Annotated in this window: 104 protein-coding genes and 1 pseudogene (2 of these 105 running past the window's edge); 49 read left to right on the top strand and 56 right to left on the bottom strand. The window is 40.2% G+C overall.

Annotated features, from left to right (window positions below):
• Window positions 1-214, top strand: the 3' portion of a protein-coding gene (locus GYM62_RS01270) for a Do family serine endopeptidase (protein ID WP_219957995.1). The gene continues 1,313 nt to the left of window position 1, outside the view; the window shows 214 of its 1,527 coding nt (coding positions 1,314-1,527); its start codon lies off the left edge, out of view; its stop codon occupies window positions 212-214.
• Between the two features lie 119 nt (window positions 215-333).
• Here GYM62_RS01270 and GYM62_RS20935 read toward each other — a convergent pair whose 3' ends face one another.
• From GYM62_RS20935 to GYM62_RS20925, 4 genes are all read right to left on the bottom strand, one after another.
• Window positions 334-654, bottom strand: coding sequence for a group II intron maturase-specific domain-containing protein (locus GYM62_RS20935; protein WP_255590341.1), 321 nt, complete (start codon window positions 652-654; stop codon window positions 334-336).
• A complete protein-coding gene (ltrA, locus tag GYM62_RS01265) occupies window positions 651-1,586 on the bottom strand; it encodes a group II intron reverse transcriptase/maturase (RefSeq protein WP_255590342.1) in 936 nt (311 codons plus the stop codon). The genes GYM62_RS20935 and ltrA overlap by 4 nt, the downstream gene beginning before the upstream one ends.
• A 614-nt stretch (window positions 1,587-2,200) precedes the next feature.
• The gene (locus tag GYM62_RS20930; protein ID WP_255590476.1) at window positions 2,201-2,830 is read right to left on the bottom strand and encodes a group II intron maturase-specific domain-containing protein; all 630 of its coding nucleotides are present in this window, start codon (window positions 2,828-2,830) and stop codon (window positions 2,201-2,203) included.
• A gap of 26 nt (window positions 2,831-2,856) precedes the next feature.
• Window positions 2,857-3,213 (bottom strand): reverse transcriptase domain-containing protein, encoded by a 357-nt coding sequence (locus GYM62_RS20925; RefSeq protein WP_255590475.1) that lies wholly within the window; start codon window positions 3,211-3,213, stop codon window positions 2,857-2,859.
• A gap of 1,294 nt (window positions 3,214-4,507) precedes the next feature.
• Between GYM62_RS20925 and GYM62_RS01255 the strand changes: the two genes are divergently transcribed.
• The 3 genes from GYM62_RS01255 to GYM62_RS01245 all read left to right on the top strand — a co-directional run bounded on the left by GYM62_RS01255 (window position 4,508) and on the right by GYM62_RS01245 (window position 6,514).
• Window positions 4,508-4,819 carry a helix-turn-helix domain-containing protein gene (locus GYM62_RS01255; protein ID WP_219957994.1) on the top strand — a complete coding sequence of 104 codons (312 nt, stop codon included), beginning with the start codon at window positions 4,508-4,510 and terminating at the stop codon, window positions 4,817-4,819.
• A complete protein-coding gene (locus GYM62_RS01250) occupies window positions 4,816-5,907 on the top strand; it encodes a Fic family protein (RefSeq protein WP_219957993.1) in 1,092 nt (363 codons plus the stop codon). The genes GYM62_RS01255 and GYM62_RS01250 overlap by 4 nt, the downstream gene beginning before the upstream one ends.
• Window positions 5,908-6,013: 106 nt before the next feature.
• Complete coding sequence (locus GYM62_RS01245) at window positions 6,014-6,514, top strand: hypothetical protein (protein WP_219957992.1); 501 nt, start codon at window positions 6,014-6,016, stop codon at window positions 6,512-6,514.
• Between the two features lie 198 nt (window positions 6,515-6,712).
• Here GYM62_RS01245 and GYM62_RS01240 read toward each other — a convergent pair whose 3' ends face one another.
• Window positions 6,713-8,080, bottom strand: coding sequence for a hypothetical protein (locus GYM62_RS01240; RefSeq protein WP_219957991.1), 1,368 nt, complete (start codon window positions 8,078-8,080; stop codon window positions 6,713-6,715).
• A 666-nt stretch (window positions 8,081-8,746) separates the two neighbouring features.
• Here GYM62_RS01240 and GYM62_RS01235 point away from each other — a divergent pair.
• The 5 genes from GYM62_RS01235 (at window position 8,747) to GYM62_RS01215 (ending at window position 14,254) form a co-directional block, all read left to right on the top strand.
• Window positions 8,747-9,175, top strand: coding sequence for a VOC family protein (locus GYM62_RS01235; RefSeq protein ID WP_219957990.1), 429 nt, complete (start codon window positions 8,747-8,749; stop codon window positions 9,173-9,175).
• 193 nt (window positions 9,176-9,368) lie between these two features.
• A complete protein-coding gene (locus GYM62_RS01230) occupies window positions 9,369-10,463 on the top strand; it encodes an ATP-binding protein (RefSeq protein WP_219957989.1) in 1,095 nt (364 codons plus the stop codon).
• 210 nt (window positions 10,464-10,673) lie between these two features.
• Window positions 10,674-11,843, top strand: a complete 1,170-nt coding sequence (locus tag GYM62_RS01225; RefSeq protein WP_144606447.1) for a glycosyl hydrolase family 17 — start codon at window positions 10,674-10,676, stop codon at window positions 11,841-11,843.
• A gap of 36 nt (window positions 11,844-11,879) precedes the next feature.
• Window positions 11,880-13,325, top strand: a complete 1,446-nt coding sequence (locus GYM62_RS01220; RefSeq protein WP_219957988.1) for a glycoside hydrolase family 30 beta sandwich domain-containing protein — start codon at window positions 11,880-11,882, stop codon at window positions 13,323-13,325.
• 38 nt (window positions 13,326-13,363) lie between these two features.
• A complete protein-coding gene (locus GYM62_RS01215; RefSeq protein ID WP_219957987.1) occupies window positions 13,364-14,254 on the top strand; it encodes a glycosyl hydrolase family 17 protein in 891 nt (296 codons plus the stop codon).
• A gap of 90 nt (window positions 14,255-14,344) precedes the next feature.
• Here the strand turns inward: GYM62_RS01215 and GYM62_RS01210 are convergent, their stop codons facing one another.
• Complete coding sequence (locus GYM62_RS01210; protein WP_219957986.1) at window positions 14,345-15,715, bottom strand: Gfo/Idh/MocA family protein; 1,371 nt, start codon at window positions 15,713-15,715, stop codon at window positions 14,345-14,347.
• 150 nt (window positions 15,716-15,865) lie between these two features.
• Here GYM62_RS01210 and GYM62_RS01205 point away from each other — a divergent pair, with 150 nt between their 5' ends.
• The 3 genes from GYM62_RS01205 (at window position 15,866) to GYM62_RS01195 (ending at window position 19,164) form a co-directional block, all read left to right on the top strand.
• Window positions 15,866-16,726, top strand: a complete 861-nt coding sequence (locus GYM62_RS01205) for a geranylgeranylglycerol-phosphate geranylgeranyltransferase (RefSeq protein WP_144606439.1) — start codon at window positions 15,866-15,868, stop codon at window positions 16,724-16,726.
• A gap of 121 nt (window positions 16,727-16,847) precedes the next feature.
• Window positions 16,848-17,930 carry a glutamate 5-kinase gene (gene proB / locus GYM62_RS01200; protein ID WP_144606437.1) on the top strand — a complete coding sequence of 361 codons (1,083 nt, stop codon included), beginning with the start codon at window positions 16,848-16,850 and terminating at the stop codon, window positions 17,928-17,930.
• On the top strand, window positions 17,923-19,164 hold the full coding sequence (locus GYM62_RS01195; RefSeq protein ID WP_144606435.1) for a glutamate-5-semialdehyde dehydrogenase: 1,242 nt from the start codon (window positions 17,923-17,925) through the stop codon (window positions 19,162-19,164). Before proB ends, GYM62_RS01195 begins: the two co-directional genes overlap by 8 nt.
• Here GYM62_RS01195 and hisIE read toward each other — a convergent pair.
• From hisIE to GYM62_RS01130, 13 genes are all read right to left on the bottom strand, one after another.
• Window positions 19,161-19,763 (bottom strand): bifunctional phosphoribosyl-AMP cyclohydrolase/phosphoribosyl-ATP diphosphatase HisIE, encoded by a 603-nt coding sequence (gene hisIE, locus GYM62_RS01190; RefSeq protein ID WP_144606433.1) that lies wholly within the window; start codon window positions 19,761-19,763, stop codon window positions 19,161-19,163. The genes GYM62_RS01195 and hisIE overlap by 4 nt on opposite strands.
• A 226-nt stretch (window positions 19,764-19,989) precedes the next feature.
• Window positions 19,990-20,745, bottom strand: coding sequence for an imidazole glycerol phosphate synthase subunit HisF (gene hisF / locus GYM62_RS01185; RefSeq protein WP_144606431.1), 756 nt, complete (start codon window positions 20,743-20,745; stop codon window positions 19,990-19,992).
• A 189-nt stretch (window positions 20,746-20,934) separates the two neighbouring features.
• Window positions 20,935-21,648: a 1-(5-phosphoribosyl)-5-[(5-phosphoribosylamino)methylideneamino]imidazole-4-carboxamide isomerase gene (gene hisA, locus GYM62_RS01180; RefSeq protein WP_219957985.1), complete on the bottom strand. Its 714-nt coding sequence runs from the start codon at window positions 21,646-21,648 to the stop codon at window positions 20,935-20,937.
• A gap of 152 nt (window positions 21,649-21,800) precedes the next feature.
• On the bottom strand, window positions 21,801-22,397 hold the full coding sequence (gene hisH, locus GYM62_RS01175; protein WP_219957984.1) for an imidazole glycerol phosphate synthase subunit HisH: 597 nt from the start codon (window positions 22,395-22,397) through the stop codon (window positions 21,801-21,803).
• Window positions 22,398-22,565: 168 nt separating this feature from the next.
• A complete protein-coding gene (locus GYM62_RS01170) occupies window positions 22,566-23,354 on the bottom strand; it encodes a phenylalanine 4-monooxygenase (protein WP_144606424.1) in 789 nt (262 codons plus the stop codon).
• A 364-nt stretch (window positions 23,355-23,718) separates the two neighbouring features.
• Complete coding sequence (gene aroF, locus GYM62_RS01165) at window positions 23,719-24,738, bottom strand: 3-deoxy-7-phosphoheptulonate synthase (protein ID WP_144606422.1); 1,020 nt, start codon at window positions 24,736-24,738, stop codon at window positions 23,719-23,721.
• An 87-nt stretch (window positions 24,739-24,825) separates the two neighbouring features.
• A complete protein-coding gene (gene trpA, locus GYM62_RS01160; RefSeq protein WP_144606420.1) occupies window positions 24,826-25,599 on the bottom strand; it encodes a tryptophan synthase subunit alpha in 774 nt (257 codons plus the stop codon).
• 81 nt (window positions 25,600-25,680) lie between these two features.
• A complete protein-coding gene (trpB, locus tag GYM62_RS01155; RefSeq protein WP_144606418.1) occupies window positions 25,681-26,859 on the bottom strand; it encodes a tryptophan synthase subunit beta in 1,179 nt (392 codons plus the stop codon).
• A gap of 12 nt (window positions 26,860-26,871) precedes the next feature.
• Complete coding sequence (locus GYM62_RS01150) at window positions 26,872-27,510, bottom strand: phosphoribosylanthranilate isomerase (RefSeq protein WP_144606416.1); 639 nt, start codon at window positions 27,508-27,510, stop codon at window positions 26,872-26,874.
• Window positions 27,510-28,328 carry an indole-3-glycerol phosphate synthase TrpC gene (gene trpC, locus GYM62_RS01145; RefSeq protein ID WP_144606414.1) on the bottom strand — a complete coding sequence of 273 codons (819 nt, stop codon included), beginning with the start codon at window positions 28,326-28,328 and terminating at the stop codon, window positions 27,510-27,512. Before trpC ends, GYM62_RS01150 begins: the two co-directional genes overlap by 1 nt.
• Window positions 28,329-28,337: 9 nt before the next feature.
• Window positions 28,338-29,348 carry an anthranilate phosphoribosyltransferase gene (trpD, locus tag GYM62_RS01140; protein ID WP_144606412.1) on the bottom strand — a complete coding sequence of 337 codons (1,011 nt, stop codon included), beginning with the start codon at window positions 29,346-29,348 and terminating at the stop codon, window positions 28,338-28,340.
• Between the two features lie 121 nt (window positions 29,349-29,469).
• Window positions 29,470-30,036 (bottom strand): aminodeoxychorismate/anthranilate synthase component II, encoded by a 567-nt coding sequence (locus tag GYM62_RS01135; protein ID WP_144606410.1) that lies wholly within the window; start codon window positions 30,034-30,036, stop codon window positions 29,470-29,472.
• Window positions 30,033-31,445 (bottom strand): anthranilate synthase component I family protein, encoded by a 1,413-nt coding sequence (locus GYM62_RS01130; protein ID WP_144606408.1) that lies wholly within the window; start codon window positions 31,443-31,445, stop codon window positions 30,033-30,035. The genes GYM62_RS01135 and GYM62_RS01130 overlap by 4 nt, the downstream gene beginning before the upstream one ends.
• A 247-nt stretch (window positions 31,446-31,692) precedes the next feature.
• Here GYM62_RS01130 and GYM62_RS01125 point away from each other — a divergent pair, with 247 nt between their 5' ends.
• A complete protein-coding gene (locus GYM62_RS01125; RefSeq protein WP_144606406.1) occupies window positions 31,693-31,920 on the top strand; it encodes a hypothetical protein in 228 nt (75 codons plus the stop codon).
• 40 nt (window positions 31,921-31,960) lie between these two features.
• On the opposite strand, the gene GYM62_RS01120 is transcribed toward GYM62_RS01125, so the two are convergent.
• Together GYM62_RS01120 and GYM62_RS01115 are read right to left on the bottom strand one after the other, a co-directional pair.
• Window positions 31,961-33,598 carry a M28 family metallopeptidase gene (locus tag GYM62_RS01120; RefSeq protein ID WP_219957983.1) on the bottom strand — a complete coding sequence of 546 codons (1,638 nt, stop codon included), beginning with the start codon at window positions 33,596-33,598 and terminating at the stop codon, window positions 31,961-31,963.
• A gap of 98 nt (window positions 33,599-33,696) precedes the next feature.
• Window positions 33,697-33,981, bottom strand: a complete 285-nt coding sequence (locus tag GYM62_RS01115; protein ID WP_219957982.1) for a hypothetical protein — start codon at window positions 33,979-33,981, stop codon at window positions 33,697-33,699.
• 149 nt (window positions 33,982-34,130) lie between these two features.
• On the opposite strand from GYM62_RS01115, the gene GYM62_RS01110 reads away from it, so the two are divergent.
• Entirely contained in the window at window positions 34,131-35,228 is a 1,098-nt protein-coding gene (locus GYM62_RS01110; RefSeq protein WP_219957981.1) for a DUF6544 family protein, read from the top strand.
• Between the two features lie 2 nt (window positions 35,229-35,230).
• Here the strand turns inward: GYM62_RS01110 and GYM62_RS01105 are convergent, their stop codons facing one another.
• Window positions 35,231-36,478 (bottom strand): hypothetical protein, encoded by a 1,248-nt coding sequence (locus tag GYM62_RS01105; protein ID WP_144604371.1) that lies wholly within the window; start codon window positions 36,476-36,478, stop codon window positions 35,231-35,233.
• Window positions 36,479-36,707: 229 nt separating this feature from the next.
• Between GYM62_RS01105 and GYM62_RS01100 the strand changes: the two genes are divergently transcribed.
• The 6 genes from GYM62_RS01100 (at window position 36,708) to GYM62_RS01075 (ending at window position 43,461) form a co-directional block, all read left to right on the top strand.
• A complete protein-coding gene (locus tag GYM62_RS01100) occupies window positions 36,708-37,799 on the top strand; it encodes a Gfo/Idh/MocA family protein (RefSeq protein ID WP_219957980.1) in 1,092 nt (363 codons plus the stop codon).
• 35 nt (window positions 37,800-37,834) lie between these two features.
• Window positions 37,835-38,206, top strand: a complete 372-nt coding sequence (locus tag GYM62_RS01095; RefSeq protein ID WP_091654837.1) for a VOC family protein — start codon at window positions 37,835-37,837, stop codon at window positions 38,204-38,206.
• 6 nt (window positions 38,207-38,212) lie between these two features.
• On the top strand, window positions 38,213-39,367 hold the full coding sequence (locus GYM62_RS01090; protein ID WP_219957979.1) for a retroviral-like aspartic protease family protein: 1,155 nt from the start codon (window positions 38,213-38,215) through the stop codon (window positions 39,365-39,367).
• The gene (locus GYM62_RS01085; protein ID WP_219957978.1) at window positions 39,367-40,347 is read left to right on the top strand and encodes an NAD(P)-dependent alcohol dehydrogenase; all 981 of its coding nucleotides are present in this window, start codon (window positions 39,367-39,369) and stop codon (window positions 40,345-40,347) included. Before GYM62_RS01090 ends, GYM62_RS01085 begins: the two co-directional genes overlap by 1 nt.
• A gap of 117 nt (window positions 40,348-40,464) precedes the next feature.
• The gene (locus GYM62_RS01080) at window positions 40,465-40,908 is read left to right on the top strand and encodes an Hsp20/alpha crystallin family protein (RefSeq protein WP_245756425.1); all 444 of its coding nucleotides are present in this window, start codon (window positions 40,465-40,467) and stop codon (window positions 40,906-40,908) included.
• Window positions 40,909-41,052: 144 nt separating this feature from the next.
• On the top strand, window positions 41,053-43,461 hold the full coding sequence (locus tag GYM62_RS01075) for a penicillin acylase family protein (protein WP_219957977.1): 2,409 nt from the start codon (window positions 41,053-41,055) through the stop codon (window positions 43,459-43,461).
• Window positions 43,462-43,504: 43 nt separating this feature from the next.
• Here the strand turns inward: GYM62_RS01075 and GYM62_RS01070 are convergent, their stop codons facing one another.
• The gene (locus GYM62_RS01070) at window positions 43,505-44,866 is read right to left on the bottom strand and encodes a M20/M25/M40 family metallo-hydrolase (RefSeq protein ID WP_219957976.1); all 1,362 of its coding nucleotides are present in this window, start codon (window positions 44,864-44,866) and stop codon (window positions 43,505-43,507) included.
• A 243-nt stretch (window positions 44,867-45,109) separates the two neighbouring features.
• Between GYM62_RS01070 and GYM62_RS01065 the strand changes: the two genes are divergently transcribed.
• The 3 genes from GYM62_RS01065 to GYM62_RS01055 all read left to right on the top strand — a co-directional run bounded on the left by GYM62_RS01065 (window position 45,110) and on the right by GYM62_RS01055 (window position 49,195).
• Window positions 45,110-47,899, top strand: coding sequence for a PQQ-dependent sugar dehydrogenase (locus tag GYM62_RS01065; RefSeq protein WP_219957975.1), 2,790 nt, complete (start codon window positions 45,110-45,112; stop codon window positions 47,897-47,899).
• A 105-nt stretch (window positions 47,900-48,004) separates the two neighbouring features.
• Complete coding sequence (locus tag GYM62_RS01060) at window positions 48,005-48,589, top strand: YceI family protein (protein ID WP_219957974.1); 585 nt, start codon at window positions 48,005-48,007, stop codon at window positions 48,587-48,589.
• Window positions 48,590-48,730: 141 nt separating this feature from the next.
• Window positions 48,731-49,195 carry a heme-binding protein gene (locus GYM62_RS01055; protein WP_219957973.1) on the top strand — a complete coding sequence of 155 codons (465 nt, stop codon included), beginning with the start codon at window positions 48,731-48,733 and terminating at the stop codon, window positions 49,193-49,195.
• 4 nt (window positions 49,196-49,199) lie between these two features.
• On the opposite strand, the gene GYM62_RS01050 is transcribed toward GYM62_RS01055, so the two are convergent.
• Window positions 49,200-51,875, bottom strand: a complete 2,676-nt coding sequence (locus tag GYM62_RS01050) for a carboxypeptidase-like regulatory domain-containing protein (RefSeq protein ID WP_219957972.1) — start codon at window positions 51,873-51,875, stop codon at window positions 49,200-49,202.
• Between the two features lie 120 nt (window positions 51,876-51,995).
• Complete coding sequence (locus GYM62_RS01045) at window positions 51,996-52,835, bottom strand: GLPGLI family protein (protein ID WP_219957971.1); 840 nt, start codon at window positions 52,833-52,835, stop codon at window positions 51,996-51,998.
• A 205-nt stretch (window positions 52,836-53,040) separates the two neighbouring features.
• Here GYM62_RS01045 and GYM62_RS01040 point away from each other — a divergent pair, with 205 nt between their 5' ends.
• The 3 genes from GYM62_RS01040 to GYM62_RS01030 all read left to right on the top strand — a co-directional run bounded on the left by GYM62_RS01040 (window position 53,041) and on the right by GYM62_RS01030 (window position 57,863).
• Entirely contained in the window at window positions 53,041-54,585 is a 1,545-nt protein-coding gene (locus GYM62_RS01040) for a sensor histidine kinase KdpD (protein ID WP_219957970.1), read from the top strand.
• Entirely contained in the window at window positions 54,582-55,262 is a 681-nt protein-coding gene (locus GYM62_RS01035; RefSeq protein ID WP_091654848.1) for a response regulator transcription factor, read from the top strand. The genes GYM62_RS01040 and GYM62_RS01035 overlap by 4 nt, the downstream gene beginning before the upstream one ends.
• A 330-nt stretch (window positions 55,263-55,592) precedes the next feature.
• Window positions 55,593-57,863, top strand: a complete 2,271-nt coding sequence (locus tag GYM62_RS01030) for a PAS domain-containing protein (RefSeq protein ID WP_219957969.1) — start codon at window positions 55,593-55,595, stop codon at window positions 57,861-57,863.
• A gap of 47 nt (window positions 57,864-57,910) precedes the next feature.
• On the opposite strand, the gene GYM62_RS01025 is transcribed toward GYM62_RS01030, so the two are convergent.
• The 3 genes from GYM62_RS01025 to GYM62_RS01015 all read right to left on the bottom strand — a co-directional run bounded on the left by GYM62_RS01025 (window position 57,911) and on the right by GYM62_RS01015 (window position 62,203).
• Window positions 57,911-59,347, bottom strand: a complete 1,437-nt coding sequence (locus GYM62_RS01025) for a sulfatase (protein ID WP_255590473.1) — start codon at window positions 59,345-59,347, stop codon at window positions 57,911-57,913.
• Window positions 59,348-59,531: 184 nt separating this feature from the next.
• Window positions 59,532-60,398, bottom strand: coding sequence for a sugar phosphate isomerase/epimerase (locus GYM62_RS01020; protein ID WP_219957967.1), 867 nt, complete (start codon window positions 60,396-60,398; stop codon window positions 59,532-59,534).
• A 101-nt stretch (window positions 60,399-60,499) separates the two neighbouring features.
• Window positions 60,500-62,203: a GMC oxidoreductase gene (locus tag GYM62_RS01015; RefSeq protein WP_219957966.1), complete on the bottom strand. Its 1,704-nt coding sequence runs from the start codon at window positions 62,201-62,203 to the stop codon at window positions 60,500-60,502.
• A gap of 1,206 nt (window positions 62,204-63,409) precedes the next feature.
• On the opposite strand from GYM62_RS01015, the gene GYM62_RS01010 reads away from it, so the two are divergent.
• Genes GYM62_RS01010 through GYM62_RS01000 form a run of 3 tightly spaced genes read left to right on the top strand, consistent with a single transcriptional unit; the run spans window position 63,410 to window position 66,079 of the window.
• Entirely contained in the window at window positions 63,410-64,165 is a 756-nt protein-coding gene (locus GYM62_RS01010; protein ID WP_219957965.1) for a (Fe-S)-binding protein, read from the top strand.
• On the top strand, window positions 64,162-65,529 hold the full coding sequence (locus tag GYM62_RS01005) for a lactate utilization protein B (protein WP_219957964.1): 1,368 nt from the start codon (window positions 64,162-64,164) through the stop codon (window positions 65,527-65,529). Before GYM62_RS01010 ends, GYM62_RS01005 begins: the two co-directional genes overlap by 4 nt.
• Window positions 65,519-66,079: an LUD domain-containing protein gene (locus GYM62_RS01000; protein WP_219957963.1), complete on the top strand. Its 561-nt coding sequence runs from the start codon at window positions 65,519-65,521 to the stop codon at window positions 66,077-66,079. Before GYM62_RS01005 ends, GYM62_RS01000 begins: the two co-directional genes overlap by 11 nt.
• Here GYM62_RS01000 and GYM62_RS00995 read toward each other — a convergent pair.
• The 3 genes from GYM62_RS00995 to GYM62_RS00985 form a co-directional block, all read right to left on the bottom strand.
• Window positions 66,076-67,371, bottom strand: a complete 1,296-nt coding sequence (locus tag GYM62_RS00995) for a sensor histidine kinase KdpD (protein WP_219957962.1) — start codon at window positions 67,369-67,371, stop codon at window positions 66,076-66,078. The two genes, GYM62_RS01000 and GYM62_RS00995, sit on opposite strands and share 4 nt — an antisense overlap.
• Before the next feature lie 122 nt (window positions 67,372-67,493).
• The gene (locus GYM62_RS00990; protein ID WP_091654857.1) at window positions 67,494-67,874 is read right to left on the bottom strand and encodes a VOC family protein; all 381 of its coding nucleotides are present in this window, start codon (window positions 67,872-67,874) and stop codon (window positions 67,494-67,496) included.
• A gap of 38 nt (window positions 67,875-67,912) precedes the next feature.
• Window positions 67,913-68,953 (bottom strand): 6-bladed beta-propeller, encoded by a 1,041-nt coding sequence (locus GYM62_RS00985; RefSeq protein WP_219957961.1) that lies wholly within the window; start codon window positions 68,951-68,953, stop codon window positions 67,913-67,915.
• Window positions 68,954-69,081: 128 nt separating this feature from the next.
• Here GYM62_RS00985 and GYM62_RS00980 point away from each other — a divergent pair, with 128 nt between their 5' ends.
• Entirely contained in the window at window positions 69,082-69,906 is an 825-nt protein-coding gene (locus GYM62_RS00980) for a sugar phosphate isomerase/epimerase (protein ID WP_219957960.1), read from the top strand.
• Window positions 69,907-69,911: 5 nt separating this feature from the next.
• On the opposite strand, the gene GYM62_RS00975 is transcribed toward GYM62_RS00980, so the two are convergent.
• The 3 genes from GYM62_RS00975 to GYM62_RS00965 are packed head-to-tail and all read right to left on the bottom strand — an operon-like array spanning window position 69,912 to window position 72,701.
• Complete coding sequence (locus tag GYM62_RS00975) at window positions 69,912-71,207, bottom strand: TRAP transporter large permease (protein WP_219957959.1); 1,296 nt, start codon at window positions 71,205-71,207, stop codon at window positions 69,912-69,914.
• Window position 71,208: 1 nt separating this feature from the next.
• The gene (locus tag GYM62_RS00970; protein ID WP_219957958.1) at window positions 71,209-71,697 is read right to left on the bottom strand and encodes a TRAP transporter small permease; all 489 of its coding nucleotides are present in this window, start codon (window positions 71,695-71,697) and stop codon (window positions 71,209-71,211) included.
• An 11-nt stretch (window positions 71,698-71,708) separates the two neighbouring features.
• Window positions 71,709-72,701, bottom strand: coding sequence for a TRAP transporter substrate-binding protein (locus GYM62_RS00965; protein WP_091654862.1), 993 nt, complete (start codon window positions 72,699-72,701; stop codon window positions 71,709-71,711).
• Between the two features lie 141 nt (window positions 72,702-72,842).
• Between GYM62_RS00965 and GYM62_RS00960 the strand changes: the two genes are divergently transcribed.
• Both GYM62_RS00960 and GYM62_RS00955 read left to right on the top strand, forming a co-directional pair.
• On the top strand, window positions 72,843-74,489 hold the full coding sequence (locus GYM62_RS00960; protein ID WP_219957957.1) for a UxaA family hydrolase: 1,647 nt from the start codon (window positions 72,843-72,845) through the stop codon (window positions 74,487-74,489).
• A gap of 26 nt (window positions 74,490-74,515) precedes the next feature.
• The gene (locus tag GYM62_RS00955) at window positions 74,516-75,934 is read left to right on the top strand and encodes a tagaturonate reductase (protein ID WP_219957956.1); all 1,419 of its coding nucleotides are present in this window, start codon (window positions 74,516-74,518) and stop codon (window positions 75,932-75,934) included.
• Here the strand turns inward: GYM62_RS00955 and GYM62_RS00950 are convergent.
• From GYM62_RS00950 to rpsT, 10 genes are all read right to left on the bottom strand, one after another.
• On the bottom strand, window positions 75,914-76,675 hold the full coding sequence (locus tag GYM62_RS00950) for a zinc-dependent peptidase (protein ID WP_255590468.1): 762 nt from the start codon (window positions 76,673-76,675) through the stop codon (window positions 75,914-75,916). The two genes, GYM62_RS00955 and GYM62_RS00950, sit on opposite strands and share 21 nt — an antisense overlap.
• Window positions 76,676-76,837: 162 nt before the next feature.
• On the bottom strand, window positions 76,838-78,403 hold the full coding sequence (gene rny / locus GYM62_RS00945; protein ID WP_219957955.1) for a ribonuclease Y: 1,566 nt from the start codon (window positions 78,401-78,403) through the stop codon (window positions 76,838-76,840).
• 73 nt (window positions 78,404-78,476) lie between these two features.
• Window positions 78,477-78,761, bottom strand: a complete 285-nt coding sequence (locus tag GYM62_RS00940) for a cell division protein ZapA (protein WP_144604401.1) — start codon at window positions 78,759-78,761, stop codon at window positions 78,477-78,479.
• 1 nt (window position 78,762) lies between these two features.
• Window positions 78,763-79,047, bottom strand: a complete 285-nt coding sequence (locus tag GYM62_RS00935; RefSeq protein WP_091654868.1) for a hypothetical protein — start codon at window positions 79,045-79,047, stop codon at window positions 78,763-78,765.
• 4 nt (window positions 79,048-79,051) lie between these two features.
• Entirely contained in the window at window positions 79,052-81,466 is a 2,415-nt protein-coding gene (pheT, locus tag GYM62_RS00930) for a phenylalanine--tRNA ligase subunit beta (protein ID WP_219957954.1), read from the bottom strand.
• A 124-nt stretch (window positions 81,467-81,590) separates the two neighbouring features.
• Window positions 81,591-82,694 carry a hypothetical protein gene (locus GYM62_RS00925; protein ID WP_219957953.1) on the bottom strand — a complete coding sequence of 368 codons (1,104 nt, stop codon included), beginning with the start codon at window positions 82,692-82,694 and terminating at the stop codon, window positions 81,591-81,593.
• On the bottom strand, window positions 82,681-82,872 hold the full coding sequence (locus GYM62_RS00920) for a hypothetical protein (protein WP_219957952.1): 192 nt from the start codon (window positions 82,870-82,872) through the stop codon (window positions 82,681-82,683). Before GYM62_RS00920 ends, GYM62_RS00925 begins: the two co-directional genes overlap by 14 nt.
• Before the next feature lie 85 nt (window positions 82,873-82,957).
• Window positions 82,958-83,575 (bottom strand): DUF1684 domain-containing protein, encoded by a 618-nt coding sequence (locus GYM62_RS00915; protein ID WP_219957951.1) that lies wholly within the window; start codon window positions 83,573-83,575, stop codon window positions 82,958-82,960.
• Between the two features lie 178 nt (window positions 83,576-83,753).
• The gene (gene radC, locus GYM62_RS00910) at window positions 83,754-84,449 is read right to left on the bottom strand and encodes a DNA repair protein RadC (protein WP_144604408.1); all 696 of its coding nucleotides are present in this window, start codon (window positions 84,447-84,449) and stop codon (window positions 83,754-83,756) included.
• 97 nt (window positions 84,450-84,546) lie between these two features.
• Window positions 84,547-84,801 carry a 30S ribosomal protein S20 gene (rpsT, locus tag GYM62_RS00905; RefSeq protein WP_144604410.1) on the bottom strand — a complete coding sequence of 85 codons (255 nt, stop codon included), beginning with the start codon at window positions 84,799-84,801 and terminating at the stop codon, window positions 84,547-84,549.
• Window positions 84,802-85,014: 213 nt separating this feature from the next.
• Between rpsT and GYM62_RS00900 the strand changes: the two genes are divergently transcribed.
• Together GYM62_RS00900 and GYM62_RS00895 are read left to right on the top strand one after the other, a co-directional pair.
• Window positions 85,015-85,950 carry a zinc dependent phospholipase C family protein gene (locus tag GYM62_RS00900; protein WP_255590466.1) on the top strand — a complete coding sequence of 312 codons (936 nt, stop codon included), beginning with the start codon at window positions 85,015-85,017 and terminating at the stop codon, window positions 85,948-85,950.
• Window positions 85,951-85,997: 47 nt separating this feature from the next.
• A complete protein-coding gene (locus GYM62_RS00895) occupies window positions 85,998-86,348 on the top strand; it encodes a four helix bundle protein (protein ID WP_219957950.1) in 351 nt (116 codons plus the stop codon).
• Window positions 86,349-86,426: 78 nt separating this feature from the next.
• On the opposite strand, the gene GYM62_RS00890 is transcribed toward GYM62_RS00895, so the two are convergent.
• Window positions 86,427-87,737: a pyridoxal phosphate-dependent aminotransferase gene (locus GYM62_RS00890; RefSeq protein WP_219957949.1), complete on the bottom strand. Its 1,311-nt coding sequence runs from the start codon at window positions 87,735-87,737 to the stop codon at window positions 86,427-86,429.
• Window positions 87,738-88,031: 294 nt separating this feature from the next.
• On the opposite strand from GYM62_RS00890, the gene GYM62_RS00885 reads away from it, so the two are divergent.
• Complete coding sequence (locus GYM62_RS00885; protein WP_219957948.1) at window positions 88,032-91,244, top strand: T9SS type A sorting domain-containing protein; 3,213 nt, start codon at window positions 88,032-88,034, stop codon at window positions 91,242-91,244.
• A 229-nt stretch (window positions 91,245-91,473) separates the two neighbouring features.
• On the top strand, window positions 91,474-92,706 hold the full coding sequence (locus GYM62_RS00880) for a metallophosphoesterase (protein ID WP_255590465.1): 1,233 nt from the start codon (window positions 91,474-91,476) through the stop codon (window positions 92,704-92,706).
• A gap of 281 nt (window positions 92,707-92,987) precedes the next feature.
• Here the strand turns inward: GYM62_RS00880 and GYM62_RS00875 are convergent, their stop codons facing one another.
• Both GYM62_RS00875 and GYM62_RS00870 read right to left on the bottom strand, forming a co-directional pair.
• On the bottom strand, window positions 92,988-93,401 hold the full coding sequence (locus tag GYM62_RS00875; protein WP_219957947.1) for a hypothetical protein: 414 nt from the start codon (window positions 93,399-93,401) through the stop codon (window positions 92,988-92,990).
• A 14-nt stretch (window positions 93,402-93,415) separates the two neighbouring features.
• The gene (locus tag GYM62_RS00870) at window positions 93,416-93,610 is read right to left on the bottom strand and encodes a hypothetical protein (protein WP_219957946.1); all 195 of its coding nucleotides are present in this window, start codon (window positions 93,608-93,610) and stop codon (window positions 93,416-93,418) included.
• A gap of 498 nt (window positions 93,611-94,108) precedes the next feature.
• Between GYM62_RS00870 and GYM62_RS00865 the strand changes: the two genes are divergently transcribed.
• On the top strand, window positions 94,109-95,212 hold the full coding sequence (locus GYM62_RS00865) for an ATP-binding protein (RefSeq protein ID WP_255590464.1): 1,104 nt from the start codon (window positions 94,109-94,111) through the stop codon (window positions 95,210-95,212).
• A gap of 90 nt (window positions 95,213-95,302) precedes the next feature.
• Here the strand turns inward: GYM62_RS00865 and ettA are convergent, their stop codons facing one another.
• The gene (ettA, locus tag GYM62_RS00860) at window positions 95,303-96,982 is read right to left on the bottom strand and encodes an energy-dependent translational throttle protein EttA (RefSeq protein WP_219957944.1); all 1,680 of its coding nucleotides are present in this window, start codon (window positions 96,980-96,982) and stop codon (window positions 95,303-95,305) included.
• A gap of 130 nt (window positions 96,983-97,112) precedes the next feature.
• Between ettA and GYM62_RS00855 the strand changes: the two genes are divergently transcribed.
• Entirely contained in the window at window positions 97,113-98,360 is a 1,248-nt protein-coding gene (locus GYM62_RS00855) for a DUF349 domain-containing protein (protein ID WP_219957943.1), read from the top strand.
• A gap of 77 nt (window positions 98,361-98,437) precedes the next feature.
• On the top strand, window positions 98,438-98,659 hold the full coding sequence (locus GYM62_RS00850; RefSeq protein WP_026952747.1) for a DUF2795 domain-containing protein: 222 nt from the start codon (window positions 98,438-98,440) through the stop codon (window positions 98,657-98,659).
• 79 nt (window positions 98,660-98,738) lie between these two features.
• Here the strand turns inward: GYM62_RS00850 and GYM62_RS00845 are convergent, their stop codons facing one another.
• The 6 genes and pseudogenes from GYM62_RS00845 to queA all read right to left on the bottom strand — a co-directional run bounded on the left by GYM62_RS00845 (window position 98,739) and on the right by queA (window position 105,303).
• Entirely contained in the window at window positions 98,739-99,467 is a 729-nt protein-coding gene (locus GYM62_RS00845) for a LytTR family DNA-binding domain-containing protein (protein WP_219957942.1), read from the bottom strand.
• Window positions 99,464-100,504 carry a sensor histidine kinase gene (locus GYM62_RS00840; protein WP_255590463.1) on the bottom strand — a complete coding sequence of 347 codons (1,041 nt, stop codon included), beginning with the start codon at window positions 100,502-100,504 and terminating at the stop codon, window positions 99,464-99,466. The genes GYM62_RS00845 and GYM62_RS00840 overlap by 4 nt, the downstream gene beginning before the upstream one ends.
• Window positions 100,505-100,530: 26 nt before the next feature.
• Window positions 100,531-101,370, bottom strand: coding sequence for a LiaI-LiaF-like domain-containing protein (locus tag GYM62_RS00835; protein WP_219957941.1), 840 nt, complete (start codon window positions 101,368-101,370; stop codon window positions 100,531-100,533).
• A gap of 302 nt (window positions 101,371-101,672) precedes the next feature.
• The gene (locus tag GYM62_RS00830; RefSeq protein ID WP_219957940.1) at window positions 101,673-102,347 is read right to left on the bottom strand and encodes a 2-C-methyl-D-erythritol 4-phosphate cytidylyltransferase; all 675 of its coding nucleotides are present in this window, start codon (window positions 102,345-102,347) and stop codon (window positions 101,673-101,675) included.
• 274 nt (window positions 102,348-102,621) lie between these two features.
• Window positions 102,622-104,103, bottom strand: a pseudogene (locus GYM62_RS00825) (IS1182 family transposase).
• A 150-nt stretch (window positions 104,104-104,253) separates the two neighbouring features.
• Window positions 104,254-105,303, bottom strand: a complete 1,050-nt coding sequence (queA, locus tag GYM62_RS00820) for a tRNA preQ1(34) S-adenosylmethionine ribosyltransferase-isomerase QueA (RefSeq protein ID WP_091654882.1) — start codon at window positions 105,301-105,303, stop codon at window positions 104,254-104,256.
• A 125-nt stretch (window positions 105,304-105,428) separates the two neighbouring features.
• On the opposite strand from queA, the gene GYM62_RS00815 reads away from it, so the two are divergent.
• On the top strand, window positions 105,429-106,676 hold the full coding sequence (locus GYM62_RS00815) for an ABC transporter permease (protein WP_219957939.1): 1,248 nt from the start codon (window positions 105,429-105,431) through the stop codon (window positions 106,674-106,676).
• 341 nt (window positions 106,677-107,017) lie between these two features.
• Here the strand turns inward: GYM62_RS00815 and recA are convergent, their stop codons facing one another.
• Complete coding sequence (recA, locus tag GYM62_RS00810; protein WP_091654884.1) at window positions 107,018-108,046, bottom strand: recombinase RecA; 1,029 nt, start codon at window positions 108,044-108,046, stop codon at window positions 107,018-107,020.
• Between the two features lie 173 nt (window positions 108,047-108,219).
• Here recA and GYM62_RS00805 point away from each other — a divergent pair, with 173 nt between their 5' ends.
• The 9 genes from GYM62_RS00805 (at window position 108,220) to tsf (ending at window position 115,197) form a co-directional block, all read left to right on the top strand.
• Window positions 108,220-109,008: a DUF3108 domain-containing protein gene (locus GYM62_RS00805; protein WP_091654885.1), complete on the top strand. Its 789-nt coding sequence runs from the start codon at window positions 108,220-108,222 to the stop codon at window positions 109,006-109,008.
• A 147-nt stretch (window positions 109,009-109,155) separates the two neighbouring features.
• Window positions 109,156-109,848 carry a response regulator transcription factor gene (locus GYM62_RS00800; protein ID WP_091654886.1) on the top strand — a complete coding sequence of 231 codons (693 nt, stop codon included), beginning with the start codon at window positions 109,156-109,158 and terminating at the stop codon, window positions 109,846-109,848.
• A 3-nt stretch (window positions 109,849-109,851) separates the two neighbouring features.
• Window positions 109,852-110,922 carry a cell wall metabolism sensor histidine kinase WalK gene (locus tag GYM62_RS00795; protein ID WP_219957938.1) on the top strand — a complete coding sequence of 357 codons (1,071 nt, stop codon included), beginning with the start codon at window positions 109,852-109,854 and terminating at the stop codon, window positions 110,920-110,922.
• 150 nt (window positions 110,923-111,072) lie between these two features.
• Entirely contained in the window at window positions 111,073-111,564 is a 492-nt protein-coding gene (locus tag GYM62_RS00790; RefSeq protein WP_219957937.1) for a hypothetical protein, read from the top strand.
• 103 nt (window positions 111,565-111,667) lie between these two features.
• The gene (locus GYM62_RS00785; RefSeq protein WP_219957936.1) at window positions 111,668-112,378 is read left to right on the top strand and encodes an RluA family pseudouridine synthase; all 711 of its coding nucleotides are present in this window, start codon (window positions 111,668-111,670) and stop codon (window positions 112,376-112,378) included.
• Window positions 112,379-112,545: 167 nt separating this feature from the next.
• Entirely contained in the window at window positions 112,546-112,989 is a 444-nt protein-coding gene (rplM, locus tag GYM62_RS00780; RefSeq protein WP_144604445.1) for a 50S ribosomal protein L13, read from the top strand.
• Window positions 112,990-113,000: 11 nt separating this feature from the next.
• Window positions 113,001-113,387 (top strand): 30S ribosomal protein S9, encoded by a 387-nt coding sequence (gene rpsI / locus GYM62_RS00775; protein WP_091654891.1) that lies wholly within the window; start codon window positions 113,001-113,003, stop codon window positions 113,385-113,387.
• A gap of 39 nt (window positions 113,388-113,426) precedes the next feature.
• A complete protein-coding gene (gene rpsB, locus GYM62_RS00770; RefSeq protein ID WP_219957935.1) occupies window positions 113,427-114,188 on the top strand; it encodes a 30S ribosomal protein S2 in 762 nt (253 codons plus the stop codon).
• Between the two features lie 178 nt (window positions 114,189-114,366).
• Window positions 114,367-115,197 carry a translation elongation factor Ts gene (gene tsf, locus GYM62_RS00765; protein ID WP_219957934.1) on the top strand — a complete coding sequence of 277 codons (831 nt, stop codon included), beginning with the start codon at window positions 114,367-114,369 and terminating at the stop codon, window positions 115,195-115,197.
• An 86-nt stretch (window positions 115,198-115,283) separates the two neighbouring features.
• Here tsf and GYM62_RS00760 read toward each other — a convergent pair whose 3' ends face one another.
• Window positions 115,284-115,343, bottom strand: the final stretch of a protein-coding gene (locus tag GYM62_RS00760) for a hypothetical protein (RefSeq protein ID WP_219957933.1). It continues 558 nt past the right edge of the window; only the last 60 of its 618 coding nucleotides appear in the window; its start codon lies off the right edge, out of view; the stop codon is at window positions 115,284-115,286.

Here is a 115,343-nt window from a genome sequence, read left to right as displayed (position 1 = left end):
TGACGGAGGAGTAAAAGTAAGTAAGCTTTTTGCTGGCAAGCTCAAACGCAATACAGCCATCAAAGAAGGTTTTATCATCACTAAAATAGATGGTCGGGTCATCAAGTCGGTCGATGATTTGGAAACAGCACTAAAGGATAAGAAAGGCGGTGTACTGATTGAAGGAGTTTATGAAGATTTTCCAGGTACCCACTATTATGCACTTGGGTTATAAAAAAAGCCTACAGTCGAGTAGGTAAAGGGGAATTCCACCCCTAAACCTCTCACAGAACCGTACGTGAACCTCTCGATTCATACGGCTCTTATTATGCAGTCGGTTTATAGTCTATCAAGTTAGACTAACTTGTATCCCAGTTCCCAATGGTAGAACAGGTTTGGATAAGAGACCGTAACTTGTCTAAGCCATTTCACTGCTTTGACCTTGCTTCCTTTAAAGCTCTTGTACTTGTTCAGAATCCACCTGATCAATCGATGGTGCAGATAATAGAACACCGGTTTTAGACTTCTTCGGCTTATCTTCCCATAGTATTGAACCCACCCTCGTATCTTTGGATTTAGCAATATGGCCAGATCCTGAATACCCCTTTGGGTTTTGTTATGGAAATTGAGCTTTCGGAGTTCTCCGTTGATGCGCACTTTGGACTTTCGGCTCATCTTACAATCAAATTGCAGAAAGCTTCCCCATTTCTTAATCTGTTTCTCATGGGCTGAAAACTAAAGCCCAGAAAGTCAAACTGTACAGGGTAATCATTCAGATTTCTGCCTTCCTTCTTACAGTAAACAATTTTCGTCTTTTCGGGATGGGCTCTCAAGCCGCATTTTTCTAAACGATCCTTCAAATCTGTAAGTGTTCTGACAGCTTCCTGATAGCTACTGCAATGGATAATAAGGTCATCAGCATACCGAACCATGATTACGGATGGATGGAATTTCTCCAGCCATTTATCAACACAATAATGCATGTAAAGATTGGCAAGAAGCGGGCTGATTACCCCTCCCTGAGGAGTACCTTTTCCCGTGGATACTTTGACCGCACCATCCTCAAGTATGACTGGTGCTTCCAGCCACCTTTTGATGTACAGCAATACCCATTTCTCTGAAACGTGTCTTTCCAAAGCTTTCAACAAAAGCTCATGGTTCACATTTTCGAAGAACTCCTGTATATCCAAATCTATAACCCAGCTGTATCGACGTACATTCTGTTGTACGCTTTGGATTGCTGTGTGCGCATTTTTGTTCGGGCGGTATCCGTAGGAATTGTCCACAAATACTGATTCCAGCCTTGGTTCTAGGTACGTCTTTACTACCTGTTGGGCAATCCTGTCGCTTACAGTGGGAATTCCCAAAGGACGGGTCTTACCCCCTGCCTTGGGTATTGTTACCCGCTTTATCGCTGGTGCAAAGTAACTTCCAGAAGCCAGTCTGTTCCAGAGTTTGTACAGTTCTTTGGAACGTACCCTGTCAAATTCCGACAGGCTCTGCTGGTCAATCCCTGCACTACCTCCATTACTTTTTACCTTCTTGTAGGATTCCCAAACCATCTCTTTGGTAATTGGTACCGACTTTGTCTGTTCTTTAAAAATCATCCTTAACTAGTTAAGTTGTTCTTAAATTAAAACTGCATAATTGAAGCCCTTCGCTCCGCTCCCATTACAGGAGTTTCATCACTACTACGACTTCATCCGTCACCTATATACTCATCAGTAATCAACTCACAGGTATTGCCTGCTTGTGTTTTCCTTTTGGCATAGCATATAGGCTTCCTGCGATTCCACAATAAAGCCTGAATAGAAGTCATGCCCCCTTTATGACGGTTGCCGTATAGACAGTAAATTAGGCACCTTCTATACTTATCTCCGGCCTCTCGATATAAACCGGATTTTGACAACGACTGGTCTTTTCGTCACTTCATCGGAAGGTTCGCTTTCGCTCATCTCTTCTATCCTTACCTGACCATTTAAACAGCCTTTTCTTCTATCGCTTCACACATCATTGTTACCGCAGATGCATCATAGAAGTGGTTTGGTGAGTGTTCCTAAACAACCCTCACCGAGGGGCCTGCCCTCATCTTTATCATAGCTTACACAGCACACGTCGAGTAGGTAAAGGGGAATTCCACCCCTAAACCTCTCACAGAACCGTACGTGAACCTCTCGATTCATACGGCTCTTATTATGCAGTCGGTTTATAGTCTATCAAGTTAGACTAACTTGTATCCTAGTTCCCAATGGTAGAACAGGTTTGGATAAGAGACCGTAACTTGTCTAAGCCATTTCACTGCTTTGACCTTGCTTCCTTTAAAGCTCTTGTACTTGTTCAGAATCCACCTGATCAATCGATGGTGCAGATAATAGAACACCGGTTTTAGACTTCTTCGGCTTATCTTCCCATAGTATTGAACCCACCCTCGTATCTTTGGATTTAGCAATATGGCCAGATCCTGAATACCCCTTTGGGTTTTGTTATGGAAATTGAGCTTTCGGAGTTCTCCGTTGATGCGCACTTTGGACTTTCGGCTCATCTTACAATCAAATTGCAGAAAGCTTCCCCCATTTCTTAATCTGTTTCTCATGGGCTGAAAACTAAAGCCCAGAAAGTCAAACTGTACAGGGTAATCATTCAGATTTCTGCCTTCCTTCTTACAGTAAACAATTTTCGTCTTTTCGGGATGGGCTCTCAAGCCGCATTTTTCTAAACGATCCTTCAAATCTGTAAGTGTTCTGACAGCTTCCTGATAGCTACTGCAATGGATAATAAGGTCATCAGCATACCGAACCATGATTACGGATGGATGGAATTTCTCCAGCCATTTATCAACACAATAATGCATGTAAAGATTGGCAAGAAGCGGGCTGATTACCCCTCCCTGAGGAGTACCTTTCCCGTGGATACTTTGACCGCACCATCCTCAAGTATGACTGGTGCTTCCAGCCACCTTTTGATGTACAGCAATACCCATTTCTCTGAAACGTGTCTTTCCAAAGCTTTCAACAAAAGCTCATGGTTCACATTTTCGAAGAACTCCTGTATATCCAAATCTATAACCCAGCTGTATCGACGTACATTCTGTTGTACGCTTTGGATTGCTGTGTGCGCATTTTTGTTCGGGCGGTATCCGTAGGAATTGTCCACAAATACTGATTCCAGCCTTGGTTCTAGGTACGTCTTTACTACCTGTTGGGCAATCCTGTCGCTTACAGTGGGAATTCCCAAAGGACGGGTCTTACCCCCTGCCTTGGGTATTGTTACCCGCTTTATCGCTGGTGCAAAGTAACTTCCAGAAGCCAGTCTGTTCCAGAGTTTGTACAGTTCTTTGGAACGTACCCTGTCAAATTCCGACAGGCTCTGCTGGTCAATCCCTGCACTACCTCCATTACTTTTTTACATTCTTGTATGATTCCCAAACCATCTCTTTGGTAATTGGTACCGACTTTGTCTGTTCTTTAAAAATCATCCTTAACTAGTTAAGTTGTTCTTAAATTAAAACTGCATAATTGAAGCCCTTCGCTCCGCTCCCATTACAGGAGTTTCATCACTACTACGACTTCATCCGTCACCTATATACTCATCAGTAATCAACTCACAGGTATTGCCTGCTTGTGTTTTCCTTTTGGCATAGCATATAGGCTTCCTGCGATTCCACAATAAAGCCTGAATAGAAGTCATGCCCCCTTTATGACGGTTGCCGTATAGACAGTAAATTAGGCACCTTCTATACTTATCTCCGGCCTCTCGATATAAACCGGATTTTGACAACGACTGGTCTTTTCGTCACTTCATCGGAAGGTTCGCTTTCGCTCATCTCTTCTATCCTTACCTGACCATTTAAACAGCCTTTTCTTCTATCGCTTCACACATCATTGTTACCGCAGATGCATCATAGAAGTGGTTTGGTGAGTGTTCCTAAACAACCCTCACCGAGGGGCCTGCCCTCATCTTTATCATAGCTTACACAGCACACATCGAGTAGACGGCCTCGCCAACCGCTAAGTTGACGAGGTGCGCCTACGCCACGGCGCACAGATCTCACACCACCTATCCCGAATGCTTTCGGGAGGTCTCCCCGAATCTAGTTCGGGGCAGGCTGAATACGCGGCGGTTCATTGGATCTCAGGCTTTGATTTAGAGTAATAGTCCAGCATACTTAGATAACCTTTTCTTCTCAGTCTAGAGAGTGTAATTGTTATTACCAATATGGGACTTTGATCCGCCGCGACGGACCATCCTCCTTTTCTGCCTCCCCTGCACTCTGGCTCCTTGACTATAAATGTCCTAGGGGACATTTTCTTAACGCTCGGCCCTGATTAAGGGTAGGCTATTCCGTGCCGATAGCTATCGGCACGGGATTCCTATCCGAATTAGGACGCGATTCACAAACACCATAAAAAAACAAACAATACGTGAGTAATTTCCCAACGCTCGCCAAGGATGTTGAAAAGAATTTGAATTAAATCGACACAAATCAAAAATCTTTTTCCAATTTTGACACATTATGTCAATAGAATTTATGTCAACAGAGACAATAGGCGAAAAGCTAAGACACATTCGAGAAGAAAAGGAACTTCCATTGCGGAAAGTAGCTGCATTGCTCGACATTGATGTAGCTATTTTAAGCAAAATGGAGCGTGGAGAACGGAAAATCACAAAAGAAGTAGTTCTTAAACTTGCCGACATATACAATTATGACGCAGACGACCTTTTGGTTTTGTTCCTAAGCGACAAGATCTTATATGAAATTCAAGACGAAGATTTAGGAATAGAAGCCCTGAAAGTAGCAGAGGAAAGAGCCAAATATATTAAAGCGAATAAGAAGAAATGACAATAAAATCAAATAAAGCATTTAACGATTTACCTCTTCTTCCACCAAAGGAATCTTTGGTAGAAACCATTGCAATCCTAAAACAGGAAAGCAAATCTGCTGTGGCATTAGCTGAATTAAAAGGTCTTACAAACACATTGCCCAATCCAAATATACTTATCAATGCTGTGATTTTAAAAGAAGCACAAGCGAGTTCCGGAATTGAAAATGTAATCACAACTCAAGACAAACTTTACCAAGCTTTATATGCCAAGTCGACTAAACCTGACGGAGCAACCAAAGAGGTTTTACGATATAGAGAAGCGCTTCTAATGGGCACACGCCTAATCAAAGAAAAGGGTTTCCTTAATACAAACGGAATAATTGCTATACAGAAAGAATTGGAAGAAAATAATGCTGGCCTTAGAAAACTTCCAGGAACGGCATTAATCAACGATTTGACCAATGAAGTAATTTATACTCCACCTGATAATTTTGATACGATTAGTAATTTGATGAAAAATTGTGAAGAATATCTGAATAATGACGCAGATGATATTTCACCTTTAATCAAGCTAGCCATTCAACATTATCAATTTGAAAGTATCCACCCTTTTTATGATGGTAACGGCAGAACTGGTAGAATCATCAATGTTTTGTTTTTGATTTTGAAAGGTTTATTGAACGAACCTGTTCTTTACTTGAGTTCATATATCATTCAAAACAAAGGAGATTACTACCGATTATTACAGGAAGTTCGGACTAAGAATAATTGGGAGGATTGGATTCTGTATATGCTCAAAGGCATAGAACAGACAGCTCAAAGCACAATTGAACAAATTAACAAAATCAAGCACTTATTCAGCGAAACTCAAAAATTGGTACAAGATAAATTACCAAGGATTTATTCAAAAGATCTGATAGAGCAGCTATACATCCATCCCTACTGCAAGATTGAGTTTTTAGTAAACAACTTGGGTATCGAAAGAAAAGCTGCATCAAGATACTTAAGCAGTTTAGAAGAATTAGGAGTTTTGAAATCACAACAAAAAGGTAAAGAAGTCATTTACATCAATACCAAGCTTTATAATTTACTCAAGAAGAGATAGAAAAACGTGTACCAAGTTGTCTCATTAACAATAAACGTGTACTATATATTTCTATTTTGGTACACGAAAATAAAACGTGAGACATTTTGGGACATAAAAAATAATAATGCAAAAACATCAAGACAACATCAATCTTTTTCGCTCCCTCTTCAAAGGACGTGAAGATGTGTTTGCTGTTCGTTGGGAGAAAGGAAACAAATCGGGTTATATGCCAGCCTATTTTTATGACCCATATCGTTTAAGGGCACATAAAATGAATGGTGGAACTTTTCAGAATTTTACCGAAAAGTCTTATCTGAAACTAACAGATGAACAAATCCAAAAGCATTTGGAAGGTTTTCACCATATTGGAATTTATCCCTTACTACAAGACAATACCACTTGGTTTTTAGCAGCTGATTTTGATAAATCGAATTGGCAAAATGAAGCTGTTACTTTTTTGAATGCTTGTAAAGAAAAAGAAATCCCAGCCTACTTGGAGCGTTCCCGTTCGGGAAACGGTGGACTGCACAGGTTTCACACCACCTATCCCGAAAGCTTTCGGGAGTTCTTCCCGATAAAATCGGGACAGGCTGAATACGGCGGTTCACTGAATCTCAGGCTTTGATTTAGAATAATAGTCCAGCATACTTAAATAACCTTTTCTTCTCAGTTTAGAGAGTGTGATTGTTATTACCAGTATAGGACTTTGATCCGCCGCGACGGACCATCCACCTTTTCTGTCTCCCCTACGGCCAGCCCCTCAGCTAAAAACTTCCACAAAGCAATCAACTTCGACTAGTTCTTCATTCCCTAGCTTGATTCATTAATCATTCCCTACAAAATTAGCCCTACCGAAAAATCTTCGATTCACGAAGTTGTTGAGATTAGAACCAAAGCGGTAATTAAAGCCAAATCTGGAATCCACGGTGTATGCTGAAGGCAGGGTTACCCTCCCACTCAATATATCCTGCTCGGTAAAATCTCCCGATGCCAGGTAAATCTGATCCTTTACGTAGTTGCCTTCTACCCTCATAAAGAAAGAAAAATTCCCTGTAACACGGACTTCTGCGCTGATATTCATTCCGGTAGACCAAGAGCTGAAATCATCCAGATAATTTCTCAGTCGATATCCTATTTCCAGGTTACCCCAACGTTGATTGAGCCCCAGACTGGCCCTCAAACTATGAAGAACCCTAGTCTCATCAAGAACACCGGAAATCGTTTCTTCGACATAGCTATTTCTCCTGACTTCGACTCCATAGTTCACTCTTAGAAATCTGGAATTCTGCACAGCTTCAGGGAAAAAATTGTACTCGACGGCTGGCCTAAAGCTGGTCTGGAACTGATAATTAAAGCGGGTGTTCTGACGACCTGCAATATCATATCCATAAGACCACTGGGGTGAAATAGCCTTCACAAGCTGATGGCTAAAGCCAAACTCTGATACATCAAAATTATTCTGAACTTGATCGATAATCTGATTACCACTTTCATCTAAAACTGGATTACCATTGGCATCCACTCTTGGCACTTTTTGAATCGTTCTTCTTAGCCTTTCATCTATTCGCCCGGATAGGGAGATTTTCCATTTATCCGTAATCCGATTAATATTGATATCTCCACCAATATTAATTTGTCTACTCAATTCCTCCAATTCAATGTTAGCATTACTCCCGACATTAAAAACCCAATAATTCCAGGGATCTACGCTTTCCTCCTCTTCATCTACAAAATTGGCAGGGTCAGTCTTCATATTAATTTCGATCCCCTCTCCGGCTTTGGTTTTTGCAACATATGGAGCCAAACCTAATTTAATAAACCGGGTGAGTCTTTCCCTCACTTCAAAGTCTGTATCTGTCTGTTTGGTGTTTACGTAGAGGGTGTCTCTCCTTCCCGCATGAATGTTTTGTTGACCTATAAACAAAAGTTGATATTGCCTTCCTCCACCTCCAGACCTGTTATTGTTAATCAGCAGAAAGACATCAGCTATTTGATTATCCCTATAAAAATCAACCGCTGTAATTTCCGTTCTGATAAAATCCATATCACAGCCTCCATCCCAGCGTTCACAGCCATCGATAAATACTCTAAGTCTATTGGGAATTTTATTATTATCGACGAGCGTTTGACTAATTGAAGCCGTAGTCAAAGAGAAGAAGCTCAGGGTCAATAACAGTAATACTTTTTTCATTTAATCAGGTTTAGTTCACATTGACCGTATGGTTTCGGTCATAAATTAATTCCAATCATCATCGCTCCCTGTTTTACTAATAATGCTTGAAAAGGAGTAATCTTTTTTCCCGAAGGACTTGATAATATCCTTTTCTTTAATCGGATATTTTTCATCCTTTTTTATGCAATTAAACTAGTAAAAGGATGTGAAAGGCATACAAACTTTGGGTGAGAGTATGTTCTTGGAATAATTCAAATGTATAGACAAAGTACTCCCCTAAAAAGGAATAAAAGCATCAGTGGTTTCTTTGGGCATTCGAGCGGTAGTGTTTAATAATCTGCCCAACCAAATCTACCAGCTTAATTAAAAAAGGAAGCATCGCTACATAATTTCGAGTACATAGAGTTTATAAAAATATAAGTTATTTCAATTTTCAGCTTGATTATATGGTCCGTTGTCAGATCATTGAAAACTGAAATCGAAAGGTGATTTGTAATCAAAACCCAACGGATAATCGACAGGGCTTTTTCTGTAATTTAGGATGCTTTGACATTTGAAAATTAAGTGAGCTTGGCTGATTATATTTTATATTAGAATCAAAAGACCTAAACTCAAAGATCGCTGGTAAGCGGTCATTTGATTTGGTTGCATCTATTCAAAAAACAATATAACCCCTTGTCACCCATGAAAATCAGCACTTTCCTCACATTCGTTGGAGATAATTGCGGTAAGGCTACAGAAGCAATCAATTTCTATACGGCTATTTTTCCGAATTCGGAAGTAAAAAGAATAGTGAATTATGCTGAAGGCGAACCAGGCGGAACACCAGGCTTGATCAAGTTTGGAGTTTTCACTCTTAATGGCACAGAATACCTAGTTTCCGAAAGTAATTACAAACACAATTGGTCATTTACTCCCGGAGTATCCATATTTATTTCTTGCGAATTGGAAGATCAAATTGAAATCTTATTCGAAAAACTATCCGGCGAAGGAGGTCAAGTCATGGTTCCGCTCGACAATTATGCAGGAGATGGGGATTATGGCTTTGGAGAAAAATTCGGTTGGTGCGTGGATAAATATGGGGTTTCTTGGCAATTGGTTTTGTTAAGATAAATATCTTAGAATAAACATATCCACCACATTTTTTTACAATTTTTATCTATATTAGACAGTGATTTTATAAAGCTTCTTTTTCACCTATCACATTCTCAAAACTATTTTTTTCAACGTAAAATCAGCTTTTTAAGCATCTGAAGTTGAATTTGAATGAAAATATTTGTCAATCCTGTACAAAAATCATTTTAACATGAGAAATATATCCGATTTAGAAATTCTCAGTAGAACTTTTGAAGATTTATCAGCGGGAATAGGAATATTCAAAGTTAATGATTTGAATGACCTAAAAAGCATTCAGTATGTTTTTATGAACAAGGTTCTTTTATATGAAATGAGAAAAGAACGTGATGAGGTTATTGGAAAAAAAATTATAGAGGTAGCTCCTGAGGCATTTAATCATGAGGGAGGACTACTTGTCATGGAGACCTACCGAAAAGTTGCAGCAGAAGGCGGAAGCATTAATTTGGGATTGGTCGAATATTCTAACCACATGGTGGCAGGAACTTACGAATGCTCTGTTCACCATATTATAGACAACTATGTTTACGTAAAGCTGAGAAACGTAACAGAATTAGAACAAACAAAAAATGAACTAGAGCTAAAAAACAAAGAACTGTCGCAATTTGCTTACATAGTCTCCCATGATTTGAAAGAACCTTTAAATACTATTTGCTCCTTGATTCAATTAATTGAAAAACAAAATACTGGAAAACTTGATACAGAAACAGCTCAAATGCTAGGCTTTATTTCAAGCACAACTAACCGAATGAGGAGCCTGATAACAGGTTTATTGGATTATAGTGGTATAGGGCAGGGAAAAGAAGTAATTGAAATAGACTGCCAAAAACTAGTCGAAATTATTCAGCAGGATTTAGCCTCAAAAATAAAAGAAAACAATGCTATCATCGAGGTAGGGAAGTTACCGAAAATCCTAGGCTATGAAACAGAGCTTCGATTACTTTTTCAGAATTTAATCAGCAATGCCATCAAATTTAGTAAGCCTAATTTTCCTCCTCGAATAAAAATAAGTGCCAAAAAACAAGATGGATGGACCTTTTTTATCCAAGATGATGGAATTGGCGTAGCCAAGGAATATCAAAGTAAAATATTTGGAGTATTTGAACGCTTACACACCCAAAGTGAGTATGAGGGAACAGGCATTGGCCTTGCTCATTGCAAGAAAATTATAGATCTACATAAAGGTAAAATTTGGGTAACTTCTAAACCTGGAGAAGGAAGCACTTTCTGTTTTTCAATACCCACCCGACTTGATCAAAAATCTTGATTTTTGTTTTGATAATTCAAGTTAGAGCTATGGCTTTATCCCAAAGATTTACGCTAAGGGAAAGATTTTATTAATTTAATCTTATGACAATTATTTTGATTCCAAATCTTAAAACTCCTGCATTAGATTTTTCCAGATATCGCATATAAACCTCTCAGATTTATTTTATTTGCTTTTCCCACTATCCAAAAACATAATTACTGTCATTGAATGACTGCAAAAGACATACTAGGAAACCCGGATTTCCTCGCAATATCCTATGGAGGGTATAGAAAGAACTCCAGAAGCATTCAGCCTACCGTAACTCAGCTGAAAGAAGATTTACTCATTCTTCATGCTATGGGCATACGCCTTCTGAGAACTTACAATGTACACTTACCTCATGCTTCAAATGTGCTCAAAGCCATTTCTGAACTGAATCAGGAGAAACAAGGCTTTGAAATGTATGTTATGTTGGGAGCATGGATCGATTGCAAAAATGCCTGGACGGATAAGCAACCTGATCATTTTCAGGAAAGCGAACGAAATCAGGTTGAAATTGCCAAAAGCGTAGAGCTGGCAAATGAATACCCGGATATCGTCAAAATCATTGCAGTAGGCAATGAAGCCATGGTCAAATGGGCCGAATCTTATTATGTACAGCCGGAGGTAATCTTGAAATGGGTCAATCACCTACAAAACCTGAAGAATAAACAGCAAATCTCATCGGAGCTTTGGATCACCTCCTCTGACGATTTTTCCTCTTGGGGTGGTGGAGATCCACTTTACCATACTGCTGCGCTCAATCAGCTGATTCAGGAAGTGGATTTTGTTTCCATGCACACTTACCCCATGCACAATACCCACTATCATCCAATATTTTGGGGAATCAGTCCCTCGGAGAAAAAGCTCCCTAAAAAAGAAAAGCTGGAAAAAGCCATGCAAAGAGCACGAGACTTTGCTATAGGGCAATATCAGCAAGTGAAGGCTTATGTGGAAAAAATTGCCCCTGGAAAACCCGTACACATAGGAGAAACCGGTTGGGCCAGCAGTTCGGATGGATTTTATGGATTGGAAGGATCCCGAGCATGCGATGAGTACAAAGAAATGCTTTACTACCAGGAAATGAGAAACTGGACCAATAGCCAAGGGATTTCCTGTTTCTATTTTGAAGCCTTTGACGAACCTTGGAAAGATTCAGGAAACCCTCAAGGATCTGAAAATCACTTTGGCCTGATCACCGTGGACGGGAAGGTCAAAGCTGCGCTTTGGGATCAGTTTGAAGCAGGAGTTTTCCTGGGTTTAACCCGTGATGGGAAACCGCTCAAACAGACCAAAAAAGGGAATATTGAATTAGCTCTCAGAGCTGCCATGATCCCTCCCCCAAACGAGCACTTGTAACCCAAGCCTATTCTGATTTTCAATTTGCTATACTCAATGCTTCAAAATAGATCAATTCAGGTATTTGAAACCTCCGCTCAAGGTAGAAAGCTGGAGAAAGTCGACCAATTCGAGGACGCAGAGATCACGATTCAGGTCACACTCAATCCAGAAATAGAATTTCAGACTATCACCGGAATTGGAGGTTCTTTTACGGAAGCTTCCGCGCATCTTCTTGCTCAGATGAGTGAAGGAAAAAGACGCGAGATTCTCACAGCATATTTCAGCGAGGAAGGCTCCTGCTATTCCTTGACTCGAACACATATTAATTCCTGTGACTTTTCGCTAAGCCAATACTCTTACGATTCCAATGCCGGGGATGAGAGTCTTCAGAATTTTTCCATTGAAAGGGACAAGAAAGCCTTGATCCCTATGATTCAAGAGGCAAAAATCTATTCCAAGCAAGGTTTCAAAATCATCGCTTCTCCCTGGACTGCACCTCCCTGGATGAAGGATAATCAGAGTTGGGTGGGGGGCAAATTGCTACCTAAATACTATCCAGTCTGGGCAGATTTTTTTGAAAAATATCTCCAAGCTTACCAGGATGAGGGAATAGCTATTTGGGGACTAACCGTGGAAAATGAGCCTCATGGAAATGGCAATAATTGGGAAAGCATGCATTTTAGCCCTGAAGAAATGACTGATTTTGTTCGTTTTCACCTCGGCCCAAAGCTGGAAAATAAAGGCTGGGATGAGGTGAAAATTCTAGGTTATGATCAAAACCGAGAAGGACTGAAGGAATGGGTAGATGTCATGTTTGCTAATGCCGAGTCTTCCATGTATTTCTCCGGCACGGCGGTTCATTGGTACGAAAGTACCTATGAGGTCTTTCCGGAGGCCTTACAATATGCCCATCACAAGGCTCCTGAAAAATTCCTTATTCAAACTGAAGCCTGTATCGATGCTGAAGTTCCAAGATGGCAGGATGATGACTGGTATTGGAGCAAGGAAGCAAAAGACTGGGGTTGGCTTTGGGCTCCGGAAAATCAGAAATACTTACACCCCCAATATGTGCCTGTTTATCGGTATGCCGTCGACATCATAGGCTGCTTTAATAATTGGGTAGATGGATGGATAGACTGGAATATGGTGCTTGATCGCAGAGGCGGTCCCAACTGGTTTGAAAACTGGTGTGTTGCTCCGATAATCGTAGATCCATCGAATGATGAGGTATACTACACCCCGCTTTATTATATTTTGGCCCACTTTAGTAAATTTATCCGGCCAGGTTCCAAAATCATTGAGGTGAAAGTTTCAGAAGATAAAGTTCAAGCGACCGCTGCGAAAAACGAGGATGGTTCTCTGGTCCTAGTTGTATTAAACCAAAACCAATTTAAGATTGCCATCAATCTAGAAATAGCTGACTACAAATCCGCTTTTTCTATCAGTCCGGCTGCCATTCAAACCATTATTATTGGCCCCGACCAAACAAAAACCACTTAAACTGATTCAAATTATCGAACAATTAATTTACCCTTTCCATGCCATCGTTTAGACAAGAAAAATTTCTTTCCCTCGCCTCCTCTGATTTATCTGACAAATCTTTAGAAGAACTCAAGCAAACCTTAAGAAATCAACTGAAAGACGGAGTTCATGGATTTTGTGCTAGTCCCTATGTGGAAGGTCAAAAACCTGGAGATCAACTTACAGAAGAGCAAATCAGAAAAAGATTGGAGGTGCTGAAGCCTCATACCAAATGGATCAGATCTTTCTCCACCACCGAAGGAAATGAGCTTATCCCTAAAGTTGCACGGGAAATGGGTATCAAAACGATGGTTGGTGCCTGGTTGGGTGACAATCCTAAAACCAATGCCAAAGAGGTTGCCAATTTGATTGAATTGGTGAATGAGGGTCTAGTTGATATTGCTGCCGTAGGAAATGAAGTACTATACCGTGGTGATTTGACTGTAGATGAATTACTGGAGCATATTCAAGAGGTCAAAAGTAAAATCCAGAAAAAAGTACCAGTCGGATATGTGGATGCCTATTATGAATTCGAAGATCATCCGGAGGTATCCGAAGCCTGTGATCTCATTTTAGCGAATTGTTATCCTTTTTGGGAAGGATGTCCCTTAGAGCATTCCTTGCTTTATATGAAAGAAATGTATCGCATAGCCAAGAATGCAGGCAAAGGAAAACGGGTAATCATCACAGAGACTGGATGGCCAGATCAAGGCACCAATCTGAGAGGGGCTGTTCCATCGACCGAAAATGCTATCAAATATTTCATCAATGCCCAGCAATGGTCTAAAGAAGAGAATATTGAATTATTCTACTTCTCTTCATTTGATGAATCTTGGAAAGTAGGCGCAGAGGGAGATGTGGGAGCTTTCTGGGGAATTTGGGATAAAGACGAAAGGCTGAAATATTGAGGTCAAATTACTGGCTGCTTGGAACTTCATTGTAAATCCTCCAAGCAGCTTTTCTTAAAAACAGCCTAAATGGCTCCTGCTCTTTAAACTTTAGCCCCCCCTACCTGTCTCCTTCAGTTCTATATCCGTCAGGTCTGCTATCTTCACAGGCTTTCCGCTCTCGATACTGTTTCTGGCTGCAATGCCAACCAAGATAGACATTGCACCATCCCGACTACCCGCAGATTGCCTCCAAGGATCGGCCATGGATGGATCCTTAAAGAGTTTATCCTTTAATCGAGTATCTCCCCCTCCATGTCCTCCACCTCCATGTGGAATGGTAATGATTTGACTCTCCCCAAAATTTTTGGTCAAATGAATCTCATCTGCGTCGACTTCTTCCCAGGGCTGTCTTTCTTTGATCCAAGCTTCTAAGCGCCCCTTGGTACCATTGAAGGCAATTCGATAACCCTCATAGGGTGAGTAAGTGGTCAAAGAATAACTGACCTGGACCTGATTTTTGTACTTGATCTGGACAGCCATCTTATCGTAGATATCTACATCTTCACGAAAAACACAGCCATCCCGATGATATCCGTCATATTGCTCATTTTCGGGATATAAATTCACCAGATGCTCATTCTTTGTGATATCCCAATAAAAATCACAATTGCTGGCATGAGGACATCCCCTACAAGTAGTATGACGGAATGGACCTTTTTTACCATAAAACTCTAAGGAACCATAAGCAAAAACCTCCTCGGGATCCGAATTGATCCACCAGTTTAATAGGTCGAAATGATGCGTAGACTTATGAACAAGTAAAGTACCTCCAAACTCCTTTTTTCTATGCCATCTTCTAAAGTAATCAGCTCCATGGTACACATCCAGATACCAGTGAAAATCTACCGAGGTCAAGTCTCCGATTTCACCTGCTCTCAATAACTCATACAGTTTTTGTCGATGAGGAGAATAGCGGTAATTGAAAGTCACAATTAACTTTTTGCCGGACTTCCGCTCTGCATCCAGAATATCCTGACATTTAAATTCATCCGTGGTCATCGGCTTTTCCGAAATCACATGAATACCAGCATTCAGTCCTTTGATAATAAACTCATGATGGGTGCTGTCCATGGTAGTGACGATCAAGACATCAGGCTTTGCTTCTTTCAGCATTTGATCAAAATCCGTGAATACAGGGCAGTTAGCTCCAATAAACTTCCTTGCATAAGCCAATCTTCCTGGATTGATATCACTGAGCCCGACAAATTCAACCAATTCCCCATAAGATCTAAGCACATCCCTCCCAAACATGGTCGTGCCCCTGATTCCAGTACCTACCAGGGCTAATTTCATTTTTCCTTCCTTTGGCCCAACCAAATCTAAAGCTTGAGCAACAGGATGGATAAGAAAACTACCGGCCAGTAAACTTCCGGACAAGGCCATAAAATCTCTTCTGGATTGATTGGCTGAACGAGACATAGGTTTTGGGTTTAAAAATTGACTCTTTAAGTTAATGAATAAAGAAAAAACTGCAGTGAAAAATTACGGAATCGATTTTCTTGATTTGTTAAAGCCACAAATCGCTGTTTAGATTCCTTTTCCTGTATTTTTGAGGGAATGAATTCAACCATGACGAACAGAACGATATCCATCCGGGGACTCTTCCGGATTAGCAGACCCATCAATCTGCTCATGGTTGCTTTCGCCCAGCTGATGGCAGCATATTTCCTGATAGAAAGAACTCCCCAAGGTTTACCGGTTCTTCAGGATTATCGACTGTATTTATTGATTTTGGCGACACTCTTGATTACGGCTGCCGGCTACATGATCAATGATTATTACGATGTAAAAATCGATTATGTCAACCGACCGAATGAAGTAATCGTTGGAAAGGGAATCAAACGAAGAGTAGTGATTTTTCTCCATACCCTTTTCAATTTTACAGGCATAGGATTGGGCCTCTTAGTAGCACCTAGAATTGCCATTGTTAATTTCGTGGCCGCATTTTTACTATGGCTATACAGCAACAGACTCAAAAGAGAGCCCTTTATCGGAAATTTAACCGTTGCTTTTCTGACAGGACTTTCAGTTTATCTGGTTGCCTTTTATTACCAGAAAAACGAACTATTGGTCTTGACTTATGCCATTTTTGCCTTCTTTTTGAATCTGATCCGGGAAATTCTCAAAGACATTGAAGATAGAAATGGAGATAGAAAACATGGTTGTCGTACGCTTCCCATTGTCATTGGATTCCGAAAGACCAAGCAGGTGATTTTCATTGTTGCCCTCTGTTTTGTCTCTGCCATCCTAATTATCACATTCGAAATCAACAAGCAGGAGTTATTCTATTACTTTGGAGGTCTAGGGATTGCCTTTGTATGGTTTATGAGAAAAATATACCTAGCGGACCGCAAAGACCACTTCACCCAACTCAGTACCTGGGCAAAAATATTGATGCTGGTAGGAACCATGAGCATGGCTTTTTTATAGTCTCCTCATCCTTAAACAAACAGATTTTTTACAAAGCCTAATTTTTCAATTCTCAAACAGACAGCTCTTGCCTTAGCGTTTCTGCAACAAAACCCTTAATTTCATGCATATTTTCTAAAATATGCTAGATTCCAAGGTCATCGTCATCAAAATAGGCTCCAACGTACTTACCCAGTCCGATGGCATGCCTGATTTGGAGCGGATGAAGCATATGGTCGCTCAGATCAGTGGATTAATAAAGCAAGGCAAAAAAGTCGTGTTGGTCAGTTCAGGAGCTGTAGCATTTGGGAGACAAACTGTAGTCTTACCAGAAAGGGTGAATCCCGTTTTCAAAAAACAGATCTGGGCGGCTACAGGACAGATCCGGCTCATACATCAGTATCAAGGATATTTCGAAAAGAAAGGAATTCAAATCGCTCAGATTTTGGTCACCAAGGAGGATTTTCGAGACCGAAAGCATTTTCTCAATATGAAGAACTGCATTGAAGCCTTATTGCAGCAGGGAATCCTACCTGTAATCAATGAAAATGATACCGTGACGATCACAGAACTCATGTTTACCGATAATGATGAGCTGGCCAGTTTGACCGCTGCGATGATTAATGCAGACACCCTCATGCTGCTGACTAATGTAGATGGGATCTTTACCGGAAATCCCACTGAACCCGACTCAGAGCTGATCGAAAAAATAGCTTCTGATACGCCGGAAGTTTCTAGCTATATCTCCGCTACCAAATCTTCCTTTGGTCGGGGTGGTATGCTAACCAAATATGCCATGGCCAAAAAATCGGCAGATTTAGGCATTCAGGTCATCATTGCCAACGGGAAGAAAAATGGAGTGTTGCAGGCTTTTACGGATAAAAAATTGCGATGTACTTGGTTTGAACCCAAAAAGAAAAAACAAGCTCCCAAAAAATGGCTGGCCCATGGCGCGCATTATTACAAAGGGGAAGTCTTCATTAATTCCGGTGCCAAAGCATCTTTGACTTCCGATGTCATACGAAGCCTTTTGCCTATTGGAATCACCAAGTTAGAAGGAGAATTTACTAAAGGTGATATCTTGCTGATTCGTGATGAAAAGGGTGAAAAAGTAGGCTTAGGAAGAGCAGAGTATTCATCCAAATCCGCAACTGAAAAGCTTGGCCAAAAAAAACAAAAAGCGCTGATTCATTATAATTATCTCTATTTATTCGATCATGACTGAGTACTCCCCTATTTTTGAATCTGTTAAAAAAGCTTCATTAGAATTGATCAGGCTTTCTGACGTAAAAATCCAGTCAATTTTGAAGGATTTAGCAGCATTGGCTATCAGGAAAACTGATTTTATTTTAGCTGAAAATCAGAGGGATTTGGAACGCATGGATCCTCAAAATCCGATGTACGACCGTTTGCTTCTCAATCAATCACGGATAGAAAGCATCGCCTCTGAAATTCTTCAAGTCAGCCAGTTACCTACTCCTCTCCATCTCAAATTGGAGGAAAAAATGCTTCCAAATGGACTCTACCTCGAGAAAGTCAGTGTGCCTCTGGGAGTAGTTGGAATTATCTATGAAGCCCGGCCCAATGTGACTTTTGACGTATTTTCCATTGCCCTAAAATCCGGAAATGGACTGATGCTCAAAGGGGGTTCGGATGCAGATTTCTCCAATCGAGCCATAGTTTCTCTGATTCATGAGGTGTTGGAGCAGCATGAGATTTCAACTCAGGCTTTTCAACTCTTACCGGCAGATAGAGAAGCGACCAAGGCACTTCTGGAAGCTGTTGGCTATGTAGATGTTTTGATTCCGAGAGGTTCTCAAGGTCTAATCAATTTTGTGCGAGAGCATGCCAAAGTTCCGGTCATTGAAACAGGTGCCGGAATCGTTCATACCTACTTGGATGAAACAGCTGATTTGGAAAAGGCCAAGCCCATCATCCACAATGCCAAAACCCGAAGACCCAGCGTTTGCAATTCCTTGGATTGTTTGATTATTCATCAAAGTCAGTTGAAAAACCTGAATAAGTTGATTCAGCCTTTGTTGGAAAGTAGGGTGAAAATTTATGCAGATGAGCAGGCTTTTCAGTATCTAGACCAATCTGATTTAATTCACCCAGCGGAGCCGGAACATTTTGGAACAGAATTTTTGAGTTTACAGCTAGCCATAAAGACCGTCAATGATCTGGAGCAGGCTTTACAACATATCCAGATCTATTCTTCCAAACATTCAGAAGCGATTATATCTGAAAATCAAGAGCACATCGAGCGGTTTTTATTGGAAGTGGATGCAGCAGCTGTCTATGCTAATGTATCCACGGCTTTTACAGATGGGGCGCAGTTTGGACTCGGTGCTGAGATCGGAATTTCCACCCAAAAACTACATGCCAGAGGGCCTATGGCTTTGAAAGAATTAACTAGCTATAAGTGGGTGATAAGGGGAAATGGGCAGGTGAGGAACTAGGATTTTTTTGAGTGCCGCTTTATCAACACCTCCATCACTTCATCCAATTCATAACCTTTGGCTTCCAAAAGAACGAGATAGTGAAATAGCAAATCCGCTGCTTCCCCTAAAAATAGCTCCTTGTTGTCATCCTTGGCTTCAATCACGATTTCCACCGCTTCCTCCCCTACTTTTTGAGCCACTTTATTGATGCCTTTGGCAAAAAGAGAAGCCGTGTAGGATTGATCAGAAGGATTATTTTTTCGATCCTTGATAATGGCTCTTAATTGATCGATGAAACCGGTTTTGGAAGAATTTTCCTCATTCCAACAGGTATCCGAACCGGTATGACAAACAGGGCCTTGAGGATTGGCTTTGACCAAAACAGCATCTCCATCACAGTCGACACTCATCGAAACTAACTCCATAAAATTCCCTGAAGTCTCTCCTTTGGTCCACAACCTGTCTTTGCTACGACTGAAAAAAGTCACCTTTCCAGTCTCTTGTGTTTTTGCCAGCGCTTCCTCATTCATAAAGCCCTGCATCAAGACTTTACCGGAAATAGCATCTTGGACTATGGCTGGTACTAGGCCGTTCATTTTATTGAAATCTATTTTCATATTCTTGAACCTTTGAGGTTTTCAAAACCTCGAGGGTTTTGGTTATAACTATACTATATTTTGAAAATTCTGATTTTTCTTATAAAACCCAGATTTTTAAAAGATAGCTGCGCAGATACTGGAAGATAAATCCGCTATCGCGGATAAGATATTTGACCAACGATCAAGGGCTAAATTGCATATATCTTGCGAAGCCTATCTTTGAAATTATCTAGCGAAGCTTATCTTATTTTCTAATTGAAATTCCCTCCCCAATCAAATATTCCTTCAAGCTCGGAACCGGAATTTCTTTAAAATGGAAAATACTGGCTGCCAAAGCCGCATCTGCTTTTCCAAAGGTAAACACATCTTTAAAATGCGGCATGGTTCCCGCACCTCCGGATGCAATCACAGGAATTGATAAGGCTGATGAAATCTCAGCCGTAATCTCATTCGCAAAACCTGCCTTGGTTCCGTCATGATCCATGGAAGTAAGCAAAATTTCACCTGCTCCTCTATCAGCTACTTCCTTTGCCCATTTCTGCGTTTGCAAAAGGGTCGGCTTTCTTCCCCCATGCGTGTGCACATAATCCGTTCCATCTACATCACGGGTATCGATTGCCACCACAATACATTGAGATCCGAATTCCCGTGCCATTTCATCAATCACACTTGGATTTTTGACAGCTGCAGAATTGATGGAAATCTTATCGGCACCTGCATTCAGCAAGACTTTCACATCTTCCACTGTAGAAATCCCTCCGCCAACTGTAAAGGGAATATTGATCGCCATGGCAACTTTGGTCACCAACTCGGCCAAAGTTTTTCGCTTATCGACCGTAGCTGTAATATCCAAAAACACCAGTTCATCAGCTCCCTCCTCAGAATAGACTTTCGCCAACTCCACCGGATCCCCTGCATCTCGCAATTGGACAAAATTCACCCCTTTGACAGTTCGTCCGTCTTTGATATCAAGGCAGGGGATAATTCTCTTTGTTAACATTTTATAGTATTCAAAACTTCATTATTCTTCATTCGAAGTTCGGTGTTCGATATTTTTTTTATTTACGATTTACGAATGAAGTTTTACGAGATTTTAAGGAACCTCAAACCTAGAAACTCAAGGTTGAGATTACTGATTAAAGGATTAAAGTCCAATTGAAGTCGTAAATCCAAAATCGTAAATCATACATTAAAAGGCTGCCATTTCCTCCAAACTCACCTTTCCCTCATAATAGGCTTTTCCAACAATTGCCCCATAGGCTCCGATTTTTTCCAACTCTTCCAAATCCTTGACTGATGAAACTCCTCCACTGGCTATCAGTTTCAAGTCTGGCATTTCTTCCAAAATCTCTCTATACAAATCCGTAGAAGGGCCTTGAAGTAAGCCATCTTTTGCTACGTCAGTACAGATCACATAGCGAACTCCCAATTGAAAATAAGACTGAATGAAAGGGATCAAATCCTGCTCAGTGGTCTCTTCCCAGCCGTGAATGGCGATTTTTCGGTCCTTTGCATCTGCTCCTAAAATGAGTTTTTCGGGCCCATAAGTGATGAGCCAGGATTTAAACATCTCAGGCTTCTTCACAGCTACCGAACCTCCAGTCACTTGAGAAGCGCCCAGATAAAAGGCTTTTTCAATTTCCTCCTCACTTTGAACTCCACCTCCAAAATCCACTTTGAGACTGGTTTTTTGGGTGATATCCAACAGCACCTGATCATTGACAATGCGTTTGGCTTTCGCTCCATCCAGATCTACTAAGTGAAGTCTTTGGATGCCTGCGTCTTCGAAACGCTTGGCCATTTCAACAGGATCATCGTGGTATTCTTTTTTACTGCTATAATCGCCCTGACTGAGGCGAACGCACTTGCCATCTATAAGATCTATTGCGGGGATGATGAACATAATTGAGATACAAGAGCCTAGATTCGAGAATCTAGACACCTTTGTTTAATGGTTTGAGATATAATTATGAAGGTCTCGACTCCGCTCGACCTGACCTTAATCATTGTCAGGCTGAGCGCCTGCCTGACGAAAGGCAGGGAGTCGAAGCCTTATTAAATGCTTAAGAAGTTGGAAAGTAGCTTCTCCCCAACCGTACTGCTTTTTTCCGGGTGAGCTTGAATGGCCCAATAATTATCCCGATGGAGAATTGCCGTGAAATCATGAATATAATGAGTCGTAGCAATCGTCGCCTCACTCAATTCTGCATAGTAGCTATGGACGTAGTACAGAAACTGGGTCTCTGGTAAATTTTTCAGTAAAGGATTCTCTGCCAAATTCTCTAACTCATTCCAACCCACATGTGGAACTTTAAATTCCTGAGAATTTTCAGGGATAAAACGCTTGACCTTCACCGGAAAAATGCCAAGACAATCAGTATTATTTTCCTCTGAATGCTCGCAAAGCAACTGTAAACCCAAACAAACACCCAAAAATGGTTGCTTGATTTCCCGAATTAGTTGATCCAGCTTTCTGGCCTTTAAATAAGTCATCGCTGTACTTGCTTCTCCTTGACCTGGAAATATGACTTTATCGGCCTTTAAGATTTTCTCAGGATCGTCTGTGAGCTCGGCATTTGCTCCCAATCGCTCCAATGCATACAAGACCGACTGTACATTGCCGGAGTTGTATTTGATTACGGCTATTTTCATAAGTAAGAAGGAAGACCGGAGACGGAAGTAATCCATCAATCTCTAATCTTCCAACATTTTGATTTCTGTTTTATTTAAAGCCAAGTATTTTATTTCTGTAATCAGATCGGCTATCAGACAAAATTTCTTTTTCTCGTTTCTAGCCTCTCTTCTCTAGCTTCTCACTTCTCATTTCTCGCTTCTCGCTTCTTTAGTCAGCATCTCCTCCAAAACCGATTCAATTTCAGGAATGGAATTGTAGAGTTGCTCAAAGCTTTCGATGACAAAATATTTATCCTGGAATTTGTCTTTCCAGTATTCCTGATTCATAATTCGCTTGACATCATATGGGTAATGAGCAGGTTCATCGGACAAGGAAAATTTCGTCTCTCCTTTGGAGCTCAATATCCCTGCACCATAAATTTTAAGCTCCCCATTTTCTCTAATCAAGCCAAACTCAATGGTAAACCAATAAATCCTACTCAACAACTGAATCGCCCAAGGATTATCGATGTGCTTCAATGCAATTCCTGAAAGTTTTTCCAAGAAATCCACATAATGCTGATTAGTTAACATAGGCATATGAGCAAAAGCATCATGGAACATATCAGGTTCTTCCAGATAATCCAGCTGCTCCATTTTCCTAAGCCAAGTGGAAGAAGGAAATCTTCTGTTATTCAACAAACCAAAGAATAAATCATCGTCAATCAATCCAGGAACCACCTGCACTGCCCAACCGGTGGTATCTTTCAAGATTTGATTCAGTTCTTCAAAGTTTGCGATCTTATCCGCTGTGAAATTGACAATTTTTACCCCATCCAAATAAGCTTGTGAAGCTGCTTTAGGCAGATTTGGCATCTGTCTTTCGTATAAGATTTTCCAGACTTTAAAGTCTTCCTCGGTGTATGCCTCATAATCCTGTTTGAGATCCTGTAATCTCGGGTCGCTAAATACCCAGTCTTTTGGTTTATCAGTCATTTTATATTCGGGTTTATATATTTTCTAACTCTATTCCTTGATTTTAAGTTTTCCCAACCTGCTAACTTCAGTTATCCTGATACCTGGTATTCTGCCATCCTGCATCTCCTGAAGCAGGATTCATAACTGATCATGTTTCAAGATTCTTTCGGAAAAGCAGCTTAGCTCACATGAGCTTTTAAACAAAAAAGCCTACCCCAGAATTGGAATAGGCTTATTTATATGTTACCAAAAAACCATAACATTCCTATTCCTTCATTGGAGAGGATAATGAGAATGATGTACGTAGGTTCTTGGTGTTGGATTCACGATTTTAAATTATGCCTCGAATTTACACAATTTGATAGATTCCAAGCAAATTATTTTACAAGAGGTCAAACCTTTTCCGCATCGCAAAACTTTCCCGAATCCACGCAGCCAATCGTGCACTTTGCGCAAAATCCAAGGTTTGCTGTCCATCGGAATAGGCCTTTTCAGGAATCTCATGGGATTCATAGATGATACCATCCGCTCCAGACATTACACCTGCTAAGGCCATTTGCGGCACATAGGAACGAATTCCAATTCCATGAGAAGGGTCTACAATCACTGGAAGATGGGACTTGGCTTTCAAAATAGGAATCGCGTTCAAATCCAATGTATTTCTGGATGCCTTTTCATAAGTTCTGATCCCTCTTTCACACAAAATCAATTTTTCATTTCCTCCTGAAAATACATACTCAGCAGATTGCAAAAGCTCCTCGATGGTCCCGGAAATCCCACGCTTGATCATCACAGCTTTATCTACTTTCCCCAACTCATCAAGCAAATTGAAGTTTTGAGAGTTTCGGGCACCCACTTGATAAATATCCACATATGGGTACATTTCCTCGATTTGAGAAGTCTGCATGACCTCGGTCACTATCTTGATTCCGGCCTCGGAAGCGATATCATGCCATAACTTCAATCCATCAATTCCCATCCCTCTAAATGCATAGGGAGAAGTTCTTGGTTTAAACACACCTCCACGCATCATTCGAATACCATTCTCTACACAATGGGCAACTACCTTTCGAATTTGCTCTTCTGACTCTATGGAACAAGGACCGGTGATGATGGCCATTTCCCCATCCTTAATAAACACTCCATCTCCCAAATCCACTGATGTTGGCTTGGCTTTCCACTTTTTTGAGACCAGCTTATATTCATCTGATACAATATGGATATCCTTGATGCCATCGAGCTGGCCGATTTTGCGGATATCAAATTCATTTTTACCAATTCCAATCAGGTAATCTCCCAATTGTGTTTTTACTTCTGTAGTCTTATATCCGATTCCATTGACTTTTTCTATTAAAGTCTCTTTTTGCTTGGATGAAATATCGGGTTGTAATTGAATAATCATATCGATTTTTGATTTACGAAGTTCGATTTACGAGACTTCGGAGCTATCATGTTTAATTGAAAGGTGATTTTAGAATTAGGCAATTTTTCAATTCAGAACAGATTGAAGGTAAGCTTGGATATCTTGATTTAAATTTTTTGAGTCTTTGACAGTTTTGATAAAAGCAGAACCGATGATTGCTCCGTGACTGTACTTTGATGCGGTGGAGAAGGTTTCTGCATCTGAAATACCAAAACCAATCAGACGAGGGTTTTTAAGTCCCATCTCCTGAACACGTTTGAAGTAAGAAATTTGCTCCTCACTGATCCCACTCTTGGCTCCTGTAATCGAATGAGATGATACCATATAGATAAAGCCATCTGTATTCTGATCGATTTCAAGGATTCGCTTTTCAGAAGTTTGGGGAGAAATCAAAAAGGTATTTACCAATCCGTATTGCTCAAATACAGATTTGAATTCATCCAAATATTGCTGCATCGGCAGATCGGGAAGAATCAATCCATCGATTCCCACTTCCTGGCACTTTTTGCAAAATGCCTCCATGCCATACTGAATGATCGGGTTAAGATATCCCATCAATACCACCGGCAATTCAATTTTAGAACGGAAGCCTTCCAATTGCTGAAAAAGCTTTTTCAAACTCATACCGTTTTCCAAGGCAATTTGGTTACTATCCTGGATGGTAGGGCCATCCGCGATTGGGTCAGAGTAAGGAACACCGATTTCAATAATATCTGCTCCCCCTGCCTGTATAGCTTCCATGATGGACAAGGTATCTTCCAGTTTTGGAAATCCGGCTGTAAAATAAATGGAGAGTACCCGCTCCTGTTTGTTTTTGAATAAACTATGTATTCGGTTCATTTATTTTTTTGTTTGATGTCCCTTGTCCGATGTCCGATGAGTATTGCTGATATACATCGGTCATCTGACATCCGACTTGAATCAATAATTCCCCCACTTGATATAAGTGTCCAGATCTTTGTCACCTCTTCCTGAAAGATTGATCACTATTACATCATCCTTACGGAATTCTATCATATTCAGAGCATGAAGTGCATGGGCTGTTTCGATCGCAGGAATAATTCCCTCCAATCGACTCAGCTCTATCCCTGCTTTCATGGCATCCTCATCTTCCACAGCCACAAATTCTCCTCGTCCGATATCAAATAAATGAGCGTGAACGGGACCTATTCCAGGATAATCCAAGCCAGCAGAAATACTATGTGGCTCTACTACCTGCCCATCTTCCGTCTGCATCAATAAAGTTTTGGATCCATGTAAAATCCCCGGGGTACCTAAGGCTGTGGTGGCGGCGGATTTACCGGAACTCACACCCAATCCAGCGGCTTCAGCAGCAATCAGGCGAACCTCCGGAGTATTGTAGTAATGATAAAAAGCACCTGCAGCATTGGATCCACCTCCAACGCATGCTATAACTGCATCAGGATTTTCTCTTCCTTCTTTTTCTTTCAATTGCCACTTGATTTCCTCAGAAATCACGGACTGAAAGCGCGCAACCATTTCCGGATAAGGATGCGGTCCTACAACAGAGCCTATGATGTAATGAGTATCTACAGGATTATTAATCCACTGTCTCATAGCTTCGTTGGTGGCATCCTTCAATGTCTTAGAACCTGAAGTTGCCGGAACCACCTTAGCTCCCAAGATTTTCATACGCTCCACATTCGGGCGCTGTCTTTGGATATCCAGCTCACCCATGTAGACAGTACAATCCATTCCCATCAAAGCACAAACAGTAGCAGTTGCCACTCCGTGCTGACCTGCTCCTGTTTCGGCAATTATCCTTTTCTTGCCCAGCTTTTTGGCCAGAATAATCTGCCCTATGGTATTGTTGACCTTATGTGCCCCTGTATGGCACAAGTCTTCTCTCTTCAGGTAAATTTTTGCCCCGTATTTCTCAGAAAGACGAGATCCAAAGTATAAAGGGGTAGGACGGCCCACAAAATCCTTTAACAGCATCTGAAACTCCTTTTGAAAATCCTCTGAAGCTACAATGGCCTCATAATTATCGCGAAGTTCTTCGATGTTGGGATGCAACATTTCAGGAATATATGCTCCCCCAAACTTGCCATAAAAGCCCTTTTCGTCCACTCTGATCATATCTTCTCTAGGTTATGCTCTCTTTTCAGAAAGCAGATTTTGTTTAAATTCTTTCAGTTTTACTATATCCTTCAAGGCAGGACTAATTTCGAATTTGGAATTGAGGTCCACCCCTTTTAATTGCGGAACTTTTTCTGCCAAATCCCAGATCTCCTTAGCACTGTCTTGATCTATTCCTCCACTCAGTAAGAAGCTTTTGTTGAAGGGATAAGTTTCCAAATACTTCCAATCAAATTTTCTCCCTGAACCCCCATGTGCTTTGGTAGCTGTATCAAATAGAAACTTGTCCACTAGAGGAGCGTAAGGTTTTAAATCTTCCCAATCCAGCTCTTCCCCAACCGAAACCACTTTCCAAATCTCAACATCAGTCTTGGAGTTGATTTCTTCCACAAATTCGGGCGATTCCGATCCATGAAGCTGGATGGCAGCCAAGTCAAATTTCACTATTTTCTCCAAAATTTCAGGGATGCTTTCATTAACAAATACCCCTACTTTGGGAACATTCATTTCAGAGATTTGAGGTGCGAGACTATCCTCTACATACCTGGGTGATTTGGGATAGAATATCAACCCCATCCAATCCGGTCTGACTTCTGCTATCAAACCCCGGATGTTTTCACTTTCCCGCATCCCACAAACCTTGATCTCCATTAAGCTTTCTGAAATTCTGTAGCCGAAGCCAATTTCTGGTAATCCTTGATGAAATTATAAGCAGCCTGCTCCGGTCTGCTGGATTTCATGAAATTTTCTCCAATCAAAAATCCATCAAAACCTGCTTTCTTCAATTTTATCAACGTATTAGGATCCGAAATTCCGCTTTCTGAAATCTTGATAAATGAAGAAGGAATCTTATCAACCAACTCGAGTGAGGTGTCAATACTGACTTCAAAAGTCTTTAGATTTCTATTGTTCACCCCAATCAAATCTACTCCATCATTGATACTTTGAGCCAACTCATCTCCATCATGTACTTCCAGCAGTACTTCCAAGCCTAAACTCTTAGCAAAGTAGGCTAGGGACTTTAATTTCTCAGGTTCCAAAGCAGCCGCAATCAATAAGATACAATCAGCTCCGATGGATTTTGCTTCAATGATCTGATATTCGTCTACCACGAAATCCTTTCTCAGAATAGGGCAAAAATTGAACTTCCTCGCAATTTTCAAATCCTCATTGCTGCCTCCGAAATAATCCTTGTCTGTTAAAATGGACAAAGCAGAAGCTCCCGCCTGCATATAACCGATACTGACGGTTTCCACAGAAGCAGCTCCGTTGATCATTCCTTTGGAAGGTGATTTTCTTTTAAACTCTGATATAATCCCAGACTTTTCCGGATGGGTGACATACTTTTTCATGGAAACTACTTTTCCCTCGAAAAAGGTACTCTTTTCCAGAAGCTTGACAGGAACCAAGCTTTTTCGCTCGGCTACTTCTTTATATTTATCTGCGATAATTTTTTCTAAAATATTCATATTCAATTATTAAGCGAATGAAATTGAGGTTTTAGGATTGACCAGACTTTTGAAAACCTCCAAGGCTTTACGACTCAGCAAGACCTGCTCTGCCTGTGCAATGGCTTCTGGGAAGGATAAATTAGAATCAGCGGTTACTAAAGCCGCAGCTGAATTGGCAATAACCACTTCGTTTTGGGCTTTGGTTCCTTTACCCTTCAAGATATTTTCAAAGATTTTAGCGGATTCTTCTACCGTCTCTCCACCTTTGATAGACTCAGCCTTCAATCTGGATAAACCTATTTGCTCTGGCTTAAAGAGTTTTTCTCCCGAATTGGATATCATTTTAAAATCCCCAGTCAAAGAAATTTCATCATACCCATCCAATGCATGTAAGATGGAAAATTGGGCTTCGCTTTCCTGATAGAGGTATGCATACAACCTAGCCAGCTCAAGACTAAAAACTCCCACCAATTGCTTTTTCGGAAAACTAGGATTAACCATTGGTCCCAGCATATTGAAGAACGTTTTGACACCCAATTCTTTTCTGATCGGGGCAACATTTTTCATGGCCGGATGAAAAAGCGGGGCATGCAAAAAGCAAATCCCTGCTTCATCCAGCGATCTTCTGATTTCGCTGATATCATTGGTGAAATCATAGCCGAAATAAGCTAGTAGATTAGAGGAACCACAGATGGAAGAAACACCGGTATTTCCATGTTTGGCAACATTTTGACCGGCTCCGGCTACTATAAATGAGGACAAGGTGGAAATATTAAATGTATCCTTCCCATCCCCACCTGTTCCGCAGAGGTCCATGGCATCGTATTCAGAGATTTCAACCGGAATACAAAGCTCGAGCATGGCTTCCCTAAAGCCTTTCAACTCCTCCACAGTAATGGAGCGCATCAAGTACACGGTCATGAAAGAGGCTACCTGAGAAGAATTGTAAGCACCTGAAGCCAGATTTTTCAATACCTCTCGGGCCTGAGCCTGGGTTAATGTTTTATGTTCAATAAGGAGATTGAGTATCTCTTTCATCTGTTTATAATTTAATTTTTCATGGTCAGATGGAATGCCCTGAATAATCATTCCCTTGCGTGAGGAGCTATTCTCATGGGCATTTCATAGCAATATTATTTGGGGATCAAAACCTTGATTATCAAGATTCCAGCCAGTTTTTAATGATTTGAGTGCCATGTTCAGTCAGAATGCTTTCAGGATGAAACTGAACTCCACGAACGGCAAACTGTTTGTGTCGCACGGCCATGATCTGTTGATCGGGTGTACGGGCAATCACCTCCAGGTCTTGAGAAAGGGTGGATTCATCTATTACCCAGGAATGATATCTACCAATACTAAAAGTATCGGAGATTCCTTCGAAAAGCAAGTCCTTCTGAGTTTTTACCTGAGAAGAAACTCCATGGAGCACCTCGGACAAATTAATCAGACTGCCTCCAAAGGCCTCACCTATCGCCTGATGTCCCAGGCACACTCCCAAAATAGACTTACTGGAAGCATATTTTTTCAATAGCTCCGGCATAATCCCGGCTTCAGATGGAACACCAGGACCCGGAGAGAGCAAAATTTTATCATATTGATCCACCTCATCCAGACTGATTTTATCATTTCTGAAAATATCCATCTGCGCTCCATAACCCAGCTTTCTAACCAGATAAACCAGGTTATACGTAAAGGAATCGTAATTATCGAGTACCAGGATTTTCATATCTGTTCTGCTGCTCTAAGTGCTACTCTCAATGCTTCCAGCTTATTCGCCACTTCCTGCAATTCTGATGGAATGGAAGACTTGGCTACTACTCCTGCACCTGCCTGAAATCGTAATTGATTGTTTTCGGAGACAAAAGAGCGGATTAAAATCGCATGATTGAAGTCTCCATTGAATCCTAGGTAACCGATAGCTCCACCGTAAAACTGTCGACTCACATTCTCAAGCTGATCTATCAATTGCATGGCTCTATATTTAGGCGCTCCGCTCAAGGTTCCTGCAGGAAAAGTATCCGCTACCAGCTGAAGAGGATTGGCTCCATCAGGCAACTCTCCCGTAACTTTGGACACCAAATGAATCACATGAGAGTAATATTGAATCTCTTTGAAAACATCTACATTGACCACATCCGAAGATCTGGAAAGATCATTTCTAGCCAAATCCACCAACATGACATGTTCAGAATTTTCCTTTGGATCGTCATATAGTTTTCTCGCCAAAGCAGCATCCTCCTGATCATTCCCAGTCCTTCTGAAAGTACCTGCGATAGGAAAAATGGTTGCTTTCTTATTTTTGACGACGATCTGGGCCTCCGGAGAGCTGCCAAAAACCTTGAAGGAACCATAATCAAAATAGAAAAGATAAGGCGATGGATTGACGGAACGGAGTGCCCGATACACATTAAATTCATCCCCTTTAAATTCAGTAGTGAATCTTCTAGAAACTACAATTTGAAATACATCCCCACGGAAGCAATGTTCCCTTCCCTGATTCAAAACTTTCAAAAACTCCTCATCTGTATAATTTGATACTTCTTCACCTATTTTTTTGAAGGTGTAGGCAGGAATATTCTTATTGTTCAGAAGCTGCTCGATTTCCTCCAAATATTCCGGGTTTTCAGCTCCGGGAACTCTATGCTCAAATAAGTGCAATTCATTTTTATAATGATCCACTACGATAATGTTTTGATACATGGCATAATGCATCATCGGAGTTTCTGATTCTTGGGTCTTCTCGAGTTTAATATCTTCAAACCAGCCCACTGTATCGTATTGTATGTAGCCAAAAAGTCCGTTGGTACTAAACTTAAATTTATCTGGAGAAGGGTCGAATCTATTTCCAAATGCTCTTAGGGAATCCATCAAAGGCTTTTGGGAGCTTACCTCGTAATGATTTTCATCTCCATTAGGTAGCTTTTCCTGTACTTTTCCGGCATTGAATGAAAAAGTGGCCAATGGGTTAAAACAGATATAGGAATAGCTGTTTTCCTGCCCATGATAATCAGAGCTTTCCAATAAAATCGGATTGGCAAATCTATCCCTGATTTGTAAATAAATACTTACCGGGGTGATGGTATCCGCCAGCCTTTTGCGGTAAGTAGTTAAAATCGGAAATTTTACGTGGTTCATTCGTGGTTAAATTTTGGCATAAAAAAAGGCTTACCGGGAAGTCCAGTAAGCCAATTATATCTTCTTGCATTCAATTTTAGGCAAGGGCTTTCTGTGCTTTCCCCGGGAAAGATTCAAAATGCCACCACCAGTATTTGTTTGCTATCGTTTTCATATCGTTTGGCAAATTTAGGGATGGAAAGCAAAAGGCAAAATCCATTTGTAAAAAAATCAACTTAATTTTGAAGAAAATTTAATTTTTAAAAAAATGGCAAAGGCAATCGCACAATATTTCAAGAGGATTTTTGATGATTATCAAGTTTTGGTGATGGTTAATCCCTCCGATTTTACCGGAACAGAGTTGATTTTACATCCTGATGGTAAAGTAGAAAAGACGGAAATGGAATTCGACGAGGAAATTTTCGAAGATCTTGCCGAGGATGAGTTTCAGACTTGCAGCCCCTTGGAGTTTCAGCTTTTATTGGCAAAGTCATAAGAGTAACCCCAAACAATTTGCTTGGGGTTTTTATGTTTTTTTACTTCTTCATATATCCTTCCCTAATAGACTTAAACTCGGAGCCGGGTTTCCAAGATGGCCATTGATTAGAATTAGCCAGATTTTGTCCGATGTTGTATAGAAGTTGTACATCGTCAACGGCACCATCCAAATTCCATCGACTGGAATCATATTCATCTGAAGGCTTGTGATAATATTCAGCTGTATATTGATCCTGAAGCTCTTTTCCATACTCTTTCCCTTTTTCTACATGGTCGATACCTGTATGAAAATACAAAGCAGGGACTCCAACTTTAGCAAAATTGAAATGATCTGAGCGGAAATAATAACCAGCAACCGGATTAGGTTCCGGCGCAGAATAACGCCCTAATTTTTCTAATTCCACATCTAATAATTCCTCCATTTCAGACTGCCCAACTCCTATTACTGAAACATCTTTCATTTTGCCATAGGGATTAATTCCATCCATATTGATATTGGCCACAGTTTTTTCCAGAGGATAAATCGGATTTTTAGCATAATAAGCAGAACCCCAAAGTCCCTGCTCCTCTGCGGTTACCGCCAAGAAAATCACCGATCGATTAGGAGTCTTGGATTCTTTGAATGCTTTTGCCAAGGCTAAAAGTGCTGCCGTACCAGATGCATTGTCCAAAGCCCCATTATAAATACTATCTCCACTTGCATCAGGTTTGCCCACTCCCAAGTGATCCCAATGGGCAGTATAAACAATGTATTCATCCGGATTTTGTTCACCTGTCAATTTAGCGACAACGTTTTGGGAAGTATTGTAGGTTGCCTCCACCTTCAAAGAAGAACTTGCCTTGAGATTTAATGGAATTGCCTGAAAGTCCGGTTTTCTCGCTTTTGCCAGCAATTCTCTTTCGTTCAAACCTGCCATTTCAAAAAGCCTGTTGGCGGTAGGCAAAGTAACCCAACCTTCAAATGCCAACTTATACCCTTCCTTTCCTCGATCATCCAAATAAAGCTTGGATGAATTCCAGGAGTTTTGAATCACATTGAATCCATAACCAGCTGGGATAGTATTATGAACAATCAAACATCCCAATGCTCCCTGACGAATGGCTTCTTCATATTTATAAGTCCACCTTCCATAATAAGTCATGGTATTCCCTTTGAAAAAAGATGCATCTTCTGTTCCGAACCCTGGATCATTGACCAACACGACAACGATCTTATCTTTCACATCAATATTTTTATAATCATCCCAACCGTATTCAGGAGCTACTATCCCAAATCCGGCGAATACCATTTCTGCATCCTGAAAACTGACCGCAGAGTCTGTTCTTTGAGTCCAAAAAACGTAATCCTGCAAGCCATTCAAGGAAATTTTTTCTTTGGCAGATTGTATTTCCATGGTTTCTGATGGCTGGGTCAAAATAGATACCATGGGTACTTCTTGAATGTAGGAATCTCCATTTCCGGGCTCCAAACCTATTTTCTGAAATTCGTTGACCAGGTAAGCCACGGTCTTTTCCTCTCCTTCTGTGAAAGGCATGCGACCTAAAAAGTAATCAGAGGAAAGTGTATCGATATGAGACTCGATATCCGAAGTAGTAAACTGATAATCCTTTTGAGGGGAGTTACAGGAAACGGCTAATGCTATGCCTGTAATCAAGAATAGAAATTTATATCTCATGGGTTTTAATTTATTTATGGTTCAAACTTTAGATATCTTCCAAAAATGAAAGATGATATCCAATATAGGGAATTTGTTTCCTGGATTCTCTAGGCTGTTTATTTACTGCTTGCCTTTCCTCCCCCACCAAAGAGAATTCCAGCTCCTAAAACAAAACCTAGATCATACCAAACGCCTGAATTATTGACTGCATACATGGCTATATCATCAAAAAATATACTGAGAACAAAACTGATGGGTGCTATGATTCCATGCCATAAACCTCCGAAAAAGCCATAGTTTTCAGAATCTAGGCAATCATCCAAAGGCAGAGATTCAGCACAAGAACTAAGGATTAAAATCAATCCAAGCACAATGAGGGTATTTATTGTCTTCTTCTTCATTTGATTAAAGTTTTATCTAACGAGATTTACGAAGATTTAATGATCCAACCTGATGATTTTCAGGAGATAAAACATGAAAAAAGTCATCTTGCAATCTTTCGCCGAAATATCGAATTTCATATTAGAAAGCTGAAATAAATTTTTGAGCCATGAAAACAGGAGTTTTTATACTGGCATTGATACATGGAATAATTCATCTCTTGGGATTCTTCAAAGCATTTAAGCTTGCCGAAATTTCTCAATTGACCAAACCCATTTCCCAACCAATCGGACTTCTGTGGCTGATCTCCTTTTTCCTCTTTTTATTGTTTGCCTCCGCCTTCTTTTCCTCAAAGCCTTGGGCTGGACATGTAGGAATAGCCGCTGTAATTCTTTCTCAAGTTCTCATCTTCATTTTCTGGAAAGACGCCAAATTCGGAAGTCTTCCCAACTTGATCCTACTATTTTTCGCCATTCAATCTTTAGCTGATAATAACTGGAGAAGTATGATGGAAAAAGAAGTAAATACCCTAAATGAAGAAATCAATATCCCTAGCCAAAGACCCCTGGAGGAATTACCCCCGGCAGTTCAAAAATGGCTAAAAACCACAGGATTGAAAGAAAATCAGATAATCACTCAGGCAAGGATCAACCAGACTGCTAAGATGAAAATGGATCCCGATCAGGAAAACTGGAGGGAAGCCAATGCCTCACAATCCACTAGCATTGACCCGCCTTCTTTTCACTGGGAGGTATTCATGAAGTTATTTCCAGGTTTATTCATCTCCGGAAGGGATAAATTTGAAAATGGCCAAGGAGAAATGCTGATCAAACTAAATAGAATATTTCCAATTGTCAATGCGAAGGGCCCCAAGATTGATGAGGGAAGTTTGCAGCGCTATTTAGGCGAGATGGTATGGATCCCGAGTTTAGCGAGGCATCCTTCAGTAGAATGGAAGGAGTTGGACGAAAGTACAGCTCAGGCTACATTAACTATAGGTGGAACAAGTGGCTCAGGAATTTTTCACTTTGATAAAAATGGGGATTTTATCCGCTTCGAGGCAGACCGGTATTTCAAAAATGAGCCTGATTCCCAGAGATTCCCTTGGATTTTGGAAGTGGAAAAATACAGGGAGTTTCAAGAAATCAGAATTCCCAGCAAGATGAAAGCAACTTGGAGATTAAAGGAAAAGGAATGGACTTGGCTTGAACTTCAGATAGACTCCGTGACCTATACTTTTGATAAACCAAGCCCAATCGATCAATAAATTTAATTAAAGAATTTTAAAACTTGAGTCGTTTCGAATTGCAACAACTTTGGAACTTCAATTAGTTGATTTCGAACATAATCATTGTAAGAATACGTTGATTCCACTGAAAGAATACTTTCAAGCTTCAATAGATTCAAGTCGCTCATTACTGGATATTGGGTCTTCAATTCTTCGGGTACTCTTAAGGTAAATTCTTCTTGATTCCCAAACACAAACCAACTTAGCACTTCACTAGGAAAGTTGGGATCATTCGATTTTCTAAAAGTTATGATCGAATAATCGGTTCCCGTAGGACTAGTAAACCTAAAATCATTGACGCCATTTTTGGAAACCGAAATATCCTTTCCAAATGGTAAATTGATTTTTGAAGGGATAGAACCTACTTTAAAGAAAGAAATACTCCTGGAATTATCATTAGCCGTAAAAAGTGTCGTATAAACTTTAAATTCATTTAAATACCCCAAGGCTACATTTGATGAATTACCAGTAAATCCATAAGAAGAAGTTCCAATTAGATACCCATTGACATATCTGTTTTGATTTTCCTCCATAGCAGTAATTGTATAGCTGAAAAATCCGGATGGCTTTGGAACAGTTATAGTTTTATCAAAATTTTTCATAGAGGAAAAATCCACCTGCTTCTGACCATCCTTACTTACATTCGATATAAAATCATATCGTGCTTGACCTTCCTGCCCAACGCCTGACACAAAAATTCTTTCATTTTCACCACGAAAAAGCATAGCAATATCAATCTGATTACCATTGATATTCGTAGAAAGAGGGATTTTGCCATTTTTCGAACTGGCAAAACCGCCTTTTGGAACATTAGAAAAATTGAGCGTAATTCTATGAAAGCCATTGAAAGGCTCGTCAGGCCCTGAGAATGTTCCTAATGGCAATCCAATCGTATATGTTTTTCCGGTACTTACTGACAAATAGGTAAAGGCAGATGTATTAACCTGACTTATAAAAGGAGAAGATTCTCTTAAGATATAAGTCAAATGGTAGATTCTGTCAGTTAAATTTTCGAATTTTTCGAGCTTCCCATTTTCAAGTTTTCTGATGTCCAAAATTTCACCTTCCTTACTTTGAAGAATAGCCCATACTTCTCGGTTCTCATTGATATATTGATCAAAAACTTTTAATTCAATGAGAGTTGGATCACCTAAATTTGCTGGATTTTCATTCTCTTGGCAGGAAATCAGGTAAAGTGTAAATAGAAGAAATAAGAATACTTTTTTCATTTGAAATTATTTGAAATTTTTTCAAAACTAAAGATAAAAGTCGAAATGAACTAAGCCTGATTTAGATTTAATTTTAAAAAATCAGTTGAAAAAGATGGGCTTTGCATTTAAATGGGCTTCTTCTTTTAATCTTGAAAAAAAGACTCTCATTTTCAAATTGAAAAAATGAAATTTTTGGAGATTGAAGAAAATTCAGCGAAAATACCAAAGCATAAAACTTCAGCCAGCCATGAGAACACTCGTCCTTTCATTAATCTTTTTATCAACAGTTTTTTTTTGTCAGGCACAAAAACTCCGCCTATCCGTGGCAGGACTCAACCACGGGCATGTGGGTTGGGTACTATCATCCATGAATCGAGGGGATTATGAAATTGTTGGGATAAGCGAGTCCAACAGGGAGTTGGCGGAGAAGTACTCCAAGCAATATGGCTTTTCGATGAGTTTGGTATATGATGATTTGAATGAAATGCTGGAAAAAAGCCAACCTGAAGCAGTGGCGGCTTTTGGGGATACTTTTTCCCATTTAGCCATTGTAAAAGCGGCTGCACCGAAAGGAATTCATGTGATGGTTGAAAAGCCACTCGCCGTCAGTAAAGAGCATGCCTTAGAAATGGAGAAACTGGCTAATCAATATGGCATTCATTTATTGACCAATTATGAAACGAGTTGGTATCCCAGCAATCATGAAGCTAAAAGACTATTGGAATTGGGTGAAATAGGCGACATCAAAAAAGTGATTGTCAGAGATGGCCATCGTGGGCCAAAAAAAATTGGCGTAGGGCAGGAGTTTCTGGAATGGCTAACAGATCCAAAATTAAATGGTGGAGGTGCCTTGATGGATTTTGGGTGCTATGGTGCCAATTTAATGACTTGGTTAATGAATGGGGAAAGACCCATTTCAGTTACGGCAATCACTCAGCAACTGCAGCCTGAAAATAACCCCAAAGTGGAAGATGATGCCACAATCATCGTAAATTATCCAACAGCTCAAGTGATCATTCAAGCTTCTTGGAATTGGCCAATAGGAAGAAAAGACATGGAAATTTACGGGGAAACTGGGGCTATTTTCGCAGATAATCGACATCAACTTCGAATCAGATTGGCAAAAGGCTATGATGGTTTTGATGAACACACATTACAACTACCGGAATTACCAGCTCCCTACCCAGATCCATTTTTACTATTGAAAGCCGTAATCAGGGATGAAATTCAACTTCCTCCTTTTGATCTGTACTCTTTGGAGAATAACATGATCGTCATGGATATTTTGCAAGCCGCAAAAGAAAGCGCTGAAATAGGGAAGACTGTTTATTTTCAATAATTTGGGTAAATTAAGATAACTAACCTATCTAATTTATGAAACTCGGAGCTTTTTCTATCAGTCTTTCAGTCAAAGATCTTCAAGCCTCAAAAGCCTTTTATGAAAAACTCGGCTTTTCAGTTTTCGGGGGATCAGAGGAGATGAACTATCTCATCATGAAAAATGAACAAACGCTAATTGGGCTTTTTCATGAGATGTTTGAGAAAAACATCCTCACTTTCAACCCAGGTTGGGACCAGGATGCAAAACTTGTCCCCGGCTATGATGATGTTCGAAAAATTCAATCTGAGCTAAAATCCCAAGGAATCACCTTAGCACAAGAGGCTGACCCCAATGGTGAAGGCCCAGGTAGTATTTTATTTTTTGATCCGGATGGAAACGGAATCTTGATTGATCAACATATCTAGAAAAGCATGAAAAGAAGAAGTATTGTTTTTTTGACCCTCTTTTTTTTCGCCTTTTTTGAGATATCTCTCGCGAATTCCTTCAATGACAGCATTTTTTCAGCACCATTTCACATGGATGCCAGACTTTTAGTCTTTAAAGGAAAAATGAATGGCAGAGAGGTAAATTTTGCATTTGACACTGGAGCTGCACAGGGTCTAGCCGGAAGTAACATTCAGGAGAAGGGGGCTATTTCCAAAAAAGGAAAAAAACTCACCATGCAGGATGCGAATAAAAACAAAAAAAAGGTTAGAACGGCCATCACTGAAATAGTAGAACTGGGCCCTCTTGAAATTCGAAATGTGAGTAGTCTTTTAGTTGATATGCCTTATTTGGTTTGCCACGACTACTACCTTTTGGGTTCGAACTTGATTAGACAATTAAACTGGCAAATAGATTTCGAAAACAAGATGATTTATGCATCCAAGTCGCCCTTTCCGGTCGATGAGAGCTGGCAAAGCTTTGATGTAATTTATAGGAATAACAGGCCCTACCTTGATTTCAGTTTTGATAGTCTTGAATATCAAAACATCCTCGTTGACTTTGGTTTCGCAGGCACTGTGGATCTTGACAACAAAAAAAGTATTGTTCAGGACTTTTTGAAACAAAAGAACATCGAGGCTAAAGATAATCCTAGTATCAGCATGAGTATTGGTGCGATCAGCCAACAAATTGCACCTGCATTTACCATAATCATAGATAGTTTAAAGATAGGTAATCATGTGTATACCCAAATTCCCCTGAATTTTGAATATCCAACTACAGAAAAAATAGGTGTTTCATTTTTCTCAACATTAACTTCCCAAACCGTCATCAACAATTCAGAATCTACTTATTACCTAAAATTAAAAAATGAAACTCCTTCATTTCGAGACCCTAATCATCTTAGTTTCAGTTTTGAAAAAGGAAAATTTCTTATTTCCGGAAAGTCTATTGGGCTAAGTCCAGAAGATGCCTTGGTAGAAATCGGGGAAGAGGTAGCATTGGTCAATGGAATTTCGTCCATGGATTTTGAAGATAATTGTCAGTTCATCAGATGGTATTATGGGCTCAATTTTGACCAAGTCACCATCACCAAACTGAACGGTCAAGAAGTAATTTTTACCAGGATTCCATTAAACTAATGAAAGCAGCTGTCAGATATGAATACTGTTCGCCTTCCGAGTTGAAAATCGCAGAACTCCCCGAACCCGAACCTCAACCAAAGGAAATCCAAGTGAAGGTGATGACTTGTACAGTAAACCGAACAGATATGGCGGTTTTAACGGGTTGGCCCTGGATCATGAGGCTTTTTGTCGGCTATCCTAAACCCAAGCGAGCTACCCCAGGGACTGACTTTGTGGGTGAAATCACGCAGATAGGGTCCGAAGTAAAAGAATACGCTGTTGGAGATAGAGTTTGGGGTTTTATAGACAATGGCTGTGGAAGTCATGGAGAATACTTTTGTACTTCTTCCTTCGAAAACCTACGAAAAGTATCCAAAAACATAGATCAAATTCAAGCAGGTGCCTCTATTGAAGGTGTGCACTATGCATATAACTTTCTCAATAAAATTAATTTGAAAGAAGGTGATCAGGTTTTGGTAATTGGTGGGACCGGTGCAATAGGATCAGCTGCCATTCAAATTTTAAAGTCCCGAAATATCCATGTAACTGCAGTAAGCCTAGGAAATGTCGAAAAAGTGGCTCAATTAGGAGCCGATCAAGTGATTGATGGATTACTAGATGACTTTACAGGAATCAAGCAACAATTCGATGCCGTACTCGATGCCGTAGGAAAAAGCCGTTTTAAAATTTGTAAGCCCTTACTTAAAAAAAATGGCACTTACCTTTCTTCTGAATTGGGACACAATTGGGAGAACCCATTTTTATCTTTGTCAACCTCATTTTTTTCCAGCAAAAAAGTCAAATTCCCCATCCCCCTCAACGTGAATAAAAGCTTAATTCAAATTGAAGAGCTTTTACTTGAAGACAAATTCAAGCCTTTGATTGATCGAGTAGTCAGTCTCGAACAACTTCCAGAAGCCTATACTTATGTGGGTTCCGGGAAAAAGTTAGGGAACGTGATTCTTTCCTATTTGAATAAGGATTTTGGTCTCCAATAACCTTCCTAATCATTGATATTTATCAGTTTGTTCACTGACACTCGTCATGAGTGTTTTGAAGAAATTATTGGAGATTTAAGTGTTAAATAAATGATCCACCAGTAAACAACAGAAACCATGGGCGCACTAACTAAAGACAGAGGTTTTTGGCCAAAAATGGTTCAAGACTTCTTCGGGGCTGAAGACCCCTTCCATATGAACAATAAGTTTTGGTTTACAGATAAATCTGTGGAGGTTCCATCTGCTAACGTCATCGAAAGTGAAAAGGAATTTAAGCTAGAGTTGTCAGCACCTGGATTTGATAAAAAGGACTTCAAAATCGAAGTCGAAGAGGGAATTCTTAACATATCAGCCGAAAAAGAGATGAAAATGGAGGAAGAAAAAGAGAACTATCGTAAGAGAGAATTCTCCTACTCCAGCATCCATAGGGCCTTTGCCCTTCCGGAAAATGTCAAAGATGAACAAATCGATGCCAAGTACGAAAAGGGGATTTTGAAAATAGTCCTACCCAAAGTAAAATCAGTTGAAAATAAACCCAAAAAAGCAATCGAAGTCGGCTAAACAGGCTTCAGATTACATCAGGATTATTTTTTAGTAATTGGTTTGAATTGGGACCCCGACCTTCTGGTCGGGGTTTTATTTTTTATGTCAATGGTATTGCCTATCTGCCTAGAAATTGAAAAATTACAAAAAGCCCCATATTTCATGAAAGCACTATCTCTATTTACACTCGTAATTTTTATTTTCTCCTGTAGTTCCGAGGAGAAAGTTTCCCTCACTCAGCTTCAGGACAAGGTTGAAGTCATCCGGGATAAAAATGGGATCAATCACATCTTTGCTCAAAATGAAGCAGATCTATTCTTCATGCAAGGCTATTTAGCGGCCAAAGACCGATTGTTTCAATTTGAAATATGGAGAAGGCAGGCCACAGGTACTCTTGCTGAAATTTTGGGAGAAAGAGAGTTGGAGCGCGATAGAGGAGTTCGCCTTTTTAAATTCAGAGGAGATAAAGAAACAGAACTCCGGCATTACCATCCCCGCGGAGTGGAGATTGTCGATGCCTTCGTCGCAGGAATCAACGCTTATATTGATGAAGCCAACTCCAATCCTGAACTTCTCCCAATAGAATTTCAAATGCTGGGAATTCAACCCCAGCCTTGGACTTGGGAAGTTGTGATTTCCAGACATCAGGGATTGTTGGAAAATGTCAGCGATGAACTCAACATCAGTCGGGTGGTAAGTTTGATTGGTTCAGATGAAGCAAAGAAACTCTATTACTTTCATCCCAATGAACCTAATCTGGAAATTGACCCCGGAATACCCGAAGAATTGTTGTTTAAGGATATTCTAGCGCCTTATAGGGCATTCAGAACCCGTGTGGAATTTCTGCCAGAGGATATTTCTCCCGAATATCGAGGAGAGCAAAAGGAAGTAAAAGAAGCTTTAGCTGCTCTTCAGGAGGAACTCAAAACCACTTTGGAAGCAGATGCCTTTGCTCAAGGTTCCAATAATTGGGTTTTAAGTGGTAAAAAAACAGCAAGTGGCTTCCCCTACATGGCAAATGACCCTCACCGCTTACAGGCAGCCCCATCTTTGAGATATTGGGTTCACCTGAGCGCTCCCGGATGGAATGTAGTAGGTGGTGGTGAACCTGTGATTCCCGGGGTTTCGATAGGCCATAATGAACATGGAGCTTGGGGTTTGACAATTTTTTCCACAGACAACGAAGATCTCCGGGTATATGATATCAACCCTGAAAATCCGCTTCAGTATAGATTTAAGGGAGAATGGTTAACCATGTCTCAAATTCAGGACACGATTTTGGTGAAAGGTCAATCTCCTCAACTAGTTAACCATAATTACACGATTCATGGCCCGGTCACTTTTATCGATGAGGATTTGATTAAAGCGGTAGCAGTTCAATGCGCATGGTTGGAACCCGGTTCGGCTCCCTATTTAGCAAGCCTAAAAATGGATCAATCTCAAAATTGGGATGAGTTTAGAGACGCCTGTACATACAATAATATTCCTGCAGAGAATATGGTTTGGGCCGATAAGGAAGGAAATATAGGTTGGCAAGCTACAGGAATAGCACCTGTCCGTAGAGGGTTCTCCGGTTTAGTGGCTACGATGGGAGATGGCAGATATGAATGGGATGGCTATTTACCTATTGCTGACCGTCCTCATGACTATAATCCAGAGTCAGGTTTCATCGCCACAGCAAACCAGAATGTGGCCCCTGAAAATTACCCCTTTCCAGAAGCTTTGGGCTTTGAATGGGCTGACAATTTTAGAGGAGAAAGAATCAAGGAAGTTTTGTCCCAAGACAAAAAATTCACTTTGGTAGAAATAGGAGCTCTGCAAAATGATTATCTCTCCCTTCCTGCGAGACAATTGCTGCCTTATCTAACAGATCTTTATTTTGAAAATGAAAAAGTCGATTCCTTGCGCAAAGCATTGCTTAGCTGGGACTTTAATTTAAATCCAGAATCAATAGAGGCGGGAATTTATGTAATGTGGGAAAGAATCTTGAGAAAAAAAGCATTGGAGCTCGCTGCCCCGGATGAAGTTCGTGACTTAATAGGTAGTATTCCAATGACTCGCGTAATTCAATGGGTTGAGAGTCCTGAAATACTATTTTCAACTCAAGCCAAATCCCAGAGGGATCAGTGGCTCACCAACTCATTCGAGGAAGCGATCGACGCATTGGAGAAAAAACTAGGAGCCAATCCTTCCAACTGGCAATATGGCCAAAAGGACTACAAACACGCCCTGATTCATCATCCTTTAGGAAGAGTGGTAAATCAGGAATGGCAATCCAAATTAAATGTCGGCCCTCTTCCCCGTGGAGGCTACAGCTATACACCTGGTGCCAATGCCTATGGAGATAACAATACTTCAGGAGCATCTTTCAGAATTTTGGTAGATACTGAAAACTGGGAAAGAACCCTAGGAATTAATACCCCAGGACAGTCTGGAGATCCAGAAAGCTCATTTTATAAAAACTTGTTTTCTATCTGGGCAAAAGATGAATTCGTTAGTGTTCCTTTTATGAAAAAATCTGTTGAAAATTCTGCTCATTCAAAACAGGTTTTCGGACCAAAAAAAGAGTGATCAATTTGAAGATTGGTCACTCTTGAATTCTAAAAAGAAGACATTACATCCCTTCCTGCTCTATTAAATAAACTAAAGCTGTCATCGCGGCAGCACCAAGCTCCAATTCACGCTGATCCACTACCTCAAATACATCAGCGGCAGTATGATGGTAATTGAAATACCTTTGAGAATCAGGATGCAGACCGATTAAAATGGGGCCTTGATCTCTCAAAGGACCTATATCCGCTCCTCCACCTGGCACATCAAACTTCCAGATATTGTAAGGAGTAAATAAGTCCCTCCATGAAGCCAACTTGGATCGCTGAACCTCTGTTCCGCTGGATGAGAAACCTAAAGGAATAAACCCTCCCGCATCAGATTCAATGGCAGCTATATGCTTTTCACCTTTGGCTTTGGCTACTTTAGCGTACTCCTGACCACCTCTCAAACCGTTTTCCTCATTCATCCACATTACAGCCCTGAGAGTCCTCTTTGGCTTCCATCCCATTTCTTTGTAAATCCTCAAAACTTCTATGGCTTGCATGCATCCAGCACCATCATCATGAGCTCCTTCTCCAACATCCCAAGAATCCAAATGGCCTCCTACAGCAATGATTTCTTCAGGCTTTTCAGAACCCCTGATTTCCCCAATGACATTGTAGGAAAGAACTTCTTCTTTCATCATTGAATTATTCTGAAGGTAGACTTTCAAATCTTTCTGGCCCTTCAGTAAACTACTCAATAGCTCAGCGTCTTTAGTACTAATAGCCAGAGCTGGGATTTCTGGATAATCTGGATTATATCGTTGATTTCCAGTGTGCGGAAAATCATCCACTCGATTGGTCAAAGATCTTACCAAAACTGCTACAGCTCCATATTTTGCCGCCTCAGCTGCACCCGAGCCTCTTTGTCCATTTGCTCCACCATAAGCCTGAAAAGTATTGATTAAAGTGGGATCCATGGGCTGATTGAAAAACACAATTTTCCCTTTTACCTGCTCTCCCAATTTTCGAAGTCCTTCTATTCCGTAAACCTCCACTACTTCCCCTACCAGACCATTGGGCCCTGTTCCCCTGCTATTTCCCAAAGCCAACACATTCAAATCTACAGCTCCTAATTTGGAGGAGTTCAAAACTTTCGCTTGCTCTTTTCCGCCCCTCACCCAATGAGGAACCATCACGGGCTGCAAGTAAACGGTATCAAACCCATACGACTCCATCAATTGCTTGGTATACTCTACGGCTGCAGCAGCTTGAGGTGAACCTGAAATTCTATTCCCTATTTCTTTACAGAGGTACCTTAAATTTTCATAAGTCTCTCCTTCAGTCAATTCATAGTTGAAGATTTTTTGAATGTTTTCAGAATGATTCTGAGCTTTTAGAATTAGTGGGCAAAGAAAAAGAAGAAATAGTATTTTTTTCATGGTATATCAATTTTGCCTAAAACTGAAAAATCTAATGCAATTTGAAAAGCTATCCACATAATTCTCCATGAATCTTTCAAATTAAAATTTGGAAAGCATTACTAACTTCCAATAAATATTTCAAAATACTGATTCTCATCACAGTAATATACCGAATGCACAATTTCTATTTTTTCAAAATGAGATAATAGAGATACTTACACTTAAATTGCCCAACAACTCTCAACCTGAATTCAAAACCTTATGAATTTCAATCACATCAAAAACCTGAGCTTATCACTCTTATTGATTTCACTTATTTTCTCCTGTGGACCCAAAGAAGATCCCAGCATCAAGCCGGATGACAATCGTTTTTCCAAGGTTGTTTTGACAGAAGGCATGGATGAGCCTATGGAAATAACATTCCTACCCGGTAATCGAGTCCTTTTTGTAGAAAGAAAAGGAGGGGTCAAAATTTTTGATGAGAACACCAAGGAAGTAACTCTGGTAGCGACTATACCGGTAAATACAAAATACACCAACAAAGAAGGACGCGTAAGGGAAGCTGAAGAAGGATTAATGGGCGTAATCGCACATCCTGACTATGCTCAAAACAATTGGATTTACATGTACTATGCAGATCCAGATGAACCCAAACACGTATTGGCAAGATGGGAGCTGAAAGGAAATGAACTGGTAGAATCCAGTAAAAAGATTGTTCTCGAAGTCCCAACCCAAAGAGAAGAATGCTGTCATACCGGTGGAGGGATGGTTTTTGATGAAGAAGGAAATCTGTTTCTTACCGTAGGAAACAATACAGTCAACCCTAGAGAAGGATCTTCCAATTTGGATGAGCGCCCTGGTATGGAGAGCTCCGATGATCAGCGTGCACCTGGAAACACCAATGATCTTAGAGGAAAGATTTTGAGAATTCATCCTGAGGACGATGGAAGCTACACTATTCCAGAAGGAAACTTATTTCCTCAGGGAACAGAAAAAACCAGACCTGAAATCTATACCATGGGACATAGAAACCCATGGAGACCTACTTTGGATAGTAAAACAGGATACCTCTATTGGGGTGAAGTCGGCCCGGATGCATCAGTGGATTCCATTTGGGGCCCCAAAGGATATGATGAGTTCAATCAGGCCAAAGGTCCTGGATTTTTTGGTTGGCCCTATTTTATTGGAAATAACTTCCCCTACAACCGCCACGATCATGAAGCCGGTACTTATGGTGCTCCCTATGACGTGAATAAACCTGTCAATGAATCAGTGAATAATACTGGATTGAGAGAATTACCAACTCCTGTAATTCCTGCCATGATTTACTACCCATATGGCGTTTCAGAAGAATTCCCTATGCTAGGGAGCTCAGGTAGATCTGCCACAGGGGGGCCAGTATTTAGAAAGGCTGATTTTGCAAGTAATGCTCCATTTGTATTCCCTGCCTATTATGAAGGAAAGTGGTTGATCGTGGACTTTATGAGAGGCTGGATCATGGCTGTGACCATGGATGAAAATGGCGATTACCAAAGCATGGAGCGCTTTTTACCGAATGAAAATTTCAGCTCTGCAATCGATATGGACTTTGGTCCGGATGGTGCATTGTATGTCTTGGAATATGGTAGTGCCTGGTTTAGAGGAAATGCGAATTCCCGTCTTATAAAAATTGAATACAATGCAGGGAATAGAAAACCAAACGTCACTGCTTCTGCAGACCGTCTCGCTGGCGCTGTTCCTCTGACTGTTAATTTCAGCTCAGAAGGAACCAATGATTATGATGATTACGACTTAAATCAGTTGGCTTACCAATGGACTATCAGTTCTGAGGGCAAAGTTCTGGAAAGTTTTAACAGACCTAACCCTTCATTTACTTTCGATCAAGCTGGAGTTTATGAAATCGAATTAGTGGTAACAGACACTAAAGGAGTCCAAAACAGTCAAAAACTGGAGGTTGTAGCAGGAAATGATATTCCGGAAGTGAAAATTTCCATGAATGGCATCAACCAATCCTTCTGGTTTGGAGAAAAAGAATTAGACTACCAAGTAAGTGTAAAAGACTTGGAAGATGGAGATACTCAATCAGGAGAAATTAAAGAAGCCGAAGTGGCCATTACTTTTGATTATGTACCAGAAGGCTTTGATCCAATTGAAATAGCTTCTAAACAAAGTGGTGCTGAAACTTTGGCTTCATTGACTATTGGAAAAAACCTCATTGAAGGAAGCGATTGTAAATCCTGTCATCAATACAAGGAGACTTCCATAGGTCCTAGCTATGAAGCAGTGGCTGCCAAGTATCCTAATTCTCCTGATAACACAAATTATTTGGTAGGTAAAATTATCAATGGTGGAGCTGGAGTATGGGGAGAACATGCCATGAGCGCACATCCGCAATTGAGTGAGGCAGATGCCAAGAGAATGGTGGATTTCATCCTAAGTATGGATGATGCGCAAGCTACGGTGGCTTCCCTTCCTTTAAATGGAAAAGTACAACCCATGATCCCTGAGGGCGATAATGGACAAGGAGGATTCTTACTGAGAGCAGCCTATACAGATAAAGGATCTTCCAAAGCACCTCCGTTATCTTCGGTTGACTATGTGGCTTTGCGAAACCCTTACCTTGACCCTCAATTATCGGTAGAAAGAAAGGGCGTTCAACTATTGACTACGCCAAGAGTAAGCTTCTTGATGGCTGGGGATAATTCTTCTTTTGCCTTGGATAATATTGATCTCACAGGTATCACCCAAATCGATCTTCATGTCAGTGTGAGTACCAGAAATGGAGCAGCTGGCGGAATAGTAGAAGTCAGACTCGGCTCAGCAAACGGAGAGCTTCTGGGTACTTCCAATAAAGTTGGAGTCAAAGAAATGGGATTCCGTCCACCGGAAGGAGTTGATCCTATCGTTTGGAGAAGGGAAAATGCTAATCGTGCCCAGGTGAGCATTAAACCAACGTCAGGTAAACAAAAGCTTTATTTCGTCTTCAAAAACCCTGAGGTGAAAGGAGAAGAAATTTTGATGGGAATTAATGAAATCCAGTTCATCAAATAAGGCTGCAAGTCCAAAAAAATAAAAAATCAGACAATTTTCTGAATTCATTAAACCAACAAGAGAAAAAAGAGTCTAACAAGAATCAAATCCTAAAAACCATAATTCATGAAAAGTATCATTGCCATCATTTTAAGCTTAGCAGTATTTTTCACAACAGAAAAAAATACTGCCCCTGCCACTGTCAACAAATCTGAGAGTTCAGTCATGTGGAAAGCCGCCAAAGTAACCGGAGAACATTGGGGCTATGTTCCGATAGCGGATGCAACCTTAGACTATTCCAACGGGAAAATCACAGGAGGATCCTTTGAAATGGACATGGTCAACTTAACTGTAGAAGACCTTACCGATCCAAAATCCAAAGGTAATCTGACCAATCACCTAAAATCAGATGATTTTTTCTCAGTGGAGAAGTTCAATACTGCCTCTTTTAAAATCACTGATGCAAAAAGTAGTAATGGAAGAGATTACGTGATTTCCGGAAACTTGACCATCAAGGGGATCTCACAACCCATTAGTTTCCCAGCTAAAGTGTCAACCTCAGGAAATAAACTAACGGCTGAAGGTGATATCACTTTTGACAGAACAAAATTTGATATCAAATTCAGATCAGGAAATTACTTTGAAAACCTGGCTGATAAGTTGATTTATGACGATGTCAACCTAAAAGTAAAACTAGTAGCTAGTATCTGATTACCACAATTGAAATAAAGTTTAAGGCCTGAGATTTCTCGGGCCTTTTTTCGTTGAACCTGAATCAGCATGCGCTTCTAGAGGAATTAGAATCCCTGCCAATTTTTTGATTAAATTGATGCGAACAATAATCCCTGCATCATGAAAAACTTACTCTTTACTTTCGCCTTATTACTTCCTATTCTTTCATTTTCACAAAATCAGACCAAACCCTTCCTTAATCTGGAAGATGCTCTAAAAATCACAGAAGCTGCTCAGGCAAAAGCCCAATCTGAAGGCTGGAATGTTGTGATAGTCATATTAGATGATGGAGGCAACTTGATTTCTCTGAGGCGTATGGATGGGGTCCAGGTTGGAAGTATTGAAGTCGCTCAAGCAAAAGCCAAAAGCGCCGTGTATTTCAAGCGTCCAACCAAGGTTTTTGAAGACTTGATGAAGGCAGAGGGCGGAAGCAGAATAGCTACCTTACCCAATGCAGTAGGCATTGAAGGAGGATTACCGATTTTTAAAGATGGCTTTTGCATAGGTGCCATTGGAATATCAGGAGTGACTTCGGCCCAAGATGGCATCATTGCAGCAGCCGGATTAGCTTCTATTGGGCAATAGCTATTTAAATATCAAACTTCACAGTAATAAGCGCATACCTAGGTTGAACCAGATACGAAAAGGTACTGATCAGATTTTCTGAAAAGCTATCTCTTCTAATTGATCTGGTGTCCAAGATATTCCAAACTGAAAGCTTCAATTCCCAAGGGCTTTTAGGACCCTGATAACTTAGAAAAGCATTGAGGAAATCAAAATCGCTCTGAATTTGTGAGACCTTGTTCAAATACGTGTTATAAGTATAATCCGCATTCAATTTCAAGCCCTTATAAATATCAAGGTCTATTTCCACTTTAGGACTATGGGTGATAAATGTGTTCTCTATTGGTCCGGAATTGTAAATGTTAGAGGTAAAAGAATAAGCCAAATCAACCTCCAAAACCTTGAAAAAAGTACTGGTCAATCGTGTATCATAAGTCTGAGAAAACTGCTGGTTCCTGACAGGGGAATCATTCAACAATAAATTCGTGCTGAAAGAATTCCATTTTCCACCTACCTCAAATTTGAGTTTGTTCAAAGATTTATCAACCCTGATATCTCCATTCAAACTTTCATTGACAGGAGTCGCATTGACTAAACTCAGTAATCTATTTATTCCTGCAAAGTCGGTATTGGTAATGATATCATCCCTTTTCCGGATATAATTCAGGTTGCCGAAAACACTCAGCCCACTGAAAAAATCATAGTGGGAATAATTCAGATTATGAGTTGTAAATAGGCCATTTTCCAAAATTCGGTTTCCCTGAAAAAGTGCATTATAATCCTGAAGCACAAAGCCTCTAGCTAATTTCTGGATATCCATAAAATTCGCCTCAGTCAGATATCTGTAGGTTAAGGATTTATTGGAGCGAATATTCCATTTGGCATACATTGAAGGAAGCAGTAATAGCTTGTTGAAATTTTGTTCATTATCTAACTGCAAGTCTCTCCAAGCATACTGGTGTAGATTAAGCGTGGGACTTATAACCCATTTATTCCATTTAGTTTTCCAAGTCATCCCTACATACCGGTCCTGAAGTCCAAACTCATTTTCATTTTCAAAATCAGAAAAAGTCTGCTCGGAGCCAACCTGCTCCAATTGGCCAATCAGATTTTGAGAGAAATTCTGATAGCCTAAAGTCCAGTTCAAATGATTGGTTGGATTCAGGATATAATAGTAATTGAAAGCAGCCTCCCAAGTATTTGTGGTGATTTCCTGAGACTGAAGCAACCTGTAAGTTTCTGCATCTGCAATTGGATATAAGCCCTGCAGAGGTTTGAGATTGGTGTTCAAATCAAAAATTGGATCCGAAAACTTACTTTCCCAATTGAGTTCAGTTGAAAACACATGACGTTCACTAGGAGCATGATACCACTCTAACTTTTGCTGCAAAGCATAGGGTGTTCGGGTATTACGCGAGTCAATTCTTTGATTGATGTCTCCAAAATTCGAATTCAAGTCATTTGCATTGCTGATTTCAGAGAGTTTTCCGAATAAACTGTACTTCAGATAAGTTTCCTCTTTCGGAGTGTAGGTCAATGCATACTTCGCCAATCCGGATTTGTTTTCAACAAAGCTTTCAGAGTTCAATTGCTCTTGGGTATCCTCGCCAGAATTCAGGTAGGTTCTTAGTGAATTGCTTCCCAGTTGATTGGCTGAAGTCGATGCTATCAAAAATCCCGAATGCCTCCATTTTTTGCTTGGGGAGTAGTTTAGATTCAATGCTCCTAGCGTACTTTGTAGGTCAAAAGCATTGGTTCTATTTGCTAAAGGAATCCCCAAATCTTCTGAATTTAGCTGAACTCTTGAACCAGATCTGGAACTCAAACCAGAAAGTCCTCCACTAAACCTAAAATAATCCTGCAATGTGAAAGACTGTTCCCCTACATTATTACTTCCTCCTATCAAATTCACATTTAATTTCGGAGCGTAATAAAAGGCATTTACATGTCCTAGATATCTTTCCTCCGGTCCTGCTCCTCCGGTCAAGTCTCCGAAAACAAGATTTTTCTTTCCCTCCTTCAATTGGATATTCAAAGCCAAAGTTTCATTGGTATCCAAGCCTCTGATAGGTGATACTTCATTGAAATTTTTCAGCACCTGAACTCGGTCGACTGCATTGGCTGATAAATTCTTAGTTGCCAATTTGGTGTCACCATCAAAAAAAGTCTTCCCATCCACCAAGACCTTGTCTACCTTTTTGCCTTGCACCTTTACCTCCCCGTTTTCATCCACTTGGAAACCCGGAAGTTTTTCCAGTACATGCTCTAACTTTCGTTCTGAACCTGTGGTGAAAGCATCTGTTTTATAGGTCAAGGTATCTCCCTTCATAGTCACTGGAAGCTCAGACACCACCTCCACTACACCCAATTCTGTATCTGCCTGCTGAAGTGTCACATTGAGTGGTTTTTCCGAATCCCATTCACTGATGGTTGATTCAAATTGAACGTAACCTACAAAAGAGACTCTCAAGAGATAGCTAGGACCTTCGGCAAGCGTAATTTTGAACCTTCCCTCAGCATTGGTAATTCCAAAGCCGCCGATTTTTTGAGTGCTCTGATTAATAGCCACAACATTCGCATAAGGTATGGGTCGATTCAGCGAGTCCAGTACTTGCCCAATAAGGGGTTTGCTTTGACCATATGCTGAGAGGGCCAATCCAATGAAAAAGGCTAAAAGGAGTAATCTTTTAGAAAAAAGCATTTTGGTTAAGTATGATGTATAAAATCAGAAAGCTGGATGAGTTTAGTTAGAAGGTACTCTAAAGTGTCACATCTTATTTCTAGCCTCTAGTGTCTCGCATCTAGAATCTTGCTTCTCAAATCAATTCCCAATCCGTATCGTAAACCGATTACCATCTCCAGGTTTACCCTGATATCGATTCATCATTTGCTTCATACTTTCCTCTTGCATAGCTCTAAACTCTTCCCTATTGACTTCTTTTCCTCTTTTGGGAATCTGAATTTCTACTGGTTCTTTGGAGGGATTCAATTCAATTTTTTCACAAATAAGCGTTCTCCCCTCACTCTGTAATTCCAAAATAAGTCCTGGCAGACCAAAATAATTTTCGGGACCATGTGGAACGGGGATTTCCGGAGTAAACCAAGCAACTACCTGAATCGTGTCTTTCACAGATTCCATTTCAGTCATTCCAGTGGAAAATCTCTGTGAGTCAATGATTCGAGCGTAAATAGCTTTTTGAGCTTGGTAATTTCCTATTTTTTTTGATTCTCCAGTCAACTCCCATTCTACTGGTTCAAGATTATCTTTGATCAATAAATCTTTCCCCATCATTTCCTGCTCTTGAATGTAAGTTTGCTCTGCCAGGTTTTTATAAAGTACACGATCCTGACTTCCAGTATTAATCATAATTTGCATTCCGCCAGAAGATGCAGTAGCTGGTCCGCCTCCCAAACTTTCTACTTGCTTCCAGTTTGATTCGGTTGGAGTGAAAGACAATACATAGTCTCTTTCCATTTGTTTCTTCAATTGAGCTTGGATTTCTGCTATTTGCTCAGGGTTCATTTTAGTGGAATCCATGGATAATTTTATCTGGGAACTGGATTTGTAAAAAGCCCTTCCTGTTAGGCCTTGGGCCAGTGCTAAGTTTCCCAGTAAAAAGAAAGAAAAGAATGCCGTGAATAGTAATGATTTGGTTTTCATAGTTCTTTTTGTTTTGTTCACAAATCAAGAAATACTCTTAAAAACATTGAGTTAAGCACTGTTAACGAGTGTTAACAGTCATTTTTTAACTTTAATAATGCTTCTATTTTAGCACAGTGAAATCGAGTAAAACTACATTTCCACAATGGATTGGTATTCAAAATGCGAGATTCCATCTGGCATTTGAACAACAAATTCCTTTCAGATGAAAAAGTTACAATTCAAGCGCATAGGTTTTTTAATAGTCTTCACCTTACTGGTCAGCATTGGCATTCAGGTTTGGAGAAACTACAACCAGTTTCTGCTGATTCAAGAGCAGCTAGTGTCTGAAATCCAGCAAAGTTTGGACAATGCAGTGGAGAACTACTATGCCGAATTGGCGAAAACAGATGTCATTACCTTAACAGATATGAGATCTGAGGGTAAAAGCAGGACAGATTCTGGAAACGTCAAGCAACAGATTCAACATTTGAGAATCAAGAAGCTGGACACTTTGGGGAGCTTTTTAGACCGAGTCGGCCAGAGTAAAGAACTTTTTCAGGCTCTTGAGAATGTTGAGAAAGGAGGATTGGACTCATTCCTATGGAAGTCTTCCGACCAAAAAGACAGCTTGAATAATATTGTTTTACTAGACTCTGGCCGAAGTATGGGCATGGATAAAAAGAACGAGCTCAGGATTTTCATGGGAAAAAGTAATGCAGACAGTATCAACCGCCTGGAATTTCTGACTAGTAAAATCATCATTTCCATTACTAGAGATAGCTTAGATTTTGAAAAAATCAATGCCTATTTATTTGAAGAGTTGGACAGAAAAGGAATTGATATCAATTATCGATTAATTCATTTGACTGGAAATGAAAAAGAAGACAGCCTGCTTGTCTCTAACACTCCGAACATGCCTTTCAAGACGGTTTCAAGATCCACATTTCTTCCTCCGGGACAAAGTTTGGAGATGTACTTTGAAAATACTGCACTGACTGTTCTAAAAAGGGGAATGCTCGAAGTATTGACTTCCTTACTCTTTCTGGGAATCATTGGCTTTGCTTTTTATTATTTATACCAAACCATCAAAAACCAGAAAGAAATAGCAGAAATCAAGCAAGATCTGATTAGTAATATCACTCACGAATTCAAAACCCCTATTGCCACTACCCTTTCTGCCATTGAAGGGATTGAACAATTTAACCCAGCCAATGACCCTGAAAAGAACAAGCGCTATTTGGGAATATCTAAATCGCAAATGCACAAGCTCAATCAGATGGTCGAAAAATTATTAGAAACAGCCACCTTAGATACTGATCAGTTGATTGTAAAAAAAGAGGCAATCGACCCTGAGCCTTTATTGAGGCAATTGATCCAAAAATTTCAGACAATAGCTCCTGAAAAGAAAATTGACTTGATTTTGCCCGCACAACTTAAACCTATTTGGGCAGATGCTTTTCACTTTGAAAATGTGATCTCCAACCTTTTGGATAACGCTGTGAAATATGGAGGGAATGAGATTCTATTAGGCATTGATCAAAATGGCATGCATAAAATTCGAATTCACGACAATGGAGGAAATATCGCAGCAGACCAAAAAAACCGGATTTTTGAACAATTTTACAGGATACCGAAAGGAGATGTTCATGATGTGAAAGGTTTCGGGATAGGACTATATTATGTTCGGAAGATCCTGGAGAAGCATGAAGGAAAAATAGAACTATTAACGGGAAAAAATTCCACCACATTTATTACCTATTGGCCATGAGTAAAATCCAAGTACTATTAGCAGAAGATGAGCTGGCTTTAGGCATGATTATACAGGAAAGTCTGGAGAGTCGTGACTTCAAGGTTAGACTCTGCGAGGATGGACAAAAGGCTTGGGAAAGTTATCAATCCTCAAAACCGGATATTTTGATATTAGATGTGATGATGCCTAAAAAGGATGGGTTTTCTTTAGCGGAAGAAATTCGAAAAATTGATCCCTATACCCCGATTATTTTTTTGACCTCTAAAAGTCAGACTGAAGATGTGGTCAAAGGCTTTGGCTTAGGAGCCAATGACTATGTACGCAAACCCTTTAGTATGGAGGAATTAATTGTTCGAATCAAGGCTCATCTTGACAGACTGCGAACCCGACAAAATCAGAATGATTGGTTACCGATTGGTCAATATGAATTTCACCCAACCAAACAGATTCTCCGAATTAAAGATTCAGAATGCCCATTAACGGCCAGAGAAAGTCAACTTTTGCAAATGCTGTTGGAAAATGCCAATGACATTACCGACAGAACACTGATTTTGAATCAAATATGGGGATCTGACGATTTTTTTAATGCCCGCAGCATGGACGTATTTATCACCAAGCTCCGGAAAAAATTACAGGATGATCCCGAAATTCAAATTTTGAATATCAGAGGATATGGATTTAAGTTAGTTTGCTAAAACTTTTTGATTTATTCTACTCAACCTCATTCAGTTAATAATGACCTAAAGAATTTGCTTTTTTGAGGGACTAACTGTATTTTGAATAGAATAGCATTAATTATTTATTCACAGATTCATCTTTTCATTTACCATTTTCCAAACATCCATTTGTATCAAGTTTAGAAAAATTTTTAAATTTCTTGAGCTGATAAAAGAGGATAACAAATTGATTGAATTGAAGTTATATCGCAAATCTTATTCTTTCCTTAGAACGAATATCCTTTAAATTGATTCTTGTTTTCAAAAGAAAGATATTAAAGACTGTTTTTCTGCCTTACTCTTAGACCTATGCCTAATTCATTTATAGAGGACAATAAAGATCTTGAATTCCAAAAACAATTGTTGGAAGAATTGACCCATTCTGGAACATGGGAATTAAATCTTCAACAAAACAAATTGTCTTGGTCACAAGGTGTTTTTAAAATGCTTGGTTACGAACCAAACGAGTTTGAGGTAACTTTTGAGAAAGGACTTTCGGTAATTCACCCAGAAGATAGAGAGAGAGCAGTTGACCATATGAATGAGGTGCTCAACAAGTCCAAAGATTATAAAATTAAAAAAAGGCTTATAAAAAACGATGGAACTCATATTTGGGTAATTTCCAAAGCAAAATGGCTAAAAAATAATACCACAGGCGAAACAATTCTATCAGGTGCTTTTAGGGATATAACTGAAATTTTGTCTACCAAGAAAGAATTGGAGACAGTAGTAGAAACGAATCAGTCTCTCTATGAGAATTTGGATGGAATTTTTTGGGAGGCAGATGCACAAACATTTGAATTTTTATTTGTTAGTCCACAGGTTGAAAAAATCACAGGATTTACTCAGGAGGAGTGGCTTGCTGACCCCAAATTCTGGCAAAATCACATTTTTCTTGAAGACAGGGACAGTGCAATAAACCTATGTCACTTAGAAACTCAAAGGTTGAAAGACCATGCATTCGACTACAGATTCATTAAAAAAGATGGTGAATTAATTTGGTTGAATGACAGAGTGAAGGTGATTTCCGAAAATGGAAAAGCTGTGAAGCTTCAGGGATTGATGGTAGATATTACTAGAGAAAAAAATATCACGGCAGCCCTGCAGGAAGAGATAGCTCTAAACCAATCTTTCCTTCACAAATTACCCGGAATATTTTTTCTGTTTGACTTAAAAGGGAAAATCATTTTATGGAACCATAATATCGAATCAATCTCCGGTTATTCTGAGCAAGAGATTAGAGAAATGAAGCCGGATGATTTTTTTAAAAAAGAAGATCAGAAGCGAATTTTAGATGAGATTAAAAAGGTAGCGGAAGAAGATAGAAATGAAGTTCTAATGGAAATACAGGCCAAGGATGGCCGAAATATCCCAGTTCATTTTTCTGCATCTTTAATTCAATACCAAGGCAAACCATGCATTCTAGGGATTGGGCAAGATATCCGAGAATTGATAGAGTCTAAGAGGCTGATAGAGGAAAATATTGAGCGGTATGAACTGGTAACGAAAGCTACGAACGAAGCTATCTGGGACTATGATTTCAGAGAAGAAAGCTTACACTGTGGTGATGGCTTTTTCAAATTATTTGGGTATGAGCCATCTGAGATGTCTCTTGAAAAATTTATGGGTTTAATTCATCCCGACGACCAGGAAAGAGTTACAAAAAAAATCCAAGATTACTTGACTCCTGACTTGTCTAAAACCAATTGGCTGGATGAATTCAGGTTTAAAAAGAAAAATAATATTTACACCTATGTGGTCAGCAAGGCGATTTTCCTGAGAAATAAACAAGGCTATATCACCAGAATAGTAGGCTCTATTCAAGACATTTCCCATCAAAAAGAATACGAGCGATCCCTCAAAAGTTTGAATGAAAAACTGGAGCTTCATATACGGGAGTTAGCATTCTCTAATCAGGAACTTCAGCGTTTTGCCTTTATTGCATCCCATGATTTACAAGAACCACTGAGAATGATCTCAAGCTTTATGGGTTTGTTGGAAAAAAGATATGGTGACAAACTTGATGATAAGGCTTTAAAATATATCTCTTTTGCTACAGAAGGAGCAAAGCAAATGCAGAGGATTATCCTTGATTTGCTAGAGCACTCTCGTGTCGGCAGCCCTGATGAATCAAAAGTTAACCTCTCAGTAGATAAGCTTCTGAAGGAAATACAGCTATATCTCAAGAAAAATATTCAAGAAAAATCTGTGAAAATCACTCACAGCCAACTTCCTTCTATTCATACTTTTAAAACTCCGCTGTTTCAGATTTTCATGAATTTGATTTCAAATTCAATCAAATATGCTCATCCTGAAAGAACTCCCGCGATTCACATTGATTGTAAGGAATTAAAAAACCATTGGCAGTTTTCTATTTCAGATAATGGCATTGGAATTTCACCTGAGTATTTTGAAAAGATATTCGTCATTTTTGAGAGACTTCATACTAAAGATAAATTTGAAGGAACCGGTATAGGGTTGGCTATTGTCAAGAAAGCTGTAGAATATTTGGGAGGTGAGATTAAAGTCAAATCAGAGATAAATGTAGGGTCTACCTTCACATTCACATTCAAAAAATAAGGGGCAAAATTCTTATTGCCCCTTTTGTCCTCCTTAGCGAGAACAGATTAAATTTCTTCTGATTCATTTTTCTTTTCAATAGGCATTCTTGCCTTCGTATCAATTAACCATTGATCAAGCTTTGCCTGAAGTTCTTTTGCTATTTCCGACTCTTCATTGAAAAGATTATTTTTTTCCTCTCGATCATTAGTCAAATTATATAACTCATCCATCCCGGGCTCATAATAATGGATCAGTTTCCAATCTCCGGAGCGAATTATGGAATAAGGAATGACAGTAGTCTCCCGATAATGAGGAAAATGCCAAAACAAATCTCTTTCTTCTAGGTCTTCCTCACCAATAAGAAGACTCTTTAAACTCTTTCCTTCCAATTCTGAATCAATTTTATTTTGATTAAGAAAATCCAAAATAGTTGGAATCCAGTCCATCGTTATGATCGGGACTTCAATTTCCTTTCCCTGAGGGATAATTCCCGGAAGACTGACTATGGTCGGAACTCGTATGCCTCCTTCGTAAGGAAAGCCTTTTTGAGACCTAAGGCCCAGATTTACGGTAATTGGCTTATCCGGATTTCCTATCAAACCTCCATTGTCCGAGGTAAAAATCAATAGCGTATTTTCTCTCAGTCCTTTCTCGTTTAAGTACTCCATCAACTTCCCGATATTGAAATCGAGATTTTCGATCAAGGCTGCATACTCTGGATTATTTTGAACTCCCTTTTCTTTTTCTTCATACTTAGACACCAATTCGGGAGGCCCCATGATGGGTGTATGAACTGCATAAGGAGCCCAATGCACAAAGAAAGGGCCTTCCTTATTTTCAATAAATTGGACCAATTCATCGCTTTCCCGGTCCGTCAAAAACTCCCCTTTTTCTCGAGGAGGTAGATTTTTCATTTCATAAAACTCTCTCGGCTGCGCAGCTTGATAAGGGTCAAAATAACTCGGTGGCTGCCCTAGATCATTACCTCCTATATTCACATCAAATCCTTGATCCTCGGGATGAAATCCTTCCTCTCCTAAATGCCACTTTCCCAAGTGTAGTGTATGATATCCTAGTTTTTTCATTCGTTCGGCGATAGTCTCCTCCTCTAATGGGAGGTAACCCTGAATCTTGGGAGTTTCCAAAGGTCTTCCCTCAAATTCTTCGTATTCTCCAAGTTCACCGGAAGTAGAATAGCCTTGGAATTTTGCCCGAATCCAATCTGTAATCCCTAATCTTGCTGGATATTTTCCTGTCAAAAGTGCTGCTCTGGTGGGTGAACAAATCGCAGCTGCTGCATAGGAATTGGTAAATAGAGTCCCCTCCTGAGCAAGTCGATTTAAATTGGGTGTTTCATAAAAGTCAGAACCAAATGGCTGAATATCTGCCCAGCCTAAATCATCTACATGGATTAAAATAATATTGAGTGGCTTTTCCTCAGGTTTAGTGCATGAAATCAAAAAATTAAGGAAGACAAAAGCCCAAAATCCTTTACCATCCATACAATTAAAATACCGTTTTTCCATTTATCATACTTATAAAATCAATTCATAGAAATTCCCTAACCTTTTGGTTTAAGTAGCGTAAAAACGAACAAAGCTTTAATTGCTTAATTCGGTTAATTACACTCAAAGTCAGGGGATACGCAGGTGGGCCAAACTAGTTCCACCTGCCCTCTGCACCAAATCAATACCTGAGTCCTCTCAAATACTGAATACTTTTTGGCAGGTTTTGAAGTTCTTTTTCGCTCTCGTCCTCGATGAACATGTGCTTGATCCCAATCTTATTGGATTCTCTTAAAATACCGGGGATATCCAACTCACCAGTACCTAAAGGGACATCATTTTCATGGCCAGTTAAGCCGGTCATATCTTTCGGAGCTCCTTTTCGAAAGTCTTTTAAGTGCAGAGAAACCCATCGGTCTCCGTATTTTTTCAAAAGAGCAACAGGATCTCCTCCACCGAAATGCGTCCACATCACATCCATTTGAAGAGAGACATATGCTGGATTAGTATTTTCAACCAAATAATCGAAAAGAGTTCCTTTTCCATAAGGCTGAAATTCATAGCCATGCACATGATATTTAAATGTGATCCCATTCTCTTTAAGCACTTTTCCTCCCTCATTAAAAACTTTGATAGCTCTATCAGCATCTTCTTTGGAAAAAGCTCCTCTTTTATGGGGAATCCATGCACACATCACATACTTAGCTCCCAGTTCCTTTGCCTTGTCCGCGACAGCTTGAGGATCTGACTCCAAAGCTTCGAAGCCAGTTCCGGTAGAAGGAATGCTAATTCCTCTATCGGCCAACATTTTTTTGAAATCTGCAGGATCGACTCCTTGAGGAGCTCCGCCTTCATATTCTTTGAAACCCATACTCTGAATGATATCCAAAGTCTCGGGCACACCGTTTTTCCATTGGTTCCTAAAAGTATAAGAAGCTATACCCAAGGGAACTTGAAGCATAGGATCACCTTTCTTTTGAGCAGATGCCTTCGTTGGAATTAGATTCCAAGCCAAAGCAAGGAATAACAAGCTTATAATATTTTTCATAGGACTTAGGTTGAGATTTTGGGTTATTTTGAGACTTTCACAGCCAATACTCAATCGTGAAATGATTCTATGCTCAATTCAAGAATTGAATTTTCTACAGATTACAAATTCATTTTTTTCAACTCATCCACAGCATGGTTAGCTGCTCTGGCAGTTAAAGTCATAAACATCAATGTAGGGTTCTGAGTACTGGTGCTGGTCATGCAGGCACCATCTGTCACAAAGACATTTGGGCAGGCATGCAACTGATTATGTTTGTTCAGTAAGGAGGTCTTAGGATCTTTCCCCATTCTAACTCCTCCCATTTCGTGGATATCTGATCCTGGAGGCGCTTGGGAGTCAGAAACAGCAATATTGGTAAAGCCCATACGCTCAAACATCTCTGTTTGCTGTTCTAAGAAATCCTGTGTCATTTTATCATCATTTTCGGTCCACTCCACGGACATGATAATTTTAGGAATTCCATACTTATCGGTTTCGGTATCGCTTAAGCGCATATGATTGCTTTCAACCGGAACCATTTCCCCTTGCATCCAAGCTGACATGGTCCAAGGTCCATGCTCTTGATTCAATAAATTATCCCGCAACTGATGACCGATCACATCTGTATCGGAAGTCATACCTCTGCCACCAGCCATTCCGATAGCATAGCCTCTTAAAAAGTCAGTATCCTGCTTGAAGACATTTCTAAACCTGGGAACATAAGCGTGTCCAGGATGTCTACCTTCTGTAGCTTTATCTTGAAAGCCTTCAAAAGTTGCAAAACCCTTCCCTCTATAATTATGACAGGCCATAAATTTACCCATCAACCCATTATCATTCCCTAATCCATTCGGGAAACGGCTGGATTTAGAATTCAACAGAATAGCATTGGAGTTAATTGTGGAAGCATTGACAAAAATGATCTTGGAATAAAATTCCATAGCCTCCTTCGTGTTTCTATCAATTATCCTTACACCGATAGCTCTGCCTTTCTCCTCATCGTAAAGAATTGATTCTACCACTGCATCCGGGCGAACGGTCAGGTTTCCTGTTTTTTCAGCCCAAGGTAAGGTGGACGCATTTGCGGAAAAATATCCTCCATAAACACAGCCTCGATTACACATATTTTGATGCTGGCATTTATTTCTTCCTTGTTGTTTATGGATTTCTTGAGGGTCGGTCAAATGGGCACATCTTCCCTGAATAAGATGTCTATTGCCATACATGCTTTTTAATTGCTCAGCATAATATTTCTCTATGCAACTCAATTCAAACCCGGGTTGTACAATTTGATCTGGCAATTCCGGTAAGCCATCACGGCTACCTGCAAAACCAACAAACTTCTCTACATAGCTATACCATGGCTCTAAATCTTGATATCTAATAGGCCAATCCACTGCATAACCATCTCTAGCCGGCCCTTCCAAATCATAATCGGACCATCTCTGAGTTCCTCTCGCCCAAAGCAGAGACTTACCACCTACATGATATCCTCTAAACCAACGAAAGGGCTTCTCCTCTATATAAGGCTGTTCATCCTCAGCCAAAGCCCAATGCATGGTCTCTTCCCTTCCCCAGCGGGCAGCACCTACTCCAGATCTTTTTTCTATGGGAACAGTTCCTCTAAACTCAAATTCCCAAGGAGCCTTGGAGGCTGTAGGATAATCTTCTATATGGCGAACCATTCTTCCACGCTCTAGCACTAGGGTTTTGAGTCCTTTCTCACAGAGTTCTTTGGCAGCCCATCCTCCACTAGCTCCAGAACCGATTACGATTGCATCATAGGAGTTTTGTTGCTTGGCTTTTAGGTTTAGGTTTGACATGTTAATTGGGTTGGATAATATTTGGTTGAAAAAACCAATTAGTACTGAAATCTACCAGACAATAGCATATAAAAGGTAGGAAATTGCTTTAAATAAAATAAAAAGAAAGAAGATTATCTCTCCTAGATTGGCAAGCCAAATTTCCTTTGATAAATAGAACGGGAGACCTAAGCCAAAAGCTTGCATTAATGGAAACTCAATGCTCCCTTCAAGCATGTTACTAGAATTTTTGAAAAAATGGAAGCAAATAAATAGGACTCTCAAGAGGATTAAAAACAAAAACGGGAAGCAATTTTTCAATTACCTCCCGTTTCATAACTCAGAAATCGTAATTCCTGAACTATGCCAAGCTACAGTTACTAACTATCACCAGTTGCCCGGTTCAAAATTCTAAGATTGAATCATCTTCGAAAAGATTTGTCCCATTTGAATACTTCTGTAATGCACTTCTGCAGTAACCTGTCTCAGAATCTCCCGTGAAGGAAATACCATTCATGCCAAAAGCTTCGAAGAACTATTGAGGCTCTTCATCCTGGGCCGATCTGTTTTTGCACTTCTGCGGTTTTCCGTTGCAAACAACTGCATTTAAGCAATTATTCCTTTGTGCACGACTGCTTCATTCCGAAGAACTCAGCTTGCTGATTCACCAAGTTTACATTTCTGGAGTTGCCTCTTTCAACCGATCACTTGCGCGTTCGATCCTTCATGCAATGGTTAGTCTTAAAGTTCAGAGACTTCGTAGACTTCAACATATCGTTTTTGGCACTTCTGCGGTTTTTCCGTCTCAGACTTTCACCCGTTGGTGATTGCCCCTTCGCGCCCGATCTCAAAATTTCAAACTAGAATCCGGGGTCGTATCCCCGATTATTTATCTCTTACTTGGTTTAATAAAATTGGCTGAAAATCAGGGGAATTCCTACTTTTTATTCGATTATTTTCCCACAATTTATCCCCATATTTATTAAGGGGAATCAGTAGTTTATCAACATAAAATTGACACTTATACACATCTATGCGGATTTTATCCTATTCCGGGATCTCTAACACAAAATCTTATTCTACTCATCAGGAAAACTGCTTGAAACCAAAATTATTTCCATCCTACTTCGCTTAAAAAAACTGAACAACTCACAGTCAATTTGGACCGACAATAGAACAAAATCCTCTCTTATTAGTGATTTTAAATTGGGAAGTTTAACTTTCATTATGGAGCAATCTCGACCACATGTAGGACTTTTTATTCCTTGCTATGTTGACCAATTTTATCCTCAGGTAGGAATAGCAACGCTGGAAATATTAGAAAAGCTAAACTGTAACGTTTCCTACCCTTTAGATCAAACTTGTTGTGGACAGCCGTTAGCGAATTCGGGCTATGAAAGAGAAACCAAAGAATCTTGTCAGCAATTTCTTAACTCATTTCTTCAGTTCGACTATGTAGTTGCTCCCACCGGAAGCTGTGTTCACCATATCAAGGAGAGATACTCCAAAATATTGAATGCTCCAGAACTTCAACCTTCACTCAATTCAAAAATTTTTGAACTGACAGAGTTTCTTCTTGATATTCTCAAAGTAGAGCTCCAAGGTACCTTCAGACATAAAGTTGGCTACCATGCATCCTGTCATGCTTTAAGAGGTTTGAGGCTCTCGAAATCCAGTGAGGTCAATACAGCACCCTTCGATAAAGTGAAAAGCCTCTTTGGAAAAGTGGAAGGGCTAGAGTGGTCCCAACTTCAAAGAAATGATGAATGCTGTGGCTTTGGGGGAACCTTTTCTGTAAAAGAAGAAGCAATTTCCCTTTCCATGGGTACAGACCGCTTGACTGACCATTATGAAGCAGGCACTGAAATTCTCACGGCAACTGACATGTCCTGCTTGATGCATTTAAAAGGGTTGGCTGATAAAAAACAAAGCACCCTTCCTATTATGCATTTAGCTGAAATCATCAATCAAATCATCTCATGAGCCATTCAAAAGCATCAACCGATTTCCTCAGAAACGCGGAACATGCCAAATGGCATGATGAAACTCTCTGGATGATTCGAGAAAAAAGAGATCTAGCCAGTCAAAAAGTTCCGGAATGGGAAAACCTCAGAACAATAGCTTCTTCTATCAAAGAACATGTGCTTTCGAATTTGGACCATCTTCTTCTGGAATTTGAAGCCAATGCCACGAAAAATGGAATTCAAGTTCATTGGGCAAAAGATGCCCAAGAGCATAATCAAATCGTCTTAGATATTTTAAAAAAGCAGTCTTGCGCTCAGGTGGTAAAGAGCAAATCTATTCTCACTGAGGAGTGCCATCTCAACCCTTTTCTGGAGAAAAATGGGATTGAGGTAATTGACACCGATCTAGGGGAAAGGATTGTGCAGTTTCTCCATCAGCCACCCAGTCATATTGTATTGCCGGCCATCCATTTAAAGAAAAGAGATATTTCCGAACTCTTCCACCAAAAACTCCAAACTGAAAAGGGAAACGAAGACCCTTATTACTTAACTCAAGCGGCAAGAACTCATTTAAGAGAGAAATTTCTAAAGGCCAAAGTTGCTATCACCGGAGTCAATTTTGGGATAGCAGAAACAGGTGAATTTGTCGTATGCACCAACGAAGGAAATGCAGATATGGGCGTCCATTTGGCAGACGTTCACATTGCCTGCATGGGTATTGAAAAATTAATTCCCAGGAGAAATGATTTGGGAGTTTTTTTGAGGTTACTGGCTCGTTCTGCCACAGGACAAGCTATCACCAATTATACATCTCACTTCAGAGGCCCAGAAAAGGGGAAGCAAATTCATTTAATCTTGGTGGACAATGGAAGAACAGAACAATTGGGGAGAGAGAAATTCAGAAACTCCCTCAAATGCATTCGTTGCGGTGCTTGTATGAACACCTGCCCCATTTACAGAAGAAGCGGGGGTTTTAGCTATCAAAGTACTGTTCCAGGTCCAATAGGTTCCATACTTTCTCCAGGATTGGATTTGAAAAAATACAGCTCTCTTCCTTTTGCCTCAACTCTTTGTGGTAGCTGTACGGATGTTTGCCCAGTAAAAATCAATATCCACGAACAACTTTATGAATGGAGGCAAGAAATCACCAAGGCCAATCCAAATCATGCGGAAAGCTTAAGCATGAAATTAGCCAGTGGGATTTTTAAAAGCCCGCTAGCCTACAGGATCTCAGGAATTTTGATGCGTAAACTCATTAAAAATTTGCCCGACTCTTTGATATACAATCCTTGGAATGTTTGGGGAAAAGGAAGAAAGCTACCAGAAACTCCTCAGGAGTCTTTCAGAAATTGGTATTTAAATCACAGGAAGAATGAGCAGTAGACAAGAAATTCTCGAAAAAATTAAGAAACTCAGGCTGGACCAAACCGAACTTCCCACAATTCCTGAATTTAAAAATCCCTTAAACACTGAAGAGGAATTTAAAGCATCAATTGAGGCAAATAAAGGGGAGATTATTCCTGAGGAAAAACTCATGTCGTGGATTTCTGAAACCGGTTTTCAGAAAATCCTAAATTTCTCTCAACTCATTAACCTAAATACTTCTTATGCTAAGATTGAAGATGCTCACGAGCTAGACCAACTTCAAGTTGCAATAATAGACGGTCAATTTGGCGTAGGAGAAAATGGCGCAATCTGGATCACCAATGAACAAGTTCCATTTCGAGCCATTCCATTTATTACAGAGCATTTGGTAATAGTGCTTCCCAAAAATGAAATTGTATCTACCATGCATCAGGCCTACATTAAAACCTCAAGTCAAAGCTATAGCTTTGGTTTATTTATAGCAGGACCTTCGAAAACAGCGGATATAGAACAATCACTCGTAATAGGAGCTCACGGTGCGAAAAGCCTGAGGGTTGTATTAGTTTAGACCAAATTCCTTTCCAGAAAAAAGATATTTCTGGAAGCTCCATCTGCTTCAAATCCTAGCTTCATTTCCAGCTTGTCAGCAATTTTTTTACACAATGGAAGACCTAAACCAGTTCCTTTTTCGCGATTGGTTCCATACGAGGTTTTTACCTTGAATTCGAAAAGTTCATCACGAAGGTTTTCTGGAATAACCGGGCCTTCATTTTGAACCTCCCATCTCAACATGTTTGGAGCCACTTTCAAGGAAAGTTCTATGGTAGAATCGGATTGGGAAAATTTCAGTGCATTGTCTAAAAGATTTTTTAGAATGATTTTAATCTCGTTTTCTTCTAAATCAATTTCCTCAGTTTCGCCATCTATCTTAAGAGATATACGCTGATTCTTTCTTTCTGCTTGGATCAGCATAGTATCTCTGATTTCTTTCATCAAATCCTTGGGATCCAATTTTTTAAGTTCAAAAGTACGATCATCTAATTCAGTCATAACCCATGATAAGGTATTATTTAGAACCTTGTTTAGATGAAAGCTTTGATTTTTTAGCTCTGAAAAAATTTGCTTCATATCGTCATCATCAAACTCTCCCCGGTCAACCATTTCCATGGTCGAACTCAGGGTTGCAATGGGATTTTTCAAATCATGAGACAAAAGAGCGATCAATTGATTTTTTTTCTGGTTGACATCCGATAGCTTTTCAAGATTTATTTCATTCTCTTTCCTCAGTTGATTTAAGAAAAAATTCTGTCTCTGATAATTCTTGATAAATACCATTACACCAGCATATACGAATAGCCCACACCAAATTAAAGTGATCCAATGATCCCAAAATCTGTTTTCCAAACTTGTATATATCCGAGGAACAGAATAGAATCCATAAACCTCCAAATAAAACAACAGACTAAATGTGAGCGTGACTAAAAATAACCAAATGGCCTTCCAAGCTCCTTTTATCAATATTGCTATGGCAACAATAAAAATAAAAAAGGTATAAAGCGTAGGGCCGTCGAATCCGTCATTTTCAAAATAATTGAATATGATCACCATTACTCCTGCCCCAATCATCATGTTTAGGATTAGCTGGTACTTCCCAAACTTCTTCATATACCAATAGCCAATAAAGAAGGGGATCGCTAAGGTTAATTTGAGACCAATTATAAAGGCACTCAGTCCAATAAAATAATCAGAAATGCCCAAAAAAATCATTAGTGTGCCGGCAAAAGCAGCAAAAACTAAAGCTATTTTATTTTGGAGTTCTTCTAGATTTCCAGATTTATCCAAGTACTCTAACACACTCATATCAAAATCTCGTCGACAGCATTAAAAAGCAAATAAAACTAAAAATAAAAAAACAATTCACAATACCGTACAATATCCTGTATTTAAAATACTAAAAATTGATAATGAAGGAAAAAGTTTAATTACGCTCTTGAATGAATCGCAACCCTATTTCCTTCTGTATCTAAAAATACTCCCATATAGCCAACATCCTCCGAAATCATTCGTTTATCGATTTGTACTTTCCCTCCTGCTGCCTCCACTTTACCCAGTTCAACTTGGCAATCCGCTGAAGAAAAATAGATCAAAGCCCCTGCATGGCCACTTGTCTCATAAAATTGCTCATGGTATACTAAGCTTCCTCCTGCTCCTTTTCCCGTTTCGTCCCAAGGAAACCAGGCCATTTGAAAATCGCCCATGACTTGCTTGTTTAGCTTGCAGTCAAATACAGACTCATAAAATTTGATGGCGCGATCCATATCTTTTACTGGAATCTCAAACCATCCTACAGTGACAGATTTCATAGCTTTAGGGTTTTATGTATAAATTGATGATAGGCTTTTTATACTCTAGTAAGCTTAATGGGATAGGTCTTTCCTGCATTCCATTGACATACATAGATATTTTCATCCTGGTCAATACACACATCGTGACAATGCTTAAATACAGGATCTGATTGAACCATCAACTGAAGCTTGCCGTCCCGGTATTCGGGAGCTGTTCCTCCAGGATTAGAAACAACTTGGTTTTCCTTATCCAGAATAGTCACAAACCCTGAATTGTCCATTTGCTCCAAATATTTAAGTCTTGACCAACAGACACCCGCATACAGATTTTCGCCATGAATTACAGGCCGACATACATATGCGCCTGGTAAAAAGATGGTTTCCAAATACTCCCCGTCCATCGTGAATTTCTTAAAGGAATTATGCCCTCTTGAGGTACAGATCAGAGAAGGTTCCTTGCCTCCACGCTGATCTACCGCTATCCCATGAGCAGTTTTAAACTGAGCATCACCGTGTCCATCTCCTCCAAATTTTCGAATAAAATTTCCCGCTTTATCATATTGTAAAAAGTATTGAGAACCATAGCCATCGGCAATGTATAAATCTCCATTGGGAGCGACCGCTGTCTCTGTAGGTGTCCATCTCATTTTTTCATCATAAATACCCTCTTTAGCGGGCATAGGGATTTCTGAAACCACCACACCACTCAGAGTAGTTTTTACAACTCTGCCTCCATTATCAACTATCCATAAATATTCGGTGTCTCCCTCATCTACCAAAGTCAATCCATGGGCTGCATTCAAACCCAAAGTCCAAGTATCCAGCAGTTTTCCAGTTTGATCATAAATGATCACATTATTTTTAGGCTCATCAGTCAAAAGAATCATCCTGCCTTTTCTGTCCATGACCATTTCATGACAGTTGACCACGGGAACTTTAGTGGGGTCTAAATTACCCCATTTCATATCTACTTTGTAGGTGAAATTTCCATGACCTAAAATTTGATCTTGTGCTGCAAATAAAGAAAAGTCAGGTTTAAGGCTCATAGCTAAAGTGATCAAGGAGGAATTTTGGATAAATCTTCTTCTGGAATTCATAGGTGCTGATTTACTTCAAGTTAGGAAAATGCAGGGAAGATGAAAAATCAACATTCAGAGAATCAGATTTTCAATAGTTTGGCGCCGAAAAATTAAATAAATTTAGATATCCCAAACATGATCAAACCATGAAAAGGCTCATTTTAAGTTTTATTCTCGCTTTTTTTTCATTTCAAATGAACGCACAGGAAATCGCATTACAGCTCTATTCCCTCAGAAATCAAATTCCACAAGACCCTGAAAAATACCATCAAATGGTGGCTGATTGGGGAGTCTATGCTTTAGAGGGCTTGGGTAGGCATGAGATGTCAGAATTTGAATACTTGAAACTTTTAGAAGAAAATGAGCTGGAAATAGTGGGAGTTGGAGCTGATTTCAATCAACTGGCCAGAGATCTAAACCCCATCATTGCACAAGCCAAACTTTATGGGGCTAAATATGTCACCTGCTACTGGATTCCTCATGAAGAAGGTCCTATTTCTTTGGATGAAATCAAACTGGCTACAGCTTTATTTAATCAGGTAGGAGCTGAGCTCAAAGAGCATGGACTTACTTTTTTATACCATCCACATGGCTATGAATTCGCCAAAGCTGGGAATGGAGTGGTCATGGATTATATGTGGAAAAATGCCGAAAACTTCGCTTTTAACATGGATGTCTTTTGGGTAAAAATGGGTGGTGGAGATCCGGTGAAAATCATGAAAAAATATAAAGGGAAATTCCCTATGCTTCACCTGAAAGATAGAAAAATAGGCACACCGGGATCTATGGACGGACATGGTGACGTGGAAACCAATGTTGTTTTAGGCACTGGAGATATTGACATTGCAGGCATCATCAAAGAAGCAAAAAAGCAAGGCACAAAGTATTTGGTCATTGAAGATGAAAGTAGCAGATCGGTAGAACAAATTCCTCAATCTGTAGCATTTATCAAGAAGCAACTCGAAAAATAATTTGTTTATACTCCGAAAAATCTTGGTAACCACAAGGAAATCTCAGGAAACAGCATAATCAGAATCAAGGCCAAAATCATTGCAAAAAAGAAAGGTAGTAAGGGCTTTAGAACTTTTTGTATGCTCGTTTGGGCAACTCCCACTCCTATGAATAATATGGAACCTACAGGAGGAGTGCATAATCCTATGCAAAGATTCAAAACCATCATAATCCCAAAATGAACAGGGTCTACTCCCAATGCAGTGACAACCGGCAAGAATATCGGAGTGAAGATCAATACAGCAGGAGTCATATCCATAAACACACCCACAAACAGTAAGATCAAATTAATCATAATCAAAATCACGAAGATATTATCGCTTAAAGAAAGGAGCGAATTCGAGATACTTTGAGGAATTTCTTCCGCAGACATTACCCAAGACATTGCCATAGAAGTTGCGATCAACAGCATAACAACGGCAGTAGTTTCAGCTGACTTCAGCAAAACAGAAGGCAACTCATTCACCTTCAACTCTCGGTATATCAAGGAAAGTCCCAGAGCGTATAAAACTGCAATGGCAGATGCTTCGGTAGCGGTAAATACTCCGGCTATAATTCCGCCTATCACTACAATCAATAAGAATAGACTGGGAATAGCTCTCCAGAATGTCTTCAATACTAACCCAATACTGGACCGTTCACCCGAGGGCAACTTTTTTATTTTCACCATAACGGCTGCGGTGATCATCAATAAAAGTCCTACCAATAAACCTGGTAAATATCCGGCCACAAAAAGCGCAGCTACAGACACTCCCCCTGAAGCCAAAGAATAAACAATCAAAACATTGGATGGGGGTATAATCAAGCCTGTTGTGGAGGAGGTAATGTTTACAGCTGCCCCAAGCTCTTTAGGATATCCCTCCTTTTCCATTCTTTTTCCTAAAATTCCACCCATAGAAGATGCTGCCGCCACTGCTGAACCCGCGATTGCGCCCATCAGCATAGCTGCTATGACATTCACATGAAGTAATCCTCCCGGTAGCCGCCCCGTCAGTGCTTTGGCAAACTCAATCAATCGAGTGGCGATACCTCCTCGATTCATTAACTCCCCTGCCAATATGAAAAAGGGAATAGCTAAAAGGGAAAAACTATCTAGTCCAGTACCCATCCTCTGGGCAATGGTAGTCAGAGCAGGTACAGTTGCCACGGTCACCATCAAAGTCAGCAAACTGGATAATCCAAGACTCCAGGCAACAGGTACACCTAATCCTAAAAATACCAGAAAAGAAATCACCAATACTAAAATGCTTAAAGTTTCCATATCAGGCAGTTTTGAGATTTAATGACAACTTCATGATACTTTCCGCCTGATAAAAAATCACCAAAAGACCGCTGATTGGAATAATGATGTAAACGTAGGCCAAGGGTATTTCCAAGGCAGCAGACGTCTGATCCAAAATAAAGGTGATGTAAACCAAATTGGTCCCTCCGATCACCATTGCTACTATTGCAAAAAGCATGACGCATACATGGATGATTATTTTTACGATAAGTTGATTCTTAAAACTCAGTTTTGCCTGTATCAAATCAATCGCCAAATGCTCATCTTTTCCAGCCACATAAGCTGCCCCAAGCATCCCCACCCAAATCAACATATATCTGGCTAGTTCATCCGTAAAGGCACTTGGATTTTGAAAAATATAGCGAGATGCTACCTGCCATGAAACATTAATAACCATCAAGGCCATCAGAATAACCAAGATAATGGCTACAAATCGGTCTATATTATTTTTTACAGAAGTTATGAACATCAATTTTGGGTTTATTGAATTGCTCGAATTGCCTGAACCAACTGGTAAATCTCCGGAGACTGAACTTTCAAGTCTTCGTACATAGATGAAACAGCCTCCCTAAAGGGCCCTTTATCCGGATAGGAAATCTGAACACCCGCTTTTTTCAATTCATTCAAAGACTCCTCGGTGGCTTCTGCCCATATTTTATATTGGAGTTCTGCCGACTCATCCGCAGCTTCTTGAAGCCATTGCTGCTCTTGCTCACTCAAACTATTCCAAACCTTGGTACTGACAATGACTACATCTGGCAAGGCAGTATGCTCATCTATGCTGTAGTACTTACAGACCTCGTAATGCTTGGATGTGTACAAACTAGGCGGATTATTTTCAGCGCCATCCACGATTCCCTGCTGCAAAGCCGTGTATAATTCTCCATAAGCTACAGGAGTAGGTGAACCCCCCATACTTTTTACCATATTGGAAGCGACTGCGCTTTCCATTACTCGAACTTTCAGCCCGCTCAGGTCTTCAGGACTTTCTACTGGCTTTTCTTTGGTATAAAAACTTCTTTTCCCTGCATCATAATAGCAAAGTCCCCGAAGCCAAAACTCCTCAGGGTCTTGTAGTAATTGCTTTCCGATTTCTCCTTTCAAGACTTTATTCAAATGCTCATCATCTCTAAAAAGGTAAGGCATCCCCAAAACTTTCATGGTAGGAGCAAATCCTTCTAAAGCAGCTGAAGAAACTTTGGTCATCCCAAGACTTCCTATTTGCAAAAGCTCGACCAATTCCCGTTCGGTACCCAATTGCTGATTAGGGTATACTTTGACGATAATTTGACCATTGGATTTTTCCTCCAGCCGCTGAGCTAAAAAAAGCATCGCTTCATGCACAGGATGGGATGGCACCAAAGCATGCCCCATCTTAATGATTTTTTTACTCTGGGGCCCTTGGCAGGAAAGAGTAAAAAGACAGAAACAAATAAGTAAGAAAAAGTAGCTCGGTTTTTTTGGGTATAGCATAGCATCAGCTTCTTATCTAACAAGTATAAGTTTTTCCAAGGTCAAATACTCAAAGAATTACGGAATCGATTTTGGTAAAATCCAAAACTCCTAACCTGACATTGCTTAAATTAGGTTTTCTATCAGAAGAATTAGGCCTACATGAATCCAAAAACCCTTCAAATCCATCCCAATGACAATGTTTTAGTAGCCTTGCAAGATCTTTCAGCTGGGGAATCAGTTTTTATGGGAGATTTTGAATTGACTGTCAAAGAGGATATTCCAGCCAAACATAAATTGGCAATTCAATCTTTTGAAAAAAATCAGGAAGTAATCATGTATGGGCTATTGGTAGGAAAAGCTACACAGGCTATTCCGGCAGGAGGTCTTTTGAGCACCGAAAATATCAAACATCAAGCCGCTGATTTTAAAATCAACTCATCAACATATCAATGGGAAAAACCCGATGTCAGCCGTTTTGAAAAGAGGCAGTTCATGGGCTATCAACGTCCAGACGGTCAGGTTGGGACTAGAAATTACTGGCTTGTAATCCCTCTGGTATTTTGTGAAAATAGAAATGTAGAAACCATCCGAGAAGCCTTTGCTGAAGAATTGGGTTTTGCCAAAAGTAATCCTTACAAGCAATTGGTTAGGGCGATGGCTGATTCTTTCAAAAAAGGGAATCTAGCGGAATTGGATAGATTACAAGCGGGTTCCGATTCTGAAAAACAGGCGCCCAAACTGTTTGAAAACATAGATGGAATTAAATTTTTGACTCATCAGGGTGGATGTGGGGGAACCCGTCAGGATTCTGAATCTCTCTGTGCATTGTTGGCTGGATATATTAATAATCCCAATGTGGCAGGTGCTACGGTATTGAGTTTGGGTTGCCAAAACGCCCAAGTGGATATACTTCATCAAAAACTAGCTGCCATAAACCCATCTTTTGATAAGACGGTTTTGGTCTTCGAGCAACAAAAATCTGGTACTGAGCAAGAGCTCTTGACAGAGGCCATCAAGGAAACTTTCAAAGCCTTGGTCAAAGCCAACCAAGCTGAAAGAAAACCTGCTCCTTTGAGCAAGCTAACTATGGGCTTAGAGTGTGGGGGTTCAGATGGCTTCTCCGGTATTTCAGCCAATCCTGCAGTGGGCTATGCTTCAGACCTGTTGGTCGCGCTGGGAGGAAAAACCATGCTTGCCGAATTTCCGGAACTCTGCGGTGTAGAGCAGGAATTGATTAATAGATGTAGCAATGAAAAGAAAGCGGAGAAATTTTCCCAACTCATGAAATCCTATGCCTCCAGAGCCGAGGCTGTAGGCTCTGGATTTGATATGAATCCTTCTCCGGGAAATATCAAGGACGGATTGATTACGGATGCAATCAAATCTGCTGGAGCTGCTAAAAAAGGGGGGAACTCCCCTGTTACAGATGTATTGGATTACGGGGAGTATGCGAGTACACCCGGACTTAATTTGCTATGTACTCCGGGGAATGATGTAGAATCTACTACAGCCTTGGCAGGAGCAGGAAGCAATGTGATTCTATTTACTACCGGACTGGGAACGCCCACTGGCAATCCAATTTGTCCTGTGCTGAAAATTTCCAGCAATCATCAGCTTGCCAAGCGAATGCCTGACATTATTGACATCAATACTGGCTTTATTATTTCCGGAGAAAAAAGCATACAAGAGATGGGGGAAGAAATTTTAGAGAAAGTTATTGAGGTGGCTAGTGGAATTACGGATACTAAAGCAATGTTGCTGGAGCAGGATGATTTCATTCCTTGGAAAAGAGGGGTGTCTCTTTAATCTCTTTTTAGACCTAGTATGGAGTCATGAAGTCACTTAATCGAAGCCAAATAACAACTCAATCACTCCCTATTAAAATTCTCCAATTTGGAAATGGAAATTTCATACGGGGATTCCTGGATTGGATGGTTCAAAAAACTATAGATCAGGGATATTTCAAGGGCGGTATTCATTCTGTTCAAATCCATTCCTCTGCGGTTGACCAAAGAATGCTAGAGCAGAACTGCTTATTTCATGTTGCAGAAATGGGGATTTATGAGCAGGAAAAAACACAGCAATACAGCCTCATTTCCTGTGTACAAAACTACTCTTCCATTTTTGAATCTTATGATGCCTTTTTGCAGCTAGCTGAAAATCCAGATTTAGAATTCATTTTTTCAAACACCACAGAAGCAGGAATCGAGTTTGATCCCAATGATTCTGATTTTACATCCATTCCAAAAACATTTCCGGGCAAACTCACCGCCTTATTATATAGAAGATTTCAGGTATTTGAAAAAACAGATAAGCCTCTTGGAATTATCCCGCTGGAATTACTTGAAAATAATGGGGATTTATTAAAATCCTGTGTCCTTAAATATGCTAAACTGTGGGGATTGTCGGACGCTTTTACCCAATGGCTGGATTCTTATTGTATTTTCTGTAATACTTTGGTAGATAGAATAGTACCTGGATATCCTAAGAATAAAGCTATTGAAATTCAGCAGAAAATTGGCTTTGAGGATCAGTTGCTCGTTCAGGCAGAGCCCTATTATTTTCTAGCCATCGAGCGAGGAGAAAAAATAAAAAATCAACTCGGCTGGGAGAAAGCTGGCTTGAATGTGAAATTCGTCAAAGACATCTCCCCTTATCGATTAAGAAAAGTCAGAATACTCAATGGAGCTCATACCGCTATGGTTCCTTTTGCTTATTTATTGGGCTGTAGAACCGTCAGAGAATCGATAAACGATGAGAGAATAGGTCAGTGGATCAGAGAACTGATTTTCCAGGAAATTGTCCCTAGTATGGACTTGGAAGAATCTGAGTTAAAAACATATGCTAAAGCAATTTTAGAGCGATTTGAGAATCCATTTTTAGATCATCAGCTCGAAAGCATAGCATTAAACAGCATTTCAAAATTTCGTATAAGGGTTCTTACCAGTATTTTAGAATACCATAATAAATTCCAAAAATGGCCCGAGCAGCTGCTTTTTGCTTTTGCTGCATTAATCCTTATTTACAAAGGGAAAAACCAGGGAAAAGCCCTTCCTCTTAAGGATAATCCGGAAATTCTGGAGTTCTTCTTAAGGTCTTGGAATTTGGAAAATAGATCAGTATCGATTAAGGGAATCCTTCAAAACCAAAATCTGTGGGGACAGGATTTATATATACTTCCTGGTTTGGCAAAAACCCTATTAAAAGCCCTTAAGAAGCTAGAATCAGAGTTAAACAGCTCTGAGGGTTAGAGGATCTTGCTGCAGTAACATCACCAAAACCTGATACAATTCAGGCTTTCTGGACTTAAATTCATCAGGCCTTTCAAAGAAATTTTCCAAGGCAACTGCAAAAAACTCATGGAGATCAACTGCTCCCCTTTCTCTAAAAAAATCATCCTCACCTTGTTTCAATAATTCTTTTTCTTGAGCTGCCAGCTCAGAGTATTTCTGCCAAAGTTTGGGATTAAAAAAATTACTCTCACCATTGTATTGGATTTGATTTTCCAGTTTCAAAGCATGAGCGATTTCATGGATTCCCAGATTCACTCCATCATGGTCCAATGCAAGCCCTCTAACAAAACATTCCCAGGAGAGAACTATGATCCCATGTCTGGGATTGACCTCACCTCTGTGATAAGTTTTGGAAATATTGGAAAAATAGGTATTGGGATAAATCAGAATCTTATTAAAATGCTTAAGCCACACATTTCGGTAGCCAAAAGTCACTTGTACAATTGTGGCTCCGATAAGAACTTTCATCTCAGCGCTCACTCTATCCAAGCCTCCTCTTGCGAAAAATCTTTTCTGGGTTAAAATCAGTTGTAATTTATGCCTAAACTCTTTTTGATGAGCTGGTTTTAAATTGGAATAGTAGGGAAAATATTTTTCTAGGGTTTCCTTATCCTCTTGGCTCAGACGATAATGAAAAGCAAGGATCCAAACCTGCCTCAGAACTTCCGAAATAAAAATAAAAAAGCGTGGACCTAACATGATAAAAAAGAAGCTGTCTCATTATTTCGGGTTGTCACATTGAGCGAAGTCGAAATGTAGTCCAAATAATTAGGACTGGCCTTCGACTCCCTGCCTTCCGTTAGGCAGGCACTCAGGCTGACAATAGAATAATTCTGAGACAGCTTTCTATAAATTTTTGATTTATCTAGCGTAATTCACTGCTCTCATTTCCCTGATCACAGTAATCTTAATTTGCCCAGGATACTGCATCTCTTTCTCTATTTTTTGTGAAATATCGAAAGATAGCTGACCTGCTGTTTGATCATCTACATTGTCTGCATCGACCAAAACCCGAAGCTCCCTACCTGCCTGCATAGCAAAGCATTTATTTACACCATTGAAACTCAAAGCTAATTCTTCCAATTCCTTCAGTCTCTTAATGTAACTATCCATGATTTCTCTTCTTGCTCCCGGTCTGGATCCTGAGATCGCATCGCAAGCCTGAATGATAGGCGAAATCATCGAAGTCATTTCAATTTCATCGTGGTGAGCTCCGATTGCATTACATACTTCAGGATGCTCTTTATAGCGCTTGGCCAATTCCATTCCCAGAATAGCATGAGGTAACTCCTGCTCTTCCGGCCACACTTTTCCAATATCATGGAGCAAACCAGCTCTCTTGGCAAGTTTGGCATTCAATCCCAACTCAGCGGCCATAATTGCAGATAAGTTTGCTACTTCTCTGGAGTGTTGCAACAAATTCTGACCATAAGAAGAACGGAATCTCATCCTTCCCAGCATCTTAATCAATTCTGGATGCAAGCCATGAATTCCCAGATCTATACAGGTTCTTTCCCCGATCTCGACAATTTCCTCATCGATGTTTTTCTCGGTTTTGGCCACCACTTCTTCGATTCGGGCAGGGTGAATACGTCCATCCTGTACCAATCTGTGTAAGGAAAGTCTAGCTATCTCTCTTCTAACCGGATCAAACCCGGAAATAATGATGGCCTCTGGAGTATCATCTACTACTATTTCAACACCTGTGGCAGATTCCAAAGCTCGGATATTTCGTCCTTCTCTACCGATGATTTTACCTTTAATATCATCGCTTTCGATATTGAATACAGACACGCAGTTTTCTACCGCATGCTCTGTAGCAGTACGCTGAATAGTATCCAATACAATTTTCTTAGCCTGCTTGGTTGCAGATAATTTGGCCTCATCCAAAATATCTTTGATTTGAGAGGAAGCTTTGGTCTGAGCTTCTTCTGTGAGCATTTTCACTAATTGCTCCCTAGCTTCTTCTCTGGTCAAGCCTGCAATTTTCTCCAAGTCAGCAATTCGCTGATTGGTAATTTTGTCAAGTTCTTCCTTTTTAACCTGCACTGCATGAAGCTGTGCGCTGAGGTTTTCCTTTTTGGAGTCCAATTCCGCTTCTTTTCGCTTCAATTGCTCCAGTTCCTTAGCCAAATGCTGTTCTCTTTGCTTGACCTTGTTTTCGTTGGTGATGATGATGCTCTTTTTATTGGACATCTCCTCATCAAACTCTGACTTCAATTTGAGATAATGCTCTTTGGCTTCAAGCATTTTATCTTTTTTCAGAGATTCAGCAGAAATTTCTGCTTCACGCAACATGGATTTGACTTTGTCTTTAGTCTCCTCCTCTAATTGTTTGTGTTTATTTTTGATAAATACTCCCGCTAGCGCGGCTCCTGCTCCCAGACCTACCAGGCCGGCCAGGATGATATATAAAACTTCTCCCATAGGTATTTTGGATATATAAATTGAACCTGCGGGTAATCCTAAAAAACTCGGAAAATCAGTGGAAATTCAACAACTATACAACTTTAGAAAGCAGGGAATTGATGTTTGCTATACTGCTACGGATATGTTCACTGTCCTCTGCATTGACCTCGTTGGTTTCTAAAGATTCCACCATACAGTCAAAGGCCACCATGGCCAAGAGGTCTTGATTATCATCCAAACCAAATTCTGCTTTATATTTTCTCAATTTTTCATTAATCAACTTGCCGGCATGTCGGATTTTTGCTTCATCCTCAACCTTCACTCTCATGGGATATTCTCTATCCCCGATTTTAATACGTATGGCAAGTGTCTCCATATCACTCGGATAAGTAGGTGATCAACTGATCGATCTCTTGTATATAATTATTGATTAAGTCACTCATTTCGGCCGAATCCTCGGGATTCACCGGTCGGTTGTCCACAATGTTACTAATTTTAATTTTATTTTTAAAATGATCGATTTCCTGCTCTTTTTCTTCCAAAGTAGCGGATACTTCCGCTAATTTTTGTTTCAACTGTGCATTTTCTTCCGAAAGCAGTTGCAATCGCTGCCCCGCTTGATGGGCCAGTTTTTCCAGTTTTTGCAGTTCCTCGTGAATCATTTTGTCAGCTTCGTATTACAGCTCCCACCTCATTTTGAAAGGCTTGAATCAATTTACTCATTGTTTTATCAATAACCTTATCCGTTAGTGTATTTTCCTGATCCTGCAGGTAAAAACTCAATGCATAAGCCTTTTTACCAGACTCAATCTTATCACCCTGGTAGACATCAAAAACGCCAATTCGCTGCAATAATTTTCCTCCCGCCTTTAAAGCTACAGATTTTACCTGATCATAATTCACGGTTTTATCGATCACCAAAGATAAATCTCTCCTTACTTCTGGAAATTTGGAGATTTCCTGATATCGCTTCAGACCACTTGCTTTCTTACAGATCAAGTCCCAATTCAATTCGGCAAACCAGACCTCCTGTCTTACCTCGGCTAATTTGAGCATTTTTTCATCTACCAGGCCGATTATACCCAACTCCTTTTGACCCAACATCAGGCGAAGCCCATAAGTGAAGGGCTGAGACTCGATCATGGAAACATCACCGACCTGGATTCCTAGTTTCTCCAAAATTCGCTCAACGGTGCTGTAAACATCCGCAAAACCAAAAGGCTTGGCCTCTTCCAGCCAACTTTCAGCAGATTTGTTTCCGGTATGGAAAATTGCCAATCGCTTGCCTTCCTCGTAGCCAGTTTCACCTTTTTGATACACTGTGCCAAATTCAAATACCTTGACATCTGTCTGACGTCGATTGATGTTATGAGCCAATACTTCCAAACCGCTAAAAAGTAGCGTTTGACGCATCACACCAAAGTCTTCACTAAGCTTGTTGTAGATTTCTACATTTTGGGAAGCATCCAAGAATCCAGACTTCTCAGCATAGGAAGGCTTGGTCAAACTATTAGTAATAATCTCAAAATATCCTTGACCCGAAAGAATTTCTGATAATCGATATTGCAGCTTATTTAGGTCCTTAGCTGGATGCTCGGCCAAATAATCTGTTCGTAAATTTTCTGAAAGCGCTACTTGTTGGAAACCATAAATTCGCAAAATCTCCTCAATGATATCTGCCTCACGGGTAACATCCACCCGATAAGGTTTTACAATGGCCTTGAATCCCTGCTCAGTCTCATTTTGTACTTGGATATCCAAAGACTCCAAAATAGATTTCACTTCAGATGGGGCTATTTTTTTACCAATCAGACGATTGATATGACCATACTCCACTTCTATTTCAAAATCTGCAACTGGCTGTGGATAGATATCAACGATGTCAGAAGCCACTTTTCCCCCTGCGACTTCCTGCAATAATTTCACCGCCTGCTTCAATGCATAAACCGGCATATTGGGATCAGTTCCTCTTTCAAAGCGGAAAGAAGCATCCGTTTTTAAACCATGATATTGCGCTCCCTTTCGGATCACATCCGGTGAAAAATAAGCGGATTCCAAGAAAATGGAAGTTGTATTTTCTGTTACACCTGAACCAATTCCTCCAAAAATTCCAGCAATACACATCCCTCCTTTTGAATCACAAATCATCAATTCCTCTCCGGAAAGTTTACGCTCTTTTTCATCCAAAGTCACAAATTTGCTATCCTTAGGAAGCTTTTTGACAATCACTTTCCCCTCAGAAATCTGAGCTGCATCAAAGGCATGAAGGGGCTGTCCCAAGTCATGCAGAATGTAATTCGTGATATCAACCACATTATTAATAGGTTCCAAATCTAAAGCACGCAAGAAATCCTGTAACCATTGAGGAGAAGGACCTACTTTCAAACCTGTGATGGTAACACCGGCATAGCGCGGACAATCTGTTGAATTTTCTACGTTGACAGAAATTTTTGGTCCTTCAGCCTCCTTTTTGATTTCAGGGCTGGAGTCAATGCATAATTCTTTGCCTAAAAGTGCTTTCAGATCTCTTGCAACACCCAAATGAGAGGCCGCATCGGCTCTATTGGGTGTAAGCCCTATTTCAAGAATATGGTCATGGGTGACAGGGATGATTTGAGATGCAGGTGTGCCATTAGGCAAGTCCGTATCTAAGACCATAATCCCTGCATGGCTGGTTCCTATTCCCAATTCATCTTCAGCGCAAATCATTCCTTCTGAAGCCTGACCTCTAATTTTGGCCTTTTTGATGGTGAATGCATCACCTTCAGTTGGGTAAAGAGTGGCACCTACAGTGGCAACCAGTACTTTCTGGCCAGCTGCCACATTGGGAGCTCCACATACAATTTGCGAGGGCTCGTCCGCTCCGATATCCACTGTGGTCAAACTCAGTTTATCAGCATCCGGATGCTTGATACAAGTCAGTACCTCTCCTATTACGATCCCTTCGAGGCCACCGGGGATGGATACAAACTCTTCGATCCCTTCTACTTCCAATCCGGATTGGGTCAAAAGTGCTGCAATTTCCTCCGGTGATTGGGTTAAAGCAATGTATTTTTTTAATCGATTGATTGAAATTCTCATGGATTTATGGGCTTCGGTAAAACCAAATTTACCAGATAAACAAAAGGGGTTCAATGACCCCTCATTTTTAAAATTCAAAATTAAAAAATCTTTGCTATAAATTCCCACACCATCCTTAGAGTATTTAATCTAAGGGCAAATCGAAAACATAAATCTGTTTTGTTATCAACCCTTGGGTGTAAATCTTTTTGGCGGACTCATCGATATGAAAAGCAGTAGGGTGCAGATTATCATCCGGTGTCCCGGTTTGAAAACGGATTGCACGAACATACTCAAGGGAAGAATTATCGATTTTAAACTCCAGCAAATGTCTCGCTTTTGATCGATCTAATCCAATTCGATCTGTGAAAGTCACATAAAGCCTGTCTTTAACAATTTGGGCATCAATTACAATTGACTTTATCTCTCTTTCATTTACTTCATATCCGGGTTTATTAAAATCATTCTCTAAAGAATCCAATGCTCTTTTCAATGGCTCAAATTGATCCCAACGGTGCCTTTTTACCAATTCATGCTTATCACCAGTAGATAAAATATCAATATAAGGAAGGTTGACCCCAATTAATACTAATTTGTCTTGAAGAGGCTGAATCAACCTTGCCTGACGATTGATTGCGTTTTCCCCCTCAGGCATCAGTAATCCTGTTTTCCCAATTGGCTCTCCTAATAAATTAAATTTTAATACAGATGATGTGTCTGATTTATATCCAACCATTGGAAAATAAAACGTATCGTCTTGGAAAAAAAACCTAGTGTGTCCCACTGATTCAGGAATTGGAATTTCATCTATATGGCTACCATCTTTTGGGCTTACTATACTTATTTTATAGTTACCCCGATCCTCAATCAATACTCCATATTTGCTTTTTTGCAATTGAATAGGGTAGTCTAAATCATCTGGCCCATTCCCTCTCCTCTCAACTAAAGACTGAATTTCAAATTTCTTGTTCAAAACTATAAACATGGATGGCCTAGCATTGATCAAATAAATATGATTTTTATCTGATTCAAACTGAACATTGGTGAAAAAAATCGGACCTTCAAACTCATCAAAAACCAAATTTGGCTCTAAAATGGTCGTCGGCAACTCTTTTATTGAAACATCATTACAAGAGAAAAGCAGGAAAAGAAGAGAATAAAAAAGCCAGTTTTGGATGAAAGAAAAAAGATGACCACCTTGAAAAATCGATGGCCATCCTTTCTCATTTAGTTTTTTAACAAGATGCATAAGAATGAGTCCCGTCTTGATTTGTACAAATTACACTATCAACACCAGCTTCACAGCTAGAATTTCCAGTACATTTAATAGTTGATCCGTCTGCACAAGCAAATTCAGCAGTACAAGGAACAGCTTGAATGCTAAATAAAAATAGCAATCCAAAAGTAAGACTTAATAGCTTTTTCATAGAAAATTTTAATTTGAATGAATAAAATATTTAAAGTTCTGTTTAAAAAAAAAATGAAAAACCAAATTAAATTTGTAATTTTTATTTAATCCTTATAGTTTTTCTCGCCTGCTTGGATGGAAATATTCAAAATATTTTCCTTGGGAGGCAAAGGGCAGGCATAATCGGGATTGTACGCACAGTATGGGTTGTATGCCAAATTAAAATCTATCGTAATAGAGTTCTTCCCATCTTGACGGGCATTGATATAGCGCCCTCCACCGTAGGTTTCTCTTCCGCTGGTTTCGTCTGCAAAAGCCAGGAAGAAATTACGCATATCAGATTCACTAACAGACTGCAGGAGTAAAAGCCGATTGGTTTTTCCTCCCAACTCAAATTCTGCATAGGAATGTTCTATATAACGCTCCACAGAACCATCTGTCATCGGAACTTCCCTTACTTTTCTGTTTTCCACAGGAATTAGCCTTGCTTTGACCTTATAATTAGGGTCAATCGGATAAAAATTCAATTCCTTAAAATCACGCTTCTGCTCCTCTGTCAAAGGGGATTCCACATTAAACCGGATAAACTTGTACTGACGTTCTCTTTCCGCTTCAATTTTTTCCTGATAGACCTCCGGGCTCTCTGCACTGGTTAGCATGTAGGCTACCGCAGCAATTACTACCAAGGATACTAAGATGAGAAGTATGTGATTTGTCTTCATGGATCTATTTCGATTTTCCCGCACTCCCTTTTACCAACAGCAGGACTCTTCAAGTGTTGCTCAAAATTACAATCTATCCTGAAACCTTTTCAGGATTTGACCAAATCTCTGTAAGATCTCTACTTGACTACAAATTGGAGTGTCTCGCTTCTCGCCTCTCGTCTCTTAATTCTTTACCCTAAAGAATCCCTTCATCCGCAAAACTGAAATAACCTGAATCAGTAAAAATCAAATGATCCAATACAGGCAAATCCATATCTCTTCCTATTCTCACCAATCGGTCTGTCAGTCTTTTGTCTTGCTCCGATGGAGTAAGGCTACCTGAGGGATGATTGTGAACCAAAATTACCGATTGAGCGAGATGCTCCAAAGCCACCTTGAAAATGATTTTTGCGTCAACGACCGTACCCGCTGTACCTCCTGAGGAAATCAGATGTTTTTTGATCACTTGATTAGAGCGGGAAAGGAGAACCAAATAAAAATGCTCTACGTGCTCATCCAATAAATCTGGTTTCATAAGCTCATAGATATCGCGGGAACTACCAATTTTAACTTTCCGCTGTGGCTCGTTTTCTTTTCTTCTTCTACCTAGCTCCATGGCGCTGACTATACTGATAGCCTTGGCCTCTCCTATGCCTTTGAATTTTTTAAGATCCTGAATACTCAGCCTAGCTAATGACGCCAAGTCATGGTTGACCGAAGCCAAAATATGCCTGGATAAGTCGACAGCACTGACCGAAGGCGTACCTGAACCAATCAAAATAGCAATGAGCTCGGCATCAGTTAAAGCGGATTTTCCTTTCAGTAGAAGTTTTTCTCTAGGCCTATCTTCTTCTGCCAACTGAGAAATCTTGAGGGATGTATAATTCTCCATACCTGATCAATTAAAAAGTTTGAAAACTAAATTTATTGATTTTCAGGCATAAAAAAAACCCCGACAAGCAGGGTTTTCAGAGATTTTTTATCAGGTATTAACCAAGAGCATTCACGAACTTAGCCAATCTTGATTTTTTGTTGTTTGCGTTGTTTTTGTGAATCACATTCTTCTTAGCCAATTTATCCAACATAGAAGAGACTTTCTGGTACAACTCCATTGCTTCTACCTTATCAGTAGCAGCCTTCAGTCTTTTGATGAAAGTTCTGGTGGTCTTGGCCTGATATCTGTTTCTCAAACGCTTCGCTTCGTTGGCACGAATTCTCTTAAGAGCTGATTTGTGATTTGCCATATCTTGATTTAAATAAAGTTCTTTTACGTTCCCCTATACCGAATTGGAGTGCAAAGTTATTGTAAATAATTAATTCTGCCAAAGGAAATTCAAACAATCCTTTGCTAGCATGGTTTTTCCAGAATTGAAAATTCTACAATAAACCTGCTTCGAAGTGCAAATATACTGCATTTTTTAACTTTTGCTCCTAGAAAATTCTGATTAATTTTAGGTATGAAGATTTTTATCCTTTCCATTTTTTATGGGACATTTTTCATAATTAGCCCATTTTACTGGGGCTTTTATGCGCACAGCTTAATCAACAGAATGGCGGTATATTCTTTACCACCGGAAATGATGGTTTTGTATAAGCCTCATATTCAGTTCATCACGGAGAAAGCAGTCAATCCTGACCGCAGAAGGTACGCTGTAAAAGGTGAGGCGGAAAAGCACTACATAGATTTGGACCATTACGGAGATTCTGCACTTTTTATTTTGCCAATTTATTGGAATGAGGCAGTTGAAAAATTTGGGGAAGATAGTTTGCGCGCCAATGGCATAGGACCTTGGGCAGCCTATTTTACTTTTTTAAATCTGACTAAGGCATTTTCTGAAAGGAATCATTCAGCCATTCTCAGAATCTCTGCCGATCTGGGACATTATATAGGGGATCTGCATGTACCGCTTCACACGACAAAAAATTACAATGGGCAATTAACCGGGCAAGAAGGCATTCATGGCTTTTGGGAGAGTCGGATTCCTGAATTACAGGCAACTGATTACAGTCTTTGGGTGGGAAAGGCTGATTATATAGCCAAACCACAACATGCTATTTGGGAAATCGTAGCCCAAACACACAGCCAGGTTGATTCAGTCTTACTTTTTGAAAAAGAGCTAAGCCGGGAGTTCCCTTCGGATAGAAAGTACAGTTTTGAGGAGCGGAATAATCTGACCGTACGGGTTTATTCTAAAGAATTTTCTGAAGCCTATGCTGAAAAACTAGACGGGATGGTACAGAGGCAGATGAAAAAAAGCATCAAAGCCATCGCTGATTTTTGGTATACCGCCTGGATCAATGCCGGGCAACCAGACCTGAAGAGCTTACCATCTATAGATGTGGAGGAGGAAGAAATCAATCCAGATCTGAAATTGAGGGTTAGAGAGCATTGAAATCAGAAGGATAAAGTATGAAAGCTGAAACTTTTTAAAAAAACATCATGGATAGAGATCTGAAAGAAAGAACGAAAACATTTGCCTTTGAAGTAATCAAACTTGTTTCAGAATTGCCAAAAAATACCGCAGGCTTCGAATTAGGTAAACAATCGATTAAGTCTGGAACCTCAGTTGGTGCCAACTATCGATCCTCACAAAGAGGCAGATCTAGAGCTGAGTTTATCTCAAAACTATCCGTAGTTCAAGAAGAGGCAGACGAAACTGTATTTTGGCTTGAATTAATTATGGATAGCGAGCTACTAGGTTCAGAAAGAATTCTCCCTTTACTCAAAGAGTCAAATGAACTCACTGCCATTTTCACATCTATGGTGATCAATGCCAAAAGAAATTCTTGATGAACCCTGATTTCAGGTTCATCACTTAAGACCTGGGACTTTTTTTTCAGCTTTTTGATTTCAGACTTCAGACTTATTTTAGCTTTTTGACTTCAAATAACGCCGAATCGCTTTCCCCAATCTCTCAAAAGTATCTCTAAAGGTTTCTTCTTTTTCTTCCAATAGCGTTACGCGGAAGCCCCGCAGATCAGAACAAAATGAGGAAATAGGAACCACACAGATTCTTTCGGAACCAAGCAAGTAGTAAACAAAGCGCTTATCTAAGGGCATTTGCTTATCTGCAACCCATGCTTCCACCAAGGTTTTCACCCTAGCGTCCTCAATTTCTAAGGACTGATCAGATTTAAGAACTCCCTCTTCAAAAACAATGGTATTATAAAATGCTCCCTGTGTAGGGTTGAATTTAATTCCAGGTATATCGCCAAGAATCTCTGCCATCCAATCACTTCTTTTACCAATAGCTTCATTGGCTTTCTCCCTGTACGCTTTGTATTCAGGATGACTCATGATCTTAGGAATTGCCAGTTGGGGTAGGATGGTGGAACATACCTCTATCATCTTGGCATTTTCCAATGTTTGACAAAGTTTGGAGAACTCCTTGGATGCTTCGCGATTGTAAAATTCCATCCAACCACAGCGAGCTCCCGGCCAAGGAAACTCCTTGGATATGCCTTTCAAAGAAATTGCCGGTCTATCTCCGATTACTTCTGCCAGAGCTACTGCCTTAACTCCATTGTAGGTGATGTTTTGATAAATCTCATCAGCTATTAATAAAAGGTTAAACTCTTCAGCAATTTTCACAAAACCTTCCAATACCTCTTTGGGATAGACCATACCGGTAGGATTGTCCGGATTGATAATCAAAATTCCAACAATGGAGGGATTGTACTTGACCTTCATGTACAAATCATCCATATCCGGAAGCCATTGATTATCCGGGTCCAGTTTATAAGTGATAGGAGCTGTATTGGCATGGGCTGCCTCCGCTGAGCTATGAGTTGAGTAGGCGGGAGATGGGCCGATTATCCTTGCTGTAGGGATCAGAAATTGGTATAGTTTTGCAATTGCATCTCCAAGTCCATTGAAAAAAAGGATATCATCAGCACTCAATTTAACACCTCCCTGATGGTTGGTCAAGTTTGCCAAAAACGCTCTAGTCTCAGGCATTCCTTTGGAATCAGCATATCCATAGGTTTTATTTTCTTTGAGTAAGTCTGAAATGATTTCCTTCATCCAAGTAGGCACCTGATTACTTTTTTGGATAGGATCACCGATATTTTCCCAAGTGATGGGAAATCCCAAGGATTCAATTTGCCGTGCTTTCTTTACGATTCCACGGATTTCATAATTCAATTCCTCAGCTCCCGGGCGGAGCAGCAACTGTCTCATAGGTCAATAGGCTAGTGAAAAATTCCTCCACAAAGTAAATCATATTCAATGCTTTTAGCAGAAAAGAGAATTGGTTTTTCTTTTTAAAACCCTTAATTCCTTTCAAAAATTGACAATTTAAAGACCGGAGAATGATTGATGAGTTTTAAAAACAGAATTTTCTTTGGCATCAAATAATTTTCACATATATTTATAAATATTTCATATGCAGTAAAATGTATTTGGATTATTAGTTATTGAAAAATGATCGCCCTGACCATTTAATCAAACACTAACCAAATATCATTTGAAACGATGAAACAATTTTACCTGTCAAGGCTAATTGGGCTAATCTGCCTTCTAGTCTTTCCCCTCACTACCTTTGGGCAAACCAGAGGAAGCACATCTTCGGTGCAACAAAATCTCCGCTTTCAGGAAGACTTTAATTATATAAATCTAGACCCTAATCCGAATGTAGGAGGTGGAACCCGTGTAAATTTCAGTCATCAGTTTTCTAATAATTCAGGATCAAGCTTAGGAGCATCTATAGCAAAAGATATCCTGGCACAAAACGGAATCAATATTCCGGGTTGGTTAACGGAGCTTGCTGACTTGGGAGGTTCGGGTTTCTTTTGTTCCAGTATTTCGCCAACATTTTCTGCCAATGCATCTGTAGACGCCGGCGGATATTACCAAGTGCATTCTGTTGGTTCATCTAACATTAACTTAGACTACCCCGTGGAAGTCTTTATTGAATATCCAGAAGCTAATACCTTTGCTTGCGGAGAAACAGTTAGAATCAATACTTCCTATCAGATACTAGACCCAGGAAATGGAAATAAACTACGGGTAAGTCCTCCTTTTATCAATCAAGAAATAGGACCTTTAATTGATGACCTAAGCTTAAGCGCTTCTATTGGAATAGATGCTGAGGTCGGTTTTGGAGTTACCATTTATTATCCATGTTTAAGCGGAATTTGCTCAGAAGAGATCTGTTCGGACAAATTATATTTTAATGAAGGTAAAGAGTTTAAGCTCAGTCAATCTTTACCAAGCCTCCCTGCTTTAATCAATATCTGTGATAAAGCATTTGGTCCAAATGCAACTCAGGCTGATATTTTAGCATGTAGATGGTCGAGCTTGAGTCCTTTATTCAATATCGGTCAAAGTGCCTTAAACGCATATAACCGACAACAAGGAACCACTTATTCTTTAGCAACTTTCCCTGATCAAAACACTGTATTAATAGGTCCTCCAGATCTTCCACCCAATGGCCCGACTATTCCGGAATTTGAAGCTTCATTCAGAAATACAGCAAGTACTGAATTAAATTCATTTTCTTTAAATGGAGGCACAAAACTGAAAGTTTCAGGCAGTAAAAACTCTGTGACTCAAATGAATTATGATCTAGTTTCTCTACTAGACTATGCGGGGTGGACAACCTCCTTTAGCTTGGGCAATAATTTAGGAAGTATAGACGCTGGTGATGTTGCCCCTACGCTTACGATGGATCAAGAAATGGATTTCGAATATGATCCAAAAGTAAATTTAGCCATCAGTTTAGGGAGAGAGATGAATTATACTGTCTTTAATAATGATGGAAGTTTCTCCCATGCAGATTTTGGATCAACCGTTTCTCTATTCGCTGGACAATACATAGAAGCCCAGTTTCCTCAAGAATTAAGTTCTCCAGTCCCTATTAATGGACAGTCTTTTATTAATGGGGATTTCAAAAGCTTATCCAAGCAGGAAATTTTTGAAAGCACTAAAATCACCTTTGGGGAATTAAAAATCGGAAATGCAGTAGATATTACTCTGATTAACGAAGAAACTACTAGAGAAAAAATTGGAACCAATACCATCATCGACCATACCTTCAACCTTCAAGGAACACAAATTCTTGACCTTCCTGGCTTTTTGCTTGATCCCGAAAATCCGGTCATAGAAGTCAAAGATGTAATTACAAAAGATATCCTGAACATAGGGGGTGGTCAACGACAGGTGGTTTATGAAATAGAGCTCAGCAATGAAGGTGATGTTTTACTCAGCGAAGTTCAGTCCACTTTTGACCTAGCAGAAAGCTTTCAGGATGCTTCAAATTTCTTTGTCAATTGTATCAGCAGTAATGGCCTGATCGTCAATTCAGAATTTGATGGGGAAGTTGATAAAAACCTTTTAGCCAACGGGAATCAAATTGGTGTAGGTGAATCTTTTACCATAGAAGTTTTGGTAATTATCACCCCTGAAATTGCCTCAATTTCTGAATCTGGCTGCTTTGAGACAGTGGAGTATGACGTATTTGCGAAAGCGACCGGGGTAAGTCCAATTGGTACTTTTGTAGAAAACAATTTCAACCAATGTACTCAGGAGATAACAGGCCAAGACATTATCAACACCATTGACTTGGGTGCGGAAGTCATAGCTGAATTAAGTGATTTCAGTATTTACGGGTTCGAAGAGGTATACTTTAGCAAAAACTTCTCTGAATCTCAGGGTTCGGTTGGGTCTGCTGGCAATATGATTTTCGAAAATGTATCCTTACAAGGTGGAGCTCCTGTGACCATTGTTGGCGATATCTATGTGGCCGATGAGTTGATCTTGAGGGGAGAATCGCGGGTTGTGTTTGATTACATGCAACTTGGAAAAGAAGTAGACAGCCAGAAAAAATCAGGGCTTTTGCCACTGGGTGCAATTAGCCGAGAGTCTGACTGTGTAGTTTCCTTCGAACAGCCGATAATGGAAGTACCGGACAACAATTCCAAAGAGAAAATTCAGTTGAAAAAAGGAAAAACCATGGATCTCGTTCCTGGTATTTACCGCTCCATAGACATGCTGGAAGGCACTACCCTCAATTTAGTAAGTGGAGTGTATACCTTTGACAGCTGGAAAATTTCAGGCAAAAACACCCTTGTCAACTTCGATGTGAGCGATGGGCCTATTCTTATCCAAGTGAATAAATGGCTGCCTCATGCAGATCAGCAATATCTTGCAGGATCTGACGGCGCGCAAAGCATGGTCAGCATTCACTATTCAGGAAAAGAGCCTGTCAGATTTAAAAACACCTTCTTCCAAGGAAATATTCTATCGCCTTTTGCTTCGGTAGATTTCGCTGAAAATTCCGTTTTGGAAGGAACACTTTATGCCAATAAGGTGCAGTTTACCGACGGGTCTACTTTCAAAGGTCCAAAATATCTGATACCTCTGAATGCCAGCCCTGAATGCCAGCCTTTGGATGAGGCAGCAAGAAAACTGGAGGAAGAAGTTCAGGAAGTAGCTACAGAACTTGATAGAAGGACTGAGCAGATCAGAATGTATCCTAATCCGACTTCCAACATCTTGACAATAGATGGTATTCATCCGGAAATCCTTCCGGCGCAAGTATATATTTATGACAGCAATTTCAGATTGGTGAAATCCCTGCTGGCGACCAGCACGGATGTTCAATTCGCCATGCAGGACTTGGCGAATGGATTATACTTTATCCGAGTTGGGAATCTAGGAACACTCCATAGAATTATTAAAAACTAAAACCTGATTAAACCTTAATAGCATTAAAGCCGGGCATGTGTCCGGCTTTATTTTTTACCTATAAATAAATAGCATTCATAAACTTTCAGCATCTTATAGGATTAATGATCTTTATATTATTATCCGACTTCAACCTTTTATTGCCCAACTTGCCACATTGCAGTACGTTCAGGTAAATTCAGAGTGAATCATATCACTTATTAAAAACGATCCATCAAATTATCTTCCTGTGCTTTCAATCATTATCCGAATCTCTCTTTTCATCCTATTTATTGGCCTGATTGACTGGTATTCTTTCCAAGCCTTTAAGACGCTGTTCCCTTCTCAAACTTGGGTAAAAATAGGGTATTGGGCATTTTCAATCTTCATTTATCTATTTGTCATCTTTAGTTTTCTGACATTCGAAAGAGCTGCGCTCAGCCCTGCTTTTGGAAAAATGATTTCACTCCTATTTCTGTCTTTGATTCCAAAGCTGATTATTATCGCCTTTCTCTTTGGGGAAGATATACTTCGGTTTATTACTGGTGGATATTATTCCTTGGCTGAAAACAGGGAAGGTGGTTTTTTACCTGATCGAAGAAAATTCATCAGCCAAGCAGCCTTAGCAATTGCCGCTATTCCTTTTTTAGGGATTCTCCATGGAGTGCTGATTGGAAAATACCGCTATCGGGTGATGAAGCACACCCTAGAATTTAATGACCTACCGGAAGAGTTTGATGGGTTTACCCTCACTCAGATTTCAGATATTCATTCGGGCAGCTTTGACAACAAAAAGAAACTGGAATACGGGATCGACTTGATCAATCAGCAGAACTCAGATGTGATTCTGTTTACCGGGGATTTGGTCAATAATCAGGCATCTGAAATGGAGCCTTGGATCGAGACATTCAAAAAGCTGAAGGCTCCTATGGGTAAATATTCTATCCTAGGCAATCATGACTATGGTGATTACATGTCATGGCCAAATCGAGAAGCCAAGGTGCAGAATATGCAGCGACTTTTCCAGGTTCATGAAGAATTGGGCTTCAAATTACTTCGAAATGAAAGTCTTCCTATCAAAAGAGGTAATGCAAGCATCGATTTGATCGGGGTAGAAAACTGGGGTAAAGGCTTTGCACAATATGGCGACCTCAACAAAGCTACTGGCAGTCTTAATGAGAAAAGCTTCAAAATCCTGATGAGTCATGATCCCTCCCATTTTGATGAGCAAGTGAAAAGTTTCTCTCAGTTTATTCATCTGACACTGAGTGGACATACGCATGGGATGCAGTTTGGAATAGAGATTCCTGGATTTATCAAATGGAGTCCTGCTTCCCTCCGCTATCCCAAATGGGCTGGATTATACGAGGAAATGGGACGCTACTTGCATGTGAACCGTGGCTTTGGATTCCTGGCTTTTCCGGGGCGGGTAGGTATTTGGCCGGAGATTACGGTGTTGGAGTTGAGGAGGAAAATGGGCTAATCCAAAGTTTTAAAAAGCCAAAAAGCAAAAAGCTTGTATTGATAATATACAATAGCTTGTGTTTTCAATACAAGCTTTTAAACCTAATTGAAAACCAGCTATTTAACTAGCTGGTTTTCTTTCTATTCCGAATCCCCTCAACAAAAAAACAATCGCACCTAAGGCAATTCCTACTCCTAAAAGCCAATTGGGTAATGGAAACAAGTCCAAATACTTTACAACTAACAAAAGTCCAAGGCAAAGGAAAATGAAAGCATGCAGGTATTTGAATGTTTTTTGACTCATTTTCTTTTCAAAAGATATCTCGTGTGTGCGTTGGAATAGCCAAAAATTAGCGTGTCGCCTGAAAAGCCATAGCGATTAGTCCGACTCCCTACACTGGTGTTCATTTCCAATATTTGGTTATCGATGGTTTTCCATTGGAAAGTTGGAATGGCAGAATAGTCAATGGGAGCATTTATCCCCAACCTTTTTGCATCGTCCCGAAAGAACTGCGGATCAATGATCCATCTCCCATCTCTTGTGAAAGTTTCGATGTAGCTCTTTCCGTAAAACTCATCTTTGACGATTTCTCCATTTTCGTCTTTTGAAAAAAGCATCGTCCATTTCCCAACCAAGCGGGGGTCTCGCTCTGCTTTTTGAATAAATGCTGCAGTACAGACCAATAGAACTAATAAAAAATATATCGTTTTCATTGAGCCTAGGTTAGTTATTTCTTTTCTTTCAATCCTACACGAAGGAGTATTCCCTGAGAAAAAACCAGAAAAACCATGGCTATCGCTGTGAAATTAGGGACAGTATCTGCTTCATTAAGCCATAAACCACTTTGCCATAAAGAAAGGCCTCCAATCACCAAAGCAATCAGAATCATGGCTATGTGAAATCTAAATCTTCGCTGACTCATCGGTTAAAATCATTTCATTCAATTTGTGAAATCAGCTCTCAAAAATCAATTAATTTGATAATTATATTAAAAAAACCTGATCACCCACAATCATGCCAGCTGCCTTATTTTCTTTGTTTGACTGGTTGGATGACCGATGACCGGTACTTCCTGATTCTGATCCTTTCAGCAGACAATAAGCCGTCTTTTTGTCAATACTGGTAAGAAAGCGGACATGCATATAAAAAAAAATTCTCTATTCAATCAAGCGACATCTTACTTAGTGAGCCTTTGCCTAAAAAACCATTTAACATCTAGTCAAATTCTCTTACTTGTATCTAAAAGGAAAAAAACAGAACACATTCAATGTAGTATCAATTCGACAATTTTTGTTTATTTTTGTCGAATCTATCCTTCATAAAAGTGGAAAAACTCTTTTATTTTAATGAGATTCTAAAAAAGCAGGTCCAAACTGACTTTCTCAGGAGCCTATTTCATCTAATCAATTGGAATCAGAGAATGATTGCAATTACAGGTGCAAGAGGGGTAGGAAAAACCACCCTAATGCTTCAACATCAAGTTTTGGGTCTTGAAAAAGAATCTAGATCTCTTTATGTCTCCCTAGATCACCCCTATTTTTTTGATCATTCACTTCTTAGCTTGGCAGAGCAATTTTACAAAGAAGGTGGACGGTTTCTATTTATCGATGAGGTGCACAAATTCCCAAATTGGTCCAGAGAGTTGAAAATGATTTATGACCTTTTCCCTACTCTAAAAACGGTCTTTTCAGCTTCCTCAGCTTTGGAGATTTTCAAAGGCGAGTCCGATCTAAGCCGGAGAGTAATGATCTACCACCTGCATGGCTTGTCATTTAGAGAATATCTTTCCTACCAACTCAAAATGACATTTGAAGCTTATACACTGCAGGAAATTATTCAAAATCATGAGACTATAGTTCGAAGCTTGATGTCTGAGCTGGAAGAAAGGGTGCTTCGATTGTTTAAGGAATATTTAGAATGGGGTTATTACCCATTTGCTTTGGAGCTAAACAAAAAGGAATCACAAATCAGAATCAATCAGGTAATTAATGTGATTCTCGATACTGATATGGCGTACGCGGAGGGCTATACAGCTGCTACAGCCCACAAGCTTAAGAAATTACTGGCAGTCCTAGCAGAAACAGTCCCATTTCAGCCCAACGTATCCGAACTAGCAAGAAAATTAGGGATCGCAAGAGATACTATTTATCAATATCTCAAACTATTGGAAAGAGGCCTTTTAATCTCACCTCTCTACGCTCAGGGAAAAGGTATTTCCTTATTTCAAAAACCAGAAAAATTATTTTTGGAAAACACCAATTTGGCTTTTGCTCTTCAAAACTATCCGGACCTCGGAAATCTCCGAGAAACATTTTTCTTTAATCAACTTCGAAATGCTGGAAAAGAGGTGCTATCTCCAAAGTCGGGTGATTTTTTGATTGATGGTCAGCTTTTTGAAATCGGAGGAAAATCAAAAAACAAAAAGCAAATCGCCCAAGAAGCTTCAGCCTTCGTGGTAGCGGATGATATTTTAATCGGCTACCAAAATAAAATTCCTCTTTGGCTTTTTGGCTTCTTGTATTAAAACCTTGAAGATGAAAACAAAACCCCTCGAAGATCTCTCCTCGAGGGGTATTGTTTCAGCTTTCTGATTTTAGCCTTCTGACTTCCAAGCTTACTTCAGATTTTTATATCGAATTCGTTTCGGTGTCACATCGCCCAGCCTTTTCTTCTTATTCTCTTCATAATCGGAGAAGTTGCCTTCAAACCAGTAAACTTGAGAATCTCCTTCAAATGCCAAGATATGCGTACATATTCTATCCAGGAACCAACGGTCGTGAGAAATGATCACCGCACAGCCGCCGAAATTTTCCAAAGCTTCCTCCAAAGCCCGAAGCGTATTCACATCCAAGTCGTTGGTAGGTTCATCCAAAAGCAAAAGGTTGCCTCCTTCTTTCAAAGTCAAAGCCAAGTGAACTCGGTTTCGCTCTCCGCCAGACAATACTCCTACTTTTTTCTCCTGATCCGATCCTGCAAAGTTGAACTTGGACACATAAGCTCTGGAATTCACTTCCTTATTCCCTAGCTTCATCAGTTCATTTCCTTCCGAAATCGTCTGATAAACGGTTTTATTGGCATCCAATGAATCGTGCTCTTGGTCCACGTAGGCCAATTTCACCGTCTCTCCTACCTCAAAATTCCCCGCATCCGGTTTTTCCTGCCCAGTAATCAATTTGAACAAAGTGGATTTACCAGCACCATTAGGACCAATAATCCCTACAATACCACCCTGGGGCAATGCAAAGCTGAGGTTTTCAAATAATAGTTTATCACCATAGGCTTTTGAAACATTATTAGCTTCAATCACCTTGGCACCCAACCTTGGCCCTGGGGGAATAAATAATTCCAGTTTGGCTTCTTTCTCCTTTGCTTCTTCTCCAACTAGCTTATCGTAGGCATTCAAACGTGCCTTTCCTTTGGACTGCCTTGCTTTAGGAGACATTCGGATCCATTCCAATTCTCGCTCCAAGGTTTTTTGACGTTTGGATTCAGTCTTTTCTTCTTGCTTCAATCGCTGTTGCTTTTGATCCAGCCAGGAAGAATAGTTTCCTTTCCAAGGAATCCCTTCTCCTCTATCCAGTTCCAAAATCCAACCTGCCACGTTATCCAAGAAATAACGGTCGTGAGTTACGGCGATGACAGTTCCTTTGTAGTTTTTCAAATGTTGCTCCAACCAATGCACAGATTCTGCATCCAAGTGGTTGGTAGGTTCATCAAGTAGTAATACGTCTGGCTCCTGAAGTAGCAGCCTACAAAGTGCCACTCTTCTTTTTTCTCCACCGGAAAGGTTGGCCACGTTGGCGTCACTAGGAGGCAGTCTAAGAGCATCCATTGCCTTATCCAGCATCACGTCCAGTTCCCAGGCATTGGCGGCGTCTAGCTTCTCCTGAACCTCTCCCTGACGGGTAATCAATTTATCCATCGCATCCGGATCTTCCATTAGAGCCGGATCCATGAATTTTTCATTGATTTCTTCAAACTCCTTCAGTAAATTGACCGTGTCAGCTACCGCTTCTTCTACGATTTCTTTGACGGTTTTACTTGGGTCCAATTTGGGTTCCTGCTCCAGCATTCCAACAGTGTACCCCGGGGAGAATACTACTTCTCCGATGTAGTCTTTATCAATTCCGGCAATAATCCGAAGCAAGGAAGATTTACCCGAACCGTTCAAACCAAGGACACCGATTTTGGCTCCGTAAAAAAATGAGAGATAAATATCTTTGAGTACTTTTTTCTGTGGCGGATAGACTTTGGAGACTCCAGCCATGGAAAAGATGATTTTTTCTGCGCTCATGCGATGAATTTTTCTTGAGAAATTGCGTTAAACAGCAAAGATGCAAAAAAAGCCCTTTCTTAGGATAAGTGCTTTTGAATTAATTAATTTGCGGAAAATTGAAAACGACCACCTAACCTACTGTAGAACAATGGAGCATCCGTATGGATACATTAAGGACAATAAAGTTTATTTGAAGGGATTTCTTGGAAAAGCAGATAGGGAGATCGGTGAAGTAAAAGAAGATGAAGCCTCTACCATCGCTTATTTCGAGGATCGATTTGAGCAAATCAAAGAAAAGGTAGAAAAACTGAAATCCGATATTCAGGAAAACCAGAATAAGGGATCCTTTTTAATGAAACTGATTCACCTGAGAGATTCATTGTATGAATCAGATGCCTTAGGAGACTTTATCCCTTTGATCGAAGAACTCAATCAGCAGGAAGAATACCTGAATGAAATTATACAGGCTAATCGGGCTAAAAACCTGGAAGTAAAAAAAGCCTTGATTCTGGAAGCAGAGTCTATGAAGGACGATACTGACTGGAAAGCCACGACCGAATTTTATAAAGACTTGAAAATGCGCTGGATCAAAACCGGTCCAGTTGAAAAAGAGATTCAGGAAGAAATTGAAACTCAATTCAATGATGCTGTACAGCATTTCTTCGAAAACAGAAGACATTTCTTTGAAGGAATGGCTCTTCAGGCAGAGGAAAACATCAAAGTCTATGAAGCCTTGGTTGTTCAGGCAAGAGAAGCACATGATCTTCCCGACGCCAAAATGGCTTTTGAAATCAGCAAGAAAATTCAGAAAGAATGGAAATCAGCCGGAAAGGTGCCTGCAGAAAAAAGGCAGCCTTTGTGGGATGAGTTTTCTCGCTTGAACAACAGAATTTTCTCCAGATATAAGCGTACGCTCAACCCTGGTCCTCAGATGCATCCCCGTGAGGTGATGAAAAAAGTTGAAACCTTGACTGAGGAGATCAAAAAGCTGGCAGGTCAACCTACCACTCCAGAATTGATCAATCAGGCTAAGGAGATTCAGCAGGAATGGAGAAAACTTCCTCCTAGAAAACCTAAAGATGCCAACTTACTGGCAAGATCATTTCAGTTCTTTTCAGATATAGTCTTTGAAAAAGCATTTCTGGAAAAGCTGGTCCATGGAAAATATCCTGATTTTGATAATAAATCTGTTCAGGAACAAAATCAGATCAAAACTGCTTTACTGAAAGACTTACTTCATAGAGATCAAACGGAATACAATACAGCTCAGGGAAATACGGATAATTTCCAGGTTAGAAGCAGTGATTTCGAGATAATGATGAAGAAGAAACTGTCAGGATTAAAGAGAAAAGTTGATGTAAAAAATTATATTTTGAAGCAACTTTCTTACAAATAATCAGTACACGATTACATATTAGAAAAAAAAGATAATTTTGCAACCTTAAAATCCGGAACACCTTTAAAATAAACACTATGTACTGGACACTTGAATTAGCATCCTACCTTGAGGACGCTCCCTGGCCAGCAACCAAGGATGAGTTGATTGATTACGCCATCCGATCTGGTGCGCCACTAGAAGTAGTGGAAAACCTCCAAGAACTGGAGGATGACGGAGAGCCTTATGAAACTATCGAAGAAATTTGGCCGGATTACCCGACCAAAGATGATTTCTTCTTCAACGAGGACGAATATTAATACCAAAGCCCCGGATTTTTTCGGGGCTTTTTTCTGAATTTTACTAAAACTGAGGTTTTTAACCAGCCTCTTTCTGGGCTTATAAACCTAAAACTTGCCTCAATCTGGCATAACCGGACTTACTAACCGGTAGTTTCTCTCCATTTTTCAAATAAACCAGATAGCTATCCCGCTCATAGGGTTCAATTCGGGTAATGGAATTCAAATTGAGCATAAAAGACCGATGAATTCTCGCAAACCTATCCGGGTCCAATGCATCCTCGAGAGACTTCATCGTCATTTTCTTCAGATACTTCCCTGAATCTGTGTGAATAGCGATGTAATCATCCTGAGCCTCGAAATACTGGACTTCAGCAACTGGAATGATCTTAATTTCATTTTTTACTCGAACGACTAAACGATTGCTTTTCTCAGCCATTTCTGAAATTCCTTCGGTACTGGTAGGCTCACCTTCATTTCGGCTTTCCAGAAATTTATTTATTGCCTGCTCAAACCTGCTTTGTGAAAAGGGTTTGAGTAAATAGTCCACTGCCTTTGCATCAAAGGCTTTCAAAGCGTACTGGTCAAAAGCCGTGGTAAAGATTACAGCAGGTGGTTCATCCAAGAGTTCCAATAATTCAAAGCCCGTGATTTTCGGCATTTGAACATCTAAAAAAATTAAATCAGGTTCATGCTTTTGAATAGCTTTCATGGCCTGAAAGCCATCTTGACAAATTTCCAGAATCTCAAATTGAGGATAGTTTTGCAGGTATTCCTCCACTACCGAAGCAGCCAAGGGTTCATCATCTATGATTAAAGTACGGATCATTTCAGCTGGGGTATTTTGAGTTGAATAGAAAACAGTGAGTTTTCACTGGACTTTTCTAAGAGATCATTTCTTCCAAATAAAAGGTAAAGTCTGCGCTCCACCGAACTCAGCCCAAAACCGGTTCCTCCCGGTGAGGGCGATTCCGGATCGAAGGGGTTTTCAAGTTTTAAAATCAAATAATTCTGTTCTTTGAAAGCCTTCAGACTGATCATCACCTCTCCCGTCACACCATAAAGTCCATGCTTAATGGAGTTTTCCAATAAAGGCTGAATGAGTAACTGAGGGATTTTCATTTGCAATATCTCATCAGGCACGTCAATTTCTACCTGAAGTCTATGTCCAAACCTCACTTTTTCAATTTCCAAATAGAGTTTGAGAAATGAAAGCTCTTCTTCCAAACTAAGCCAAGCCTTTAAGTCCTTTCGAATAGTTCCACGCAAAAAATCGGAAAGTTGCAAAACCATTTGTCTTGCCTTTTGAGGCTGAGAGACAACCAGTGCATTGATGGAATTGAGACTATTGAATAGAAAATGAGGTTGCAACTGCTGTCGTAACTGGGACAATTCAGCCTCTCGGGATAATTCCATCATGTGAATTTCCCGCTTTTGTGAATCCTCCTGCTGCTCTAATCTTGCGACTACAATTGCCAGCAAAGTCACCATGACCTCAGCCAAGGCCAAGATGGCCCATCTGAGATAAAAATGTTGCTGGAGAAATGAATAGTATTCCTCTTCATCTTGGAAAAACCATTGCAGCCCAAAGCGATGAATTACAGCACCGATTAAACTGAGGAAGAGAGGTAAGATTAACAGTAAGATGACGTTTCTCCCTTTTGGAGAATAAAAGCTAAAAACACGATCCAATATCAAAACCGCACCAATGAATAAGCCGGTATACACTGCGGCATCGGTCAATGCAATTTTGAAGGAAACTTGATAGTGAATGAGAATGAGGATACAGGCAAGGAGCCAGATTACTCCGGCTCCTTGAATGACCCAATTGGCTTTGGAAGGGGAAGAAAATGCTTTGGAAAACAAAATCTTAAAGTTTTGAAGGAAGTTCGTTAAAATGATTTGATTTCCAAACCTCCAAATAGAATGGTTCCACGCAAAACCAGCACCTTATCAGGATCTACTTCCGATTGTCTGTAGATACGCTTATCCTCTACCCCTGCGGCTATGTTGGTTACTTCTGTACGCACATCCCAATGAGGCGGAACGATCAGCTTCATCCCTCCAAAAATCACATCTACCTGCATGGTTACCACCCCATTTAGATCTGCTTGGCTAAGATTTAAATCTATGCCTCCAAAAGCTGCTGTTAGTTTACCTCCTTGGAAGTTTTTGGAAAGCACTCTCTTATTCACCCCGCTGAAAATCGCATCGATATTGACGCGGTCAGAGTAGGAAATTCCTGAAACTCCGCCCATTCCAGTGGCAGAAGTCCCATAGTCATCCTTGTCAGACTCTACCTGAGCGTCTTCCACATCCGAGGAAGAAAAAGAACTTCCAGAACTGGACTTGAATGATTTATTTCGGATTTGCTCCTGTACATTATCCAAGATCCTTTTCTCCTTCTGCTTTTGAGTAATCAAATACAGACCAAGTAGAATTAAGGCTACCGGGAAAATGTAGTTTTCGATTCCGAAATCAAATCCAAACTCTCTTTCGAGCAAGAAATAGAGACCAAAACCGAGCAAAATTGAGCCAAAGAATGACTCGAATTTATGCTTGATTAATACGACCGTACCTATCACGATTAGGATCATTGGCCAGGAAAGTAACCATCCCGGGTAAAAAATTCCAAGCTTCCTTAAAAGGAGTAATAAGCCTATACCGAGGATTACAAATCCGAAAACCAATCCTCCATCATTGCTGGACTTAGGGTTAGAATATTTTGCCATTGCTTTTTTGTTTAAAATGATGCTCAAAACTATCCTGAGAAGCCAATATGCCCAATCTCAAATAGGCAAAGCCCGCAAAAAGTCGGTGAACACATACAAAAAGTTGGTGAAAATGCTTGAGGTTTTGGCTTGTCGGTAGAAAAATCCAGATCCAAGTATGGATTAGGATTGGGTAGAAATATTTTGACGTAAATCCCCCTTGCCCCATTTGAAAGGGGATTGGCTTCCGCTAGAGCAAAGGTTTATTCTACTATTTGAAGGATTTCTGGTACTATAAAAGCTTTGGAGATAGTTTCTAAGCTTTACTTTTTGCTGGCTAAAAATTCCGCGTAATCCATATCCTCCGGGGTGGTGATTTTGATGTTTTCAGGATTTCCTGGAATTAAACTTACCTGCCAACCCTGATGCTCATAAACTGTAGCATCATCAGTAAACTGAGGGAGTTCTGTGGTTTCAAAAGCTTTGCGTATTTTTTCCAACTGAAAAGTTTGAGGAGTCTGTACCAAGCGAAAATACTGCCTCTCCTGATAGAATGATTTTCCATCATCGGTTAGCTTTCTGATGGAGTCTTTCAAGGAAACCACTGCTATGGCACTTCCTTTTTGAGCAGCCTCCTGAAAGCTATCCTGAATTACAGATTCCTTAACGAAAGGTCTGACTCCATCATGAATGGCAACCAGTCCAGAGTTGAAAGAAACTGCCTTTAATCCATTTTTCACAGATTGGAATCTGGAGTTTCCCCCTGCTACTATATGATGTGCAATTGAAAAATGATGCTTTTCTACCAATTCTTGCCAAAGCCCAAAATCCATTTCAGGTAAGACTAAGATCAACTCTATCTCTGGTTCGGCTTTTGAAAAAACTTCCAGCGTATGCATCAAAATAGGCTTTCCCGCAATTGGTAAATATTGTTTGGAAACAGGACCTCCCATCCGGGTTCCTTTCCCTCCGGCAACCAAAATAGCAGCTTTCTTCATATTCTAATTTTGGGCAAATGTAGGCAGTATGATGCTTAGCGTGTTTAACCTTAGATTATCAAAAAATGAAAATACAAAAAAAGAGGCTGTCTCATAAATAGTTTTCACATTTAGAGATATTCGATTTTGCGCAATAGAGGCCGATTTTTGATTTTCGGCCTCTATTTTTTTGACCGGGGTTCACATGAGTTGTTTTTTAGGGTCATGGATGGATACTGTGCTCCACTTGCTTTTGTCTTTGTTTTGGGATGAAAAAATGGACATTTAAGGCTGTTCATCCCGCCTTTTTGGCCAGGTTGTGGGCAATGGCCAGAAGGCCTGTTTCAACGGCCACTTTTGCGCTACCGCGGAGCATGAAACGGCTTCTGCCCTTGTTGTATTTGAAGTGTCCGAAGACCGGTTCGACATCGATGGCCCGTTGCTTTCTTTTCTGAATACCTCGCTCTGAGGTTAGCCGTTCCTTTGCTTTGGCTTTCTGTTGCTGGAGTCTTGTGTTGACCTTGATGACTTTGTTTCCCTCCCCGGGATGGCAAGCTGCGGAGAGTGGACAGCCGGAACAGTTTTTAGCCTGATAGTGGCGATAGTGTTGAACGAATCCGGTTGATGTTTTACCGGTGCTTTTCCCGCTCTTTTCCATGGGCTGTCCCATGGGGCAGATGTAGCGGTCGTTTTGCGGGTCGTAATGGAGGTTGTCGAGTAGTCCCATAGACTTTCTTTGCTTTGGATTCCTGTTGAAGTTCTTTGTGGAAATAGTTGTACTTGACGAAGGCTTCGATCTGGTTTTCCTCCAGGAAGCAGTAGTTTTCCTCACTGCCGTATCCCGCATCGGCTGTGTAGCTGGAGGATAGAAACCGTAGAGCTGACAGTATTTTTCCAGATGAGGTTTGAGGGTCAGCGTATCGGTGGGATTGGGATGCAGGGAGTAGTTGACCACAAACTGTCCGTGGGTACTGAGCTGAAGGTTGTAGGCGGGCTTGAGCTGTCCGTTTTTCATGTGGTCTTCCTTCATCCGCATGAAGGTGGCATCGGGATCGGTTTTGGAGTAGCTGTTGCGTCCTGCCAGGATCTGTTCTTTTTGGTCATATTCTTCCAGTTTGGGGCCAGTGCTTTTTGGCGTAGTTTAGTTTCTGCTTCACTTTTTGTCCACAGGCTTGTCCTGCAGGGCCCGGTTGATCTTGTCCACGGTCTGAGACACTTTCTCCGGACTGGGGTTGATAAAGTCGGGCTCTTCGGCTCCCAGCTCCCGGGCGGCTACCGAACCTGCGTATTCCCAGAGTTCCTGGAGCTGTTTGCTGATCCGCTCCTTGTTCTTTTTGATCGCCTTACCCCAGACAAACGTGTAACGGTTGGCATTGGCCTCTATCTTGGTACCGTCGGTATAGACCTCCTTGATATCCAGAAGGCCTTCTTGATGAAGCAGCAGTACCACTTTGGAGAATATATCGCCGATCACCGGCTTGAGCCGTTCGGAACGAAAGCGGTTGATCGTGTGGTGGTCGGGACGCTGCATCCCCGAAAGCCACATGTACACGATGTTTTCCCGGGTAGCCTTCTCCAGCTTACGGGACGAAAAGCAATTTTCAAGATAGCCATAAACCAAAATCTTCAGCAGCATCCGGGGATGGTAGCTGCTGGCACCGTTTTGCCAATAATAGGCATACACCGAGGAAAGATCGATCTGATCCATCACCGAATTAACGGTTCGGGCTGGATGATGGGCTGGAATTAATTCTTCCAAACTCGGAGGAAGAAGCATCAGCTGGTTGGGAGAATAGTCTTTAAAGACTATATTCGTGTCTTGTTTTTGCACACCTCAAAATACCTATTTTGAGTTAAACAAGAAAGGCTAGCCGAGAAATCAGCTAGCCTATTAAACTATCTACTTTTGAGACAGCCTCTTTATATTTTAAAGGATCAACATCGCATCCCCGTAAGAGAAGAAGCGGTATTTCTCTTTGATTGCTTCTTTGTATGCTTTCATGATCAAATCGTATCCACCAAATGCAGAAGCTGTCATTAACAGCGTTGACTCTGGCAAGTGGAAATTAGTGATCAAAGCATTGGCGATTTTAAACTCGTAAGGAGGGATGATGAATTTATCAGTCCAGCCGCTTGAAGCTTTCAACCTGCCATTGGCAGTCACGGAAGATTCTATGGTTTTCAAGGAAGTAGTTCCAACTGCAACAACACGCTTTTTATTATCCAAGGCCTCATTGACCAAACCCACGGTCTTCTCTGGGATATCATAATTCTCAGAGTCCATTTTATGCTTCGTCAAATCCTCCACATCTACTTGACGGAAGGTGCCTAAGCCAACATGCAAAGTGATTGGGCTTACTTCTACTCCCTGCAATTCCAGTCTTTTCAACAAATGCGGAGTGAAGTGCAACCCAGCTGTAGGTGCGGCTACTGCTCCTACATTTTTAGCAAAAACAGTCTGATATCTTTCTCTGTCTTCCGGCTCAATTTTTCGGTCGATGATCTCCTTCAAGAGAGGAGTTTCTCCCAAAGTATCAATCGTCTTGTGGAATTCTTCTTCTGTTCCATCAAATAAGAAACGGATAGTACGTCCTCTTGATGTGGTGTTGTCGATTACTTCGGCTACTAGGTCGGAATCTCCGAAATACAATTTATTACCTACACGGATTTTTCTGGCAGGATCTACCAAAACATCCCAAAGTCTTAACTCAGGATTTAATTCTCTGAGCAAAAAAACTTCAATTTCTGCCCCCGTTTTTTCTTTATTTCCGTAAAGTCTTGCTGGGAAAACCTTGGTGTCATTGGTTACAAATACATCTCCTTCACCGAAGTACTCGATGATATCTTTGAATGATCTGTGCTCAATTTCTCCTGTTTTCCGGTGAACCACCATTAACCGGGATTCATCTCGGTTATCTGTCGGATAAAGGGCGATAAGTTTCTTTGGTACGTCAAATTTGAAATCTGATAATTTCATAGAGAAGCTTTAGATGTAAGAGCTTGATTATTTTGATTTAGAATTACTCTAAAAAATGCAAAGATAATAACATAATAGGCAAAATCCGCTAACTTGATGAATTGTTTTAATCAAAACCCAAAAGCATGCTCTTTTTCCAACTCACCTGGGAAAGTTTCCGCTTCGCAATCAGTGCGCTTAAATCCAATTTGACCCGTACCATATTATCCCTCCTAGGGGTTACAGTGGGGATTTTCGCCATCATCGCAGTATTCACATTGGTGGATTCTTTGGAAAACAATATCAAATCTTCCTTTTCATTTCTTGGTACCAATGTGATGCGAGTTGATAGATTCCCTTTTGCATCTGGTCCTCAGGATTATCCTTGGTGGAAATATTTCAGACGCCCAAGCGCCACTGTTGCTGAGTATAGGTTTCTGGAACAACGCCTAGGTTCAGCTGAAGCAGTAACCATTTCAGCTTCTGCCACCACCACTGTTCAAGCCGGAAGCAATGCCTTTCAGGGAACTCAGCTCACTGGAGTAGCCTATACCTATCAAGACGTCTATGAAATTGCTCTTGAAGAAGGTCGCTACTTTTCAGAAATGGAAATTAATGCCTCGCGAAACTTGGCAATCATCGGAAAAACCATTGCCAACACACTTTATCCCAATCAAACTGCCATTGGCAAGGAGATAAAGATGAAAGGAATGAAATTCATTGTGGTGGGAATATTTGAGGAAGAGGGTGAAGGCTTATTTGATTTACCATCTAAAGATGAGGCTGCTTTGATCCCTTATGGAGCTTTTACCAAACTTTTCTACACCGGAAGAAATGGAATTGAGCCTACGATTGCAGCAAAAGGCAGAGAAGATGACATTGGGTTGGTTGCTCTGGAAAATGAAATGACCGGACTCCTCCGCGCCAAAAGAGGCCTTAAACCAGTTGAGGAAAACAATTTTGCCCTCAATAAAACCGAATTTATTCAAAATGCCATTGGATCAATTTTCGATGTTATTTCAGCCGCAGGCTGGGTTATCGGTGGATTTTCTATTCTGGTTGGTGGATTTGGTATCGCCAATATCATGTTTGTATCCGTACGGGAGAGAACCAATATCATCGGTATTCAAAAGTCCCTGGGAGCAAAAAATTATTTCATTCTTTTCCAGTTTCTATTTGAAGCTGTTTGCCTCAGCTTAATCGGAGGTGGTACAGGAATTATCCTAGTTTATTTCCTCAGCTTTGTGCAGTTGGGGAGCTTGGACTTAGTCCTTTCATTCTCCAATATTATTCTAGGATTAGGCGTTTCCTCAGTGATAGGTATTGTTTCGGGAATTGTTCCCGCAACACTCGCTGCAAGATTGGATCCTGTAGAAGCAATTCGATCCAACTAAACATAAAAAAAGGAGAGCTTAAACGGCTCTCCTTTTTTGTTTTGAAAGTATCATCTTTCTCTCCATAATTATTCTATGTGGCACATATGACTGCCAAAGGTTGAATTGATTTAAGCTTCGGTCTTATTGCCCAACAACCTTAAGATAATCCCAACCTTTCCGATCATAATATTTGACCTATCTAATATGTATATCCTCTTTCTCGGCAGGAAGAGAAAAATATGGCTTAGAATTAGCCAGATGGATCAGAATCTGCAAGCCTCGGTCATCGGTCTTCCACTTCGAAAAGCATGGAAAGTATGGCAATTGGCATAATTGCGAATATTCAGAAAATTTAATTTCTATTCCTCCATATCCGCAACCGGCTCAGTTGGCAAAAGCCCTGAAGCTGATTTGATTTTTCCTTCCAGCTCTTCCATCAACTCCGGATTGTCAAGTAATAGATTTTTAACTGCATCCCTTCCTTGACCCAATTTCTCTCCATTGTAGGAGAACCAAGATCCAGCCTTTTTGATGATGTCAAACTCTACACCCAAATCGATAATCTCTCCAACTTTGGATATACCCTGACCATACATGATGTCAAACTCCACCACTTTGAAAGGAGGCGCCACTTTATTTTTCACCACTTTTACCCGGGTTCTGTTACCCAAAATATTATCAGCACTTTCTTTGATCTGACCGATTCTTCTGATATCCAGACGAACTGATGCATAGAACTTCAAGGCATTACCACCTGTTGTAGTCTCCGGGTTTCCGAACATGACTCCGATCTTTTCTCTCAACTGGTTGATAAAAATACATGCACAGCCAGTCTTGTTAATAGCTCCGGTCAGTTTTCTCAAGGCTTGAGACATCAAACGAGCTTGCAAACCCATTTTACTCTCTCCCATTTCGCCTTCGAGTTCACCCTTAGGCACCAATGCTGCCACTGAGTCTATAACAATGATGTCAATAGCTCCGGAACGAATCAAGTGTTCCGCAATTTCCAATGCCTGCTCTCCATTGTCTGGCTGAGATATCAATAAGTTTTCGGTATCAATTCCCAACTTTTCTGCATAGCTCTTATCAAAAGCATGTTCAGCATCAATGAAAGCGGCCAAACCACCTGCCTTTTGAGCCTCAGCAATGCAATGCATAGTCAAAGTCGTCTTACCGGATGATTCAGGTCCATAAATCTCAATTACTCTACCTCTAGGAATACCTCCTACACCCAAAGCCATATCCAAGCCCAATGATCCGGTGGAAATTGCCGGCACATCCTGCACCTTATTATCACTCAGCTTCATCACTGCCCCTTTACCGTAGGTTTTTTCGAGTTTATCGATGGTGAGTTGAAGTGCTTTTAATTTTTCTGCGTTATTACTCATGTGTTTATTAGTATAGAATCAAAGTATGAAGTTAAAGATTGCTAAGTCCTCCGCCAAAAACTGTCGAACTCTTAAAATCTCTGACAAATTCGTAATTTTAAGTCCCAAACGGCACGCTTTTTCGTATATAATCTGAAATTACACTGTTTTTGTCAGGTATTGTCAAAAAATTTATGCTCAACCCAAAAATCCTATACTTCTCTCTCCTCTTTTTCTTCGTTCAACCGGTTTTTTCACAAAATTCCGCAACGGAGCCATACACCTTTGGTGAGGAGTTGAATTTTGAAGTGAGCTATGGCTGGTTTAACCTGGCAGATGCAAAAATGGAAATAGCCAGAAAGCCTCATTTACAGGATAGCAAGCCTCATTACAAAATTGATGTGTATGGCAAAACAAAAGGAGCCGCGACTATTTTCGGAAAAGTAAATGACAATTGGGGAACATTGATAGACATGGACTCCAAGCTTCCATCTCTTTCCTATAGACATATTGAAGAAGGCAAATACAGAAAGCATGAAAAAGTAACTTTTGATCAAAAAAATCAAAAAGCCTTCATGCAACTCTATGACCGGGAAAATAAGTCTTTGAAGGAAGAAAGAGAATTTAAGCTACCTGGACAGGTGCAGGATTTGGTCAGTGGTTTTTATTATTTGAGAACCTTAAACCTAAAAAACCTGAAGCCAGGAGACCAATTGGTCATTCGTGGATTCTTTGATAAAGAAATATATAACATAAAATTAATTTACGAGGGCACTGAAAAACTCGAAACAGAGATCGGCACAAAGGATACTTATATTTTTTCTCCCCAGCTACCTAAAAACAACCTTTTTCGAGGTGAGTACCCGGTAAAAGTGTGGGTGACCCAGGATCAAAATAAAATCCCTGTTAAAATCAAGGCCAACTTATTCCTCGGCTCTATCAATTTGGACATCAAATCTGCCAAGGGATTACGCTATAATTAATCCAAAGAATTAATATTTACTTAACATTCGGATTGGAATTTGGCCAGTTCTGGCTTAAAAATACCCCGTAGTTTTTCCTATCCCTGAATAAAATTGGCAGCAATCTCCAAATATTCTTTAATTTGAAAGAATTAACAGAAACACTCCATGGGCGACAAACAGAAAATCAAAGTCCTGGTCGTAGATGACGAGCCAGACATAGTTGAGATTCTAAAGTACAACCTACAAAAAGAAGGCTATGAAGTAGCTACTGCTGAAGACGGGATCAAGGCAGTAAAAACTGCTTCAAAGTTCAAACCGGATGTGATACTTTTGGATATCATGATGCCTCACCAGGATGGGGTGGAAACCTGCCGTCAAATCCGGGAAATCCCAGAGCTAAAAAATACTTTTGTCATTTTCCTTACCGCCAGAATGGAAGAATATTCAGAGGTAGCAGCCTTTGATGTAGGAGCAGATGATTATATCACCAAGCCTATTAAGCCTAGGGCTTTGATGAGTAGGATTGCCGCACTTTTTAGAAGAGAATCGAAAAAAGATCAGGATCTGGCTCAGATAAAAATCAGGGATTTATTAATCGATCGGGGTAGCTATACCATTGAAAAATCCGGTAAAACCATTACCCTTCCTAAGAAGGAATTTGAATTATTGTATTTCCTAGCCAAAAACCCTAATATGGTGTTCAGTAGAGATGAGTTGCTTCAGAATATCTGGGGATCAGATGTATTTGTACTTGCCAGAACGGTGGATGTGCATATACGGAAGGTTCGGGAAAAAATCGGAGATGACTACATCACTACTGTAAAAGGTGTAGGATATAAATTCGATTTGGGTTCCTAATTCATGCTTGCAAGCTCCCGAGGTATTTCTTTAATCTTAGCTGTAGCCATTTCGGTCATGGTGGCAGCATTTTTATCTCTATTACAAGACTCTACTCCTGTATTGATATTAGTGGCTTTCGGGCTTTCTTTCTCTGCTTCTTATTTATTGATCAATATCACCTTGGAGTTTCTGGTTTTTCGTGAGATCGGAAATATTTACTCCCTCTTGGAAAAAATCCAGAAGAAAGATCTATCCGAAATCTCTGACAAAAGCTCCAAGTCTTCTATTTCTCCTTTGCGAAAAATCAATAATGTCATCAACTCCTACGCGATAGCCAGGCAAAAAGAGATTGATGCGCTGCAAAAAAACGCAGAGTTCAGAAGGGAATTTATAGCTGACATTTCCCACGAGCTGAAGACTCCAATTTTCGCAACGCAAGGCTATATCCATACACTTCTGGACGGAGCTATCGATGATAAGCAAGTTCGGATGAAGTTCCTCAAGCGGGCAGCCAAAAGTCTGGATTCTCTGGATAATCTGGTGCAGGATTTATTAACCCTGAATCAAATGGAAAGCGGAGTAATCAAGTTTGTGTACACAGACTTTGATTTAAAAGAAGTGATAGATGAAGTAATTGAGGAATTGGAGCATAAGGCATCCAAGAGAAAGGTCAATATCTCATTTAAATACGACTCTGATAAAAGCTATGTAACCCATGCTGATAGGCAGAAAATCTATAGAGTCTGTCAAAACCTGATTTTCAATGCCGTCAAATACAATCATGATGAAGGTGAGGTCAAAATATCTCTGAAGACTCAGAAAAACCACATTCAAGTAGACATCAAAGACGATGGACAGGGAATCCCACCTGAAGACCTAAAGCGAATCTTTGAGCGATTTTATCGAGTAGAAAAAAGCCGGAACAAAAAAGAAGGCGGAACCGGACTCGGACTGGCTATTGTCAAGCACATATTAGAAGGTCATAAAAGTAAGATCTCTGTAAGTTCGACCGTGGGTAAAGGATCAATTTTTAGTTTTTCTTTGCCTTTAGTGAAGGAGAAGGAATTGGAAAAAAACATAGAAGTTGACTAATAGTTCAACCTCGATTTCCCCCTTTGATATCAATGTGTTCTCAATACATGAAACTAGCCATAAATATCAATCTTACTTTTATTTCATTGTCCAACGGATTAATTATTTAAAATTAGTACATTAGTTCTTGCGTTTTAATTTTTAGAACTGATGAAACATCTTACCCAACTAGTATTAATTATTTTTGCTTTCGGTACTTTTTCCTGCGATAAGCATATGGATCCTTGTTGCCCTATTGGCAATAATGCGATTAACCTTAAAGTCCAAGACAGGGAAGGCAATGACCTTTTGGATCAAAAACGGGCTAAGTCCTTCAGGGAAAATGTCATCAAAATCTTTTATGAGCGAGCGGGAGAGCTGGAAGAGTATTTTAATGGAGGGCACTCCAACATGAGAAGGAATTTTTGGATTATTTCTCCGCATGTGGATGAAAAATACCATCAAATGAGATTAATCATTGATTCCGAAGTGACAGTGATTCAATGGAATGAAAACGAGGCAGACACGCTTTACTCAGAAATTGTATACGATAAAGAATTCAACCAGAAACACATTCAAAAAGTCTTTCATAAAGGTGAGTTAAAATACAGTAATGATCCTTCACATATCAAAGCTGGTTTTATAATCACCAAAGGGCGCTAATCATCCTTGAATAGAAAGCAGAATTCCTTCCCCTCGGAAGGATTTTTTTTGAGCAATCATTTCCCTACCTTTGCAGCCTCTTTGAAGAGGCACAGGCGAATCCATGAAAAAAATAGATTTTCAAAAACTCATTCTGTTTGAAAACGAGGATTACCTGGTAATCAACAAGCCGCCTTACCTGTCGAGCTTAGACGATAGACATGAGGCGCAGAACATCCTGGACCTTGCCAAGATGCACACAGCAGATGCCCAGCTGTGCCATCGTTTGGACAAGGAGACATCCGGATGTCTGGTGATTGCCAAGAATCCAGAGGCCTACAGGCACACGGCCATCCAGTTTGAAAATAGAAAAGTGGACAAAATCTATCATGCTGTGGTAGAAGGCATCCGGGAATACGAACACCTGACAGTGGATCGTAACCTACTTGCTTCCGCCAAAGGTGTAGCCAAAGTCAGCAAGGAAGGCAAGCCTGCTCAGACGGTCTTTCATACGATACAGACCTACAGGGCACATTCATTGATCGAATGCAAACCCATTACGGGTAGATTGCACCAGATCCGGGTACACTTGGCCTACCTACAATCTCCGATTTGCGGAGATGAGCTGTACGGAGGTAAGCAATTATACCTTTCTTCGCTCAAGCGCCGCTTCAATTTGAAAAAAGAGACAGAAGAATTACCCATCATGCAGCGGGTTTCTTTGCATGCTTTTTCGATCGGGTTTGAAGGATTGGACGGAAAAAGAATCACCGTCAATGCTCCTTATCCCAAAGATTTTCAGGTTTTGGTCCATCAGTTGGAAAAAACAGCCTGATTATCAGTCTGAAAAAGCAATAAAAAATTCGGTGTTTTTATGCTAAACCTGTGAAAATCAGGATTAGCCTTGGAAATATTTTGCATGGAAAATAAAATACTTCTATCTTTGTGTCCCTTTTTGGGGGTCGAATATATTTAACAAGCTAAAAATTAAACAGTTACACAGTGGATACTTTAAGCTATAAGACCGTATCGGCTAACAACTCGACTGTAGAAAAGCAATGGGTGATTGTGGATGCCCAAGCAGCAGTATTGGGTAGATTAGCCAGTGAGGTAGCGAAAATCTTAAGAGGAAAAACGAAGCCTAGCTTCACTCCTCATGTGGATTGCGGTGACAATGTCATTGTAATCAACGCAGACAAAGTCAGATTGACTGGTGACAAGTGGGATGCCAAAGTATATGTGCGTCACACAGGTTACCCAGGTGGTCAGCGAATCTCTACACCTAGAATGTTGAAAGAAAAATCTTCAGCGATTTTGGTAGAGAAAGCTGTCAGAGGCATGTTGCCAAAAAACAGATTAGGTAGAAAATTGTACGGAAATCTGTACGTGTATGAAGGATCTGAGCATCCACATGCAGCGCAGCAGCCAAAAACCATCACTCTTTAATCGACTAATTCATGGAAATGATCAACAAAATCGGTAGAAGAAAGACCTCTGTAGCCAGAATTTACATGGCTCCGGGAAAAGGCAACATTACCGTAAACAATCAGACACTAGAAGTTTACTTCCCTTTTGATTTGCACCAGATTGTAGTGAAGCAGCCTCTTGCGCTAGTAGGAGAAGACGGAAACTACGACATCCAGATCAATGTAGACGGAGGTGGTATCAAAGGACAGGCTGAGGCAGCTAGAATGGCTATCTCCAGAGCTTTGTGCGAATTCAACGAAGAGCACAGAGGTCCATTGAAAAAAGAAGGATTCTTGACTCGTGACCCTAGAATGGTTGAGCGTAAGAAGCCAGGACGTAGAAAAGCAAGAAGAAGATTCCAGTTCTCCAAGCGTTAATCGGATTTATTCTTCAATCAATAGAAAACAATTTTATTCATGTCAAAAATCGAATACAAAGACTTACTGGATGCTGGTGTTCACTTCGGACACTTGACGAGAAAGTGGGATCCCAGAATGGCTCCATATATTTTCATGGAGAAGAACGGAATCCATATTATCGACCTTAACAAAACGCTTGCTTGCCTCGAAGAAGCATCCGCAGCAATCAAGCAAATCGTACGCTCAGGCAAAAAAGTAATGTTTGTCGCTACTAAGAAGCAAGCTAAAGACTTGGTAGCAGATGAAGCTCGTCGTCTTAACATGCCCTACGTAACCGAAAGATGGTTGGGTGGTATGTTGACTAACTTTGCCACGATCCGCAAATCCTTGAAGAAAATGTCTGGCCTTGAGAAAATGATGAAGGAAGACTCTTTCAAGAACATGGCAAAGAAAGAAAGGCTGATGGTGTCTCGTCAGAAGGAGAAAATGGAAACTGTATTGGGCGGTATCGCTGACCTAAGCAGACTTCCTGCGGCTCTTTTCATCGTAGATATCAAAAGAGAACACATTGCGATTGCTGAAGCACAAAAGCTTGGTATCCCTGTTTTTGCATTGGTAGATACAAACTCCAACCCAAATGAGGTGGATTTCCCTATCCCTGCCAATGATGATGCATTCAAGTCAGTAAACTTATTGGTTAAAGCTTTCGGAGCAGCTATCGAAGAAGGTCTTTCTGAGCGTAAGAAAGACAAAGAAGATGCTAAACTTTCTGAAGAGGAAGAAGCAAAAAGAGCTGTTGACGCTGAAACCAAAGAGTAAAAACTCACTTGATTTGATATACTAACAAAAATTGAACATCAGGCCTCGGTCGGTGTTCAATTTTTTGTTTCTACTCGGCCTTTGACTAGCTTTTGGAAGCAAGGCCCAAATTCCCCAACCCTATTTAGGGGTTGAAACCAAGAATAAAAATCGTTTAATCATACAAACAGATCACACAATGGCAATTACTGCACAAGAAGTAAACAAACTGAGACAAATGACCGGTGCCGGTATGATGGACTGCAAAAAAGCTTTGACAGAAGCAGAAGGCGACTTCGATAAAGCTGTAGACATCCTCAGAAAAAAAGGACAAAAAGTATCCGCTTCCAGAGCTGACAGAGAAACCAAAGAAGGCGTAGTAGTAACTAACGTATCTGACAATGGAGCTACAGGCACTATCCTTTCTTTGACTTGCGAAACTGACTTCGTTGCTAAAAATGAAGAATTCGGTGCATTCGCAACTACTCTTTTGACCTTAGCAGTAGAAAAGGGAGCCTCTTCTATCGAAGAAATCCTTGCTCTTCCATTTGAAAAAATCACGGTTGCTGAGAAAATCGTAGAAATGACCGGTAAAATCGGTGAAAAAATCGAAATCTCTCATTACGAAGTAGTGAAAGCTGAAGCAGTAGTTCCTTACATTCACTCCAACGGTAAATTGGGTGTATTGGTAGGATTGACCAACACTTCAGGTTCCGATGTAGAAGAAGCAGGTAAAGATGTAGCAATGCAAATTGCTGCGATGAACCCTGTAGCCGTTGACAAAGATGGTGTAGACTCATCTACTGTAGAGCGTGAAATCGAAGTAGGTAAAGAGCAAGCAAGAGCAGAAGGCAAGCCAGAAGAAATGCTAGAAAAAATTGCGATGGGTAAATTGAATAAGTTCTATAAAGAGAACACCTTGTTGAGCCAGCAGTTTGTGAAAGACAGCAGCTTGACTATCGCTCAGTACCTGAACAATGTAAGCAAAGGCATGACTGTTTCTGCTTTCAAAAGAATCTCTATCGGGTAATTCAAATATAGCCCATTGAACATAAAAAAAGCTGACTTGAATAAGGTCAGCTTTTTTTGTTTGACTTGTTTTGTCCTACTATCAAATTACTTCAGCTTGAAACCTAGCCTATAATTTACCATTAGGTAATAGGGCCAATACCCAGA

Source organism: Algoriphagus sp. NBT04N3 (assembly GCF_019443765.1).
Classification (GTDB): Bacteria; Bacteroidota; Bacteroidia; order Cytophagales; family Cyclobacteriaceae; genus Algoriphagus; species Algoriphagus ornithinivorans.
Note: the sequence above shows the minus strand (reverse complement) of the source record. Positions and strands in the feature narration are given on the sequence as shown.

Excerpts from the sequence above, each read along its gene's own strand:
- GYM62_RS01070 (WP_219957976.1), bottom strand. The coding sequence starts at position 44,866 with ATGAAAAAAATACTATTTCTTCTTTTTCTTTGCCCACTAATTCTAAAA.
- trpA (WP_144606420.1), bottom strand. The coding sequence starts at position 25,599 with ATGAACCGAATACATAGTTTATTCAAAAACAAACAGGAGCGGGTACTC.
- GYM62_RS00935 (WP_091654868.1), bottom strand. The coding sequence starts at position 79,047 with ATGATTCACGAGGAACTGCAAAAACTGGAAAAACTGGCCCATCAAGCG.
- GYM62_RS00795 (WP_219957938.1), top strand. The coding sequence starts at position 109,852 with ATGCTTGCAAGCTCCCGAGGTATTTCTTTAATCTTAGCTGTAGCCATT.
- GYM62_RS00915 (WP_219957951.1), bottom strand. The coding sequence starts at position 83,575 with ATGAAGACAAATCACATACTTCTCATCTTAGTATCCTTGGTAGTAATT.
- rny (WP_219957955.1), bottom strand. The coding sequence starts at position 78,403 with ATGGGAGAAGTTTTATATATCATCCTGGCCGGCCTGGTAGGTCTGGGA.
- ettA (WP_219957944.1), bottom strand. The coding sequence starts at position 96,982 with ATGAGCGCAGAAAAAATCATCTTTTCCATGGCTGGAGTCTCCAAAGTC.
- GYM62_RS00890 (WP_219957949.1), bottom strand. The coding sequence starts at position 87,737 with ATGAGACAGTTGCTGCTCCGCCCGGGAGCTGAGGAATTGAATTATGAA.
- GYM62_RS01130 (WP_144606408.1), bottom strand. The coding sequence starts at position 31,445 with ATGAACCACGTAAAATTTCCGATTTTAACTACTTACCGCAAAAGGCTG.
- aroF (WP_144606422.1), bottom strand. The coding sequence starts at position 24,738 with ATGATTATTCAATTACAACCCGATATTTCATCCAAGCAAAAAGAGACT.
- GYM62_RS00960 (WP_219957957.1), top strand. The coding sequence starts at position 72,843 with ATGAATCCAAAAACCCTTCAAATCCATCCCAATGACAATGTTTTAGTA.
- GYM62_RS20930 (WP_255590476.1), bottom strand. The coding sequence starts at position 2,830 with ATGCATTATTGTGTTGATAAATGGCTGGAGAAATTCCATCCATCCGTA.
- GYM62_RS00940 (WP_144604401.1), bottom strand. The coding sequence starts at position 78,761 with ATGGAGACACTTGCCATACGTATTAAAATCGGGGATAGAGAATATCCC.
- GYM62_RS00925 (WP_219957953.1), bottom strand. The coding sequence starts at position 82,694 with ATGCATCTTGTTAAAAAACTAAATGAGAAAGGATGGCCATCGATTTTT.
- GYM62_RS01125 (WP_144606406.1), top strand. The coding sequence starts at position 31,693 with ATGGCAAAGGCAATCGCACAATATTTCAAGAGGATTTTTGATGATTAT.
- radC (WP_144604408.1), bottom strand. The coding sequence starts at position 84,449 with ATGGAGAATTATACATCCCTCAAGATTTCTCAGTTGGCAGAAGAAGAT.
- GYM62_RS01250 (WP_219957993.1), top strand. The coding sequence starts at position 4,816 with ATGACAATAAAATCAAATAAAGCATTTAACGATTTACCTCTTCTTCCA.
- proB (WP_144606437.1), top strand. The coding sequence starts at position 16,848 with ATGCTAGATTCCAAGGTCATCGTCATCAAAATAGGCTCCAACGTACTT.
- GYM62_RS00870 (WP_219957946.1), bottom strand. The coding sequence starts at position 93,610 with ATGAGTCAGCGAAGATTTAGATTTCACATAGCCATGATTCTGATTGCT.
- GYM62_RS01045 (WP_219957971.1), bottom strand. The coding sequence starts at position 52,835 with ATGAAAACCAAATCATTACTATTCACGGCATTCTTTTCTTTCTTTTTA.
- GYM62_RS01090 (WP_219957979.1), top strand. The coding sequence starts at position 38,213 with ATGAAAAGAAGAAGTATTGTTTTTTTGACCCTCTTTTTTTTCGCCTTT.
- GYM62_RS01210 (WP_219957986.1), bottom strand. The coding sequence starts at position 15,715 with ATGTCTCGTTCAGCCAATCAATCCAGAAGAGATTTTATGGCCTTGTCC.
- GYM62_RS01080 (WP_245756425.1), top strand. The coding sequence starts at position 40,465 with ATGGGCGCACTAACTAAAGACAGAGGTTTTTGGCCAAAAATGGTTCAA.
- GYM62_RS00800 (WP_091654886.1), top strand. The coding sequence starts at position 109,156 with ATGGGCGACAAACAGAAAATCAAAGTCCTGGTCGTAGATGACGAGCCA.
- GYM62_RS00965 (WP_091654862.1), bottom strand. The coding sequence starts at position 72,701 with ATGCTATACCCAAAAAAACCGAGCTACTTTTTCTTACTTATTTGTTTC.
- GYM62_RS01005 (WP_219957964.1), top strand. The coding sequence starts at position 64,162 with ATGAGCCATTCAAAAGCATCAACCGATTTCCTCAGAAACGCGGAACAT.
- GYM62_RS01050 (WP_219957972.1), bottom strand. The coding sequence starts at position 51,875 with ATGCTTTTTTCTAAAAGATTACTCCTTTTAGCCTTTTTCATTGGATTG.
- trpD (WP_144606412.1), bottom strand. The coding sequence starts at position 29,348 with ATGAAAGAGATACTCAATCTCCTTATTGAACATAAAACATTAACCCAG.
- GYM62_RS01095 (WP_091654837.1), top strand. The coding sequence starts at position 37,835 with ATGAAACTCGGAGCTTTTTCTATCAGTCTTTCAGTCAAAGATCTTCAA.
- GYM62_RS01075 (WP_219957977.1), top strand. The coding sequence starts at position 41,053 with ATGAAAGCACTATCTCTATTTACACTCGTAATTTTTATTTTCTCCTGT.
- GYM62_RS00950 (WP_255590468.1), bottom strand. The coding sequence starts at position 76,675 with ATGTTAGGTCCACGCTTTTTTATTTTTATTTCGGAAGTTCTGAGGCAG.
- hisA (WP_219957985.1), bottom strand. The coding sequence starts at position 21,648 with ATGTTCATCATCCCCGCAATAGATCTTATAGATGGCAAGTGCGTTCGC.
- GYM62_RS01205 (WP_144606439.1), top strand. The coding sequence starts at position 15,866 with ATGACGAACAGAACGATATCCATCCGGGGACTCTTCCGGATTAGCAGA.
- GYM62_RS01060 (WP_219957974.1), top strand. The coding sequence starts at position 48,005 with ATGAAAAGTATCATTGCCATCATTTTAAGCTTAGCAGTATTTTTCACA.
- GYM62_RS01100 (WP_219957980.1), top strand. The coding sequence starts at position 36,708 with ATGAGAACACTCGTCCTTTCATTAATCTTTTTATCAACAGTTTTTTTT.
- GYM62_RS00805 (WP_091654885.1), top strand. The coding sequence starts at position 108,220 with ATGCTCAACCCAAAAATCCTATACTTCTCTCTCCTCTTTTTCTTCGTT.
- GYM62_RS00900 (WP_255590466.1), top strand. The coding sequence starts at position 85,015 with ATGAAGATTTTTATCCTTTCCATTTTTTATGGGACATTTTTCATAATT.
- trpC (WP_144606414.1), bottom strand. The coding sequence starts at position 28,328 with ATGAATATTTTAGAAAAAATTATCGCAGATAAATATAAAGAAGTAGCC.
- ltrA (WP_255590342.1), bottom strand. The coding sequence starts at position 1,586 with ATGATTTTTAAAGAACAGACAAAGTCGGTACCAATTACCAAAGAGATG.
- GYM62_RS00850 (WP_026952747.1), top strand. The coding sequence starts at position 98,438 with ATGTACTGGACACTTGAATTAGCATCCTACCTTGAGGACGCTCCCTGG.
- GYM62_RS00785 (WP_219957936.1), top strand. The coding sequence starts at position 111,668 with ATGAAAAAAATAGATTTTCAAAAACTCATTCTGTTTGAAAACGAGGAT.
- GYM62_RS01255 (WP_219957994.1), top strand. The coding sequence starts at position 4,508 with ATGTCAACAGAGACAATAGGCGAAAAGCTAAGACACATTCGAGAAGAA.
- GYM62_RS01135 (WP_144606410.1), bottom strand. The coding sequence starts at position 30,036 with ATGAAAATCCTGGTACTCGATAATTACGATTCCTTTACGTATAACCTG.
- GYM62_RS00835 (WP_219957941.1), bottom strand. The coding sequence starts at position 101,370 with ATGGCAAAATATTCTAACCCTAAGTCCAGCAATGATGGAGGATTGGTT.
- tsf (WP_219957934.1), top strand. The coding sequence starts at position 114,367 with ATGGCAATTACTGCACAAGAAGTAAACAAACTGAGACAAATGACCGGT.
- GYM62_RS01220 (WP_219957988.1), top strand. The coding sequence starts at position 11,880 with ATGCTTCAAAATAGATCAATTCAGGTATTTGAAACCTCCGCTCAAGGT.
- GYM62_RS01240 (WP_219957991.1), bottom strand. The coding sequence starts at position 8,080 with ATGAAAAAAGTATTACTGTTATTGACCCTGAGCTTCTTCTCTTTGACT.
- GYM62_RS01115 (WP_219957982.1), bottom strand. The coding sequence starts at position 33,981 with ATGAAGAAGAAGACAATAAATACCCTCATTGTGCTTGGATTGATTTTA.
- GYM62_RS00790 (WP_219957937.1), top strand. The coding sequence starts at position 111,073 with ATGAAACATCTTACCCAACTAGTATTAATTATTTTTGCTTTCGGTACT.
- GYM62_RS00830 (WP_219957940.1), bottom strand. The coding sequence starts at position 102,347 with ATGAAGAAAGCTGCTATTTTGGTTGCCGGAGGGAAAGGAACCCGGATG.
- rpsT (WP_144604410.1), bottom strand. The coding sequence starts at position 84,801 with ATGGCAAATCACAAATCAGCTCTTAAGAGAATTCGTGCCAACGAAGCG.
- GYM62_RS00985 (WP_219957961.1), bottom strand. The coding sequence starts at position 68,953 with ATGAATTCCAGAAGAAGATTTATCCAAAATTCCTCCTTGATCACTTTA.
- GYM62_RS00995 (WP_219957962.1), bottom strand. The coding sequence starts at position 67,371 with ATGAGTGTGTTAGAGTACTTGGATAAATCTGGAAATCTAGAAGAACTC.
- GYM62_RS01235 (WP_219957990.1), top strand. The coding sequence starts at position 8,747 with ATGAAAATCAGCACTTTCCTCACATTCGTTGGAGATAATTGCGGTAAG.
- queA (WP_091654882.1), bottom strand. The coding sequence starts at position 105,303 with ATGAAATTATCAGATTTCAAATTTGACGTACCAAAGAAACTTATCGCC.
- GYM62_RS01035 (WP_091654848.1), top strand. The coding sequence starts at position 54,582 with ATGAGTAAAATCCAAGTACTATTAGCAGAAGATGAGCTGGCTTTAGGC.
- GYM62_RS01150 (WP_144606416.1), bottom strand. The coding sequence starts at position 27,510 with ATGGAGATCAAGGTTTGTGGGATGCGGGAAAGTGAAAACATCCGGGGT.
- GYM62_RS01225 (WP_144606447.1), top strand. The coding sequence starts at position 10,674 with ATGACTGCAAAAGACATACTAGGAAACCCGGATTTCCTCGCAATATCC.
- GYM62_RS01120 (WP_219957983.1), bottom strand. The coding sequence starts at position 33,598 with ATGAGATATAAATTTCTATTCTTGATTACAGGCATAGCATTAGCCGTT.
- GYM62_RS01245 (WP_219957992.1), top strand. The coding sequence starts at position 6,014 with ATGCAAAAACATCAAGACAACATCAATCTTTTTCGCTCCCTCTTCAAA.
- GYM62_RS00970 (WP_219957958.1), bottom strand. The coding sequence starts at position 71,697 with ATGTTCATAACTTCTGTAAAAAATAATATAGACCGATTTGTAGCCATT.
- GYM62_RS00815 (WP_219957939.1), top strand. The coding sequence starts at position 105,429 with ATGCTCTTTTTCCAACTCACCTGGGAAAGTTTCCGCTTCGCAATCAGT.
- hisIE (WP_144606433.1), bottom strand. The coding sequence starts at position 19,763 with ATGAAAATAGATTTCAATAAAATGAACGGCCTAGTACCAGCCATAGTC.
- recA (WP_091654884.1), bottom strand. The coding sequence starts at position 108,046 with ATGAGTAATAACGCAGAAAAATTAAAAGCACTTCAACTCACCATCGAT.
- rpsB (WP_219957935.1), top strand. The coding sequence starts at position 113,427 with ATGTCAAAAATCGAATACAAAGACTTACTGGATGCTGGTGTTCACTTC.
- GYM62_RS01170 (WP_144606424.1), bottom strand. The coding sequence starts at position 23,354 with ATGACTGATAAACCAAAAGACTGGGTATTTAGCGACCCGAGATTACAG.
- GYM62_RS00955 (WP_219957956.1), top strand. The coding sequence starts at position 74,516 with ATGAAGTCACTTAATCGAAGCCAAATAACAACTCAATCACTCCCTATT.
- GYM62_RS00990 (WP_091654857.1), bottom strand. The coding sequence starts at position 67,874 with ATGAAATCTGTCACTGTAGGATGGTTTGAGATTCCAGTAAAAGATATG.
- GYM62_RS00855 (WP_219957943.1), top strand. The coding sequence starts at position 97,113 with ATGGAGCATCCGTATGGATACATTAAGGACAATAAAGTTTATTTGAAG.
- GYM62_RS01110 (WP_219957981.1), top strand. The coding sequence starts at position 34,131 with ATGAAAACAGGAGTTTTTATACTGGCATTGATACATGGAATAATTCAT.
- GYM62_RS00885 (WP_219957948.1), top strand. The coding sequence starts at position 88,032 with ATGAAACAATTTTACCTGTCAAGGCTAATTGGGCTAATCTGCCTTCTA.
- GYM62_RS01055 (WP_219957973.1), top strand. The coding sequence starts at position 48,731 with ATGAAAAACTTACTCTTTACTTTCGCCTTATTACTTCCTATTCTTTCA.
- GYM62_RS01000 (WP_219957963.1), top strand. The coding sequence starts at position 65,519 with ATGAGCAGTAGACAAGAAATTCTCGAAAAAATTAAGAAACTCAGGCTG.
- GYM62_RS00865 (WP_255590464.1), top strand. The coding sequence starts at position 94,109 with ATGATTGCAATTACAGGTGCAAGAGGGGTAGGAAAAACCACCCTAATG.
- GYM62_RS00980 (WP_219957960.1), top strand. The coding sequence starts at position 69,082 with ATGAAAAGGCTCATTTTAAGTTTTATTCTCGCTTTTTTTTCATTTCAA.
- GYM62_RS01040 (WP_219957970.1), top strand. The coding sequence starts at position 53,041 with ATGAAAAAGTTACAATTCAAGCGCATAGGTTTTTTAATAGTCTTCACC.
- GYM62_RS01010 (WP_219957965.1), top strand. The coding sequence starts at position 63,410 with ATGGAGCAATCTCGACCACATGTAGGACTTTTTATTCCTTGCTATGTT.
- GYM62_RS00975 (WP_219957959.1), bottom strand. The coding sequence starts at position 71,207 with ATGGAAACTTTAAGCATTTTAGTATTGGTGATTTCTTTTCTGGTATTT.
- rpsI (WP_091654891.1), top strand. The coding sequence starts at position 113,001 with ATGGAAATGATCAACAAAATCGGTAGAAGAAAGACCTCTGTAGCCAGA.
- trpB (WP_144606418.1), bottom strand. The coding sequence starts at position 26,859 with ATGATCAGAGTGGACGAAAAGGGCTTTTATGGCAAGTTTGGGGGAGCA.
- GYM62_RS01195 (WP_144606435.1), top strand. The coding sequence starts at position 17,923 with ATGACTGAGTACTCCCCTATTTTTGAATCTGTTAAAAAAGCTTCATTA.
- GYM62_RS00875 (WP_219957947.1), bottom strand. The coding sequence starts at position 93,401 with ATGAAAACGATATATTTTTTATTAGTTCTATTGGTCTGTACTGCAGCA.
- GYM62_RS01105 (WP_144604371.1), bottom strand. The coding sequence starts at position 36,478 with ATGAAAAAAGTATTCTTATTTCTTCTATTTACACTTTACCTGATTTCC.
- GYM62_RS01020 (WP_219957967.1), bottom strand. The coding sequence starts at position 60,398 with ATGAAAAATATTATAAGCTTGTTATTCCTTGCTTTGGCTTGGAATCTA.
- GYM62_RS01215 (WP_219957987.1), top strand. The coding sequence starts at position 13,364 with ATGCCATCGTTTAGACAAGAAAAATTTCTTTCCCTCGCCTCCTCTGAT.
- GYM62_RS01015 (WP_219957966.1), bottom strand. The coding sequence starts at position 62,203 with ATGTCAAACCTAAACCTAAAAGCCAAGCAACAAAACTCCTATGATGCA.
- GYM62_RS00920 (WP_219957952.1), bottom strand. The coding sequence starts at position 82,872 with ATGAAAAAGCTATTAAGTCTTACTTTTGGATTGCTATTTTTATTTAGC.
- GYM62_RS00895 (WP_219957950.1), top strand. The coding sequence starts at position 85,998 with ATGGATAGAGATCTGAAAGAAAGAACGAAAACATTTGCCTTTGAAGTA.
- GYM62_RS01085 (WP_219957978.1), top strand. The coding sequence starts at position 39,367 with ATGAAAGCAGCTGTCAGATATGAATACTGTTCGCCTTCCGAGTTGAAA.
- GYM62_RS00845 (WP_219957942.1), bottom strand. The coding sequence starts at position 99,467 with ATGATCCGTACTTTAATCATAGATGATGAACCCTTGGCTGCTTCGGTA.
- GYM62_RS01065 (WP_219957975.1), top strand. The coding sequence starts at position 45,110 with ATGAATTTCAATCACATCAAAAACCTGAGCTTATCACTCTTATTGATT.
- pheT (WP_219957954.1), bottom strand. The coding sequence starts at position 81,466 with ATGAGAATTTCAATCAATCGATTAAAAAAATACATTGCTTTAACCCAA.
- GYM62_RS20935 (WP_255590341.1), bottom strand. The coding sequence starts at position 654 with ATGAGCCGAAAGTCCAAAGTGCGCATCAACGGAGAACTCCGAAAGCTC.
- GYM62_RS01230 (WP_219957989.1), top strand. The coding sequence starts at position 9,369 with ATGAGAAATATATCCGATTTAGAAATTCTCAGTAGAACTTTTGAAGAT.
- hisF (WP_144606431.1), bottom strand. The coding sequence starts at position 20,745 with ATGTTAACAAAGAGAATTATCCCCTGCCTTGATATCAAAGACGGACGA.
- GYM62_RS01030 (WP_219957969.1), top strand. The coding sequence starts at position 55,593 with ATGCCTAATTCATTTATAGAGGACAATAAAGATCTTGAATTCCAAAAA.
- GYM62_RS01025 (WP_255590473.1), bottom strand. The coding sequence starts at position 59,347 with ATGGATGGTAAAGGATTTTGGGCTTTTGTCTTCCTTAATTTTTTGATT.
- hisH (WP_219957984.1), bottom strand. The coding sequence starts at position 22,397 with ATGAAAATAGCCGTAATCAAATACAACTCCGGCAATGTACAGTCGGTC.